The organism is Acinetobacter sp. ACIN00229 (assembly GCF_016106645.1).
Classification (GTDB): Bacteria; Pseudomonadota; Gammaproteobacteria; order Pseudomonadales; family Moraxellaceae; genus Acinetobacter; species Acinetobacter oleivorans.
The window spans coordinates 1-115,343 of record NZ_JADWOM010000009.1 but is presented as its reverse complement, the minus strand read 5'-3'; the positions used below and the strand labels follow the sequence as shown (position 1 = coordinate 115,343).

The following is a 115,343-nucleotide window of genomic DNA, read 5'->3' as shown; positions in this document are numbered from 1 at the left end:
GTTGATACAAGTTCAATTCTTGCTACCGCTAAAAACCGAGCAACCACTAGTCTTCAAAAGGTTTTTTGTACTTTAGTTGATACAGCTAATAAGACTTTTTGAATAAAGTTGTCGGTTCATTTCTAAATTAAATTTGAGAAATGAACTCTTCTGTCGTTTTTAACTTAGCAAAAGCATTACTTAAAATTTGGTTATGATGATCAATTGCTTGCTGAGCATTTAAAGTTACTGAATCAGTTGTTGTATGTGCATCTGAAATTAATATCAATTTATATCCATACTCAGCAGCAGCCCTAACAGTAGTATCAATGCAATACTCAGTTTTCATGCCAGTAATGATGATTTCATCAACACCAAGCTTCTCTAACACTTCTTTTAAAACAGTATTTTTAAAGCCACTCGGGTACATTTTTTCAATGACTATATCTTTATCTAGATTAAGAGCTAACTCTGCGATTAGTTGAGTGTTCGGGCCATTTGGATCTAATGGTGTGCCTTTCTCACCAACATGCCGAATAAAGATAATTGGTCTATCATTTAAACGGCAATATTCAATAAGTCTAAGAATATTTGAAAGTACGAGTTGAGCATTATGTGGCTTAGACTGGCCGTTAAATAGGCCATTTTGCATATCAATAACCAGTAAAGCCGATTTTGAATTGCTATTGAGTTTTTCCATCATTTCTCTCTGTAAAAACCAATAATGAACAGAGAAAAATTAACCCAGCCATTATTGGCTGGGTTTAGTTATCTTATTAAGACACTTTAATAAAAATCACACACAGCCTTCTTTAGAGGTCGTGGTGGTGGTAGTGATTTTATTCAATAAACAGTTCATTTTTTTTAACTGCCCAAAATTAAAGCTTAAATAACCATACCATAGCTTTTTCAATAAAAATAAAACTTTTTAACTTTTTAACTTTTTAACTTTTTATCGTATGAAATTTCTTTTAAGCGTACCTAGTTCTTAAAGAAATAATTCATCATAAAAACTAATTTATTTAACTGAGAGTAAGTATTCGTATGCTGTTTTTTCATTACTCTCTAATTTAATGACTGCATCAGTTTCATCATTCAAAGTAAGGTTAAATACCTTCTCACCGTCATAAGTAATTTGATGACCCATACGAAATTCTGAATCCTTTGATTCAAGAATAATAAAATTTCCTTCGATATTCGAAGCGATATAGTAAGTGTTGTTCCGATGAACATATCTAATTGTGTACATCAATATTTAAATTCCATCTAAAAAATTATGTTTTTTCTTAATTAATAAAAAAGGCTGCTTCCTCTTTTCACCCAAAAATAAGCCTAACTAAAAAGTTGCTTAAAACTAGAATTGGAAAGATACATACAGTCATTTTCCAATTTGATAACACCTAAACTCCATCAATATAGATCGAATTAAAAATAAAATAATTCAAATATTTAAAACCAAAAACATATAAATTTATGCTGGTTTGAAAAGATCCACCCCTTCTTTTGATTTCTAACACCAATCAGTCAGCGCTAACCTTATATACAGATATTACAGAAATACTTAATAATAAAAAACCCCGCCATTAGTCGATAGTTAGTCGGGTTTCTTGTACTGCTATATATCTAACAAAATTAACTCTCGAATGGAGTTCACTACTATTTTAATTAATCTTTACACTTAACTTTCAGAACGGCTGCTTTGGTATTCACTGGAATAAGCATTCCTGAATTATAAACAGTATGATGATTTACGATTTTGTTATTACTATCCAACTCATCAAAACCCTTATCTTTACATATTTCTTCTGCTTTACTGATTAACTTTGCCCTCAAGGCTTCTCTTGAACCAAATGCATTACTTTGAGCATGAAGTTGATAAACCCCAGGATTCACCTCAGCTACAGTAGGTGGAAACATTTGTAAACAACCCGACAAGGTACAAGCTATTACTGCTAAAACAGTTATTGATTTAATCTTTTTCATTTATTTGAACTTAAAATAAAATAACGTAGCAAAAATAAAGTCTAGATATGACATTTATATTTCAAGGTATAAAAAAAGCCTACTTTTTCAAGCAGGCCTTCCCCTTATGATTTTTTGCGCTGATCATTCAGGACTTTTGTTGTACTTAGCAACTCGCGGATATTACAGAAGTATTTAAGAATAAAAAAGCCCATTAGGAGAGATTATTTACTATTTGGTGAAACCATTTTTTCAGGTTTAACCACTTCATCAAATTGCTCTGCTGTAACTAAACCAAGCTCAACAGCAACCTGCTTCAAAGTTTTATTTTCCTTATAGGCAGTCTTGGCAACTTTTGCAGAATTTTCATAACCAATCACTGGGTTTAAAGCAGTGACTAACATAAGAGAGTTATGTAAGAAGTGATCAATTTTATCCTGATTAGGTTCAATTCCTACCGCACAGTGATCATTAAAACTATTACAAGCATCACCCAGCAATTGAATAGACTGCAATAAGTTATAAGCAATCACAGGCATAAATACGTTTAATTCAAAGTTACCTGAAGCACCAGCCACATTAATGGTCGTATCATTTCCAAGCACTTGCGCAACAACCATGGTCATTGCTTCACTTTGTGTTGGGTTTACTTTACCTGGCATAATGCTTGAGCCAGGTTCATTTTCTGGGATACGGATTTCACCGAAACCACAACGTGGACCACTGGCCAACCAACGAATATCATTCGCAATTTTATTTAAACTAACTGCAAGCGTTTTTAATGCACCAGAAGCAAAAACAGCAGCGTCACGCCCTGCAAGCGCTTCAAATTTGTTTGGAGCAGTCACAAATGGTAAACCTGTAAGCAAAGCAAGTTGAGCAGCTGCTTTCACTGCATAGTCAGGATGTGCATTTAACCCTGTACCTACCGCAGTACCACCCAATGGTAATTCATATAAACCTGTCAATGCCTGTTGCAAACGAACTAATCCATGCTCAAGCTGAGACACATAGCCACTAAATTCTTGACCTAGTGTTAATGGAGTTGCATCTTGTAAATGGGTACGACCAATTTTAACAATAGACTGAAACTCATCTGATTTTTTTTGCAAAGTCGCTTTAAGCTGTTCTACTGCAGGAATAAGCAATTCATTAATTTGCAAACTTGCTGCTACGTGAATAGCGGTTGGAAATGAATCGTTCGTTGATTGAGCACGGTTGACATGATCATTTGGATGTACAGGTTTTTGCGCACCCAACACTTGGCCTAATTTTTGGTTGGCAATATTGGCAATCACTTCATTGCAGTTCATGTTACTTTGCGTACCTGAACCCGTCTGCCAGACCACTAAAGGAAACTGTGAATCCCATTTACCATCAATGACTTCTTCAGCCGCAACCACAATATATTGGCTCAAATCTTGCGGTAACTGTTCAAGTTCAGCATTAGTTATTGCAGCAGCCTTTTTCACCAGCCCCATTGCTCGAATCATGGCACGGGGTAATCGTTCTTGCCCGATTTTAAAGTTCTGTAAGCTGCGTTGAGTCTGTGCCCCCCACAATGCTTCATTTGGAACTTCAATCTCACCCATAGTGTCATGTTCAATTCGTGTTTGCATAGAAACCTCAGTTGTCTGGTTAAAGAACTTACGGGCTGAAGCAATTATTTGCTCTGGCTAGTTAATTTTTAGTATCGTACTCAAGCATTCCATTATTGTAAATAAGAATCATTATCTTATCTTCCATTTAATGTATTTTGATAAAAACGCCATTCATCTTCAATCATTTGTTTTAACGGACGTTTAGGTGTCCAATTCAATAATGTTTTTGCTTTCGTTATGTCTGCCGCAACCTGACTTAATTCAACATGTTTGTAAATCGCAGGTTGAGTCGGAATTTCAGATTGAGTTACCTGTGAAATTTCATCTAGTAATTGACGCACAGAGTGAACTTGGTCATGGGCAATATTAAATGCTTCACAACAATGTGTTTGATCACGTAGCCAATGTAAGCTGGCAGTTACAGCTTCACACACATCTAAAACGTGTAGAAAACTGCGTTCAGTCGTATGATCTGATGTTTCAGCTTGATCTTGTAATTCAATCAAATCACGTTGCATTGCTGCAACTTGCATGGCAAGCGGTACAATATTTTTAGGGAGCTGAGCAACATACTCTCCGAGCACCCCATGTTCAAATGCACCTACGATATTAGATAAGCGCAAGATCGCAATTTTCCACTCATGATCAATTTTATAAGTATCACGGATAATTTCTTCAATCATCTGTTGAGACTTAATATAGGGATTAGGATAAGCATAATTGAATTCGTCTGTTTCGCTTAATTGCAGACCAGATTTTCCATATGCTGCAAGGCTAGACAAATGAATAAAGTGACGAACACCTGTGCGTTGCATGGCACGTAGTAAACTCATGATGCAACTTACATTATCATTATAATATTCAAGAGGTTTAAGATTAGATTCTTCAATTGATTTAAACCCAGCAGTGTGAATAACTGCATCAATTGAATATTGCTCGAAGACCTTATTCAATGCGGGTGTATTACGTACATCAAGTTTAACAAATGGAACGTACATGCCTGAAATAAACTCTAGGCGTTCCAGCGTTTGCAAGGTTGAATTAGCCAAATTATCGACAATTACCACTTCTTGCCCCTGAGCCATGAGACTCAACGCAATGTGTGAACCGATAAAGCCTAAACCACCTGTCACTAAAATCATTGTATACTTACCTTTCTCTTAATGCATCTACGCCCATTTAGACGTATGACCATAGTGAATTCTCAATGAGTACATTACTACTAATTACCTCTGCTCCTACTTCCATTCATGCTTGGCATGCTTTAGGACTTGCTCAGGCACTCAAAAGTAAAAATGAAGACTTTCGTGTATTCTTTTACCAAGATGGCGTGCAGGTTGCTAATGATTTTCAATGGGTTCCTGACGACCAGCGTAATTTAACGCATGAATGGCAAAAGCTTGCGATTCGACTTCCTGTATGTGTGAGTGCTGCCCTCGCTCGTGGTATTACCGATGCAGAAAATGCCAGTCGCCATCACCTTACTCATCACAACCTTGCCAAAGACTTTCAACTGGTCGGGTTAGGTGAACTTGCTGATGCGGTACAGTCAGCATCTCGTCTTATTCAATTTTAAGTTACTTTGTTTGCTTAGATTGTTGCTTTTAAAAGGTATATTGTGTGAAATCTGTACTCGTCATTTTAAGCCAAGCCAACTTAACCAGTCTGCAAATCAATGAAAGCCTTTCCGCTACTATGGTTTTAGCAACCTTTGGCTCACCAGTCAAAGTATTATTGAAAGATGCTGCGCTTAGCCTTTTACAAAATGACTTAGGCTTTAGCCAACTTCATCATGCTTTCAAAGTCGCATCAAATATGGTCGAAAGCTTTGAATTTTATGACTTAAGCCCAATTCTGATCGAAAGTAAAAATCAGCAAAATCCTTTTGTTCAGCAAACAGAACAAGAGCTCGAATTCATTCATTTAAATAATGAGTTCATTCAGTCTTTTGACCATGTCTTATATTGGTAGATGAAGGTGTAATTTTAATGAATCCATCAACACTTTATCTCGTGCAATCTACTTATCACAATACACCGAATGTTATTGATGAATTAGGGAACCTTTATCAGAAAGGGGACCAGATTATTTTTATGGGTGATTCTGTTGTACGACTTTCAGCTGAAATGATTCAACAGTTTGAAAGTGTTTCATGCTTAAGCATCGAAAAAGATTTAATCGATACGGATACTTTAACTCAGATAAATGTATTGGACTATGATCAATTTGCAGATCTTGTTTTAACATTTAATCGTTGTATTTCTTTTAAATAATATATTTAGGCTGGTTTCATGAATTTAGAATTAGACCAAGATGGTCATTTGGTTGATTATACAATCTGGAATCCTGAAGTTGCACAAGAGCTTGCCAAGTCACTTGATATTGAACTCACCGAGTGGCATTTCGAAGTTTTAACTGCTGTACGTCAATTTTATCAACAGTTTGGGCACTCTCCTGCAACTCGTCCTCTCATTAAGTTTTTAATGAAAACGGTAAGTCCAGAGATTAATAATGCTGTTTTACAGCAACAATTTAATACTGGTTTAGTTGCCCGCCATTTAAGCCGTTTGGCGGGTGTTCCTAAACCAGCAAATTGTTTATAAAGTTAAGTAAACTTTTTGGCAGCAGCGACACATAAAATAGTTGCTGCTGTGACCACTAACATTGACCAGCTCACATGTTCATGCAATAAAGCCGCTGCAATACCTAGCCCCATTAAAGGCTGTAAAAGTTGTAGTTGACTTATGGCAGCAATACCGCCTTGTGCAAGGCCTTTGTACCAAAAGAAAAAGCCTATTAACATACTAAACAAAGACACATAAATAAGACCGACTAGAGCTGATGTAGACACACTCTGAAATGAAGCTGGCATATAGAAAATAGTAAGCAACAACATAAAAGGTAAAGACAAAATCAGTGCCCAACAAATGACTTGCCACCCGCCTATTTTTCTTGAAAGTACACCGCCTTCTGCATAGCCAAAGCCACAAAAAATAATTGCCATCAACATATAAAAGTCCCCTATTCCAAGTGATGTATCACCAGAAAAGAAGAACATATAGGCAAAAACAACCGCACTCCCCAATACTGCAAATATCCAGAAAAAATGATTCGGCTTTTCTCCGCCTCTGAGTACAGCAAATATTGCTGTTGCAAGCGGCAAAAGACTAACAAAGACAATTGAATGCGCTGCATTCATGTATTGCAAAGCAAGTGCTGTAAACAACGGAAAACCAATCACCACTCCTAAAGCAACAATAGCAAGAGGCCACCAATCTTGTTTGGCTGGTTTCTTTTGTTTTAAAACCAATATAAGAATAAGCCCCAAAATACCTGCTATCGCAGCTCGTGCTGCGGTTAGAAAGCCCGGTTCAAACCCCATTACCGCTACACGTGTCGCTGGTAGTGACCCCGCAAAAATAGCCACGCCAATAAAACCATTCACCCAGCCATTCATAAACCTATTCATAATTTTCTCCGTCACTATACGAAGAATTTAAGCTGTGCTAGGGTGATTAAACCAGATACAAAGCAGTACAATTTAAAAGAACTGTTATGTATTAACAACCAATACAGTTGGGATTTTAAGCGCGTGAATCAGAGCAAAACAAAAATTGAAATTGTCATTTCAGAAATTGAGCAACAAATAAAAAATCGATCTTTATTGCCGGGAGCACGCTTGCCTTCTGTTCGTAAATTAGCAAATGATCTGGGATTTTCAGTATCCACTGTTGTAGAGGCGTATGAAAGATTAATTGCTTTAGGCAAAATCGAATCAAGAACTGGATCTGGTTTTTATATTGTTGGTCCGCTCGCACCTTTAGCTTTAAGTGAATTAGGCCCTAAATTAGATCGTTCAGTTGATCCATTATGGATTTCACGTCAATCTCTGGAAGCGAAAGCAGATGTTTTTAAGCCTGGTTGCGGTTGGCTACCCGATGACTGGATGCCATTAGACAGTATTCGTAAAGCTTTAAGGACCGCCGCGAAAAGCCCAGATGATTGTTTAATGGGTTATTCAACACCATTGGGATTACCAGCTTTACGTGACTTACTGGCAAGACGTGCTCAAGCAAAAGGTATAGAGGCGAATCTTAATCAGGTACTTTTAACTGATTCGGGAACTCAAGCGATTGATTTGGTTTGCCGATTTTTACTAAAGCCCGATGATGTCGTTTTGATTGATGATCCTTGTTATTTCAACTTTCATGCATTACTTAAAGTCCATCAAGTCAAAGTTATTGGTATTCCCTATACACCAACAGGCCCTGACTTAGAGGTATTTAAAGAAGCAATTGAGACTTACAATCCACGTCTTTATATCACCAACTCAGGAATTCACAATCCAACTGGTGCGACGCTGTCTCTTTCTACAGCACATCAATTATTAAAACTTATTGAACAATCCAATTTGATTGTCGTTGAAGATGATATTTTTTCAGATTTTGAATATAACGCTGCTCCTCGGCTTGCGGCTTTGGATAATCTGTCACGTGTAATTTTTATTGGAAGTTTTTCTAAAACGTTATCAGCATCTATTCGCTGTGGTTATATCATTGCAAAACCAGAATGGATTGATCAGCTCACTGACCTAAAAATTGCCACAAGCTTTTCTCACAATGGCGTGTCTGCTGAAGTTTTATTAAGTGCTTTAACAGATGGATCTTACCGTAAACATATAGAATTATTAAAAGTTCGTTTAGCAAAAGCGATGCACGATACCATTACCAAACTAGAACTTTTGGGCATAAAGCCATGGATTAAGCCTCAAGCGGGAATTTTTGTTTGGTGTCATTTGCCAGAGGGTGTTGAAGCTTCAAAAATTGCAAAATACTGTATTAACCATCAAGTTATTCTTGCACCAGGAAATGCGTTTAGCCAAGCTCCTAATGCTGGTCAATTCATACGTTTTAATGTAACACAGTCAAATCATGAACACATTTATAAGACTCTAGCTGATGCGATTCAACAAGAGTCTTCATAATTTATAGATAGGTAAATTAAGCTTGTTTCTGTTTTTGTTCTATATATGCAAAATAGCCTGGCCCAGCTGAAACTTGCACTTGTTTTGCATGTAAAGGTTCATGGCAGACTGAACACACCATAACTGGTTCGAACTTATGGCCACAAGTTTTATGACGATACTCTAAAGGTTTGCCTAAACCTTGATCCATCCATTTATCTGCCCAATTCGCCATCGATAAAATAATTGGATAAAGTTCAAAACCCTTATCAGTGAGTCGATATTCAAAGCGTTCTTGACGATCAAAATAAGGAGCTTTGGCTAAAATTTCATATTCAACCAAACGCTTTAAACGATCTGAAAGGACATGACGAGTTACACCTAATGATTTTTGAAAATCATCAAAACGGCGTATTCCCATAAAAGCATTACGTAATATTAGCATCGTCCATCGATCGCCAATCACTGATAGCATACGAGCAACCGAACAAGGTTGATCACCGATGTCATCCCATTTCATCTTTATGCGTTCCTCGATATTTCCTAGCCTAACGGCCTTATTGTTTATACCCTAAACTACTTACCACGAGTTATGCAAGATTCATTATAAAAATAACTTCTTATCAACTTTATAAAAGAATTTTTATTATAAAAAATAGAAAGCTATTATATAAATTCGCTTAACAAATATAACTCACCCAATTGTATAGTGAGTTATATCTATTATTACTCATCATTAATTTGAGATGAATACACCCTTCAAAATATGACCTGCTTCTAGTTTCACACTTGCTGGAATTCGCACCAGACAATTGGCCTGCATTAAATTACTGAGCATGTGTGATTGCTGTTTTGTCAGACTTTTAACTTTAAGTTGTCCATTGTCAAAATAAGCATGCATTCTTAGAAAACGTTCACGCGCATCTTCTTTTAAATCATGATCTAAAATTGCACTAAACCACTCCGGCCCTGCTTGATTTCCCTGCAAAGTGTCGAGCAATGCTTTACCATAAACTTGCATTGATACATAGACCGCAGCTGGATTACCCGGTAACCCCAGCAAATAACAATGGTGATCTTTTTCCGTGTGAGAATATTCAGCAAAAAAGAGTGGCTTACCCGGCTTTTGTTTTACTTTCCAAAAGATCTGTTCAAAGCCAGCCTCAAAAGCGCATGGGCGAACAAAGTCATAATCACCTACGGACACTCCGCCTGTGGTTATAATGACATCATGACTATTTTTTAACTGATTAAAGTAATGCGTGACTTGCACCGCTTCATCTGCCACATGAATGAGTTCAACCTCTAAGCCATAATCTTCAAACCAAGCTTTTAATAATGGACCATTTGCATCAAAGATTTTACCTTCTGCAAGATCTTCAGCTTTTTCGGCAACTTCATCACCCGTGACTAAAACAGCGACTTTCGGCGCACGGTAAACGTCAACCGTTTGTACACCCGCCATACTTAAGGCAGCCAAGCTTCCAATATTTAAGAACTGTCCTACTTGAGCAAGCAACTGCCCTTGCTGGATTTCTTCTCCAGTAAAACGGATATCGGCTTGAGGGCGAATATGTTCAGTTAACAAAATTTCTTGCGCTGGAACGACCTCTACTATTTCCTGTCTCGCAACATGCGTTGTGCCTTCAGGAATTTTGCCACCAGTAAATATACGAATTGCCTGTCCTTCACTCAGAATGTCATGACTTTCGCTTCCAGCACGAATCTCGCCAGTAACCTGAAACTTTTGAGTGTTTAAATCTTCTGCATGGCTACAAAGTGCGTAACCATCTACGGCACTTTGAGAGAAGCTTGGCAAATTAATTTCTGAATAAATTTCTTTAGCAAGATATCTACTTAGGCTATTTTGAAGAACTTGCTGGATTGAGTCTAATTTTTTAGGTCGGTTACTAATCAGCTCAATTGCTTCATCTACGCTAATCAACCCACGTTCTGTACCACAACCTGACATTATTCATAGCCTCCCGGATGTGGTAAATCACGGCAAACATCAAAAATATGGACTAAGGCAGGTAAAATAGCAGCCATTGATTCACTTGCTCCACCACGGCTTCCCGGTAAAGTCACCACTAAAGACCGATCAATAAAACCTGCTACTCCACGCGACATTGCAGCATATGGCGTGCGTTTTTGTCCAAATGAACGCGCAGCTTCCATTAAGCCATCTAGCTTACGCTCAAGAAGTGGCTCTAGCGTATCAACCGTAATGTCACGCTTACCAATTCCAGTACCGCCGACGGTCATAATGCAAGCATATGATTTGCTCAGCTCAAGCACTAAGTTTTTTAAAGTATCTGCCTCATCTGGCAAAATCTGGTAGTGAATCGGATCAAATCCTGCCTCGGTTAAAGTTTCAACCACAGATTTTCCGGCAGTATCGGGCTTTCTGCCCGCTGCGACGGTATCGGATAAGACAATAACAGCAGCCGAAACAGGCTGACGAAGAACGCGCTTAAAGTGTGATTTTCCACCTTTTTTCTTAAGCAATTTACATTGATCCATCCAGAGCTCTTCTGGTTCACAATGTGGCTTTAACATGTCGTAAATGGTTAACCCTGCAAGACTTGCAGCCGTTAAGGCTTCCATTTCTACGCCAGTCGGACCGATGGTTTCGACCACGGTAATAATCTTTACAAAATCATGTTCTAATTCATATTCAACATCTGCACGATAAATCGGCAGTGGATGGCACAAAGGAATCAGCTCATCAGTTCGTTTTGCTGCCAAAATTCCTGCAACACGTGCAGTTTTTAATGCATCCCCTTTTTCAGTATTTCCTTGTCTTAATAACTCAATACAGTGCGGTGGTGCATATAAAATGGCTTGTGCTTCGGCAACTCGATAACTTTCCGGCTTCATTCCTACATTTTTCATTATTTATCCTAGTCTTGCTTATTTCAGTGTGAGTGTTCATGGCCGGCATGATGGTGATGTTTGTGTTCGTGCGGCGCATCCTTACGAATACAGCAGCCTTCTACATAGTGACTTGTACCATCTGTAAAGAACTCTTCTTTAAACACAGGTACTTCATGCTTTACCCGTTCGACCGCTTCTTCGCATGCTTGAAAAGCTTCACGGCGATGGGCTGCATAAGCAATTGCAATGATTGCTGTTTCACCCACATCTAGATACCCGATCCGATGAACCACTCGCACATAAGATACCTGATACTTTTTCTCAATTTCCAGTTCAATTTCACGTATCATTTTTTCAGAAAGCGGTTTATACGAGGTATATTTCAGTGCTTTAACAGCTTTGCCTTGATGATGATTACGAACCGTACCCATAAAAATATCAATTCCACCGCATTCAGGAAATGATTCAATAGGATCAAAGGTATCTAGGCTTAAAGCCTGCTCTTGTATACGTGCAAAATCTCGCATGGCTCATCCTCCTGCAACTGGTGATAATAAAACCAAAGTACATGGCTGACTTAAGGCAGATTGCCTCGTTATGACATTATCGCCAATAGCGCATGCACATTTTTCCATGGCCTGTGTACATTCTGGATGCAACGAAACAATTTCATTTAAGACATCTTTAACTAAAATATCGGTGGGGAAAACTAACGAAAGATTTTGTGGAAGCAATTTTTCAATTGCACCAAATGATTCGATTTTAATTTGGATAGATTGCTGCATTTATCCCCCAAGCATATGCATACTGATTTTACGGGTTTGTTGATGTTGTAAGGCATGAAAGCCTTTGGCTTTATTCCAGATATACGGCATAACTTGATCTTTTAACTGCTGACTATGTAGCACATGATCAGTCGAGTTCTGTGCGCGTAATAGTGCTTGAAGCTGCGGCTTAATATTTAAACCCTGCTGAGCAAAAAGACAGTTATATAACTCACCTTGCGCCGTTAGTCGTATACGGTCACATTGGTGGCAAAATGAGTGAGTAATGGTGGAAATGATGCCTAGAGCGTAGTTATTGTTAAGCAGATATTGACGCGCTGGCTCATGTTGTTGCTCGATGACTTGTACCGAATAATGCGGTTGCAACGCCTGTAAAATTTCAGCTTCACTCACCACATCTTTATTTGACCAGAGTGCATCACCATCAAGCGGCATAAACTCAATAAAACGTAGCGGAATATGATTGGCGATTGACCACCTCACCATGGGTAAGATTTGATCGTCATTTTTGTCTTTCATTAACACGCAGTTTATTTTAAAAGGTAGTCCTGCATCTTTTGTAGCTTGAATACCTTCAAGAACTGGTTCTAATTTTTTCTTGGTGAGTTCTTTAAATTGAATTGAATCAAGACTATCTAAACTAATATTTAAATCATCTAAACCAGCATCTTTTAACTGCTTAGCGTATTTAGCAAGATAATGTCCATTGGTAGTCATTGAAATGCGTTTTAGACCTAATGCTTTTAAAGCTTGTAAATCACGAACGAAATGAACAATGCCTTGACGCATTAATGGTTCGCCGCCTGTAATACGGATGCTTTCAATGCCTTGTTGCACCATAAAACGACAAAACTGAAAGAGTGCCTCAAAACTAAGCAAGTCTTGTTTATTTAACCATTCAGGATGTTCAGGCATGCAATATACACACTTAAAATTACAGCGATCAGTTACCGAAATTCGTAACTTTCGCTTGATACGCCCATATTGGTCTTGCAAAAGCATTGGCGCAGTTTCAGAGTGATATTGTTTCATTATTTGCACTCATATCGAGAACAGTTCAAATATTGCAAGCACTCATTAAGAGCAATTAAACTTGTAAAATTGCGCCTTAGTAGTGCTTTGATTTTTATGCAAAATTTGTTCCAATTCTATTTATCATCCATAACTTCTTCGGTTTTTTGATAGACCTGTGGCTGCACCCCTTCACTGTAATTTTAAAACTGTATAAAGTTGGTGCAGCATTAATCTCTTATTTGCCTTACATTATTTCTAGCACTTTTCTAAGCGGATGGGTACATATTTATGGTACGGCGTTTTAGATAATGGATCACAATGTTCAGCGGAAATCAGTCGATTTAATTGTGGTCCAATGGGTTCACCACCTTGAAAACGCATGCCATAACCATGTGGAAGTGAAACTACACCTTTTCGCATTCCCTCATCAAAATCTACAGTAACCTGAATTTCTCCATGTTGTGAAATACAATTGAGTCGATCACCCACACCTACACTTAAAGCTTCGGCATCTTGAGGATGAATTCGTAAAGCCCCTTCAGCATCTACTTTTCGCCAAGCTGGATCACGGTAAATTTGATTGGCGTTATAGCTACGTCGCTCACCTGATAAAAGTATGAATGGAAACTCTTCAGCATTAACCTGATGATTTTTTAAATTTGCCAGCTCAGTTAACATCTCTGGAATAGCAAGTCGTATTTTCTTATCTTTATAGGCAACCAGTTTCCAGATTTCGTCATATTCATGTTGCGATAACACGACACCTGAACGTTGCTTTAAAATTTGTTCAAATAACCGAACGCCTAAGGTTAATGGATTACCTTTGTAACCTGCACGGCGTACCGCTTTGGTGTGTAAGACAGCATATTGAATCGATAGCGGCAATAAAAAAGCAACTGAACCAGCTGATTTTTCTAAGTGTTTACCTAAAGTGCGATAGAGAATTGAGGCTGCAAAAGGAAGGTATTTTTTATTTCGTGCAAAAGTAAGTCCCAATGCAGACAAGTACGGTAAATAGGCTGTTTTTTTCGAGTCGACTGAAGCTATTTTTTCTAAAATTGGAAAGCGTTTTGGAATCACCTGCATAGCTTCAAGTAATCGTGTATAAATTTCTGCCTCTGGCAAAGTATTCGCTTGAGCGGTCAATACAGGATGACGTAGGTGAAAACCATTTTTAGGAAACTCCAAATTAAAACCAGTAAATTCCCATTTTTCAAACTGGGTATGCGCTGGCAAAATATAGTCTGCAAGTCTTGCGGTTTCCGTCATAGCAACATCAACCACAACCAACAAATCTAATGCTTTAAATGCTTTTTCGTAGGCAGGTGTATCAGGATAAGTTAATAACGGGTTACAGCTATCCACAAAAACTGCGCGAATTCGCTTTTCCCCTGCGTTTAAGATTTCATCGGGTAAAATATTAGGTGGGAAGAACCCAGAAATCGGGAACATTTTATGATAAACACTCCGTCGATATTTCGGCTTTCTTTCATCTGTATCACTTAAGATTGGAATAAACATGGTATGTAAATTATTGGTACCCTGCTTTCCAAAGTTTCCAGTCACTAAGTACAGTAGTTTTTCTAAATATCCATTTAATGTCGTATTTAAAGTATGTTGAATACCTAAATCAATCCGCACACAGCCTCTTTTAGCTTTGGCAAAATCTCGAACCACTTGGTAAATCAAATCGACTGGAACATCAGCTTTAGCAATATAGTCTTCAATCGGCACACGACTAAATGCTGTTTTTACGTCTTCAAAACCTTGCGTGTGCTGCTCAATGAATACTGCATCATAAAGGTTTTCTTTAATAATGATTGCAATCATCGCCGACATTAAAAAAGCATCTGTTCCAGGTTTTAATTGCACATGAATATCTGCTTGTTTAGCTGTTTCGGTAACACGTGGGTCAAGCACCACCATAGTTCGGTTCGGATCTTTCTTAATATGTTTTAGCGTGTCTCGTGCGTTAGGAATGCCATGGGCCTGAAAAGGATTTGTTCCAATAAAAAGAACGTAATCGGCATATTCAACATCTTCTGTGGTATGGCATGCCTGACTACCGAACAAACGTCCATTGAGCCAAAAATCACCCGTTTTTTCTTGAGCAAGTGAGTTATAAGCATAATAACTTTTCATGGCCAGTAAGAGCTGTCGGCCATACGCTGCACCGAGATGATTGCCTTGCCCACCGCCCCCAACAGAAGCAAAAGCAGTCCCGCCAAAATTATCTCTAATGTGTACTAATCGATCAGCAATTTCCTGTATGGCAACATCCCAGCTCACTTCTTGAAATGAGCCATCTGGTTGGCGTTTTAAAGGTGCAGTCAAACGGTCTGCGTGTTGCTGATAGTGTTGTAATCTAGCAGCTTTTTGGCAAATGTAGCCTTGAGAAAATGGATGTTCGGGATCACCTTTAATTTTGAGAAACTGATTATCTTTGATTTCGACACTTAAACCGCAGTTTCTTGAACATAAAATACATGCGGTCACATCTGTTTTATTTTGCTGCACTACATCCATCATTTTCTGGCTCCGTTTATTTTTATACATCTGGCTAGAATAAAAACATCAAGTTCCAAAATAGAACTTAAACAATAAATAGTCAACCGCACAAAGATTAAAAATGTGGTTCACTCGACCAATGTAAATTTTAAACCGCTAATATCCGAAGTTAATTTGCTGTAAAAATTTCTTTAAATGCTTTGATTTGTTTGTATTGCTGAAGCTCATCCAATGAATTAATACTATGAAAAAAAAGGTTCTGTTTTTGAAATATAGCGACTTGAGCACGTAAAAGCTTAAAGCACTCTTTCAAACTTAATCGTTGCTTTTCAATTTGCTCTGTTATGGTGATGAGGCTTTCACGTTTTAATAAGCAAAATGGATATAAGGCATCTCCATTAATTGAAACATAGGCTGCCTGAGCCTGTTTATTTTTCCGAAGTGCGCCATGTAATTTGGCAACGACTTGCGTAGGTATATAGGTCACATCACAAGGAATAAACAAAACATAGTCTGCGCTTACATTTGACCATGCACTTTTCATTCCCATCAGTGGACCGAAGAAACCTGCTGCATCGTCTTGATAACATTGAATATCAGGCACAATACTTTGATAAATTGAATAATCACGATGACTATTCACCCAAATTTCAGATACGGATGATCTTAATTTCTGATGAATTTTAATGAGTTGAGTTTCACCATCAAATTGCTGTAACAACTTATTTAAACCATTCATACGGCGGGCTTGTCCGCCTGCCAGAATGACCAGATCAGTTACGGGATACCCCTTATTCACACTTCCACCTCCTGTTGGCAAGCTTTAATCAAGCCACGGATTTCAGGTAAACATGAACCACAGTTACCACCTGCTTTTAAACAAGCCGTCACTTGTTTTTCATGAGTAATATTTTGAGTTTTGATTGCTTCTATAATTTTGTTCTTACCTACTTTAAAACAACTACAGACTAAAGGTCCGTCATTATTTGTAGCAGACATTGGCATGCCAGCCAGTAATGCTTTTCGGTGTAACGCACTTAAACGCTCGCGTTTAAACAAACTTGCCACCCAATCACGATCTGGCAATAAATCTGGCGGTGCAATATACAGACTTGCAATTACGATGCCATCTTTCAAAACAACGCTATGACTTAATTGTGATGAAATATCTTCAATACTCAGCCATTCAAAAGTTTCATCTGCAAACGGCAAGAAGCTTTTTAAGTTCTTTTGAGTGTCATGAAAAGTTTGACGGTCCGCAAGTTCGTAACGGTTGGTTTTCAACATTTTGACCTTGCTCCACCATGCACAGTGATGTAGCGATTCTTGAATATACGAATCGTATCCTTCACGTACATAAAGCACTCCCTGCCAAGTGGTATAGAACGGTTGAATAGTGACAGGTGTATGTTTGAACTCAGGTTCACCTGAAATTGCATCAACTTCTGGATTAACAACTTTACCAATACGGGCATCGGATGCGACCTGTTCAGTCCAGTGAATTGGTGCAAAAATTTGCCCACGACGCACACCAGATGAAAATGTCACACGTAGTACACAACTGCCCCATTTCGAACGAACTTCTACCAAGCCTTGATCGCGTACACCAAACTTCAAAGCATCACTCGGATGAATCTCACAGAATGGTTCAGCACGATGACTGGTTAAATTTGGTGACAAACCAGTACGCGTCATGGTGTGCCATTGATCACGAATACGGCCTGTATTTAAAATGAGTGGATAGTCTTCTGAAACCGCATGAACTGGATCAATTGCAACGGTTGGAATCAGTTTTGCCTTGGCATTTTTATGGCTAAACTGTCCGTTGCCAAACAGTTGTTGAACGGCTTTAACGTCTTGGTTTTTATTCCACACTGGCCATTGCACTGGTTGTAGAGCATCGTACTCAGCATTACTTAGGTTCATTAACCCTTTCAGATTGAAATAACGGAAATTATTACTTTCTGCACGAGCATTTATGTCTGCATTGTCTTGTGCAGATAAAGCTGCATGCTCATTGAAAATATCAACAGCACTCGTAAAGTCAAAACCTTTAAAGCCTAATTTTTTCGCAACTTGGCTCACTGACCACCAATCTGCTTTTGCTTCACCCGGCGCAGGTAAGAATGCACGCTGGCGTGAAATACGACGTTCAGAGTTAGTAACTGTTCCATCTTTTTCACCCCAACCTAAAGCTGGAAGCAAAATATCGGCGTAAGCCGTAGTATCCGTATCTGCGCAGATATCTGACACGACAACTAACTCACATTTCTCTAATGCACGTTTTACCTGATCGGCATCTGGTAAACTCACGACTGGATTCGTTGCCATAATCCAGATCGCTTTAATTTTGCCAGCTTCAACAGCACGGAACAAATCAACTGCTTTTAAGCCAGCTTGAGTTGCAATAAATGGGCTGTCCCAAAAGGTTTGCACTACTTTTTGATGTAGTGGATTATCTAAGTCCATATGCGCTGCCAGCATATTGGCTAAGCCACCAACTTCTCGACCACCCATCGCATTTGGCTGACCTGTCATCGAAAATGGTGCTGCACCAAGCTTTCCAATTTTGCCGGTCAGTAAGTGGCAGTTAATAATACTGTTGGCTTTATTTACGCCCTGACTTGATTGATTCACCCCCATTGAAAATAGGGTGATTACTTTTTCAGTCTGTGCAAATTTTTCAAAAAACTGCTGTAATTTTTCAAGTGCAATTCCCGTACGCTTTGCTACATATTCCTCATCGGCTTCTGGCTGACTGCTTGCCAAAACCTCTTGCAAACCTTCGGTATAAGCCTCTACAAACGCCTGATCAGCATAACTATTTTGATATAAATATTGAAATAAGCCATTAAATAAAGCGACATCTTGGCCTGGTAATATCGGTAAATGTAAATCCGCTTGCTCACAAGTACTGGTAAAACGTGGGTCAATCACCACCACAAACATATCGGGATTTTGGCTTTTAGCCTGCATGATCCGTTGATAAAGCACAGGATGGCACCATGCAGTATTAGAACCAACCAATACCACCATGTCTGCATGTTCAAAATCTTCATAACTTGCAGGGACAATATCTTCACCGAAACTACGTTTATGGCCCGCAACCGCAGATGACATACAAAGTCGTGAATTGGTGTCGATATTTGCAGTACCCAAATAGCCTTTTACAAACTTATTCACCACATAATAGTCTTCAGTCAAAAGCTGACCTGAAACATAAAATGCAATGCTGTCACGACCATATTGATCGATACAAGATTGGAATTTATCAGCGATTTTATTGATTGCCGCATCCCATGTCGTTACCACCCGATCAGCTTTGCGCCCCATCATTGGTTGTAAAACACGTGTTTCTAACCCTAAAGTATCCGCAAGACGGCTACCTTTGATACATAAGCGTCCAAAGTTGGAAGGATGCTCAGCATCCCCCTCAACTTGCACCACAGGTCCTTGAGGTTTTTGCTGGACATTTACGCTAACACCGCAACCTACACCACAATATGGACATGTTGTTTTGATTGTTTTTGCAACATGGTCGGAGCTATCGATTTCAACGCTTGGAATACTGTTCATAACTGCTCCTTTCCCTATTTAGCCTGCATTTTTTAATGCAAAATCTCGACCAAATAGCAGCTTGTTTCTGAATGAAGAAACAGGTGTTTGATCTGCAATTAACTCTGCATACCACATACCATCTTCAGTATCACCGAACAGTACTGCACCGATTACCCGATCGCTTTGAATGATAATACGCTTATAAATCTGGCGTTTTTCATCGTTTAGGATAATGTCTTCATAGTCATCTTTCGGCTCAAAATTGCCCGCAGAGAACACATCGACACCGCTGACCTTTAACTGAGTCGGTACGGTCGGTGCTTTAAAAGTTAAGCTGCCGTGTTCAGCCAAATGGGTCGCGCAAATAAAAGCTTGCCCCCACAGTGGTTCAACCAAACCAAAAGTTTGACCACGGTGTTCGATACACTCACCCACGGCATAAATACTTGGATCAAATGTTTGCATGGTGTCATTCACCAATACACCACGGTTACAACGTAGACCAGCACTTTGGGCTAAAACAATATTCGGACGGATACCTACAGCAAATACCACAAGGTCAGCATCTAACACTGTGCCATCTTTCAAACGGATTTGTTTCACATGACCATTTTCATCACCAATTAACGCTTCGGTATTGGCTTCGGTAATAATGTTAATACCTTTTTGATCAATGCTATGACGAAGTAACTGACTTGCACGCCCATCAAGTTGACGCTCCATAATGCGGTCCATCAAATGCAAGACTGTGACATTCATACCGCGTTGTTTTAAACCGTAGGCTGCTTCTAAACCGAGTAAACCACCACCAATCACGACTGCATTAGTTTTTGAACCGCAGTACTCAATCATGGTGTTAACGTCATAAATATCACGGAAAGTTAAGACGCCTTTTAAGTTGACACCTTGAACTGGTGGAATAAACGGAGCCGAACCTGTCGCCAAGATTAAACGGTCATAATCAACGGTCTGGCTTTTTTCGGTGTAAACCACTTTACGAGGACGATCAATTTTTACGGCTTTATCGCCTGCAATAAATTTAATGCCTTTATCGTCATACCACTTTGGTGAATGCAACATAATATCTTCAATGGTTTTTTCACCCGATAAAACCGGAGACAGCATAATGCGGTTATAGTTACCCCAAGGTTCTTCACCAATCACCGTGACTTCATAACGGTCTGGGGCCATATCAAGTAAATCTTCTAGGCAACGCATTCCTGCTAAACCATTACCAATCAATACCAGTTTAAGTTTGTCTTGTGATACACCTGTATTGGTAATATAAGTTTTTTGCGGTATTGCATTAACCCAAACACGGCCATCAACAATTTTGCTCGGGTAAACCGCCAATTTTTGGTCTTTATCCTCTAAACAACGGCCCGTAGCCAGACTAAAATGTTGTTTATAGATTGGAGATGCAATGACACGCTCGCCTTGTAAATCTCCGATAATCCCACGGCTCATCACATTCGCTTGGCTAAACGGATCTTTATTGCTCAGCACGTAAACACGTTTTTCATGTCCTACACGGAAGATTGCTACCGTTTGTCCACCGACTAGCGCACCCGCGCCAGTATTTGGGGTTAAATCATCGAGTGCGCAAACGTCAATCCACTGATCATCAGGAAGCATATTTTTGTCTTGTACAATATTCATAGAAACTCTCCTTTATGCTTCAACCATTGGAATGCGGTCTTCAGAACGTTCAGCTTCAGTCAATGGGCGGATTTGACCACGTTCAGTTGTAAATTGAATGTGTGGATCGGCCTGTTCATTCGCTCCTGCGTTGATATACGTTTGGAAGCGCTTACGAACTTCAGGGTTCTCGACAGCTGTACGCCATTCGTCTTGATATGTACCAATAATGTGCTCCATACGACGTTCAAGCTCGGCAGCCAAACCAAGAGAATCATCAACAACTACAGATTTAAGGTAATCTAAGCCACCTTCCATGTTGTCGCGCCATACACTCGTACGTTGTAAACGATCTGCTGTTTGGATGTAGAACATATAGAAACGGTCGATGTAACGGATGAGCGTTGCTTTATCAAGGTCAGATGCAAGTAACTCTGCATGACGTGGTTTCATACCACCGTTACCACATACATAAAGGTTCCAACCTTTTTCGGTCGCGATAATACCAACGTCTTTACCTTGCGCTTCCGCACACTCACGAGTACAACCAGACACAGCCATTTTCAATTTATGTGGTGAACGCAAACCTTTGTAGCGGTTTTCCAGTTCAATCGCCAAACCAACTGAGTTGTCTACCCCGTAACGACACCAAGTACTACCTACACAAGATTTCACTGTACGTAACGACTTACCATAGGCATGACCAGACTCGAAACCAGCAGCATTTAACTCTTCCCAAATGAATGGAAGCTCGTGAACTTGGGCACCAAACATGTCAACGCGTTGACCGCCAGTAATTTTGGTGTACAGGTTATATTTCTTCGCGATTTGGCCAATGGCAATCAAACCATCTGGAGTCACTTCACCACCAGCCATACGTGGTACAACTGAGTAAGAACCATCTTTTTGGATATTCCCCAGGTAGTAGTCATTACTGTCTTGTAGGCCTGCATGACTTGGCTTAAGTACGAAATCATTCCAGCAAGATGCCAAAATATTTGCGGCAGCAGGTTTACAGATATCGCACCCTAAACCATGGCCATGTTGATGAATCAAATCATCGAATGTCTTAATTTCATTAACACGAACCAAGTGATACAACTCTTGACGCGAGTACGGGAAGTGTTCGCAAATGTGGTTATTTACAGTCACACCTTGACGTTGTAACTCTGACTTCAACACTTGCGTCACTAGTGGTGCACAACCACCACATGCGGTTGCTGCTTTGGTGCATTTCTTTAATGCACCTAAAGAGGTCGAACCATCACTAATCGCTTGGCAGATGTCCGCTTTTGATACGTTATTACACGAACAGATTGTTGCACTGTCAGGTAGTAAATCGACTCCGCTACCACCAGATTTTCCTGCCGACTGCTCAAAGCCTGGCATGATTAAACTTTCAGGCACTTCAGGCAAAGCCAGACCATTTAACATCATTTGTAAAAGGTCGTTGTACTCTTTTGCATCGCCCACCAAAACTGCGCCCAGCAATTTGGTTTTATCCGCATTTACAACAATCTTTTTATAAACCAGCGCATGCTCATCTGCATAGAAATAGCTTAATGCACCCGGAGTCATGGCATGTGCATCACCAACAGAGGCTACATCCACACCCATGAGTTTCAACTTGGTGCTCATGTCTGCGCCAGCAAAGCAGTTACATTCCTCATCGGAAATATGTTTTGCTGCAATACGTGCCATGTCATAGCCCGGTGCAACCAAGCCATAAATTTTATTTTGCCAAAGCGCACATTCACCAATGGCATAAATGTTTTGATCTGAAGTTTGGCAGTAATCATTAATCACAATACCGCCACGCTCACCAATCGCGAGTCCACTATTACGTGCAAGCTCATCACGTGGACGAATTCCCGCAGAGAATAAAATCACATCTGCTTCAAGCTCGCTACCATCTGCAAATTTCATTACATGAGTTGTGCTGTCACCGCATTCAATAGATTGCGTCGCTTTTTGTATATGAACTTTTACACCAAGATCTTCAATTTTACGGCGTAAAACTTTACCACCTAAATCATCAATTTGAACTGCCATTAAACGTGGTGCAAACTCAACAACATGTGTTTCTAAATCTAAATCACGTAAGGCTTTTGCAGCTTCAAGTCCAAGTAAACCACCACCAATCACTACGCCTGTTTTTGCATTAAGACTCGCAGCACGAATCGCGTCTAAGTCTTCAATCGTACGGTAAACAAAACAGTTTTCACGGTCATTACCCGGAATTGGTGGAACAAAGGCATAAGAACCTGTTGCCAACACTAATTTGTCATAGCTAATCACATCACCATGGTTGGTTGTGACTGTTTGCTCAGCTGTATCAATTGCAGTTGCTTTTGTATTAAGACGTAAGTCAATACCATGAGCATCGGCAAAGTCAAAACGTGCTAAAGATAAATCTTTTGCCGATTTCCCAGAGAAATATTCTGTCAAATGCACGCGGTCATAGGCGATACGAGGTTCTTCCGCGAGAATCGTGATTTCTAATTCATCATCTGCTTTTTCTAAAATGGCTTCGATGAATTTGTGGCCCACCATACCATGACCAATCATTACCAATTTCATAGTGCTTCTCCTCAAATCACGTTGCTTTTAAGCTGCGTTATTCCGTTCTCAAATAGACATTGTTCTTTTGCTTTGTGCTCTATCGAGAAACAAATCAAGCCCACAAGGCGTATAGCTGCTTGAAACCAATTTTTTCCACTCGTTGATGACACCCAATTCGCAGCAAAATCAAAAAAAGAAATAAAAAAAGCGAGCCCCCTCTTAGAGAAGGCTCGCATCGCTGGAACTGAAAATTTAAATAATTCAGATGTAACTTTTTTATGCAATAAAAATAAAGACATGACCTTCACTCCGACTGAACGTAACTTCTTTGTATGTGCGGTTGCACTCACAAACTCGATCAGAACGGACATCGTTGGCCGTCTTTAAAACTCATGGTCGTCTTCGACCTGTAATTAAGTAAGCACTTTACATGCCAATATTTTAAAAAATTTAATCCAATAATATTTTTATATTTAATTTCATATAGATAGAAATTTTCAAGAAGTAAATAAAGAATCAAACCTTATTTTGCTTGCTCTATCACTGCACACTCATATGGTTTAAACAAAAATAAGCTTTGCCACAAAATGAAACGTATTTTTGCACCAAGATCGAACACACCAACTCTTTGGCATCCAAAATTGCCACTAAATCCTAATTTTTGAGTAGTTTTGGATGGCACTAATCTTGCTTAAAACCCAATAACAAAAAACGCGTCGAATTGGCGCATTTTCTTAGCCTGATTTTCTGAACTTATGCCAAAACTCAAAATAGCCCTTATTGATGATGATCATGCGCGAGCGGACTATATAAAAAACAGTCTGCTTGAAAATGACTTTGAAGTGGTCGCTTGCCTTACTTTGGATCACTTGAATATCTTTCGTCTTGAAGATTTACAAGCCGATGTAATCTTGCTCGATATGGATCATCCTCACCGCGACATTATTGAAAGCTGTGTCAGTAGCTATGATCTACCGACTGTCCTGTTCACTAAAAATTCAGATAAAGACACCATCAAACAAGCCATCGATGCAGGAGTAACTGCTTATATCGTCGATGGCATAGACCCTGCCCGCTTACATACCATTTTAGAAATCTCGATCGAGCAATATAAAAAACATAAAAAGCTCGAAGGAGATTTAAAAGAAGCTCAAACCAAACTGGCTGACCGTAAGGATGTTGAAAAAGCTAAAGTTCTACTAATGCAATTGCATGGACTACCTGAAGAAACTGCATTTCAGCTTCTTAGAAAAAATGCGATGAGTCACCGGATTACGATTGGAGAAATGGCACGGCGTTTACTTGACGCTCAAAAATTACTTGGCAACCAACTAAAGGATGAATAAATGAGCACATTAGAAAAGACTCAATTACAACTCGGCTATATTCCTTTGCTTGATTGTCTTGCATTACTTTGGGCAAAACAAAGAGGTTTCTTTGAAGAAGTTGGTTTAGACGTCACTTTAGTTAAAGAAGCATCATGGGCAAGTCTTCGAGACCGTTTGGCTTTTGGGTTATTAGATGCAGCGCACTGCTTATCTGCAATGTTACCTGCGGCGGCTGTGGGCACAGATCAAATTGGCACGCCACTACAAACATCACTGGTTTTAAGTGAAAACCGTGCTTTCATTAGCTTAAGTCAAAAACTTACTCATCAACTTGCAATTAAAGAAAATGATACAGCTCAAATAACGGCACAGAAAGTAGCGAGCTATATTGAACAAGGTCACTCTATTTCGTTAGCGCATGTGTTTAAGCATTCTATTCACCATTATTGTTTAAGAGAATGGTTGGCTTTAGCAAATCCAAAAATCGCGCAGTCTATTCAGCTCAAAACATTACCGCCACCTTATATGGTCGAAGCACTCGATAAACATGTGATTGATGGTTTTTGTGTGGGTGAACCTTGGAATACCCAAGGCGAGCTTCTTGGTTTAAGTAAAATGATCTGCTCAAGCCAAAACATTATTCCGCCTGTGGCTGACAAGGTTTTAGCCGTAACACAGGAATGGGCAGAGCAACATCCAAAAACACTAGTCTCGCTCACCGCGGCAATTATGAAAGCCCAACAAGAATTGAGTGAGTTCCAAGACTTTGCTCCAATTTTAAAGTTATTGGTTGAGTTTGAAATTGTTCGTTTTCATTGCTCAGAAGAAGTGCATGTCGATAAATATTTTAAGATTCAGGAAATTGTTCGACATTTAGTAAAAGAAAGTGCGCTACCAAAAGTAGAAGACTTTTATTGGCTGCTCGAACAAATGCAAAAGTGGGATGAACTTCAAATTGGCCAAGCACAAATCACAAGCTTGGGTGCTCAATGCATTAATCTTGAGGCTTATGAACAAGCCAAACAGCGATATTCTTCATAAGTAATTTAAGAGTCAAATCAGCATAAAAAAAGCTGTCTTTTATAAAAAAGACAGCTTGAAAGACCCATAAGACAAAATGCGAAACACGCATTACTATATTTTCTAGGCTCAACTGATCCATTGAAAATATAGCGCTTATGGAAATGATCATATCTATCTAAACATATCATTTTCAGACATTTTCATATCAATAACTGCCACTCGATCAAAATCCCCTCTCTTAATCATTCTTACATTTCAAATTAATAGCCAACATGTGCCCCTCGTGCTGTTGACGTTGCTGTAAATTATTTGGCTTGTGAATCTTAGTAGTTGCTGAGGTTTGGGGAAACTAAAAAGCTGGTAATAAGTGAAATTTAAACACTCAGCACCAGCTTTTAGCTAAAATCAATTAATAATTAAAAGTATAACTTAAACCAAAGGTACACCCTTGTGCCCGCATACTAGACACAGGTGAAAAGGTAATTTCTGACTGCTGGCTATAAACCGTGTGATAGTCTTTATTCCACACGTTATAAATTCCAAAATCCACCCACCCTTTATAAGCTGGGAAATTCACTAGAGTGTCCATAATCGCATAACCCTTTATTTTTAGGGGAATTACTATGTTAAATAACCAATAAAGATTTTACATCTATAATAGTAATGACTACTATTTACATTCATAATGGTAATGACTACTATTTGCATTAATATTAATACTTACTGATTGGGAATAAAAATGCGCTTGTCACACTTCAGTCTTTGCTTACTTACAACAGCAATTTGTACCCATCTTTATGCCGATGATTCAATTAAAACAACTACTGAATCACAAAATGCTGAAGCTAAACTTCCGACAATTGTGATAACAGCGACACGTACACCCAAAAGCATTTCTGAAATTGCGGGAACAGTTCAAACCATTTCTGCTGATGAGATTGCGCAACAGGCTGGTCCAGGTCGTAAAGTTGCAGATGTTTTGGCACAACTAGTTCCATCTTTAGCACCAAGCAGTGGAACGAGTAGTAATTATGGTCAAACTATGCGTGGACGTAATGTACTAGTGATGATTGATGGCGTATCACAAACGGGTTCACGTGATGTAGCACGTCAGTTGAATAGTATTAGCCCAAATATGATTGATCATATTGAGGTAGTTTCAGGTGCGACCAGTATCTATGGTTCAGGTGCGACTGGCGGAATTATTAATATTATTACCAAACGTGCTGACAAGTCTAAGCCTATTAGCTTTCAAACAAAATTAGGTGTGACATCGGCCGATAATTTCCGCGGTGATAGTCTGGCTTATCAAGTTGGCCAAACGGCTTCATTTGCAAATGATAAAGTCGACGGTTTTCTTGGCATAGACTATACCAAGCGAGGCTCTCAATTTGATGGTAATGGGGATCGTATTTCATTAAGCCCTTGGCAGGGTAGCACTATGGATACCGACACCATTGATGTGAATGGCCGTGTTAACTTTAATTTAACAGATAATCAGACTCTTAGTTTTGGTGCTCAGTATTATAAAGATGAGCAAGATACAGAATATGGGCCTGATTATTCTTATTTACTCACAAAAACAGATCCATCTTACAAAGCTGTCAAAGGTTGGAGCTTAGATAATCAGCCGTTTACTGAACGTTATGCTTTTAATACACAGTACCAAAATCAGGATTTCTTAGGTCAAGTTCTGAATGTGGAAGCTTACTATCGAAAGGAGAAGTCACGCTTTGTACCATATGGTTATTCAGCTGACGGTGTTAGTGTAAAGCAAAGTCAATCAAATGTGGATTATGCAGGTATTCGTTCAACTTTACAGTCTGATCTTGTAGTCGCTGACCGTGATTTAAAACTAACTTATGGCTTAGACTATGACTGGGAAAAAGATCATCAGTGGGCTGACTACTACATGCCAAGCAATAATGGTTTAGTTTATACCCCAACTGGAGAAAAACAAGGTTCAGGACCAGATACTGAAATTCAGAATATTGCCACCTTTATACAAGGGGACTATGCAGTAACAGATCAGCTTAATATTCAAGCTGGAGTGCGTTACCAATATGTTCAAGCGGACACAGACAGCTATTTAACTGCACGTAAGCCATATACATTAATGGCTGCAGACTCTACAGATTCAGATAAATTCCTGTTTAACCTAGGTGCTGTCTATAAACTCAATGATGCTCAGCAAGTCTATGCTAACTTTTCACAAGGCTACAGTTATCCAGATGTGCAACGTGTATTACGTGATGTTGCAGCATATACCTTAACTACGTCTGGTATTGCTCCGATCACTGTGAATAGCTATGAAATAGGCTGGCGCTTGAACCAAGATAAAGGTTTAAATTTGGGCCTAACAGGTTTTTATAATACTTCTGATAAAGTCGTTCAATTTAACTCGGATCGCTCTGTAAATGTTGTTGATACCGACCAGCGAGTTTATGGGGCTGAAGCAACAGTAAGTTACCCATTCATGGAAAATTATAAGGTAGGTGGGACTTTAGGTTATACAAGAGGTCAGTACAAGGATGAGGCCAATAATTGGCATGAGTTAAATGCTTTTGCAGTTTCACCAATGAAAGGTACGTTGTTTGCTGAATGGAATAATACAGAAGGCTATGGTGTACGTGCTCAAATGCTTGCAATCAAAGGAACTGATAAAGCCTATAAAGACGATCTAGAGTTAAAATCAGCTGGACTGAGTGATAGTAATAGCGCAGCAGAGATTAAAGGTTATACAACCATGGATGTATTAGCACATTTTCCTATGGCGAAAGGTCGTGTGGACTTTGGTGTCTATAATCTATGGGGAAATCAATATAAAACTGTATTCGCTCAACAAGCAGCAGTAACCAATGCTAACTCATTGTTAGCAATCCCAGCTGAAGGTCGTACTTTTGTGCTAAGTTACACTATAGATTATTAAATTTAGGGCTGGGAGGGACTGTTCTAAATTTTCTAAAATCAACATAATACGCCTTATTATTTAATAAAAAGTCCAACCCTAGTGTCTGGGCTTTTTTAATGATTTGTCACGTTTAACGGTTGATTATCAATCAATCTTTCACAATTTCATGTAGCCTCTCTTACTCTATTAGAGAGAAATACAGATATTAAAATTCGACTTTTTTTAACAGTCTGATTTATCAAGATTAGTAAATTTTTGGCTTAGCTCTTCAAATAATATAAAATCTATTATTATTTTTATCAGGCGATCTTCGTATAATTAAAAGTGAATCATTTGGAATTTTTACTTTCACTTTGATAGAGATAATATTTCCATTTTGATCTTTAGCTTTAGATGTATATTGGATTAAAACATTTTCCCCTACACCTCTTAATAAAACCTCAGCACTCTTGATTTCAATTTACTTACCTTTCTTCTCTCAAATTTTGGCTTTAAGACTATTTCTATCATCTTCTCGTACAGAACCTAGTATATTCCTAATAAAAATATTCGTTCCTTTTCCTGCATAAAAAGATATACAGCACTAGGAACGATGAAAATATAAACCAGCATTACCAATAGCTTTTTTATTTTTTAGTACAGTTCTGTAGATCATGGTTTTTCCCAAAAAACTTGCCCCTCATTCTTTAATCGATCAAGAATTAAGATGGTATGTAAGAGCATATGATTATGAAAAATGATGCTGTATATCAAACTGGTCCTGCCTATTCGAAACAAAATATTTAAGTTATTGATTTATTATATTTTACTGCACTCTCATTTCTGATTCATTTAGCCCATTACGTTGCCGATAACTTCCACAGCGTAAGTAAAATTCATTTCGATAACAATGATATAGAACTGCTGTTTTTTCTAACATCTTTATTTTTTTCTGCGCTTGGTAAGCGATATCTTCTGCAATATAGGCATAAGATTTTACATTTTCATCCGGTTCCCCCACAATTTTACTGGCAGCTGTATTTTCAAAAATAAAATAACTCATCATGCGCATGACAGCTCTGAAATGCCCTTGCCCAAGCACATGTTTTTCACCGAGTAAAATATGCCAGCCCAGATCAGAGTCATCAGCATCATAATAAAGTGCCAGTCGATCGCGCTTGGCTTCATATATCTCAAGATAACCGACGTCTGTATGTTCAATCGTAATAATAAATAACCGCTGATGATCATCACAAATCATCTTTTCAAAATAAACTGCCAGTTCAAGCTCTGGTTTATTCAGTTGCCACTGAGGAATCACATGAGGTTCATGCATCCATTTATACAATAATGGAAAATCCTGTGGAAGTTGCACAGCTCTTAATCCATAAGCTATTCCTCTTTCCTCGTAATGGAACTCATCCAACAGCTGTGAAGATAATGTCATCATAAATATTTACTCAATTCAATTTCATGCAGATGCAGTAAAGTGGTAATAATCCTGTGCTGAATGTTCGCTAAAAAACTGGTCCCGTTTCTGCCGTTCTTGGATTTCCATTTGCTGAAACTGCTCAAGATGATGACGGGCAATATCTGGATTCAAAATAAATACACCATCGGCATCTCCAACCATTAAGTCACCAGAGGAAATAGAGGTATCTCCCATCTGTATTTGCTGGTCAAACTCCATCACACACTCTCCCTGCTGACGAGTAGTCAGACAACTTACCGATGAAGCAAAAACGGGGACCTTCATGTTTCTTAAAGCAGTTACATCCGTTACTGCACCCAATATGATTACAGCGGCAAGTTGATGATATATGGCAGCGCGATGTCGCTGTTCTCCCCAACAGGCACGATGTTCCAACTGACGTGCATCAATGACCAGTACATCACCCGGTTGGCTGTTCAGCAAAGCCTGACGCAGTGCCATACCATTGACTGAATGCAATGTCGCCGTACGCACTCGACCCACAACATGTCCAATTTGGTTAATCGCATGAATCTGTGGTAAATGCCCTTGGTCCAGTACATGACCAATAGTTGAGCTGGCAATACCTACATAGCTCTGGATTAAATTATTTAACTGGTCTTGCATGAGTATTGACCTCTATGTTCATCCTGTCTCAGTAATGGACAGCTTGCACAATATTCTTTTTGTGCTTCAGGTAACTGAAAATAAAAGCAGCATTTTTTACGTTGATAGGTCGTCGACGATTGCTGCCGACTCTGATCCAGTAAATAAAATGGGTTCTGTTTTAGGCCCAGATCAGCTGCAGGTAAATCTATCAAAAACTGCCGTTGAAACTGGATACGGCTGAGTAAAGCTTGGCTCCCACCTTTTCTGTTCATCATGTCGTAAAATTGTAGAATTCGTAACGCAGTATTTTCCCACAACAAAAATTTCTGTACTTTCCCTATACGGGCGAGGACATCAAATAACTTTTGCAAGTCATCTAGTATGAATCGCACATATCCTTCAAAAGATTGCTGTTTTCTACTGATTCCATGCTGTAATTGAGGCAGATTAATCAGATGCAGTGTTCTGTCCCAATACCAGTCAGGAGGCAATACTGTGGAAATACAAGATATTTCCCATGGCAAATCAATTTCCTCAGAAGTCACGGCATAAAAATATGGAAATAACAGAGGAACAGCCCAATATTTAATGAACATGGATGTAGCGCAGGTTAAACTCACTGCACCCACGCGGGAACCAAAATCATTTAATGCTGTCAGACATGCAGAGGGATTTAGCAGATCTGTAAAACTCAGTATCTGCTGTTCCTCTACAGGCAACACATCAAATTGAATATTCAAGCGTTCAGCCAGCAACTGTCTAAGTACTGGTATATCAGATTCTGTCATTTTAAAATCAGACTCAATATTCAATACTTCAATCTGTGACTGCACACCTGAGTTTTCTCTATTCATGAAATTAAACAACACTCCTGAATACATTCGGCACAGTTCCCATACTGCTTGGCATACTTCCCACCCGATTATCTTGCTCAAGTAGCGGACGGATTAGTTGCTTATATGGCCACAACTCACTATCAAACAGGATGTGCTTTAATTCAGCGCGGGCTGTATCCGTAAATGGCACATCATCCAGCGCTTGCTGTAACTGCTGAGCCAATACGCGCCATAAATCTGCCGAGTCGATCTGATAGAACTCTGCAACGGTTTCCAAGATACTGGCCAGATTGACCTGTATACCGAGTGTCTGCAGATAGAGAATCAAACTTTTCACGCTGTCGTGATACAGCGTAATACGAAAATCATGTGGACTCAGGTACTCAGGATCAGGCAGGCCCTGCTGCTGCATCCACGGCTGATAAATACGGACAGAATCATGGTCGCGGAGCATAAAACCAGCGAACTGCCCCTGTTCCAGTACAATACAAATATTTTGACCATGAATTTCGCCCATCAAACCAAGACGGAACAGGCGCAAATTTACCTCAAAGAAATCACGGCATAATGCAGCAAAAGTATTGCAGATATGCTGTGGTGTAACAGTTAAATTCTGCCATTTTAGAATCAAATCAAATACACATCCCTGCCCATCCATTAGTTGCCCTAAGCTAGCCATAGGAATAATCTGATAAGGTGCTTGTAACAACTCAGCAGGAATTCTTCGGCGCTGTGCAGAGAGATGCATCGGTCGTTCGTTGAACAGCATTATATTATCTGGTGTTAAATTGTCTTGTTGCTCTGGAAGATAAGCCCACCATTGATTTTCATCACATAACCATAAACGTCTTTTTAATACCTCATCTTTTTGCTTAGCAAGCTGCAACAGTTGCTGATTCTTTTGTCCATTGATCATTTTTACAATTGGTAAAAAACGCAATGAACCCAGTGACTTAACTGCAAGCGGTAATTTTAGGCTATCCTGTGGCTGTGTCGCTGAAAGTAGACTTCTTAATGACGAACTGGCGTACCAGCCACTAGACTGGAACGCTAAGGGGATAATATCCTTATGGCGCAACTCTTCAGAAAATTTGTCGGACAGCACATGCTTGAACTGCCACGCATGTAGGGGAATTGCCAAATAATTATCCCCCAGCGCTTTTTCATCGTACTCCTGTTTCAATATCAGGAATTGTTCCGCATTCAGAAAAATACGCGCAGGTTGCTGTCTGCTGATCTCAGTAACATCCTTCCCATAGACCAACTTTTCTTTATTTACTGCAACCCAGTGAACATTCATATCCTGAGCAAATTCAGGACTGAAATACTGATATTCATCGGGACTAAAACCGTCCTTTAATTTGGCCAGCGGATGATAGGGTCGATCCCGCAAAGCGGCATACTGCTCCAGCTGTATAAATAAGTCTGCGGGATGCTGCGTTAACCAATGTGAAGAGGATAGTTGATGTTGCTGAGACAATTCTGCATGCTGCATTGCCTGTTTTAAATCTGCACGAAAATCTGCCAGTTTTGTTTTATCAGCAGAGTTGAAGCAGTGTAATTGCTGCATGAAGTCAAATAACTGCAATGCATTTAGTTTCTGAACATGATAACCCTGTGCTTCGTCCAAGCTAAGCTTACAGATCGATGCTCCAACATACATCTGCCAAAGCTGTTTCAAACCCTGTTTCAGCGGTAGAATCAAACACTCAGTCTGTGCAGAATTAAATAAAACTGCAAAATGCTCCCCAACTGTATAACTGTCGAAAAGTATTTCAAAGCTATGCTGAAATCTTTGTTTGCATAGTCGTTGAGCCTGATCTTTTGTCAGGATTTCCGATTCTGAAATATATTGCTCAGCAAGTAGACTATTAACCAAATCCATCAATATCTCCTGCCCTGAAACGGCAGGTGAAAATACCATGGTATTCATTCGTTTATCCCCCTAAACAGGCTGACGAAAATGGAACAGAGGGTTATTGACATAACGCATCTGCACATCACCATCACCGAATAAGCGGCGGCGGGTTAGCGATTCAATACAATATTGCTCTGCAAAGACATCAAACACAGCATAGCGTGACTGGTGTTCGGGATATTGCTGCTGAAAATGATGAATAATATCTGCTGCTTTTTGCCAGAAGACCTGTTCACTAAAGCCAAGCTGCTGTTGTAGTGTTATCGCGATATCACTCAATGCAACAAAGAATAGACAAGCGCAACTAAAATCCCGCACCGCATTTAGGTCATCCGTGAGAATAAATGACATGCGATTAGCTTTCGCATGTTCCGCGGGTAATGCATGCAAGGCAGGAAAAGCTTCTGGATGAGTCAGATGATCAGGACTGAAGCGTACCCCATCATGAAAATCCTTTAAAATGATCCGGACTGGCCAGCCATTACGATGAACCAAAATAATATTCTGCCCATGCGATTCAGTTCCAATTCCTTCAGCAAAGAGTAAATATAGAATTGGTTGAATGACCACAGACAGCAATTGTCCAACCCATGCATCCACACCATACTGATCCAGCCAAGGTGCGATCAGTAGCTTCCCATCCTGCTGGACATGACCAATTCCATTCAGAGGAATAGCGTCTTCACCAGATTTTAGATACTGCTGAACACTTTCACGCCACAGACTAGCAATAGTTCCATACGCCTGTTTGGCATGTGATGCAGGCAGACGAGTGAAATCTACTGCTGAGGCATGTACTTCGCCAAGAATATCAAAATCCAATTTTTGGGCAATTTCACTGTTCTTTTTTAAACCCTGTAGCCAATCTGTAATTAATGGCCCATTCATTGCTGTATGTGTGGCCAATATCCGTGAGCTTGAGGTATTTGTCAGACTCATGGACATTTTGATATAAGGCTTTTCAGGATGTTGTAAATTGGTTAGTGTTCTCAGTGACTGCTGAGCAATATAGGCATATTCCCCTCGTCCCAGATAAACAATCTTCTGTTCAGCAATTTCCTTAAAGAACACATGCACAATAGTATTTTCCCATTGCCATGGATGAACAGGTAACCAAATATACTCATCTGCATTTTTTTGCTGCCCCAAAACCTTTGTAAACTCTTGCTGATCCTGTTCAGTCAACTGCTGCTGCAAGAAATCATCTGCATTTAAATGACTAGATGCGTTATGAGAAAATATGGACTGATGTACTGCAATCCACACCAAATGAATAGGTTGTGCATATTCCACCCCATATTTCAGATTATCCTGCAGATTAAAACCCACTCGGGATTTATAACAAGGATGATAGGGATGGCCATCCATCAGATAAGTTTCCAGCACATCATAACTATATTGTGCTGCTGGCAATGCATACTCATTCTGACAGTGCTGAGACTGCACATCATGAATAAAAGTTCGCTTCAACTCACTGATAAAACCATCAATCTGGGCTGCCTGTGGAATACTTCGGATGACCTCATCAATGACTAAATTTAATTGTGCAACCGTTTTCTTTCCCTGATGATCTTCGCGGATGACATCTGTTGCATTCATGCGCACTAGGCCAAAACTGAGATGTCGCTGTCCTGCAGCTATGTAACGTACTGATTGCCCTTGTGGATTGATCACATCTATATAAAAAACACCATCCTCAAACTGGGCTGGAATCACCTCTTCATAAATTAATGCCTGTAGTAATTGTTTGATCACACGCTGTTCAACTTTTTTCATTGTGGCTTGATCAGGCTGTTGCCAAGCCAAAGTGCTTGCATTCACAGAATGTGTAGTCGTGGAAAGTGCTGGATGTAAATTGCCCATTATTTTTACCTTTATTGATTTTGAACCAAAACATCCGCTTGCTTTTGTCTCGGAAACCTCCATGCAGCGGGTAACGCCAACAGCATCACTCCTGCACAGATCAAAAACAGTTCCCTTATTGCATGAATTTGAGCAATTGCAAGTTCTGGTGAATATGAAATATTGTGTGTACGAATTTGCAGATAGAGTGCAGCAATCACGACAGCAATTGCAGCGCAGATCCGGCGCAGTAAGTTATTAACAGCTGCTCCCTGAGTCACCAGTTCCTGATCTTCCAGACTATTTAACCCAGCTGTTGTCGCTGGCATATAGGACAAACCAAATCCCAGCCCATGCAAGATCATACAAAACATTAGGGATATAACATGTGTGCCAGGAATCAATGCCAGACCAGCAAATGCAGCAACAGTCAACAGAAGACCAAAACAGATTAATTGTCGTGCACCATGTTGATCGAGATATTTACCCGCCCATTGACTACATAGACTGGTGGTCAGTGCACTGCTCATCAGAATCAACCCTGTCCACACTGGACTGAGTTTTAAAGTATTCTGTAATAGTAGTGGGATCAGGAGTAAGGTAATGAACAGTCCGATGGTATGCACAACTGAAATAATCACACTGTAGTTAAAACCACTACTGGTAAACAGTTGCCAGTCAATTAAAGCATTGGGCTTATTACGACTAAACCAGAAAAAGCCAGAACATGCCGCAATGCCTATACTGAACAACAGAAGAAACTCAGGCGTTTGGATATCACTCAACTGCTGGATTCCGCTCAAGCTGAGTAGCAACGCTACAATACCCACAGCAAGCATTACAAAACCACCCCAGTCAAAACGAAGCAATTTCACCTTAGTCTGCTGTGAGGGCAACCACCGTAACCCCATCACTAATGCACAGATCGCCAAGGGAACATTCAATAAAAATAAGGTCTGCCAGTTCCACCACACCAAAACCAGTGCACCCAGCATGGGTCCACATGCCAAAGTCAGCATGATCATGGCACCCCATAATCCCGTAGCACTGCCCCGCTGCGCACGCGGAGTTACCATAAATATAATTCCCAGTGACAGAGGGATCATCAATCCACTTGAAAAGCCTTGTAAGGCACGAACCAGCAGTACAGTTTCAAAATGCCCTGCAAAAGCACCATATAGTGAGCTCAAACCAAAGACTGTCAGCGCAGTCAGATATACCTGACGTTTACCAAATCTCTGACTCAAATAACCTGTAAGCAATAGACTCAGGCTCATGCTCAGCAGAAAAATAACCATGACCCAGCTAACTGCTGTTTCATTAATCTGAAAATCATGCATCAACTGAGGAATAGCGGGGTTAAAACTACTGTTGTTTATACTGACGGTGCCAGTCCCCAACATCACACAGATCATCACCCAACGTTGTAACTCTGTAGATACAGGATTTTCTACTTGCAACAGTGATTGTGGCTGTTCAGCCATCTCCTGTCCCCTGTGTTATTTGCTCATGACTTTTAAATACTGATCATCGGTTTTCCCAGAGGGATGCGGCATGACTGTATTTGTTCGGGAATTATTTATCTGGAATTCAGTCGTCAGGGCCTGATTATCAAGCTGAAAATCCTGAAAGCCTTGTTTCCCGTCTACATCAAAATAGTTTTCTTTCAGAATCTGATTGGCAATCCGTGCGGAACGGAATGCACCCAATCCCAGATCTGGAGTACCAACGCCATGATGTTGGAGACTGGTATTTTGTACATAAATCTCACCATCCCCCTGATACTGCAGTTGATGATGCTCACTAATTTTCCAGCGTTGCTGGGTATCTAATACAATCCTGTCATTTAGCTTATTCAGAAATGTCTGTGCAGGATATTGATAACCCGTTGCTGCAATCACGGTACTTGCTCTGAGTTTCAACATCTGCTGTTGCTGAATCTGTAAAAACTCAAGTTGAATATTATTCGGACCAAGTAACTGTGCATTCTCCAATTGATAGTTGCCAGCAATAGTCACACACGTATCCGCTTGCCCAATACTACGGTGATAAAGGCGTTCATAGATTTCCTGAATAGTTCTACTACTGATTCCCTTGTACAAGTGGGCTTGTGCTGTTGGCAGAGTATCCTTGAGAGCTTCTGGTAAATGGTAGAAATAACGCATGTAATCTGGACTGAAACTTTCCAGACCCAATGGTGTATTTTCCATGGGTGAAAAACCTGCGGAGCGAGTCAACCAATATAAATGGAATCTGGGCTTGCCTGTTTCTGATGAAATCTGCTGATCAAATAAATCAATAAAAATTTCCGCCGCAGACTGACCAGAGCCAATCAGTACCACATTGCCAGAAAGATTATCAGCACACTGCTGTAGATAGCTGGAAGAGTGCAGACAAGATGCGGTTTGTTCTGAAATTGTTTGTAATGGTTTGGGTAATCGCGGCACCGTTCCCACCCCCAATACCAGTTTACGGGTCTGATGAATGGACAATCGTCCACACTGTTCAGCAATCACCTGAAAACCTCCAGAGATTGGAGCAACATCCACCACTCGCTGACCAAAATGTAGATCATGCAACTGTTGTACGACCCACTGGCAATAATGGTTATATTCTTTGCGTGGAATATACAGATTCTCACGGAAATAAAACTTATAGAGACGTTGCTGTGCTTTTAAATAGTTCAGAAAGCTATAAGGGCTTGTCGGTTCAACCAGACTGACCAAATCAGCCATAAAAGGGACCTGCAACATCGCACCGGGTAGTTGTAATCCTGCATGCCAATCAAAATTTTCTCGTTTTTCAAAGAAACAATACTTCAATGAGGCATGCTGATTCACCAACGCAGCAAGACTTAGATTAAAGGGCCCCAGACCAACACCGATAAAATCAAGCATAGTCGGCCTCCTCAATAACTTGTCTAACATAAAGTGGATTTTTTAAATCAACATAAATTGATTGCTGAGAAATATCAGCTTGTAACTCATCCAGTTCATACAGACGTGTCATCATATTACCCTTATAAGGGAAAGTTTCATGATGTAAAACAGTCTTTAATAAATTGCTTTCAGGATATTTCTGATAGGCCTGCAACAGGTAGGATTGCAGCATTTCAATTAATTGTTGCTCTTGAACAACGCCAGTCATACCTATGGCATTAATCAGACCAAATAAAGTATTACCAATAAAGTAATAACGGAAACGTTCATCCACGAGTGACAATGGGCACACTGCCTGACCATCTGTTGCCAATGTTGGATAATGTTTCAAAATTTCTGTGGCAAGCTCACGGATATAGTAAAATCCTTGATTATCCCTAAACCATACTGTTTTAGGCATACCCTGTTCCAGTTCAATCAAGGTATTCTGTTGATGTGCTTCAAAAGCCATTCCATATTCATGATACAACTCCATCAATGGCAGAATGGTCATTTCTAGGAAGCGATCAAACCATAGCAAGGCAACTTGTGACTGAGACTGACCTGTTTGTTTTGAAATATCTGCAAAAATTTCACTGAAACGATTTTTTGCCAATACAGGATGATCCTGACACAATGAAGCAATACAAGTCACATCATCACTGACCTTAAATGGATTTTCACGCAAAATACAGATAGTTTCATCTAGTACTTGACCATCAAATTTCAATGCAATCCAAGCAGGGTCACTCAAAGCTTGAAGGTTCGGATTGCGCTGCCTGAATTCACTTAGACAATCATCATGCCACAGCTGATAACTCAACAAACCACGATGGCATTCCTTATACAGATTGACCCGAACTGAATTAGTCACAGCCACAGTCATAGATGCCTTGAACATCCAAGGTGATTGCTCACTGTACAATGTACGTACTGAAGTTGTTGCCTTGACGTCCCAGCCTAATGCGCCAAAATCAATCAATTTCTCTTCATGTAAAAGCTGTTGATACCATTCCTTATCCTTTAGATAACGTGCCTGCCATGGATGTAAAGGCAACAAGGCATAATCAGGAAATTGGGCTATTTTTGCGCGGTGAAACGTATTGAAATATGGTTCTAAATCATGTTTGAACTGTGTGGGAATATCAATTTTATGTGCATTGTCCGAAACAATATGTTCTGGGTGCACATATAGAAATTGCATTTTGAAGGTATTTTGTGTTTCAGGTGAAAAAATCTTCCAGTCATCCTGTACAAAACCCTGACGACTTTTGGGTGAAGGATGCATGCTGTGACCAAGTACCAATGCCTGTTCACTCTGAATAAAATTTTGCTGTTTTGCTATAATCTGATCAAAATCTGGTTCACGATGACTGAGAAATTGCTGCAGTGCTCTGTGACTCTGAATCCAACATTCCAGCAATGAAGATGCATCAAGTTGCTGAGCTTTGGATTGTTCAATTAAATTTTCCAGTAGATTTGACGCAATATTTACGGGGCTAAGTGCTAGATATTGGCCTTCTCGCTCAACCCACGGCAAGTCAACAAAACGGTGTCGCCCCACCTGACTGAAATATTCAATCGGTGCATAAAGAAACCCATTAATTGCGTGTAAAGGGATACTCAGTAAAACTTTGCCCTTACCTCTTTCTGTTAAATGAGGGGATTGTTCTGTTAAAGAGAGAAAACGTCCATGACCTGTTTCTTGTAAATATGAGTTCACTAAATGCTGCAAGGCAATTTTATTTGTGATTGATCTCATCAGGATTACTCTGTGGAGGGATAAATACCAATGGAGAATATCCACATTTAATTGCAAATACAAATGATAATTATTATTATTTACATTCAATATTAGAAAATTACATTACCTTAACAACTCTTCATTTTTTTTACACAGTAAAATCAATTCAAATCACTCAAACTAAAAAATTCAACCTTGAATTTCCCAACATACTGATTAATATAAAATTGAATCAGATGAATTTATCTTAATTGAATGTGATATAAATCTCAGTTATTTTATGATTTTTAACAAAATAAACAGAAACTTAGCCTTCTCAATGCTTTCTTCTCGTTCCTGAATAACGCTAACCACCTAGTTTTACCTCTGCTCGATGCAGGTGTAACAGGCATTGTGTTTCCACGCATTGAAAATGCTCAACAAGCACAAGAAGCCGTGAAGTATTGTCACTATATGCCGCTTGGGCAAAGAGGATTGAATTCGACAAGGTTAAATCGATATGGCATTGACGATTTAGCTAGTTTTGTTCAACACGCAGTAAACAAAACGGTTGTCGTTGCTATGATTGAAAGCTTAGAAGGACTAGAACAACTTGATGAAATTTTAAAAGTCGAAGGCATCGATATTATTGAAGGTGTTGCTAACCTTTTCAGTCGATGGGAATGTCGTGGCAAAGCAGCCATTCAAAGGTCAAAGAGAAAGACACCTATTCCCTAATTCATTGAATAAATTTCAAATATATTATTTTTAAGCAATTAATAATATTGTTAATTACAATGATTCTTATTTATAATTCGCTCAATTTAAAATCACTCTCAGGGCGAGATAATGGGACATAAGATAAAAAGTAATAAACTTTTTACAAGAAAGTCTGAAGTTAAAAATATTATTCCACTTCTTTCACTTGGCGGAGCCATTTTCCTTTCAAACTCAGCATTTGCAGCTTCACCTGCTGAAACTACAGAAACAGAAAAGAAACCAGAAGCACTCCCTACAATTACAATTACTGCTTCACGTGCAGATGAACTCTCTACCTCTGCCAAACAAGTCACCAAGTTAGATGAAAAACAAATTGAACTTTTAAGAAATGGTTCATCTGGAAGTATTGCGACTGTTTTAGCGAAAGCCGTACCGGGCCTATCGGACTCAAGCCGAACTATTACCGATTATGGTCAAACCTTACGTGGTCGTAATGCCCTCATCTTGGTCGATGGCGTGCCAATGAACCTTACTCGCGATACATCACGCGGACTTTCAGCAATTGATCCTGAAAGTATTGCGAACATTGAAGTGATTCGCGGCAGTAACGCAATTTATGGCGGTGGTGCTGCGGGTGGAATTATTTCAATTACCACAAAAGCTGCGGGTGGTGAACCTACAGCAAAAACCGTTATTGGACTACAAACGCCTTTAACGAATTTCCGTTCTGATGCTTTAGGCGGAGATATTCACCAATATTTCACAGGCAGCTTTAACGCCTTTGATTATGCATTCGATTTTGGTTATCAACGTATTGGTAGCCCATACGATGCAAGTGGTGACCGTGTTGCACCTGAACCAAGTCAGGGCGACCTTTATGATTCCGATGGCTACAGCTTAGGCGGTAAGCTGGGTTACCATATTGATGACAATCAATATCTACAATTTGCTGCAAACTACTATAATGCCGAGCAAGACTCAGATTATGCATCTGACACAAGCGTTAAGAATACTCCTGCTGGAACTGTACCGGCAAAAGCAATTAAAGGCTTAAAGCTCAAAGACCAGACTAAAAACGAAAACCAGATATACAATTTAACTTATAACCATAAAGACCTTTTTGGTAATAAGATTGATGCTCAAATTTATTATCGCGACTTCTTTACTCGTTTTTCACCATTTGATGCACGTGTTGCCCCAGATAAAGTCAGTCCACGCGGTGGACAAGTAGATCAGGTCTATCAAGAAAATAACGTACTCGGTAGCCGCTTAACTGTGACCACACCACTTGAGTTTCTAGGTGACACCTCATTGGTTTGGGGTGGTGACTTCAGCCGTGAAAAAAGCGAAATGCCTTTAGATATTTTCGACCAAAAAATTTATGATCAATCTGGTGGTCTAGAATTTGTAAAAACTGGCAATCTCATTTATTTACCTGAACTCACCACGCAAAGTGTTGGTGGTTTTGTACAGTTAAAACATCGCTTTAATGACCAATGGTCAGCAGAAGCTGGTACACGCTATGAAGATAGCTATGCGCAAATTGATAGTTTTGTTCCATTATCACAATTAGGCAAGACTAACCCTTACACTGTTCCAGGCGGAAAAGTGAAAGCTGATGCATGGTTATACAATGCTAATGTGACCTTCTCTCCAAATGACCAAAACTCTATTTATGCATCGTTTAATCAAGGCTTTCAGTTACCTGATGTCGGTGTGATCATCCGAAATGCCGACACAGGATTTAACCTTGGGTCATCATTCTTAGAGCCTGTAAAAGTTGATAACTACGAACTTGGCTGGAAAGGAAACTTCAATAACTTTTCACCAAGCTTAGCTGTATTCCACTCTACTTCTGATCTTGGTGCTGTGCAGCCAGTGAGTAATAGTTTGGTTATGCTTAGAACTAAAGAGAAAATCACTGGTGTTGAGGCAACACTTGATTATCTTGATGATGCAAATGTTTGGGGAACTGGTGGTAGCGTTACTTGGATGAAAGGCCGTGAAAAACCTCAAAACGGTGCAGAACAGGACATGACAGGTTTCCGTATTCCACCATTAAAACTGACAGCTTACGTTTCTTATAGCCCAACTGAAACTTGGACGAACCGCCTACAAGCAACTTACTTCGGTTCAGAAGATTACCGTTTAAATGGTGTGAATAGTTTTGGCCGTTACGATGTAAAAACGTATACAACAGCAGATTTAATCAGTAGTTTTGCGCTTAACAAAAAAGACACTGTGACAATCGGTTTAGAAAATATGTTTAACCGCAAGTACTATCCTCTCTATAGTCAACTACTAAGATCTGGCAATAACACCAGCCATTTAGTTGCAAATGGTGCAACGCTTAAAGTGACTTATAGTCACAAGTGGTAATCAAAACTGACATAGAATGATTCACAAAAAAGGAGATCAGCGCGATCTCCTTTTTTTTACTAAAAAAATAAAGTTTTATCTTCTTTCCTTTATTAGCTAAATGCCGACTGTCGGAACTCCCCTAGCTTTCCACTAGAAATTTTGTTAACTTGATTTTGTTACATATTCAAAATTATGTAGTTTTACGAACATTTTTAATGGGGCAAGTCAGAATGGACATCTCACACCGCGAAATTTACGCGCTTGTAGACATTAATAACTGTTATGTCAGTTGTGAGCGACTATTTGACCCCAAACTTATTGGCGTGCCGGTTGTCGTGCTTTCTAATAATGATGGATGTGTTGTATCACGCAGTGAAGAAGCAAAAAACATGGGTATAAAGATGGCAATCCCATGGTACCAAATTGAAGAAGAAGCTCTCCAAGCAGGCGTACACGTCTATTCAAGTAACTACACTTTATATGCTGAGATGTCTCGTCGCTTTTTTTCGGTTTTAGGTGAATTCTTCTCACCCGATGATTTAGAAGCTTATTCTATTGATGAATGCTTTATCCGTTTAACCCCTTATCTTCAATCTCTAGATATCCATTCTCATTGTGCCAAAGCGGTAGAAACCCTAGAAAAATGGTTAAGCTTACCTTGCTGTATTGGCATCGGATATTCAAAAACTCAGGCCAAGTTAGCCAATCACTACGCTAAAAAAATTAAAAGCTTTAATAGAATTTGTAATTTCACTACCTTAGATCCCCTACTGCTTGAAGACCTCATGCAACAAACTTCCGTCAAAGAAGTGTGGGGAATTGGCTACCAATTGGTCAAACAATTACGAAGCTATGAAATTTATTCATGCCTAGACTTAACTTTTGCCAATGAACACCATCTAGCAAAAGCTTTCTCTGTGGTTATGGCACGTACTATTCGTGAGCTAAAAGGCCAATCCTGTATCCAACTTGATGATCCTGCCATCTTAACAAAACGAATTTTAGCATCACGAAGTTTCGCTCAAGCTTTATCCAGTATTGAGATTATTAAACAAGCGCTTATCTTTCATCTCAATCGTGCTCATCGGCGTTTAATGAAACAAGAACAGCTGTGTGCCTGTATTCAAGTCATGCTTTATGAAAAAACAGATAAACCACCTTATAAAAAAGCATCATCTCAAGCGATAGGTTTAACATATGCAACAGATGATCTATGCATATTAACTAAAGCAGCCATGCAACAAATTGATGTTTTATATAAAGAAAATAAAAAATATATTAAGATTGGAGTTTTATTTTGTGGTTTGCATGCCCGTCAACATCACATTGATGACTTATGGCAACCTGTTGAGTTAATTCAGCAAAGACAACAACTCATGAAAACTCTAAGTACAGTTCGTAATCGATTCGGCAGTCACTATCTACAAGTCGGTTATCATTCCCGTAGTCCAGCTTGGCATATGAAACAATGTCACCGTTCAAAAAACTATCTAACTCGATGGAATGAGCTACTTGTAATTGGAGAGAATTCTACAGCCGTTACACAAAATACATGAACTGTTTTTGTCAATTCAGTTTAAAATGAGATTCATTAAATTACTTGAAATTTTGTCATTTTTTAACATTGCTAAATCATCGCAAAATTTACAATATATAAGCCGAATTTGGTATACCCTTTCTGCTACAATTAAAACAAATTATAAAAAAATTGTAGAAACATATGCCATAATAAGCAAACTTTGCAGACATCTTGCAAAGAATATTTGCAACTTTAAAGCTGGAGCAATCTGAATGAGTTCGACCATTTTGGTGATTCATGGACCGAATTTGAATTTGCTGGGAAAACGCGAACCAGAAGTATATGGTCATCTTACCTTAGGTGATATTAACCAACAACTCGTTATCCAAGCTCAAAACGCATCAATTACATTAGATACTTTTCAAAGCAATTGGGAAGGTGCCATTGTTGACCGTATTCATCAGGCACAAACCGAAGGTGTAAAACTTATTATTATTAATCCTGCGGCCCTCACTCATACTTCCGTTGCTCTACGCGATGCCCTACTTGGCGTTGCCATTCCATTTATTGAAGTACATTTGTCGAATGTCCATGCAAGAGAAGCATTTAGACATCATTCATATTTATCCGATAAAGCAATTGGCGTGATCTGTGGTCTTGGTGCAAAAGGTTATAGTTTTGCACTCGATTACGCTATTGAAAAAATTCAACCATCTAACCCAAACTAGTTTAGGAATAGTCGCCCATGGATATCCGCAAAATTAAGAAACTCATCGATTTAATGATTGAGTCTGACTTGCAAGCGATTGAAGTTAAAGAAGGTGATCAATCAATCGCTTTAACTCGCCGTAGTCCAGTCGTTGCTGCGGCTGGTGTAGCACTTCCGGCAGCTCCTGTTGCAGCAGCACCAGTTGCAAAAACACCACGTGGAGCAGTTGAAACTTCTCCAATGGTTGGCGTGTTCTACGCTGCTCCAAGCCCAGGCGAAGCACCATTCGTTAAAGTAGGTCAAACTGTATCTGCTGGTGAAACTTTGGGTATTATTGAAGCAATGAAAATCATGAACCCAATTGAAGCAACTCAAAGTGGCGTGGTTGAAGAAATTTTAGTGAAAAATGGCGATGTAATCCAATTCGGTCAACCTTTATTCCGTTATCGCGCGTAATTACCTCGGGGACGTCTATGTTGCAAAAAGTTTTAATTGCAAACCGTGGTGAAATCGCTTTACGAATTACCCGGGCTTGCAAAACATTAGGAATCAAGACTGTTGGTATCTATTCAGATGCTGATAAAGATTTGATGCATTTACGTTTTGTTGATGAAGCAGTATGTATTGGTCCCGGTGCAAGTAGTGATAGCTATTTAAATATCCCGGCAATTATTACTGCTGCAGAAATTACCGGTGCCGATGCTATTCATCCCGGCTATGGTTTTCTTTCAGAAAATGCTGAATTTGCTGAAATTGTAGAAAGTTCAGGTTTTACTTTTATTGGTCCACGTCCAGAACACATTCGCCTTATGGGGAACAAAGTTTCTGCGATTGTTGCCATGAAAAAAGCTGGTGTACCTACTGTACCTGGTTGTGACCATGCTGTAACCATTCACAATGCCCTTGCAGAAGCTAAAGAAATCGGTTTCCCGCTTATTGTTAAAGCGGCATCTGGTGGCGGTGGACGCGGTATGCGTATTGTTGAACGTGTAGATACACTACTTGAATCAGTTCAAGCAGCTCAGCGCGATGCAGAAATGTGGTTTGGTGATGATACCGTTTACATGGAACGCTTCTTACAGAAACCTCGCCATGTTGAAGTGCAAGTTCTTGGTGATGGTAATGGCCATGCGATTCATTTATATGACCGCGACTGTTCATTACAACGTCGTCACCAAAAAGTGTTAGAAGAAGCACCCGCACCAAATCTACCAGAGCAAGCTCGAGCTGATATCTTAGAAGCGTGTGTTCATGCATGTCAGTTAATGCAATATCGTGGCGCTGGTACGTTTGAATTTCTATTTGAAGATGGTGAATTCTTCTTTATCGAAATGAACACTCGTGTTCAGGTAGAGCACCCTGTTACTGAAATGGTTACTGGTGTTGATATTATTGAACAACAGTTGCGTATTGCAGGCGGCCTAGGACTAGAGCTTCAACAAGAAGACATCAAAGTTAATGGTCATGCAATCGAATGTCGTATCAATGCTGAAGATCCAACAACTTTCTTACCTTCACCAGGTAAAATTGAAAGTTTCTATGCGCCAGGCGGTGCTGGTATTCGTTTAGATTCTCATATCTACCCAGAATATAGCATTCCACCTTACTATGACTCTATGATTGCTAAATTGATTTCTCATGGTAAAGACCGTGAAACATCACTTGCACGTATGCGTCAAGCGCTAGATGAAATGATCCTTACAGGAATTAAAACCAACATTCCTCTGCATAAAGATCTCATTTTGCAAGATAAGAGCTTCTGTTCTCAAGCAATGGACATCCATTACCTTGAAAAGCACTTGTTAAAGCAATTGGAAGAAAAGAAGAAAGCTGAAACTGCATAATAAAAAAAGCCTCTTATACGTAAGAGGCTTTTTTTATATCCATTACTTTATGGTAGGACTCTACGTAAAGTCGCAAAACACTGCTCACCCTTAGCGGTTGAACAGAAATTGATAGTATGGTCATTTTTCCACTGTACAAAATACTGAGAAACATCACCTGTTTGATCTTGTTTCTGACCTGAACAATCTACTTTATTATTATCAAATTTAATTTGCATCACTAAAGCAGCTAACTGCTCTTTAGGGTCATCAGATGGTTGATATTCATATAAACCGTATGACCATTCTTGGCCACTTTTTATCACTACATCATTACTACTACGGAAGTTATAATATTCCACACATTTCTTATTATTTGGAATTTCCATTCCCCATAATCCCATAATTTCAGGACGCGTAACAATACGTATAGCATTAGGATTACTTGCAGTCCGAACAGGTTGTTCGGCTGGCTGTTGAATAGCCGTTTCTGCCACAGCTAAACCAGAACAAGCCCACAATAATCCAATAATATAAATATTTTTCATAGATTTATTAATCATTAAACGCATGAAGTTAAGTTAGCATATTTTTTGACAAAAACACTGTTCCATAACCATATAAAAACAATATTTTTCAACTGTAACGTGCTACAACAAGTCATCAAACAATTTTATATTTACTTGCTTTTTTCAATATAAATTCTTTGTTTTATATTATCTAAAGCTTAGGCAGCTGAAGAATCGACTTGTTTCGGAAGCCACATTACAAAGCACAAACCTAACAGTACAACCACGCTGGCACACATAAAGATGAGTTCACCAGAAAGAATTTTCCAGAAATACCCAGCCAGAACACTACCAAAAGCGACACCCAGCCCCCACATGGTACTGTAAAGAGCTTGTCCACGCCCTTGCTGTCCAGCAGAGAAGTTTTGAAAAATAACTCTCATTGCAATTAAATGAAATAAACAAAAACTAAAAGCATGCAAACACTGTGCAAAAAGCTGCCCAACAAAGTAATGTGAAAATAGTGCAACTAGCATCCAACGTATGCTCGTCACTAGCAAACACACAACGACTAAACTACGCCACGAAAAACGTTGAAAAATCTTTGAGGCAATTGAAAACATAAAAATTTCAGCAAAAACCCCCATTGCCCATAAAAATCCAATTTCAGTTGTACTGAAATTCAAAGATTTCAGAAAGTTACTATAAAAACTATAAAAAGGTGCATGTGAAAAAAGCAAAATAAATTCAATTGTGAAAAATGCAGCTACTGTCGGGCGCTTTAGTACAGGAAGTAAAGGCTCTAACTTTTTCTGTGATGTAGGTGCACCATCCGGTTCTCGAATGGTAAAAGACCAAATAAATGCTAATGAAGCAATAATTAATAATAAAATTGGAAGCATCGAAATAGGTACTATTTCCAGAAGTGCACCAATAACAAAAACACCGACAATAAATCCAACAGATCCCCACTTACGAATTTTGCCATAAAGTTTAGCTTTTTGATCACCCAACCAAAATAAAGTAACCCCTTCAAATTGAGCTAAAATAGCATTTTGGAAGAAGCTAAAAATAAGCATGAGTAAAGCTATGGATTGAAACGTATTTGGCACTATAAAAATAGCCAACCATATACATGATTCCATCCAAGTTGCTAGCCGCACTAACAGCATTCGCTTACCAGATTTATCGGCAACCCATCCCCAGACTAAAGGCGCAAAAAAACGAGTTACAATCGCAATTGATGATAAGACACCTATTTCTTGATAATTAAACCCTTGATCTTGAAGATATAAATTCCAATAAGGCATGAACGTGCCAACAATGGAATAGTAGAAAAAGTAGAATCCGCCGAGTCTAGTTTGGATTGTAAGTGGTTGGAACAAGTTGTAAACCTTAGTAGTTTCAATAGGTTAAAATTCGAGATAATTGTATATTCAAAACATCCCAACCCTACAATTTTAACACTTTGTTTTCCAATACAAATAACTAAATTATTAATAACCAACTTCGCTTCTAAAAGCTTTTTTTATTGATAAGAAAGACTAAATGAATATAAGACAACTGTAATTTAATTTGTACAATCTGTTAACTTGTGTAAAAATACATTTAATATTCATAAGGTATTTATTCATCAGATGTTTTTTCTTATTTTTTTAATTTGTCTTTTTCTATTTTTACTTATTCTAAAACAACATTACCGTTGATCACCTTTTTACGTCTATCTTTTCTTTAAAAGCTTTTACAGCATCTTCAAATTAGAACAATTAAAAAATCAAATCTAAATCTCATGACTATTCGCATGAGCAACCAAATATAAAAAAACAGACTCAATATCAAATTCCAACAGATTATTAATAAGTTACTGTAACAACTATCGTATCTGAGTAATTACCAGGTGTCGTTGAAATAGCTGTACCCTGCGGAATTTTTCCATAGACATTTGTACTTTGGGCAGTGCCTGAGCCTGTTTTAGAAACACCTCCAGAACCTCCAACCGTGGCTACACCACCAGTAGTGTCCCATACCGTAGTATAAGTCGAGTTCTGATATAGCTGGTAAGGGATATATTGACTACTACCATTTGTCATACGTCTAAAGCCTCCAGCAATACGGTTAATTCCATCACCCAAGTAAATACTATATGAGGTTCCATTGTTACACGTCGTATTCACTGCACCTTGTGCCGTGTAATCACGACTCGTCGTACCAATATCATTGATATTGCCAAAATCTACATTTGATGTGGAGTCTAATTGGCACATACTCGGTACAACATAATTAGCAGTGATAGTGGTATTGCCTGAGTCCCATCCGCCTCCGCTATCACCTTCACAGACAGTACTAGAACTTGCTTGCATATCCCAAAAAAGTTGAACCGTACCCGTATATGTCCCTTTAGGATAGGCAATAAGAGACCCTGTGCGGGCTGGGACTTTTACATTTACCGAGTAACTAATAATATTATTTGAAGCGACCGTTCTCACTGGACCATACCAAACATTTGAGCTCTGGTTGGTGGTAGAAGATCCAGCGCCACCTACGGTTGCTATGACGGTGTAAGGTAATGAAACGCTGTTATTAGTATTTGTGGTTCCCGTAAATACGGTTTTCATGCACATATAACCTGAAATTTCAGGAGTAGTACGCCCTCCAAGACAGCTAATCGTGCCAGAGAAGTTGATGTTTGCGTCACTATTAATCGTAGCAGCCGTATAGGTATAAGTACTATTAGTTGTTCCCGTTACCGTACAAGCCGCATGTGCAGAGCTAAAAAATGCATATAATATAAAAAACAGAACAGGTGCTAAAATATACTTTATGGCCAATGAAAACTTTTCACTCTTCATCCAAAAACTATGACTCGCAGTAGTTAACGACATACATAAGGCCCCAATTTTTTAGCACTGTATTGCTTATTTTCATACGCAAAACTAACTTGGCATGAGCCATGATCCAGAAGATCGACTTCAAGCTTGTTTTGCTTTAATAGGTTTGGAATAAATACTTCACCGTCGTAGCCAACCACTCCATTTTGTTGTCCATTAATTCGAACCGTATAACCCGGTAGTAAAGGTGAATTATTCTGGTCAACAAGTTTCACTAATCCAGAAATGACCTGATGAGCACCGAAGTCAATCAAAGCTCCTTGGCGATAACCTACAAATGCTATTTGGTTAGTGGATTTAACATCCCACTCTAAAGGTAAATATGATGGATCTAGATAGATATGATGAAGCTGATAAGGTCTTAAATTTGCAATTAAGAATCGACCGGTTCCATCAGTTGCTCCTAAATTTACCCCGCCATTTAAAATTTGACTTTGTGGCCCAGCATTGGTCACAACTCCGTAACCATCTCCAATTTCATTGGCCGCAAAGACTCGCCCTGCTGCCGCAACCAATGATCCGGTCGCTGAAAGCGCAACTTGGTCGTTATCCCCAATTCGGTTGTATCGACCTGTCAGGTAAGCTGCACGAGCACGGTAAGAACCATAAATTGAAGCATTGTTTTGATTCGCATCTTGATCGCGCTCAACATAACCTCCCCATCCAAATGCACCGATTTGTGGATCACTAAATCCATTTATTTCTTGTCTATACGTTGTTTTACCACTTTCATTAGAAATACTTGTAATCGCATTGACTCGGCTAGACGGTGTGTAACGCAGCGCAAAGTAAATGCCATAGTCTTTTTGATTTTCATAATCTTTATACGCTGATGCATAAAAGCCCCAGTTTTTGTTCAGGCTTCCGCTTAAATTGGTAGATACTAATTTATTCGCATTGTCGCTATATTTGATCTGGTTATAGCCCAAATAAACGCCATAGCCTGCGTAAAAATTATAGTTAATTCCTGCTCTAAAAATCTCATCTGCCAGTGCACTGTAGCTTAAATAATTTTTGGGTTCATCATCGGATTGATTATCTTTTAAATATCGAATTTGAGACACGCGGGCAAGGTCAAAGTAATTATCAAATACCTTACGATAACTGGTATTAAACGAAATGTTCTTACTGATACGTCCTTCTAAACCGACTAGAGCAGAATAACCGTTTTCATCTTTATACTGACTCGCTGCGATGTCAGCATTAATCACCCCAAAGCCAAACAGGTTCTTGGCAAACCCCGCCCCGAGGTTCGATAAACCATCTGTTGAAGCCTCTGCACCACCACTTAAGGTCAGCGAGTTGCTGTAGCCATATCGAATCGCACCCGAAGCAAAAGTGGCATCATCATAATCGTTTGAAAACAGCCCATAGTTATAGCGTGGAACACCAACATCTACTGAGAATTCATTAATACCTTTTGCCAGAATTTTAGATGAAAAATAGTAAGCCTGTTTAGTAATGCTCTGCTGACCCGTTGCATCGGTAGTCACAAGCGTAACTTCATTGCCCGAAATAAACGGAAGTTGTTTAATATCAAATGGGCCTGATGGCACAAGCCCTGAATAAATCTTTTGCTGGTTAACATATAAATCTAGTGTTGAAGGAAGTGCTGCCGAACCCGAAAATTGTGGTAGTGCCGAGGTGACAATATCACCTCGTTGAGTATAAGCACTTGACCACTGGAAACCAGCCAGACGTACACTACTACCCCAGTCAGAACTATTGGAAATAAAATCCCCTAAGGTATATATCCTGACTTTTTCAGGGTCTACGTACTGCCATTTACTCTCTAAGCGCACCCATTTTTCATGGCTATAACTCGTTTTATTACTACCGTTGTATAAAACGCCCGAAGAAAAGTTACCGATTGCGCTGTTAAATATCCCTTCTGCCGAACCTGAGAAAACATTCTCGTCATTGGTTATAGTGTTATACAGACTGTAGTTCAGAATAGCCGCGGTTAAGGGCTTCATTTTCAGCAAATGAGGGCTGGTGACCTGCTGGCCATTTAAGTCAACTGAATAATCCGTCAACATGTTCGAGGGAACTTGTAAATTTAGAGCCTGTTCATTCTCTAGATATTTAAAACGGATTCCTTTTAATTCATCAATACACACCCATTGGTTATCAGGAGTCTGCTCATCCATTTTCACCCTTAAAACCTTCAAGTCACGAGAACGGATATACAGCTTTCTATCTTGATCTTGGCGCACCGAGATCAAATCTGTTGAAATACTCGAATTAATAGAAATCTTTAAGAAAAGCTGTGTGTACGCCTTATCAGAGATGAATACCTGATGAGAAGAGTTTGTAACTTCCGGAATACTTGGTAAAGCAGCATTGGTGCTATCTTGCAATGATTCAGCAAAAGCATGAATCGGCAAGTACATAACACATAAGGCACTTACGAGATATTTCATGTGTGCCTCTTTAAAGAGATGTTTGCTTACCGTTAATATTCAATGAAATATTATATTTATGATCCGCTTGAAATTTAAAATCAGGGCTAATATTAAAATTTCTTGCTTTACCAGCAAGAATATAACCATTCACCGTATTTACTTTAATGGCATAGCTTTTATTCGCTGTTGTATCAACAAGCGTTAAATTGCTTAAAAGCGCATGTCGATTTCCAACATTATTAATTATAAGAGAGGAATTATTTTGCTCTTGTTGTATTGACCAAGTAAGTTTAGTAATTGCATCTTTATTGACTACAAATAAAGGCAATGACGAACGTAGTAGTACATTAACTCCCTGATCCACTTTACGGTTATCAATCGGTTTTGGTAGTTCATCAATAATTATACGATAGGTTTTTTCACCAGAAATAGGTACTGGATTAATTCTAACTACGCGTAGGTTATAAGAATCATTAGGTTGTAATTTTAAAAATGGTGGACTAACCGCGATCTCATCTGTAGGTATTAATTGATCTTGCCCAGCATTTTGGCGCCATTCAAATACACGTACCTGCAAATCACTACTTTCATTTGACTGGTTATACAAACTAATTGAAGAAGCCGATTGATCATTTAATATTTCAACGCTTACAGGCGAAAGACGAATTGATGCAGCATTCAGCATACTAGGCAAAAATAACAATAAACTTGTAGTAACAAAGATATTTTTTCTCATGATTTGCCCAGAACGACTTTTCTCAAATTAGGCTAGCTCTCTAAATCAAGAGCTAGCAATGACACAATAAAACTTATTAAAAATTAGTAAGTCACTGTTACTGTTACTGTGTCAACATAGCTACCAGCACTTGGTAAAGTTGAGCCAGCTGGAATACGACCATAGACGTTAACTGTTTGTGGCGCACCAGTACCAGTACCGCTATAAGCAGAGGTTGCAATACCAATTGCTGTTGCACGGTTAGTGTCAGAGAAAAGGTTGTAAGGAATAAATTCGTTGCTGGTTGCACCACCGATCATACGACGTTGAGTCGTTTGAGCATTTTTGCCGGCATCGAAAGCCAAAGTCCATGGCACGGTGTTGTTACATAAAACTTTAATTGCAGTACCACCTGTCGTTGTGGTGTCTGCGTCTACATTGCTTGCAAGAGAACTTAAAGTACCAAAATCTAAAACTGCATTAGCTGTTGTACCTGTAGCTGAAGTATTCAATACACAGCTATTTGTAATTGTTGCTTTAACAGTCAAAGTACCTGTTGCAGTTGCAGCATTTGCCGCATTGATAGACATTAAACCCAAAGTAATTACTGATAAAATGAGAGACTTTTTCATGGTTAAAAACCTTTTTACATTACGCCAATAAAATTAATAGATGTAAAAACTAGCCTTCCCCATCACAATCACTAGCTTTTCTGATTGTTTTTTCAAAGCGTTATTTTTTTACTCTACTTACGGCGCATAATACAAAAAAACAACAAAAACACTAACATAACTTTCATTCTAAATATCAATTAATAATTCAACTTCTGATGAATTTCTCAATTATAAAAATTTTTATGGTTTATCATGCTTTTTATATCGATTTTCGATACTTCTATCTAGGTTTTGTTAGTTTTACTAAAAAAATTATATATTTTCATTAGGTAAACAGTACCATCACTTTTAGTATTTTATAATTTTTTAATTTTTGGTAAAAAAAAATGAACAAAAAGTAAGCTACTGATTGTTCTATATATTTTAAATGAATAAGAAAAGAATATTTTATGAATAAGAAATCTAAGTAACTTATCGATACTTCTAAGATTTTTTAAGAATTTTCAGCACTTACACAATTTCCCTTTAAAAGAAGAAAGTCCTGCTATCTTAACTATTTCTAAAAATTAAATGAAAAATCAAGCCAATAAAACCACCTCCCATAGCAAAACCCAATTGTATATAGGCTTTACCATACCAAGCTAACTCTCTGAATTGATAATCTGCACTTTGCGATCCCATTACTAAAATATTTTTAATGTCCCAGCTATGGAATCCTTTAGGTCTTTCTGCAAAAAAATCTAGAATAGGTGTCAACCCAAAAACAAATAAAATACCGAGTAAGGGATAAACGATAGATCCAGGAAATATAGGATTATTCTTTCTTTCCATAGAGTCAAATATTAAAGTTGCAGCGACTAATATACTTTGTACTAGAGCGACTTTTTTGAAAGTATCTAGATCAAAACCTAGATAGAACATTAAGGTTAAGAAAAAAACCTCAGTGAGAAAAACAGAGCAGATTAATAGTTTCCAATTCATTTCAGTCCTTAAATGATTTTTTAGAATCTTATATAGTTGTAGTAATTTCTATTAAAAAAGATTTTAATTTATTTATATTAGCAAAAAACAATTAAATAGCACAACATTAATTAAATCAAAAAACATACAAATAAAAAAGTTATTATTAATTAAATCTAAAGTTAAATCTAATTAATCCACATCCCTTTTAATGAAAATACTTAATAGAAATATTCTTTATTACAGCTAAAATTTATAAAATATATCAATTTAATAATTAAGCATTTGATAATTTATTTAATCTCCTAAACCTCCAAATTAGATATTAATAATCGCTTAAATACTTTCTTTAAAAATCTATTTCTAAATTGAGTGAGCCACAGCTGTACTGTTTATTTTCTATTGAAACTAACAATTCCACACTTGTAGTTTCACTTGCTTCTTGGCAAGGTATGTACCAGTAAAACATTAGGAATTTGTTCCAATATGGCGAGTCCAGCACAAATCATTCGACATAAATTTCTCAATACATTCTTTTCGCGCCATTCTCTCTGGTTCTTATGTATTTTTACTGCACTGAGCATTACATGGTTTCGAACCGTATACACCCCTCATAGCATCTATTATTTTATTTCTGATACTCTCCTTAACGGGTTATGGGTGCTTACAGGTGCACTAAGTTTATTAGGCCTTTATGATGTTTTGCAGAATAAACATTCAATTCTAAGAAACTACCCAATTATGGGGCATTTCCGTTTTTTGTTTGAAGATATACGCCCAGAAATTCGCCAATACTTTATTGAAGCGGATCAAGATGCTCTACCTTTTTCTCGTATGCAAAGAAGTCTAGTTTATCAGCGTGCTAAAAATGAAAATGCAGATAAACCATTTGGTTCAATCATTGACGTTTATCAAGAAAATTATCGATTCATTGTCCATTCAATAAGCCCTTGCCCACCAGCAGATCCAAAGAGCTTTCGTATTCAGGTGGGTAATGCACAATGCCTTCAACCGTATAGTGCATCAATTATGAACATCTCTGCCATGAGCTTTGGTAGTTTAAGTGCCAACGCGATTCGTGCTTTAAATAAAGGTGCGCAGTTAGGCGGTTTCTATCATGATACTGGCGAAGGTAGTTTAAGCCCTTATCATCTGGAAAATGGCGGTGATATTGTTTGGCAAATTGCCAGCGGTTATTTTGGCTGCCGTACTTTGGATGGGAAATTTGACGAACAAAAGTTTGCCAAGCAATCTCAATTGCCACAGATCAAGATGATTGAGCTAAAGCTTTCCCAAGGTGCAAAACCAGGTCATGGTGGTATTTTACCTAAACATAAAATTACCGCAGAAATTGCACAAATCCGTGGGGTTTCTCGCGATCATGACTGTATTTCTCCAGCAAAGCATTCTAGTTTTTCTACTCCTATTGAAATGATGCATTTCTTACAGAAATTGCGCACATTATCTGGAGGTAAACCAGTTGGTTTTAAACTTTGTATTGGTCAGCCTTGGCAATTCATGAGTATTGTTAAAGCAATGCTAGAAACAAAAATTGTTCCTGACTTTATAGTCGTTGATGGATCTGAAGGTGGTACAGGCGCAGCGCCAATTGAGTTTAGCGACAATATTGGTACTCCATTACGTGAAGGCTTACGTTTTGTTCATAACACCCTTGTGGGTGCAGGACTAAGAGATCAAGTTAAGATTGGTGCGAGTGGTAAAATCATTAGTGCCTTCGATATTGCCAGTACTTTTGCTCTAGGTGCAGATTGGGTTAATTCAGCACGTGGTTTCATGTTTGCTGTTGGATGTATTCAGGCACAAAGCTGTCACACCAACCAGTGTCCTGTAGGTGTTGCAACCCAAGATAAAGACCGTCAAAAAGCAATTGATATACCCACTAAATCAGAACGAGTATTTAATTTTCATAAAAATACATTGCATGCATTATCCGAAATGATTGCTGCGGCTGGTTTACGTCACCCTTCTGATATTAAAGCTCATCATTTGGCTCAGCGAGTAAACGACCGTGAAATTAAGAACTATGCTCAATTGCATTTTTTCTTAAAAGAAGGCGAACTTTTACAGTCTGAACTTAATAATGACGATGATAATTTTTATTATCGGATGTGGAATATGGCGGATGCCAATCACTTTTAATTTATATTAACTTGATATGTTGAGCATTACACTTATAGTGTGATGCTCTTCCACATTTAAAACAAATATGTGATTTTCTTAAATTTCATCCCCCTTTTAATTTGTATTTAATAGATTTTTCACCTAATATAAAAGTATAAATAACGTACACAATTTAATTTTATTTAATAAAAATTTTTTAATGCTTATAACAAGAAGGTATCTCATCATGTTGAAAAAAACATTCATCTCTTCTTTTGTCGCACTAGCAGTAGGTTTAAGTAGCTATGCTGTTGCTTGTACACGTGCCGTATATTTAGGCAATAACCAACATATTATTACTGCTCGCTCAATGGACTGGAAAGTTGATACGGGTACAAATTTGTGGATTATGCCAAGCGGGGTTAGTCGTGACGGTAGTGCAGGCTCCAATTCAATAAAATGGACTTCTAAATATGGAAGTGTAATTGCCACAGGCTATGAAGTTTCCACAACAGATGGAATGAATGAAGCTGGCTTGGTTGCTAATATTTTATGGTTAGTGGAGTCTCAATATCCAGATGTGAAAAAAACAGATAAGCCTTTACTCAGTATTGCGGCATGGGCTCAATATGTACTCGATAATTTCGCAACTGTCGATGAAGCCGTTAAAGCATTAGAAAAAGAACCTTACACGATTGTGACCGATAATGTCCCAGGCGAAACACGCCTCACTACCCTACATTTATCTATTTCTGACAAAACAGGTGATAGCGCAATTATTGAATATATTGGTGGAAAACAAGTGATTCACCATAGCCGCAGCTATCAAGTCATGACTAACTCACCTACTTTCGATAAACAACTTGCACTTGCCGAATATTGGAAACAAATTGGTGGAACGATCATGCTCCCCGGTACAAATCGAGCATCCGATCGCTTTGCACGAGCATCTTTTTACATTAATGCAATTCCTAAAAATGATGATAGTAAACAGGCTCAAGCCTCTGTATTTAGTGTCATTCGAAATGCCTCTGTTCCCTATGGACTAAATACTCAAGAAGAACCGAATATCTCTTCAACTCGCTGGCGAACTGTAGCCGATCATAAACAGATGCTCTACTTTTTCGAGTCAGCACTATCACCAAATGTATTTTGGGTTGATTTGAAAAAGATTAATTTTAAAGATGGTAAAACTCGTAGACTAGATTTAGGCCCCGATCAAAGCCATATATATGCAGGTGATGCCACGTCTTCTTTTAAAATTGCAAAACCATTTGTATTTTTAAGCCCATCTATGCGTTAATTTATGTCAAAATTTACTACACTTAACATAAATAATATTAAGCATACTCTCTTGGAATTTATATGATGAAGAAATCTCTACTCTTATTGGGTTCATGTCTACTTACAGCGGCTTGTAGCACCACACAGGTTAGTACAACAGCTCCTAAAGAGGTAAAGACAGCGGGTCAGCTAAACTGCTCACCAACTGAACTATGCCCAAGCTTACTCGTGAAATGGAACGAAAATCAAAAAGATCAGCTTCGTGTAGATGTTCATTTAAGTAGTAGTTATAACTTTTATGATATTAACGAGTTAACATTTGATATTGATGGGAAACGATTTAACTATCAACCCGCTCAATCGACTGAAAAAACCAATGTAAGTCGATTAGTTCCTAAACATTCTACAACTTTCTTTGTTATTCCAAGTAAATTCTTGCAAGAGTTTAAAAGTGCTCAAAATGTTAATGTTTTGATAAAAACGGATAAGGGAACAATCGAACGCAATATGTATAATCCACAAAAGCAGTCTTCGGTTTATAAAAACTTTATGCAGCTTTATCAAAATTCAAAATAAAGTACAAAGATTAAGTCATGCATCTATCCAATTTTTTTGGATAGATGCATTATTTTTTAATAATAAAAATGTTTTGGCTTCGCATGTAAAAATGCTGGAATCAATCCTGTTAAAGCTGCACGTATATCGGCACGCTCATTAATTAATTGATGAGACCCTTCTTCTAGCATTAATAACGTTTGTAGTCTAAATTTGCGACGAATAAATTCAATGTTGTAACGCCAATCAACGGTCTGATCGAGAGCACCTTGTGCAAGCCAGACAGGAATACGACAAGCAGGCCGCTCTTCCATTTCTTGCATCCATTTAGACATTGCCAAAATCCAGTCCATGCCCATCATTCGAGGTTGCAAAGGATCTTTTAAACGAATGAAACGTAAAAATTCAGGATTATGATTATTACGTCTAAAGTGTCTTGGTACTTGGCGCTTAATACGGCGAATAATGCCCAATCCAACTGGGTTATGCCACCATGCTGTTTTTGCAGGACGAATCAAAGGAGAAAGTAGCAAAACTCTATCTACAATCGGATCTTGGCGTTTTTCAGCATATTCCAATAAGTGATGCATCCAGATTGCGCCACCCGTACTTTGTCCAATTCCTACCCAAGGTTTTGGTAACTGATCTGCATGTTTTACATATTGATAAACAGCCATCAGAACTTGTTGATAGTGATCAAAATTTTGAATACTTGCTGGTGAGCCATTGCTTAAACCATGCCCTGGTAAGTCATAGGTAATGACACTAAAGCCTTGTTCAAGAATTTCACGAATAATGGGCTGATAAATACCACTATGCTCAAGATAACCATGTAATAAGCAGACAGTACCTTGTATTTTTTCTACTTTAGGCTTAAAAACTTGCACATGTAATCGAAACAAAGGCATTTGAACATAGCCCTGCCAATGATCACATTCAAGTAAATGCAAACCATACAACTTACGGTAAGCTAGTAAATCTCGTGATGGTTCTTCTAATGTATTTAGATTAAGTGGACTTAAAACCTGTGGCGTAAGATCACGGTTAGGAACCGGCAAATCTAATTGTTTTAATACGGCAGGATTGAGAAATGGGATATCTGACATTAAGGTACCTCTCGACAATCACTTGAGCCAAACAACATGTCGCGAATTGTCGCAAGTAATTCATAATTTGCACGACGGCTATGATCGTAATTTTGCACACTTGGTTGCCAGCGTGTCAGTGGTGTTGGCATTGGAGCCACAACAGGAATGGTTTCTATACCATTTAAAGCAAATAGTCGGCGAGTACGCGGCATGTGGTATTCATCTGTAACCAACATGACCGTCGGTGCTCCACCCTTTTTCTGAAGTAATAGAGAACTAAATCTTGTATTCTCACAAGTATTCATACTACGTTTTTCTAGTAACTTTGCATCAACGCCGCGCTCTTTTAACCAAGCTTGCATATAAGGCGCTTCAACACCGCTCAGTACAATAGGAAGCTGATTTTGTTTTTCAACTTCTAAGGTTTTTTCTAGTCTCAAGCGTGTATAGCCATTAACTACAATATCTTTTCCATTTTTATCAAGCGTCAAACCACCACCTAAAACAACAATTGCATAAGGTTGTGATAACTTTTTAGATGGAGCTGGTAAAGGGTTTTTACGAACATACTCGATTTTCTGTTCAGGTTCGCTAACAGCTTTTTGATGTTCTGGCACTACAGGTTTTCGTGCTAAAAACTCGGTATATTGCTCTGTAAGGGCCTTATTTTCTGAACTATTAATAAAGAGTGCTTCATCAATTGGGCTACTTGCTTCATCAGCAGCATCAATTTCTGAGTTTTTCACGACTAAAGGAACCGTTACAGAAGCGGCTGCCTCTGAATCTTGTTCCTTTTCTTCTAAAAGAATAATTTGTTGCAAAGCCTTATAGTTTTCTTGAAGATAGGTCAGATCTGTTGTCTTTTTTTCACGTAAAGCTTTTTCAGTCAGCTTTAAATACGCTTGACGAGCAATCCATAGATTTGAACCTGGCTCTAAATTATCATGTTCACTTAATGCAGCTTGTCTCTGACTTTCAGCGGCGACTTGATTCACATCAACCGGTACAAAATAATTAAGTCCAGCTACAATTAATTTTGAATAAAACGGCGAATATAAAAAAACCACGAAACAGCCTAATAGTACAAATAGCACGGTGACTACTTGTACTAAACGTACCATTAAGTGTACTTTTGGCATAAAACTATTCCGTATGATTTTCAATTAAACCTAAACTGTTATAAAGCACAGGCTCTGGTTCTAACATAATATGGAAACGCTGTTCAACATCATGTTGTACAGCCTGATAAGTTTTCTTTACATCAGTAAGAGATGCATTGGCATAATTCACCAAAACTAATGCCTGTTTATGAAACATCCCCACCATATCGAGTTGCTTCCCTTTCCAACCCGCCTGATCAATTAACCATCCTGCTGCAATTTTAACGTTTCCACTGGCTTGAGGATAATGTGGAATTGTTGAGAATTGTGTGATTAGACGTTCAAATTCTTGAGAATTAACAATCGGATTTTTAAAGAAACTACCTACATTTGGATACTCTTTTGGATCAGGGAGTTTACTTTGGCGAATATGGATCACTTGATTTTGTAAGTTCTCAGCAGTCTGATTGTCTCCCACTGCTTGCTTCAAATCACCATAGTTAAGTTTTAAATGTGGCTGTTTAAGTAATTTAAAAGTGACATGCGTGATGATGTAACGATTCGGATCATCTTTAAAAATACTATGACGGTAAGCGAAATGGCATTCGGCTGCTAAAATTGTCTGAGTTTCTTTCAATTTACGGTCATACACTTGTACCGACTCAATAAACTCACCAACCTCAACACCATAAGCACCAATGTTTTGTACAGGTGACGCACCTACTAAGCCTGGAATAAGCGCTAGATTCTGCAAACCAAACCAATTTTGCTGAGTGCTATATAAAACAAAATCGTGCCAGACTTGACCTGCACCTACTTTAACCCGAACGAAATCATGATCTTCAGATAATACTTCAATTCCTTGAATATCAAGATGAATCACTAAAGCATTGATCTGCTGCGGCAACAACATGTTACTACCGCCCGATAACACAAGTACATTTAAATGATGCTGCTTAGCAAAATCCAAAGCTTCTTCAATATCCTGAATATTACCGACTTTTGTGTAATGTGAAGCTGTTGCATCTAAACTTAATGTATTGAATGGCTTAAGCTGTACCTGATTTTGAATTTGCATTGTGTTGAAAAACCTATTCTTAAACATTCAATTGTTTTTTTAAAATATTAACCCACGCCAAACTACTAGACTTGCATTGGTCAAGTACGCGCTCGAAGCCATCAGCACCACCATAATAAGGATCAGGTAAAGCTTGTTGTAGATATTGAGGATCATGCTCACTCATTAAAGCTACTTTTGCACGAATTTGATGAGTACCAAACTGAGAAACCGCACTTTGTAGCATGTCATGAATATCATCAAAGTTTTGGTGATCCATTGCCAAAATCAAATCAAACTCTAAAAAGTCTTGTGTTGAAAGCTGCCTTGCACGTAAAGACGACAAGTCATAACCTCTTTTTTTAGCGTGCAACTGACTACGCTGATCAGGTGCTTTATTTGGATGATAATTACTCGTTCCAGCTGAATCGACAATGACATTAAGTTGATGTGCATCACAATAATGTCTGAAAACCACTTCAGCCGTGGGAGAACGGCAAATGTTTCCTAAACAGACGCATAACACCTTATATTGTGTTTCCATTAGAAACTACTTCCAAGCATTTGAATTAAATAGAAATTAATATGGAGCATGTAAAACCCTGACAGAACTATAAATTATTGTCAGAATCAAATTGACCATTGTGACGTGTTGCATTTTGTCAAAACTCACATGGCTTGAAAAGGAAAATAATGTTTATCAATAGATTAAAAGTTGATAAATCAGTCGACAAAGTAGCTGACCTTCTAATTTTGAATAAAATAATAAAGCCCTCCGAAGAGAGCTTTTACAGCAAAGCAGACACTTACATTATTAATAATTATATGAGCTTTAAATCCTAAAACAGGATAGCAACTACTTAATGTATAACTTATGATTTACTAATACAGCTTTAGTAAAAGGTCCAAAACAATCATTTGACGTTGCTAATCAACTCAATCATTTCCTTCGTTGGCCTTAAGCTACCTAATTGCCACTGTTCAGGTGGATATTCATCTATTCGTATCCACACATGCTCTTGAAAAGCTGGATTTCCCTTTCCTTCTATCTCTACAAATAAATCTGTTATTCGTTTGAAAAGTTCAGCTTTACTATCTTTATCTAGTAAACCCTCTATAGTTTGTATATTTATAAATGGCATAATGCTACCTGAATTAAGTCTAGGTCTAAATTATAGACTCATGTTAATTGGAGCTTCCTAGAATGTCAAATATTATTCCAGATCATAGATTTTCAGTAGATGTGTGTGGAATTTTCAAAATTGCTGAGATATTGAACGATAGTTGGACGATCCTATTGTTGAGAGAAGCTTTTTACGGCGTAACGAAATTCAATGATTTTCTAGAAAATACAGGTATATCGAAGCAAATTTTATCTAATCGTCTAAAACACCTCATCCAATTAGAAATATTTGAACTATCAATTTATAAAGAAGTGGGTGTACGAGAGCGCAAAGAATACTTACTCACCCAAAAAGGTAAAAGCTTAAATATTGTTTTGCTTGCCATGCTTGAATCTGGTAGTAATTTTATTGAAGCAGATAAAGATGTTGTGAAAGTTTTTAAGAAGAATTCAGATGATCAACTCAAATTAAAGCTTGTTGATTCATCTAATCAAGTCATAGATCTTAATAATCTGGAACTGAAACTCATTCCTCGCAGAAATAAGGAATAATTTGTTCTGTTCATCTCACTTTCGTTTAACTGTAAAAAAGCCACTCGAAAGTGGCTAGTGAAAGTTTTTTAAATTTAACAGACTTTTTACAAAGCTACTCCACAAACATCTTTGGTACCAGTCGGATAAGTTTGTGTAATTTTTGATTGATCAAGTAGAAACTCAATCGAAACATCTTTATTCACATCAGTTGCTGCTAAATCATAAAAATTAGAAGTTAATGAAAAATACAAGTTATCTAGTTTGGATGGGAAAGTAGCAAAATATCCTTTGTTAACTCCATTAAAAACTAAACCAACTTGATTAGAGTTCTGATTAATATAGATACCAATTTTTTGGTAGCCATCGGAAGTACTTTCCGGAGCTAAGTTAAAAAGATCAGAAACTACCGCGCTATCATTTGAAGTCGTTTGAATATAAAAGTTATTAACCGTAGGCCCATGTTGGTACGCAACTATAAAATTCACAGCTTTACCATTCTGCATAATACCTGCTGCTAGAGCTGGGAAAATATTTACATACCCTGTATTACCTAACGTAGGAACTTTAATTTTATATTCAAACGCTACAATTCCAGAAGTTGGTATTACTTTATCCCCTCTGGTGTATAACATAGCAGATGAATCATTTGCTGCTAGAAATCGTGAAAGGTAATCTTGACTGTAAGCCGAATAAATGGGACTTTGCTGAGATGTCTTATAAGAAAACTTATTGCCTGTAATATTTGGAAACTTCTGAATAGAAGTATTACCTAAAGATTGCAATTGAGTTAGTGTCGCATCAAAGTTATAAGTACATTCTGCAAAAGTACTCCCTACTCCACCAAAGCTCATTATTGTCGCTAGTATTATCTTTTTCACATCATTATCCCGTTTTTATTTTGAAAACTTAGTATAAACAAGTAGGTAAATATTTTTATAAAATCCGATAAGTGACAAACATAAGCGTAGTTAACTATTTTGAATAACATCTCTGATTTTCTAATTAATTCATTAATTATTTTACCTTACTATTCATCCATGATAATTAAGGATTTAATGTGTTAAGAGTCCGCATTAATTAAAACAAATGCTACCGCAATCATAATTGCAAGCCCATAATTTTTTTAAATGCCAGTAATACAACTTATCAAACTAGTTTTTATTGATATATTCAGCAAACCTAAATAAAAAACTGATTTTTCAGAGCTTATATAGTTTTTAGTTAGTAATCTATTTTATCTTATATTTTCTAGAGAAAAGCCCAAATATTATGGGCTTTTAAGCAGCATGAAGACAAAAATCATTTATTTTTAAAAAGTTTATCAGTCATAGTTCTATCAATCTTGCTACGGTGCCCATTCTCAAAATATCGATCGACATGGCATAGTTTCGTTTTGGTATCACAGAACACACCATTTGAGAGTGTAAATGCTGATGTATCAAAATCGCCTTGAGAGAATGCTCTGTTGGCTTTGTGAGTTCCTAAGTATTTGGCTGTAAGTTTTTTAGATACACCCTTCTTGTCAGCACAAATATATTTGTCACAAATTACACCCTTTTTTGGTGAATAGACGCTAGAGCTAGTTTTAGCCATTACTGCGGAGCTCAGCATGAAGCAAGTACATCCAATAACACTAAGTAAAGTTTTAGAAATTTTCACTTTTTGAACCGAATAAAATTATAAATTGTTAAGACATTATATGAGTTAGCAGCCTTCAGGAAAATCTACTGAACAGTATAAATAACAAAAAGCCCACCTTTGGATGATCTTTTAAATTAATTGCATGATCTCCTTCTATCGTCTGACTCTGACCGCATGAAAGTAGTGACTATCTCATATAACACTCAACATAATCGCCTCAGAACTACTTTATTTTAAGGTGTCTTATGCTAAGTTATTTGAAGATTGAATCTTATAGAACCGTTCAACAATAATTTTCAAAAATAAGGAAATAATGTATATGAGCCATTTTCAATTTCAAACCGTCCCAAATATCATCTCTGGCTTAGGCTCTATACAAGAATTACAGAATGTTTTGTCTTCAAAAGCTTACCGTAAGTTATTACTAGTCACTGATTCTGGCATGGTTAAAAATCAATTACACCAGCCCATTCTTCAAATTTTAGATACGCTCAATATTGAATATGTTATTTATGCAGATGTTCAGGCTGACCCACCAGAACAAGTCGTTTTAGATGCAGCCAATTATGCAAAACAGCAAAATGTAGATGCCATTATTGGTTTTGGTGGTGGCAGTTCTTTAGATGTTGCAAAAGTAATTGCTTTACTCGCCCACCCCAACCAAACCCAAAGTTTGCAAGAGATGTACGGCGTAAACCAAGTAACAACAGCTCGCCTACCACTTATTTTGATTCCAACGACGGCGGGTACAGGTTCTGAAGTAACGCCTATCTCAATTGTGACTACTGGCGAGACAACAAAAATGGGAATTGTTTCTCCGGTACTATATGCCGATACAGCAATTCTTGATGCTACTTTTACTCAAAATCTTCAAGCACATATTACTGCTGCAACAGGTATTGATGCGATGGTACATGCTATTGAGGCATATACTTCTAAACACAAGAAGAATATATACACCGATATTTTAGCTAAGAATGCTTTGAAGCTACTAAACCATAACTTACCTAAAGTTCTTAAAGATGGTAATGATTTAGAAGCACGTCAAAACATGCTGTTCGGTTCAATGCTCGCAGGTCAAGCATTTGCAAACTCACCTGTTGCCGCTGTACATGCTTTAGCTTACCCATTGGGCGGTCATTTTCATTTATCGCATGGGCATACCAATGCCTTAGTGTTGGTTGAAGTATTAAAATTTAATGCGCCCAATGCAAAAAAATACTATGCAGAGCTTATGCAATGGCTCGATCCATACAGCAATGGCAGCACTGATGGCTTGTGTGATCTATTTATTGACCACATGCAGAACCACTTAGACCGTAGTGGCTTGACCTTAAAACTTAGAGATTTAGGTATTAATGAGTCGAGCTTACCTCGGCTTGCACAAGATGCCATGTTACAAACTCGCTTGCTACAAAATAATCCACGAGACATGACAGAAGCAGCTGCTTTGGCAATTTATCAGGCGATTCATTAATGACTAAACCAGTTTTAAAAACCCGTGATCAATTTAAGTTCTTTTTAGACATTCAAACACGTTGGGCAGATAACGACATCTATGGTCATGTGAATAATGTGACTTACTATAGCTACTTCGATACAGCAGCCAATGCATTGCTCATTCAGAAAACAGGTTTTGATATTCATGAAGCAAAGTCAATTGGGTTAGTGGTCGATTCAGCTTGTAGTTTTCTTCAGGAATTGTCATTTCCAGAAATTATTCAGGTAGGTGTGGCGATTGGTAAAATCGGTATGACTTCACTACGTTATGAATTGGCGATCTTTAAACAAGGTCAAGATCAAGCCTCAGCTCAAGGACATTTTGTGCATGTGTTTGTTGATCGCGAAACGCGTAAGACTGTGCCCATTTCTGAGTCAGTTCGTGAAGCTTTAAAAAGTTATTTATTATAAAAAATGGGGCAAAAAGAAAATGATCTGTTCTTTTTGCCCACCTAAATTTACATCATTGCGGGATCACTAAAAGAGTCTTCACCCGTTTCAACTCGGCCCGCAAAACGTCGGTAATAGTACGGATCACTCTGACTCATGATTTCAAAATCATACCAATGTCCCACGTCAGCCAAAGCCCAATGTTGCTTAACAACCTGTCCCGCTTTTACGGTAAGTTGTAAAGGCGTATCTTGTCGATATGCACAAGGTTTTACCGTCAATATTGCATCCTTGGTACCATCATTCATGAGTTCAACATAAACATCGCCATTGGCAATGTCATAGCACACTCGAATTTCGGGTTTAACACCACTATCAACCATACGTTGAGTATCGCCTTTAAAGTGACGATGATAGCCACTTGGACCAAGTACCCATAGGTCATAACGACCTAGGTTATCTTTTACAGCATCCCATTCGTCATCTAGAGTTTTATTCGGCTCGACAATATAACGCTTTGGAATACGGTCTAGGTTAAGTTTGTCATAGACATGGAAAACCGCTGTTTGCTGACCTGTATTAGAGAAAATCAATTGTACCTTACCATCAGCTTTACAGCGCGCGCTGGTGTGCAGTTCGTAAGGTAGCGCACGCGATAGACGTATACCACTTTGCTGAATCGGTAACTTCGTATCCGTTGGTACAGGAACAGCTGGCAAAGCTTCTTGATTTTCTCTTAATGCATCTGCCTGCACACGTGTTTGTTTACCACTCAGCTGCGGTAAAGCATCTGCATTTGGTGTTTTAAAGTTAAATGCGCTGGTCAAATCACCACACACTGCACGGCGGTACGCACTGATATTCGGCTCTTTTACACCAAAACGTTTTTCTAAGAACATGAGCACAGAGGTATGGTCAAACACTTGCGAGTTCACCCAGCCACCACGACTCCATGGGGAAATCACATATAACGGAACACGAGGACCCGGACCATAAACTCGTCCATCAGGTGTAGGCTGAGAATGGCTTCCTTCAGGCGCAGCATGATCAAAATATTCATCCTGCATATCGGCACTGCTTAATGTCGATTTGCCAGCATACTGACCATTTGCAAGTCGTGATGGCGCAGATGGTGACGGTACGTGGTCAAAGTAACCATCATTTTCATCGAAATTGATAATGAGTGCTGTTTTACTCCAAACCTCTGGCACAGCAGTTAATGCATCAATAATTTCTTGAATAAACCAAGCCCCTTGAACTGGGCTTGAAGGATCCGGATGTTCACAATAAATTGATGGAGCATTAATCCAAGACACTTGAGGTAATTTACCTTCCCGAATGTCGCGTTTAAAAGCGTCGAGATATTCTTCTGGTTTATTGCCCGGCAACGTATTTGCAATACCTTTATAAAGTGGATTTTTGGCATTATCAGTAGCCGCATCATAGGCTTTATAGGGTAGCTTTTGCCCTGTATCGGCATATGGTTTATTTGGTTCACCACCACTTGCAACAGGATAGCCAGATGCAATGTTTGCCTTTCTAAATGAACGAAATGCCCCGAGCATGTTATCGCCCCATTCATCCGGCATATTTTGATAACAAATCCAGCTTACCCCTGCTTCTTCTAATCTTTCGGCATAGGTTTTCCACGTATAACCACGATCTGCCGTAGCGGGATTACCATCAATCCAGTCCCATTCATTGTTTACAAATGAACGCTTGGTCGGTGTCGCCCCATTTGTACCAGTCAAATGAAAAGAACGGTTTGCATCTGTTCCAGTGTGCATAGAGCAATGGTAGGCATCACAAATCGTAAAGGCGTTCGCAAGTGCAAACTGATATGGAATTTCTTTTTCTTTAAAATAACCCATGGATATATCAGTTTTATGGGCTGGCCAATTTGCCATACGCCCATTATCCCAAGCCAACTGACTATCATTCCACGTATGCGGTGTACCATCTGCACGCTGCGCATTATTGGCTGTACCATCTAAGTGAAAAGGCGTTAAAACTTGCCCATTACTCCTAAGCTGCTCCCAAACACGGCGGCCACTTGGTAGAGGAATTGTAAAACGGTCAGCAAAACCTCGAACACCTTTTAACGTTCCAAAGTAATGATCAAAAGATCGGTTTTCCTGCATTAAAATAATAACGTGTTCGACATCCTGAATGGTGCCAGTTTTATTGTTTGCAGGAATTGCTAAAGCTTTTTGAATACTAGATGGGAAAGCTGCCAATGCCGCAGCACCAAAACCCATATTTAAAGAATAATTTAAAAATTTACGACGTGTAATCATGATCAGGTTCTTTTTATTATTTAAGTTTATGGAGCACAGCGCATTACAGGCTTTTTACCTGTTTCTGGTGTATTTGAATTATCATTTGCTGAGTCGTTACAACCACTCAGCAGAATCGCGCCGATTAATAAAAAATATGAATATTTGAAACAATTTATTCCAGTGCATTGCCTTTTCATTGCTATGTTCAATCCATTTAAAATCTAAAATGGCTAACATAGAAAAGTACAATGACAGTGACATGACCCAAATATTTCAATCCAGTGAAAAATATGAAAATTCTATTATTTTCATATTCTGCACCAGATCAAAACTCAGTTAAATTTAAGGCTTTAATTGAATATTTTGTAGTTCGCCATCAAAAGTTTCTATCAAACTCTTAATGACTGGCTGTTGCTGTAATAGCTCAGCGGCTCTGTGAAAGGCTTTTTCTTTACGCGCACTTTGAATGGTATATGGTGTAGATGTATTCAAAGCACCATATTCAACTGTAAATTGAGTATTCGGCCATTGCTCATTTAATGCATCAATAAGGCCTTGCTGCAATTGGGTCAGCATATTTTCATATTCTTGAGGAATATGGAAAATAGTATTGCCGCCAATTTCACCGGTCATTACACCATGTTGCGCAAGTTCTTGGACGGCTGGTGAAAGCTGGCTGTTTCTAAACCAGTATTCCCATTTTTCAAGTGTCCACTCACCTTCTAAAGCTTGAGGAGCCAGCTTCAAGATATCTTGAGGCATCAACTGACCGTTATCAGTTGCACTAGGCTCTTTTACAACGGCAACTGTTTCTGTTTGAATCATTACTTCGGCTTGTACAAATGACTGTTGTTCAATAACAGGTTCAGAAGACAAATCAGGAGTTATAGGCGCATCTTGATCAAGGGAAAATTCAGGGCTAGATGTCTCAAACAAACCTTGAGGCTCAGCAGAAAAAGCTGGTTCTGGTTCAATTTGTTTTGCTTGGGTTTCTGCCTGAACTTGTACTAACTTTTGTTCTGGTACCGGAATGAAATCTTCTTCCAGAACACTAACAGTCTCTTGAACAACTGCTGACTCAAGCCCAATCAGCTCATGATGATTTGGGTCAAATACCATTAAATCCTGATTAGACTGAGGTTCAGGTTCAGGTTCAGGTTCAGGTTCAACCATAGCGGGTTGACTAATAACTTCAACAGGCTGAATAGCACTTACAGGAGCAATATCTTGAACTTGTTGCTGTACTTGGTGATTCACCACTGCTTGTCCATTTTGTTGAACAGGCTCTGCTACTAAAATTTCATTTGGCGCTAAAGGACGGAATGCCAATAAGCGTAAAACGCACATTTCAAAACCTTGCTCTTGCGTCACGGCAAGTTGCAAGTCTGAACGACCTTTACATGCGATTTGGTAATAAAGCTGCAAATCTTGAGCAGAAATCAGCTTAGACAACTGCATGATTTTGCGATTGATTTCATCGCTATATTTCAAACTCAAATCAGGTAGATATTGCAAAATTGCCAATTCATGCAATGTCGAAATCAACTGATCAAGCACAAGTGAAACATCTAAAGCTTGATGTCTAAATTGCAATAAAAGCTGGCTTACTTTCTCACGTTGGTTCTGATGAATCGCTAAAATCAAATCATAAATAATCGTACGGTCAATCAAGCCAAGCATTTCTTTAACATCTTGATGATGTACAGAACCTTGACCATAAGCAATGGCTTGGTCAGTTAAAGATAATGCATCACGTAATGAACCTTGAGCAGATTCAGCAATTTGCCAAATTGCATCCTGATCGGCATTAATTTGCTCTTTTTCAAGAATAGCGCCAAGGTGCTTGGTAATTTCATCGACAGCTAAAGGTCGTAGAGTAAATTGCAAACAACGTGAAATGACCGTAATTGGTAACTTTTGTGGGTCAGTCGTAGCAAACAGAAACTTAACGTGTTCTGGTGGTTCTTCTAGTGTTTTTAATAACGCATTAAAAGAATGCGTAGAAAGCATATGCACTTCGTCAATCAGGTAAACTTTAAAACGACCTTGCGTTGGCGCATAAGGAACGTTGTCTAAAAGTTCACGTGTATCTTCTACTTTTGTTCTTGAAGCAGCATCGATTTCGATCAGGTCAATGAAACGGCCTTCATTTACCGCTTTACACGTTGCACAGACTTCACACGGCGTTGAAGTCACACCTGTTTCGCAGTTCAAACACTTGGCTAAAATACGTGCAATTGTAGTTTTACCTACACCACGCGTTCCTGTAAATAAATAAGCATGGTGCAGACGACCGCGTTCCAATGCACTACTTAATGCACGAGAAACATGGTTTTGCCCCACTAACTCATTGAAATTACGTGGACGGTATTTTCTAGCAAGTACTTGATACATGTATGCTCCTTTTTACAGGCATAAGCATACTTTGTTTTTAAAAGAGTGTGAACGCATAAAGCTCATATCCGTACAGATAAACTGCGAACTGACTTCTTTTCTCTACCAGAACCATTTATTTGTCTAAGGATGATCATGATGTAGCTCTTGATCAGTTACACCTTCATCCATGGTTTGGACCAGCCCTACACCATCCTTAATTTCAGCCGAATAATTTCCTTTCTCGGTAAAAATCTGCATGATCGTATAGTGATCTTTTTGACTTTGAGTAATAGTAAAGAAATTCTGATTTGGATCGCCCTGATCAAATTTTCCAGTCCACCGAACAATATCCTGGTCAACAGGTTCGATCTCTACAATTTTACCCGTGCGATTAATGCCATATTCCAACATTTGGAACTTAACAGTGTCGCCCACTTTTTTAAGTTCAATCACATTTGGATCATATTTAATGATCATACCTTTAGCATTTTTAAGCAGCAGAAAATTAACATTAGAAGGAAGCTGATCTTTTTCTATTTCATTAAAAACAATTTGTTGCCTAGACAACTTTTCCTTTTCTGATGAACTCAAATTCAGCATATTTTGACGAGAAAATTCACTCTGACTATCTGCCACTTTTGTCCCAGACTCTTGCTGACTTTCTAAAGACGACGTTAAAACAGAAGAGCTTTGCTGTGAAAAAGCAAACCAGATTAAAACTGCTAACGCCACACAAGCGATAGCAGTTCCTATTAACAATTTATTTTTCTTCATTATTTACAGCTAAAATAGAGATTAGTTATATAGAGAAATTTTCTGTGCGTTCAAGTTAATGACACTGACAGCATCAATTTTTCCTTCTTCACCTAAACGTACACCATATTTAGGGTTGTATAGGTACGGGCTAGAGTAAAAATTAATATTATTACCGCCCATTGCTGTACTCCCCAAAGGATGAGCAAAGCCTGAACCAATATTGGTTGAACCATTATGGTACAGGCCAAGATTATGCCCGACTTCATGGCGCATGGCCGCGAAAGAACAACCTGCAATATCATTTGCGCCAATCATGTTATATGCAGAAGCATTGATCCAAGCCCAACCACAGCCACCGTCACCAGGTTCATTACCTTGATAATAAACACCGTCTGCCAATACACGTTTACGCTCATTTTGTACCGTCGTGTCATCTCGTCCAGTCGAGATTGCTTCTTTTAAAGTGGTAGCAGGGATTTTATAAGTTATATAACCCACATCTCTTAAGTAAAAACGTGCATTCGAATTTTCAGCGGTTAAATTTGTTAGATTTACACCTTCAATCATTCTAAGTTTTGCAGCGCTCTCACCTAAAATTGAGTTTACTTCTGGACTAGAAACTAACAACATATCAATTGTATAACTGTCTACTGTCCAGCCTTGAGCGGTGTAAATAAAACGGCGATTTTCACCATTTTTAATTGCAGTCGACAAACCATTAGCAGCATTAATATAGGTGTCTGCCGATGCATTCGACACAATAACCACCTTATCCCCGACTTGAGCTTGAGCTGGTAGCTGCAAAGTCGGCTGCCAATTTGATGTAGAAAGTTTTACCTTTAAAGTGGGCTGAGTCATATTCGGTAAAGTTGCAGGGATTGTTGCCGTTGAATCAATTACCTTTGTTGGTGAAGAGATCAGCTGCCAATATCCTTTGTCGCTTACATACATAAACTCATATTGATCGCCTGTTTTAAGTGTTAAGGTCGCTTGGCTATTAATATTGGTATTATTAATTTTTGCAGACCAAGTCGCTGTAGACTTGATAATAATTCTATCCCGATCACTTGCAGTGGTAGGCAAAGTGAAATTGGAAACCCAATTTCCATCTCCAAATGAAACTTCCGTTAGCGGGCTACTTACCGCGGCTAAAGATGTTCCGATTTGCTGAACATTTAGCTTCTGAGGTTTTATATATTCTGGAACCCATTTTCCTAAAGCAGAATAATATTTAAACCAATATTCAGATCCATTTTTTAATGTAAAACTGCTTGGAAATAGTAAATTTGTTTTATCAATCTCTGAGCTTACACTTGCTGTAGAAACAACTTGTACGGTTGTTCCGTCACGTACATCACTCGGTAATGCAATGGTTTGTGCCCATTTGTCATTTTGAATAAGTACTTTTTGCATTGATGCAGTTGTTAATGGAACGACTTCATAAGTCGCACCATTGGTAGGACTCACTGTTGCTAACTGAGCGATCCATTTATTTTGACTGCTATTAAAGATAAATTGATAAACATCTCCACTATTTATTTTTAAAACCTCTAACGGAATATTGGTATTAGAAGTATCTAAATAACTACTATAGGCGGCACTAGAACGAACTGTAATCTTGTCCGAATTATTAGCGCTTGCCGGTAAAGAGAGATTCTTGACCCAATTCCCATTTGCTAAAGAAAATTCTAAATCTGAATAACCAGATGGAATTGATCCACTATTATTATTCTGATTTGGTGAAAGTACAGTTGCGGCATATACAAGTGAAGACGCAACAATTGCTCCAATAATGAGTGATGTTTTTAATTTAAAATTCACAGCAGCCTCTTTTATTTGTTTTTAGATTTTCGAATAGCAGGTTAACAAACCATTTTTTTACAGTCAATTTTCGATCAATGCATTTTTCATTAAATTTCAATTACATGAATATTGAATCATTTTGAAATAAAAACATGAAACCTATTAAAGAATAGTTTGTTTATGAGAATTAAATAACTAAATTTATTATAAAGAAAATATTAAAAAAGATATTTAAGGATAAAAAGAAAGATCATCTCTCTTTTTATCCTCTATTTTGAGTTTCTTAATTTACTTTCTTTGGAAAGCTAAACCAGACAAATACAGTTAAAAGGAAGAAACAAATGGCGGAGATTGTAAGCACCCAACTATGCGCATAGCTAAAAGCTTGCTGAGCAACTGCAATCAATTGCCCTCCCAAAGGGCTTTCAAGGTTAGAAGCTAATTGCATGGTTTCACCAATCGAGATACTCGCTTTTTCAATTAAGTTCGACGGAAGCTCTGCTGGTAAAATAATTGAGCGGCTATAAAACCAAGATAACATTAACCCGAAAATAGCGACGCCTAAACCAGCTCCAAGCTCATAGGCCATACCTTCAATCGCACCTGCTGCACTTGCCTTTTGAGGTGGAACGGATGACATAATGGCGGCAGTTGAAGCCAGTAAGGCAATCTCAATGCTAAAGCCTAAAAAGACCATACACGTCCACGCTAAAAAGTGATCGGTCGAAAAGTTAAGCTGGGCAAGCCCCCATAGACTAAATCCACTTATTAAAATACCAACAGTAGAAACAAGTCTAAGTCCCCACTTATTCAAGCAAATACCAGCTAATGGACCACCTAAACTAATCGCGATCATGAATGGAATAATAAACATGGCTGCCTGTAATGGTGAAAACCCATGTACAAACTGCAACTCTTGAGACAAGAGTAATTCAAACCCAACCAAAGCAATCATGGAAACCACAGCCATGACAATGCTGGTAGAAATCACTGGATGTTTAAATAACTCCAGATCAATCATTGGCGTGGTCGTTCTTTTTTGGCTTCGAATGAAGTGAATTAAAGTACTTATACCCACTACAAACATCACGACTGTGAGTACTGAGAAGTTGTACATCGCCGATTTGATTGAATAGATCAGGCTTAAAATGGCTACAACCAAAATTAAAGCTTGCCCTAAGTTAATTGGCTGATCAGTTTTCTCTTGTTGTTTTGGAATGATCATCGCGATCATGACCAGAACGACTAAAATAATCGGGATATTGATAAGGAATACTGCTCCCCAATGGAAGTGTTCTAGTACAAAACCACCAACCAATGGACCAAAAGCTGCTCCACCACCACCCACTGTAGACCAAAGACCAAGTGCAAAATTTCTCTGCTTCTCTTCGGTAAAAGCATTACGAATGCCTGATAAAGTGGCAGGAATAAGCATCGCTGCCCCTAGACCTAAAACAGCACGGGAAGCAATTAGCGCGTAAGCTGTTGGAGAAAAAGCCGCAGCTAAGGAACTGACTCCAAAAATTGCAGTTCCAATAAATAATAATTTTTTAAAGCCAATACGATCACCAAGTGCACCCATCGGCAAAATCAAACCCGCCATAATCAGTGAATAAATATCAATGACCCATAAAAGCTGATTGGCAGTTAAATTCAATGCTGCACTTAAAGATGGTGTTGCAACATGCATCACCGTTGCATCAATAGTAACTGGTAAATATATAAGGACGATAATTGTCAGGATTAACCATTTTTTTTGCATAACGCTCTTCAATATCCAAAACTTGGACATGTGTTCAAATCATGGTTATTATATACACAATTGGACACTTGTCCAACTTTTAGTTTTAATGTAATTTGTGTCGAATTCAGTCAGGTGAAAGAAACATGGCCTATCTTAATCGCGATCAACGCAGAGAAATGATTCTGCAAGCAGCCATGCAAGTTGCTTTGGCTGAAGGTTTTACAGCCATGACGGTACGCCGAATCGCAACAGAAGCACAAACATCAACCGGACAAGTTCACCACCACTTTTCTTCGGCCTCTCATTTAAAAGCTGAAGCTTTTTTAAAGCTCATGGAACAGCTTGACGAAATTGAACAAACCCTAAAAACGACTAGCCAATTTCAAAGGCTATTCATCTTATTAGGCGCAGAAAATATTGATAGACTTCAGCCCTACTTACGCTTATGGAATGAAGCTGAACTCTTGATTGAACAAGATGTTGAAATACGAAAGGCTTATAACCTTGCCATGCAGAATTGGCATCAAACAATTGTGCAGGCCATTGAATCTGGTAAAAAAGAAGGTGAATTTAAAAATATATCTAATTCAACAGACATAGCTTGGCGACTCATTGCCTTTGTATGCGGATTAGAAGGTATTTATCAACTTGGTTTACAAGGTTTAGCTGAAGAAGACTTCAAGCGTCATACCGAAGCAATTATTCGCCTAGAATTATTATAAATATAGAAGCTGGCATTCATTAGAATACCAGCCTTACAACACTAAAATTAGAACCAACCTTTACGGCCTTTTAAAATTTGGTCAGTGCAACGTAAGGCTTCTTGAGTAAGCCCCCACAAACGGTAATCACCCGTGATTGAACCAATTTGAAAGTTATGAGTATAGGCAAAACTCAGGTCGCGCTCAGGGTCGCACCACGCCCCTGAACCATTGTAACCAATATGCCCAAAGCCATTTTTAGCGCGTTTACCCATGGTAATAATGCGGTGATATCCTAAACGCCAATTCATCGGAATTGGCATGACACGATCACGTGCATAACTTTGAATGGCTCTGAGTTCTTTAAATACTTCTGGGCGAATAAGTTGCTGTCCATCCCACTCACCGTGATTTGCCAGCATGGCATAAATTTTAGCAAGACTATTTGCAGTAAACGTACCGTTCGCCGCCGGAATGACTGCTTGCAATCCCTCATCACTAAAGAAACTAAAATGCTTCATTCCTTTTGGAATCATGGCATCCTGAAAATCTTGTGGGTCTTGTCCAGTCCATGTAATCATTTTTTCAGAGAGTGAACTCTTGCGTGCTTGAGGCTTTTTAGGTTTTGCAACTTGGGGAGCCGCTGGTTTTTCAGGTTTGGGTTGAATAATTAAACGTGCTACACGGTCTAGCTCACTTGCAGGCGTACCAAAATAAGCGCCGTCTAACTGCAAAGGCTCAACGAGATATTTTTGCATGAGCTGATCTAAAGATTGACCAGTTGCTTTTTCAAGTACTCCACCGACAAGCCAGCCAAATGTTAAAGCTTGATACGCATTGCCTTCTCCGGCAAGGAATCTAGGCTTAGTCGCTGCAATTACATTTAACATATGAGACCAGTCGAGCATTTCCCTCGCACTTTCGATGATATTCCGAATATCAAACATACCGCTTTGATGACTTAGCACATGACGTAAAGTCATTTGCTCTTTACCATTTTGAGCAAACTCAGGCCAATAAGTCGCAATCGGTTTGTTGTATTCTAAAAAACCTTCACTTACTAAAATATGCGCTAAAGTTGCGAGTACGCCTTTACCTGTAGAGTAGCAAACTGCCAAAGTTTCAGGTTGCCAAGCTTCATTTTGTGATTTAAGACCGGTGTAGATATCTACAACTTTCTGGCCTCTAAAATAAACTGCTAATGCAGCTCCACCTTGTCCTGTTCTAGCATCTTGAAGACGGCTAAATTGGTGAGCTAAATCAATAAAACGTTCATCTAAAATACCGTGATAGTTATGGGTATCGGCCAGTAAAATTTCTTTAATCACATGAAGTTCCTTGCATTTTTTGTTATTTTGCTCAAAAGCAGCCCAAACATCTGTTCAGGCTGCTGATATTTTTATAATGCTTTTACAGTTCCTGCAACATGCGGTTTTTGCGATTTCGCATTACGAATCAAGAAATCAGTTTTTTTATCTGCATTGGCCGTTAAAAACTCAACTTTTGATGGCAAGAACATTGGCAGCTTAAACCACACATCTGCTTCATAAGCATTTGGTAATTCGAGGTTTGCTAGTGCTTTAGCTTTGCTCCACATACCATGCGCAATGGCCTGTTTAAAGCCAAATGCTTTTGCTGTAATAGCATGAATATGAATTAAGTTAAAATCACCAGACACTTTCGCATAACGGCGGCCTGTGTTTTCTAAAATATCCCACTCTGCTTTTGGAACATAAGCTGGAGCTTGTTCTTCTTTGGCTTTCTCACCCACTCTTTTCTCGACTTTTTGACGAGATAAATAAGTCGTTAAGCCTTCCATCACCACTTCATTGCCAACTTTTGCCGTGGTAATAAAGTCAAACTGAACACCTTTATCATGCGGTTTTAGTTCCCCAAATTTGCATGACAAGGTTAGTTTTTCAGTTACCCCAATTGGTCTGGTTTGTTTAATCTGATTACGAATATGAACCAAACCTAAAATTGGAAATGGAAATGCTTCTGCCGTCATCATGTGCATTTGCAAACTTTGAGAAAGAACAGCCAAATAAATTGCCGGTACAAAGCCATTATTTTGAAAGCCACATACTTCGTTATAAGCTTTAAGATGACTCTGATCAATTTCTAGAGTATCTACTACATATTCAACTTGCGGTAAGATTTTTGGACCTTTCGGCTTTTTAAAAATTAAACCTTGTACCACTTTTGGGTAAGCTAATGCCGCTTTTGGTAGCTGGCTAAAATGACGAGTATTCATACCTAACCTTTTATAATTTATAGATTCTTGAATAAAAAAGGGATGCACAAGCACCCCTTTTTAGCTAAAAGTGCTTAAGCGCCCAACAAGCTTTGACCACATACACGTACAACGTTGCCGTTTACACCAGTAGATGCAGTTGATGCAAACCATGCAATCGTTTCTGCTACATCAACAGGTAAACCACCTTGTTGCATTGAGTTCATACGGCGACCAGCTTCACGAATTGCAAATGGAATTGCCGCAGTCATTTGAGTCTCGATAAAGCCAGGTGCTACTGCGTTAATGGTAATACCATTTTTTAAGATAGGCGCAGTAAATTTCACTAGACCAATCACACCAGCTTTTGACGCAGCATAGTTTGTTTGACCAAGATTACCAGCAATACCACTAATTGATGATACACAAACAATGCGGCCGTTTGCATTTAGACCATCGTTTTCTAACAAGTAGTCATTTACACGTTCAGCAGCAGACAAGTTAATGTTAATTACTAAGTCCCAAAGCTCTGGCTTCATGTTTGCCAAAGTTTTGTCACGAGTAATACCTGCGTTATGAACGATAATATCTAAACCGCCTTGTTTTGCCGCAGCAGTTTTAATTTTTTCGCCCGCATCAGCAGCAGTAATGTCAATTGCCAATGTAGAACCACCAATGTCAGCAGCTACACGGTCAAGGTCAGCTTGTTGTTGTGGTACGTCTAAACAAATAACATGAGCGCCATCACGTGCAAGCACATGTGCAATTGCCTCACCAATACCACGGCTCGCACCAGTTACTAATGCAGTTTTACCAGCAAGCGGTTTCGCCCAGTCAACATCAACTACATCTGCTTTAGAAATACGAACAACTTGACCAGACACATAAGCTGAACGTGGAGAAAGCAAGAAACGTAAAGTTGATTCAAGGTTTGCAGCAGCACCTTCATCAACATAGACCACTTGCGCAGTAATACCCTTTTTAAATTCTTTACCTACAGATTTGATAAAGCCTTCAAGTGCACGCTGAGCAATCGCTTGTTTTACAGTTTTTGCAGTTTCAGGAGTTGTACCAATCACAATCACTCGACCAGAAGTCGCAACTTGACGTGCAATCGGGTTAAAGAATTTATAAAGTTCGTTTAACTGTTCTGAGTTTTGAATACCAGAAGCATCAAATACAACTGCTTTGAATTTTGATTCTTTGTCGCCTGCATTGAATGGGCGTAAATTTAAACCAACTTTTGCAGCTTCTTGTTGTAATGCAACATTATTGCCTACATAGCTGTCAGCATGAATATTGCTAAGTACTTGTGCAATCGCACCAGACAATACACTTGACGGCGCTGCGCCAACCAATACTGCACCATTCACTACTGGCTGAGCACTTTCAAAACGCTCTAATGCAACTGGTGATGGTAAACCCAGATTTTTAACAACGAATTTACCAATAGGAGATTGTGTAAATGCTTGGTATTGATCAGTCATGATTATTATCTCTCAAAGAAATGAATTTTCTACGACAGGCTTCATTATGTTATGAGATGAATAGCAACAATATGAAATCAGTCGTTCATTAGAGTTACTCCAAATCATACTTGAGTTCATCTTTGGATGTCTTGACCTGAATGCTATCTACAATGTCATTCTAGTCAATACAGGTCTATTTGAATTGTGTTAATGTAGCTTATAAGAATATCGTTAATATGCTTGGAAAAGCCTTATGAGCAAGACAACTCAAGAAAATCCAGCAGTCGAGAATTCTGCTGAGGAAAAAGTGTCAAATACATCAAAGCCGGCTTCTAACACGGCTAAGCGTAACAGCACAACTCCTAAAGCAGCAACTAATACTCCAAAAACGACACGTACTCGTTCAACGACTGCACCTGCACGTAGCCCTCGTAATAAGAGCGCTGCTACAGCAACCCCATCTACATCTTCAAATGTAGCTGCAGCACCAAAAGCAACAAAAACCAAAACTTCTGTTCAACAGGATAAAACCATGAGCCAAAACACTGTTCGCCGCGTTGCAATTATTGGTGGCAACCGTATTCCATTTGCACGTTCAAATACTGCTTATTTTAAAGCGTCTAATTCTGACATGCTGACAGCAGCATTGAATGGTTTGGTTGAGCGCTTTAACTTACAAGGTAAGCGTATTGGTGAAGTCGTTGCGGGTGCTGTTTTAAAACATAGCCGTGACTTCAACATGACTCGTGAAGTTGTATTGAGCACAGATCTTGCTCCTGAAACTCCTGCTTATGACATTCAAATTGCTTGTGGTACAGGTTTACAAGCAGCTTTTGTTGTTGCAAACAAAATTGCACTTGGTCAAATCGATGTAGGTATTGCAGGTGGTGTAGACACAACTTCTGACGCACCGATTGCTGTAGGTGATGGTTTACGTAAAGTTTTACTTGAGCTCAATGTTGCTAAGACTGGTAAAGACCGTCTCAAAGCATTAACAAAAATTGATTTTAAAAAGCTTCTTGATGCACCAAGCAACGGTGAACCACGTACTGGCCTTTCAATGGGTGAGCACCAAGCAATTACTGCTTTAGAATGGGGTATCACTCGCGAAGCGCAAGACGAGTTAGCTGCAAGCAGCCATCAAAAGCTTGCTGCTGCTTATGAACGTGGTTTCTTTGACGACTTAATCACTCCATTCTTAGGTCTTAACCGTGACAACAACTTACGTGCAGACAGCACAGTTGAAAAACTTGCTAAATTGAAGCCAGTTTTCGGTAAAGGCGAAACTGCAACAATGACAGCAGGTAACTCAACTCCGTTAACTGACGGTGCTTCTGTTGTATTGCTTGCATCTGAAGAATGGGCAAAAGAAAACGGTCATGAAGTTTTAGCTTATCTTTCTTTCTCTGAAACAGCAGCTGTGGACTTCATTGGTAAAAACGGCCCTAAAGAAGGCTTATTAATGGCTCCTGCTTATGCAGTACCTCGTATGCTTAAGCGTGCAAACCTTAAACTTCAAGATTTCGATTTCTACGAAATCCATGAAGCATTTGCATCTCAAGTGTTGTCTACGTTGAAAGCTTGGGAAGATGAAAAATTCTGTAAAGAACGTCTTGGTTTAGATGCACCTTTAGGTTCAATTGATCGTTCTAAACTGAACGTAAATGGTTCATCTCTAGGTGCAGGCCATCCATTTGCTGCAACTGGTGGTCGTATCTTGGCAACTGCTGCTAAATTGATTAATCAAAAAGGTTCAGGCCGTGCATTAATCTCGATCTGTACAGCAGGTGGTGAAGGCGTTGTAGCAATCGTAGAGAAATAATTTTACGATTCACCTTTAAAAAAAAAGCACCCTGATGGGTGCTTTTTTAGTTTAATAACTTAATTTTTAATGAAGTGATGCAGCTTTAGCATCAGGGAAAAATTTGTCTTCGATATGGTCATAACACCACTGGAAAATAAAGGTATAAACCAAAATACATAAGGTTAAACCAATATCTAAAATAAGTGCATCAATCACACTCATCTGAAGCATATATGCAATCATCGGTACGGTTGCAATTAACAAGCCACCTTCAAAGCCAATCGCATGTAAAATCCGCACAGGGATTGTTCTTTCCCAATTATATTTATGCTCTACTTTTTCGAAATAATGGTTAAAAATCATATTCCAGAAAACTGAAACAACTGCCATAAACACACCGAGTGTTCCGGTTACGTCCATCGGCATATCAAAAATAAAACTTAATGCAATCGCAATGATGACCAATAAAATTCCTTCATAACTGATTGCATGAATGAGTCTTCTCTTGGAAATCAACATTTTTAAATACTCAATAATAACTTGGATAATGTGCATTTTATTTTTATAATATTGATTAATCCAATCAGGTTCTTTCAGTTTTTTTGACAGATGAATATTAATCAAGAACAACTACTCATGTTTCAGGCCGTGATTGAAACCGGCTCTTTTTCAGCAGCAGCACGTAAACTTGGAAAAGTTCCTTCGGCTGTAAGCATGTCTATTGCCAACTTAGAAATTGATCTGAACTTGACTTTATTTGACCGTAAAGGCCGTGAACCCGTCCCTACTGACGAAGCACGGGTGTTATACGAAAAGACATCTCAGCTTTTAATTGAGATGAATCAATGGAAACAGCATGCTCACGCGTTAAGTACAGGGTTAGAAGCCAATTTAACTCTTGTGATTGTCTCTGAACTTTTACACACCAATTGGACCGACTATATTTGTCTTTTAGAAAGTCGTTTTCCAGACTTACAAATTAATATTGTGTCTGCCCCTCAAGAAGATGCACTTCAAATGTTATTAGATGGGTCTGCCCAACTTGCATTGATGTTTGAACGCGAACACCTAGATAACAGAGAACAATTTGTAGAACTTAAACGTGAGGCTCTAATTCCGGTTATTTCAAATAGCCATCCCCTTGCAAGTCAAAATCAGGTTTCTTATGAACAAATCCTTACTACACGACAAATTGTAGTTGCAAGCCGAGATGAAACTTTAAAACCTGAATTGCTATTTTCGAAACATTACTGGCGTACAGACAACCACCACTCTGCTTGTTTAATGATTTTACGCAATCTAGGTTGGGGTGTTCTTCCTCAAGAAATGTTTAAAGAAAACCCTGAATTAAAAAATAAGCTTAAAGTATTGGATTTATTAGATTTCACCCCAAGATTTGAATATTACGTCGACTTAGTGTGGAGCCGTGAAAGTGAACTCGGTGCGGCTGCCAGATTTCTAATTGAATATATCCGTAAGCAACGAATACAACAGACACCTTAAAATTATTTCAATTGAGATGCAGAACCTAAACGTTTTTCTTTGAAATATAACAATTGATATATCGACAGCATGAATAGACTTTGTGCTATAAAAGAAAACATAAGATTTATTACTGAAGATGTTGAATATCAATGACTCATACAGCACTTGACCAATTAAAAACATTAACGACCGTTGTTGCCGATAGTAGTGACCTTGATGCAATTCGTAAATTTCGTCCATTAGACGCGACGACAAACCCTTCATTAATTACGGCAGCAGCAGAACAACCTGAAAGTAAAGAGCTGATTGAAGATGCTTATTATCAAGCCAAAGAAGAAGGCTATAGCAACGATGAGTTAATCGAAAGAACCATTGATATTTTGACTGTAAAATTTGGCGTAGAAATTTTAAAACTCATTGAAGGCCGTGTTTCTACAGAAGTTGATGCTGCCCTTTCATATGACACTGAAGCAACCATTCAAAAAGCACATGAATTATGTGAACTTTACAAAGGTTATGGTATTGATCAGTCACGCATTCTGATTAAAATCGCGTCAACTTGGGAAGGTATTCAAGCTGCTAAAGTACTTGAAGCTGAAGGGATCGCTTGTAACCTCACTCTCCTTTTCGGTTTGCATCAAGCTCAAGCTTGTGCAGATGCTAAAATAACTTTAATTTCACCATTTGTAGGCCGTATTTTAGACTGGTACAAAAAGGCTGAAGGCGTAGATGCTTACCCAATCGAAAAAGACCCGGGTGTGGTTTCAGTTAAGAAAATCTACACTTACTACAAACAGCAAAATATTCCAACTCAAGTGATGGGTGCGAGCTTCCGTAGCATTGATCAAGTGCTTGGACTTGCAGGATGTGATTTGCTAACGATCTCTCCTGGTCTACTTACCCAGCTTGAGCAAGATACGCGTACAGTTGATGCGGCTCTTGATGCGACTAAATCAAAGCAAGCAGAGGCTATTGTTAGACCAGCTCAAAATGAACAAAGTTTTAAAGATGAACTTAATCATGACTTAATGGCATTCCAACTTTTACAAGGTGGTGTTGATGGCTTTATTAAAGCCCGTGACCAATTAAGTTTTTTATTACGTCAATCTTTCGGAATTGATGCGGAAATTAAACCTTAAAAAACTGCACTTTTCATACAAAATCACCGATTTTTGTTATCATGGCAAAAATCGGTTTTTTATTGGGTTTCTCGTGTTCGGCATAACAGATATAACAACATATATTATTGGTACATTCCTAATTGTGTTATTGCCAGGACCCAACTCTCTATATGTGATGTCAATTGCTTCACGTTACGGCATTAAAACTGGATATATGGGCGCATTAGGTATTTTTACTGGCGATCTCATTTTAATGCTGTGTACCGTACTAGGGGCTGCGTCTCTACTTAAAGCATTTCCATGGGTATTTGTTATTCTTAAATTAACAGGTGCACTTTACCTATCTTATTTAGGTTTTAAACTCTTACAAGGCAGTATTCAACGCTGGAAACAACGTAATCAACCACAACCAGAAATGGCTGATTTACCCGCTTTAGATAAAGTTCATCCTTATAAAACAGCACTCAGTATTAGTTTACTCAACCCTAAAGCGATTTTATTTTTCCTATCTTTCTTTGTTCAATTTGTTGAACCTGACTACGCCTACCCCGCTTTAAGCTTTTTAATTCTAGCGGTTATTTTACAGGTGATTAGTTTTAGCTATTTAACTGCATTAATCTTCTCTGGAATTAAACTTTCAGCATTTTTTAAACAAAACCATAAAATTGCAGCGAGTAGTATTTTTTTAGTCGGAATTTTATTCTTCGGATTCGGTCTAAAACTAGCAACCTCAACAATCTAATCATCTTTACCTATCCATTTTTGCACTATAAAGTTAAAACATGATGAGCTGTTAAAATGCCAGCATGCCATCTGTTTTAACTTCATTGAGCACAAAAAATGTTCTGACTTGTCTTACTCCAGGTAAGGCAATAATCTTTTCACTATGGAATCGGTTAAACGCAGCTAAATCTTTAACACGAATTTTTAGAAAATAATCGACTTCTCCCGCTACCAGATAACACTCTAAAACATTTTCCAAATCACCTGATGCTTGTTCAAATGCCTGAAAGCTGTCTGGGGTTGAGCGGTCTAAAACCACACCAACGAGTACCACCGTATCACGCTGCACCATGCTTGGATTGATCCTAGCGCGTACATCTAAAATTGCCCCAATCTTAAAAAGACGCTGAGTATGATTCCAACAAGATGACGTACTTATGCCTACGAGCTTAGCCAATTCGGCATTACTTAAGCGTCCATTTTCTTGTAATGCACGCATAATTTTCAATTCGAGTGGTGATAAATTTTCAGCTTGCTCTTCCATAAAACGATATCCCAAATTTAGTGTTATTTATGGAAGGAATAATATCATTATTCAATATTTTAAAAATATTATTTCCATTTTATATTAAAAATAGAAAGCACCTTCTTTAAAAAAATTGTTAGATTTAGCGAGCTGAAAACAAAGGCAGAAACATATTAATTTTTCAGGGATTTAGAACATTTAGCTATGCAAAAGATTCTTCAAGATTTTTCTATTCCAGCCGTATTCGCGGGTTTCATTACCTTTCTTATTGGTATTAGTGTTTCGGCTATTTTAGTGATTCAGGCTGCCCAAGCTTTAGGTGCTTCACCTGAACAAATCACCTCATGGTTTTGGGCTTTAGGTTTGGGTCTTGGTTTATCAGGCCTTATTCTTTCGTGGAAATTTAAATACCCTGTAGCAACTGCATGGTCAACCGCTGGTCTCGCTTTAATTATTGCAACTGGTGGTGGATATAGCATAAATGAAGCAATTGGTGCTTTTTTAGTGGTTGGTGTACTGACAGCGATTTTAGGTTTTTCTGGAATTTTTCAAAAAGCGCTTTCCTATATTCCGCAAAGCTTGACCAGTGCCATGCTTGCAGGCGTTTTACTTAAATTTGGTATTTCACTTTTCGCAAGTTTGCAAAATGATTGGGTATTCGTTTTATCTTTACTCGTCATTTATATCATTACAAAAAGATTATGGCCGCGTTATAGCATCGTGTTCACAGCACTTGCTGGTGTTGTGCTCTGCCCTATGTTTTTAGACTTTCATATGCCTACACTGCACTGGTCTTTGGCTAAACCTGTTTGGATTAGTCCTGTCTTTAGCTGGTCAGCTCTTTTGGGCTTAGCCTTACCTCTTTTTGTGATTAGTATGGCTTCGCAATATTTACCCGGCATTGCCATGATTAAAAGTTATGGCTACAAACCACATGTTAACCAACTGATTGGCTGGACAGGTTTAACCCAAGTTTTGCTTGCACCTTTTGGTTGCTATAGCGTTAATATTGCTGCGATTAGTGCAGCTGTATGCCTTGACGATCAAGTTCATCCTGACCCAAGTAAACGCTATATTGCTGGCATAAGCTCTGGTTTTTTCTATGCATTGATGGGACTATTTGCAGCAACACTGACAAGCTTGCTCATGTCTTTTCCCCATATCTTTATTGTAGCTTTAGCTGGCATCGCATTACTTGGTACCATTAGCCATAACATTGCGCTTGCCTTTGGCCCTGTTGAAGACCGTGAAGCTGCATTATTTACCTTCTTATGCAGTGCTTCGGGCATTCAATTTTTTGGTATTGGCTCAGCCTTTTGGGGACTTATTGTCGGTCTTATTGTGTTTTTAGTACTTAAATTTAAGGTCAAAAAAAGTTAATAAAAAAACGTTCATAGCTCCTTTTTCAATGCTATGAACGCTTTTCAATCTTATTTTTATAACTCTCTTACTACCACTGATTTTGCCATTTTGTCATGCCAACCTTGTTTTTTAGCATCAAATGCGACCCAAAAAAGACCAATACCAAATACTAAAATTGACGGAATATAGCCAACATATCGAATGATACTCTGCGTGACTGTTAACTTATTACCTGTTTTTTCATCTAAAACTTTTAATCGCATCAATCGTTTACCCGGCGTTCCTGCAAAATACAGCCAACATAAAACCGAATACAATAAAGGAAATGCATAGTTCACAATCAAATCGAACCAATAATTTTGTGGCTTAGTACTTAAACCTGTGGCAAAGACTAAGTCGTAATCCCCTTGATAAAAAATCCATGCTGCAGGAATAACAGCCAAAAAAAGAATAAGAGTATCAATGATCATTGCACCAAATCTTAACCAGAACCCTGCATACTCATACTTATAAGTCATGCTCACCTCGCTTTGTTATTGTTTAATAGCTAAAAACGCTTTTACAATTTTACTTTAATCCTAAATGAAACTTTTTTATTTTTAAATACTTAAATAAAATTAAAATATTCTACTTTTATATTTTATTGTAATAATTCCGATCAAAAAAAACGTTATTGCATAAATACTCATCAAAAAAACTCATATTTTTAGAACTGAATTTTTTCATTTCAGTTCTATTGGACAATTTTACAGGAAATTAAAATACAAACTCATATTATATTTATTTCCAAAATAAAATATCTAATTTAAACTCTTTCTTTAATAATAATGCTGCAAATAATAGAGCTAATCCAATAATAATCAAAAAAACACTTAAACTGATTACTCCATAAACAATAGCTACACTGCCTAATATAGCTAAAACATAAAATATAATTACACTGAATGTCGGCATTTCAATTTATCCCACTACTTAAAATAAAAGCAATTTATTCTATCGAGTTTATAAACGATTGCTGTTTTCAAATGTTGGCTACACCATTAATTTGTATCATCATACAATAATCATGTTATTAAACATATTTAGTGTTACTTTGCTTTAATAACAAGTGATGTAGTTCACATAATTTTTATTTAATTTCAAAATAATGTTTTTCAGTGACGAGCTTAATTTTTAGATTTTTATATAAGCGTTCTTTTGAGTCTTCAAGTGAAGGGACAACTTTTTCTGCAAATTTATCTTCGGTCATCAGTCTGGCATAAGTTTTATAGCCAATAACTAACTTTTCGGGTTCTTTACCTGTTTGACGGAACTCTTCAATAAGTTTATTAACTTTCTTTGCTGTTAAATCAGCCATCTTCCTCACTCTCCCCTTAATTCATTATTTTGTTATACGTTTTCTATATGACAGAAATATGAACAGTAATTTTTTGTAATTTTCATGTAAATATTATCAATTATTTAGCAATACCACCTAAACGCCATCTCAACCAATAGAAAAATAAACACAAGCCAATGATTTAAAATAAATTTATTTAATTTTCCCTTCCTGTGACTGAATAGATGTTTACCGTGAATGAAATATGTTAATCTTTAATTAATAAATGCTTCATACATATAACAACTGTAAATAAGAGGAATAACATTATGAATTACCAACATATTATTGTACCAGTCGATGGTTCGGAAATTTCGTTAGCAGCAGCAAGACAAGCAGCTCATATTGCAAAAGCTTTTGGGAGCAAATTGACCGCGATTAGCTTAGTTGCGGTAGATCCTTTTAGCGGTGTAGATTTTTATTACATCTCACCTGTTGTAAAAGATTATTTTGTTGAAGCACGAGCAAATGCAGAAAAAACACTCGCTAAAGTAAAAGCTTTATGTGCTGAAGAAGGTATTGATGCCGAAACTCAAATCATCCAAGGTGAAATCTCTTCAGACGGTATTTTGAAAGCTGTAGAAGACTTAGGTTCTGATTTGATTGTGATTGGCTCTCATGGTCGTAAAGGCTTCCAAAAACTTATTCTGGGTAGTTTTGCTCAAGATGTTTTAAACAGTACCAAAATTCAGGTATTGGTTGTAAAAGAATAAACTTTTTAGATGCAAAAAAACCCAATCCAACGATTGGGTTTTTTAATAAAATAGATTGCATAAATTTTACACTAATCAAAAACCCAGCTAGAATAGTTTCTTATTCTTCCAATTTCGTGAGTCACGCCAATGAAGTAAGTCTTTTTTCTCATCAATTTTTCTTTTTTTTGATGTGCAAAATAGACTATTTTTTTGTGATTTAACGTCTCTGCTTAAAACTACTTTTCCTATTTTGTACATCCTGTATTTATGAGGTTTTTTTATGACTCAGCAGGCATGTGTAATATCACAACTCTCTTTAGAATTTCCATCTAAGGACATGTTTCAACAACTAAATTTTAGCCTTGAATCGCATCAAGTATCTGCTTTAATTGGCCGTAATGGTCAAGGTAAATCTTTGCTTATGCAAATGTTAAATCAGACGCTTAAATCAGATTCAATTTTGACGTCTGGGCAAATATCTTGGCATGTAAAGCATGCATATTTAGCTCAGTTGCATCGTTTATCAGCCCAGACCATTGCCGAAGCATTAGATATATTAGATGTTTATCACGCGTTTAAAAGAGTTGAACAAGGTGTCGCCAACTTTGATGATTATGATTTGTTAGAAGGTAAATGGGACCTCCCTGCCTTATGGAATAATTTATTGGAATCTGCGGGTTTACCAACAGATTTAGACTTTCCAGTGAAAAACCTAAGCGAAGGTCAAAAAACTAAATTGGCATTAAGCTGTTTATTTCTAAAATCAGATCATTACTTGCTACTTGATGAACCTAGTAATCATCTAGATCAGGAATCTAGAAAATGGTTAATTGATCATTTGAGGAAACACCCAGCAGGTGCTCTTATCATTAGTCATGATCGTAGTTTACTGAATGAAGTAGATCATATTTATCACTTGAATGAACATGGTTTACATCACACAACGGGAAACTATGAAAAGTTTTATGACCAATATCAAACTCATGTTGCAGCTTTGGAGCAATCTGTTCAGCAAGGCCAACGCGACGTTAAAAACATGAGGCAAAAGCAGCATGAAGTATTAATGAAAGCTCAAAAACGTGAACGTGCTGGAAATAAATTACGCGAATCAAATTCTCAAGCCAAAATTTTGCTCGATTTTAAGAAAGAACAAGCAGGCCAAAGTATTGCTGCCATACAGTCTCAGCACCAACGACAAATTTCGAACAGTCAAAATGATTTAATAGACAAAAAAATGCGTCTTGAAACCGTCAAGCCACAACAGTTTGTCTTCCCTACTTTTCACAAGAAATCTGGAGAAATTCTTCGCATTAAAAAGCTTAAACTGAAATACGGAACGCAAAAACCCATAGATTTAGCGGTACAGGCAGCCGAAAAAATTCACGTAACCGGTCAAAATGGTATTGGTAAATCGACACTACTTAAAGCAATTCATGCTCAAAACAAACAGCCATGTGACAGCATTCATCTATTTGTAAAATGCTTTTATCTGGACCAAAACTTTAGCTTTCTATGTGATGAAATGACGGTGATTGAAAATCTAAGCCACATGAATAGTGAGCTTTCAGAACTAGAATGGCGAAATCTATTAGGTCAACTTCGAATTCGAGGTGATAAAGGTACACAACTTTTATCTCAGCTCAGTGGTGGTGAAAAACTCAAAGTAGCCTTATTAGCGCTTAGCCAAATACATCCTACCCCTGAACTCTTGTTATTAGATGAACCAGAAAATCATTTAGATATTGAATCTAGAGAACTATTAGCTACCGCTATTCAAAGCTATGAAGGCGCTGTATTGCTCATTTCACATGATCAAACTTTTGTTGAAAGTTGTGCTATTCATGAGTCTTTTTCTTTAGCCGATTAATCTTTATTGATATCTTTTTCAAATTTACTAGTTCTCTTTTGAGAGCTAGTAAATTCTAGCAACCATTATTTTTTTACTTTATTTAATATTTCAATATCTAAACTATATTTCACAGTTTTATTTTTACGAGCACTATTTCGCATTTGATAAATCTGAACAATATAATCACCATCGACTGGTAAAGTAAGTTCTCCTTTAGATCCCACAGTTGAACCAATTAATAATGCCTTATCCTTACCTGGCTTTTTACCTGGGGCAAAAATATTAACATAGGCTAAATTACCAAGACTATTAATATTGAATTTTAATATTTGTTCATTCTTTGCATAAACCCTGTACCTTACATCATTATAGCCCTGAAATTTTCCAGTTAATGTGGTATATGTTGAACCTTGTAAAAAATTAACTTTTTGCTCAATATTTTTAGCTAAAACAGTGAAGGATGTAGTTGAAATCAGTGTAGATAATAATAAAGTTTTAATGATTTTTTTCAATTTTTAATCCTCAAAATATTTTAAATTATTATATTAAAAATAATTTTTATAAAATTTTACTTTATGTATGATTTTGATGAGTAGTAGTTGTTTTTTATAACCAATAACAAATAAAGTATCTTAGAAATCTAAATTACAGTTTTACTTATTTAAAAAATTAAAGCGTATGATTGGTCAATAAATAAGGAAGAATTTTAATGAATATTATGATTCGTGATGAGCGAAATGAGGATGTTGAAGCAATAGAAGAACTAACGAAAGCAGCTTTTGAAAATGCTGAGCACACCAGTCATACAGAACATTTTATTGTGAATAGTTTAAGAAACCACGGACAATTGACCATCTCTCTAGTCGCGATTGAAGATGGTTCTGTTATTGGGCATGTTGCTATTTCTCCAGTTCAAATGAGTTCAGGGGAAATGGGTTGGTATGGTTTAGGCCCTATTTCTGTTCATCCAAATAAACAGGGGCTTGGTATTGGCTCGCTTCTGATGAATAAATCACTAGATAAATTAAAAAAGTTAGGCGCAGAAGGATGTGTTTTACTGGGCGATCCCAACTATTACAGCAGATTTGGTTTTAAAGCATATCCTGAGCTAATTTTGCCCGATGTGCTAAGTGAATATTTCCAAGCCTTAAGTTTTTCAGGCAATATTCCTAAAGGAAACGTACACTATCATGAAGCATTTAATGCAACACAATAATAAAAAATAACGTCGTTAAAAAGAGAACTCCTATTTGCAGGAGTTCTCTTTTTAATGTTTTCGATATATCTAAGCAGTATTAACCTAAATTTTCAGATTTTATTTAACTTTTTCAATCTTAAAAACTTCAATATCAGTTGGCTTAACTCTATGTGTATCCACCTCTCCCACAACACGTACTTTATCTCCAGCTTTTAGTTGTAGAGGCTTCCATAAGTCATCATCTATATCAATTACAATTGACCCAGTTGCATCTTTAAACTCAAAATGATCACCAGCAATATGCTTTACAATAGTGCCTGTTAACGTAACACCAGACTCATCAGCCAAGGTTTTTGCTTTAGACACCGTGACTACATTTTTTGTCGCTTCTTTTAATAAGGCAGCATCTGGTTTAGCCAATACCGCATTACTCCCCAATAAAGCCAACCCAGTGAGTATTGCTAAGAATATTTTTTTCATTACGATGACCTACTTTTAATGTTCTTAGTTATATAAACAAATTATTTTAAAGTTATAGATTTAGCTTTTGTGGCTTTTTGTATCTTATAAGAGAGTTTCTTTAATCATGTCATGTAAAAACACCAAATAATTTGCGGCAAAAATTTAAGAAAATTCCATAGGGTCTTCCAGAAACGCTAACAATTATAAGAATAGAACTGACAGCCGTAACTACCTGCACTAAAGTTGCTCCATTAAAAGCAAGTATTAAAATATATAGTGGTATTTGGAACGTTAAATTAGCGAGTGTATCTAGCAAAAAGCTTTGTACAGCTGTTTTATGTTTTCCCCATATTTTTTTAAAAATCCAATCGCGATAAAACCCATATGGTCGACCAATCACTAGAGAAATAGGTATTGCGGTAGCACGTATTTTAAATGTTTGTTCAAGTGTAAGACCCGTAATTACAAGCTCAACAAAAGTACCTATGGCTAGCGAAAATAGAACCATCGCAAATGTATCTGCAAAGAATTTCTTTAAGTTTTCTCTTCCAACAAGCATTTTCTAGCCTATAGCTTTATCGTTAATTTACTTAAGAAAGCGTTTTTCTTAAGTAAATTAAACTGAGCACTAAAAATATCAATTAATTGTTAAACAACAAGTTGCCCTAAATCCAATAAAACATTCATGGCTTCTGTCTCGTCTGTTGTTTGCATCACAATCATTCGGTCATATGAAATTCCACCAATTTCAATATAAATTTTCGGATGTGGAAGCTGAGGAATATAGACTTTTAGGGGTTGATAAAGAGCAAGAAGATAACCAAATGAATCATAAGGATAATGATCATTTTTTAGTGTCTTCTTTACCACAACATAAGTATTCAATATGTCTAGAATAAAACCATATTCATTTTCAGAATGAAATTTAGCGTCCATACCCACCTCCTTGATTAATTAATATTTTTATAATCAAATTTAAAGGTTAAATTTCTGATCTGATGGCATTTGAACCAATTTACTTTAAATATAGAGTTATATTTAAAATGATTCGTGTTGAATTTAAATATATTTAAAACCTAGCATATTAGTCAACATATTTTGAACAGCAACATTAAAAATAAATATTGTGAGTTACAAATCACACTTTAGGGTAAAAATACAAAGATATAAAAAAGCCCATCTTACGATGGGCTTGAGAATTTATAGATTATGAATCTTTGTCCATTGAATGAGGGGTTGTGGTTTTATCTTGCTGTTTTGTATCGTTTTCACCTTGGCAAGCGCTCACACTTAAAGAAATAATCGCAGCTAAACCTAAGGTAGCCATAATTTTTGTCATACTTCGCCTCATGAATTGTTCAGATAGTGAGTTAATAAATACTTTTTATTAGTTTTACGATCAGCATACGTTTCTAAGCTTTTTTGTAGATTTAGCGCAAAAATGTAAAGCTCTTTAGTTTTACATTTAAATATCAACTTAAGATTTGGCCATTAAACGTTAACTGAGTGTCTGAGCGTTTTAATGAGTAATTCATATAAGTGATCTACAGCCTTCGACTCTAACGATGACCTACTCCGATAAACCGCAGCCTCCATCGGCTCTAAAGGTCCGAGGCCATGATCTGCACCTAATATGGTTAAATGCTCAGGTGCGCTACATTGCGTAAACACGGCTATTGCTAAACCGCTTTCAACTGCTGCAATTTGGCCCGCTAAACTTGAACTGTTGTATACCACTCGATAACGGCGCCCTTGTAATGCTAAAGAATGAATAGCACTCTTTTTGGCTTGGCTGGTACTTTCATAAACTGCAATTGGAAGCGGATCTTCTCGCCAGAGTTCAAATTGTGGAGAGCCAACCCATACCATTGGTTCATGAAATAACAATGTTCCTTGACGAGTGTTATCTCTCGAAATTAATGCCAAGTCTATATCACCACTTTCTACCCGCGGAATTAAAGAAGTCGACTGTTCACAAATTAATTCAATTTCAACCCCTCCGTAACGGGGTGCAAAACGTTTGAGTACTGGTGTTAAATATTTAGCGGCATAGTCATCAGGTACTCCAAGGCGTATACGGCCCTTTAATTCATCTCCATGAAATGCCATTTGAGCTTCTGCATGTAAGTCGAGAATTCGGCGCGCATAACCTAAAAGTAGCTGTCCTTGCGACGTTAATTCAATTTGTCGATGTGTTCGTATTAAAAGTTGGCAATGTAGCGCTTCTTCTAGTTTTTTCAGTTGCATGCTAACCGCAGACTGTGAGCGATATAACTCAGGTGCTGCATTCGACAATGAGCCTGTATCTACGACTATGACAAAACACTTTAACCAATCAATCTGTAAGTTTTTTATATTCATTACGATTTATCTATTCGATTTTCAAATAGTATATAAAAGAATTATGCGCTTTTCTTTATCTATTCTCTCTCCCATACTGAAATTAGAAGAAGTTAAAACAATTCATTTTTCTAAAAGAAGCTATCCGTGAATTGATTAATGTCTGAATAACACGTTAATAGCGACGCTGACTAACAATTTCATCACTTCGTATTTCTTAGATATTACGCACTAGGAGGAGGTTTTATGCGCCTAAATAAACAGATGCTTGCATCACAAAGTGCGACATCTATTTTCGTTTTACTTTGGGGAAGTGCCGCAATTTTTACTCGATGGGGACTCGATAATGCCTCACCCATTGCCTTACTAATTTTACGGTTTTCTACTGCTTTAATTGCTCTGTCACTACTGGCTATTTTTAGAAAACGACTCTTACCCAAGCATGGAACACGAAAGCAAGTTTTACTAACGGGCCTACTCATGATCGCAGGCTATTCAATCTGCTATTTTAAAGCTATGGCTCATGGGGTCACGCCTGGTTTGATGGCCACAATCATGGGAATACAACCCATTTTAACGCTTTGCCTTCTAGAAAAGAATTTACAAAAAGAAAGGCTTTTCGGTTTACTCATTGCTTTAGCTGGACTCATTCTTTTAGTCTGGAAAAGCCTAACAATGTCGTTTATTGCGCCAATCGGCATATTCTTTGCCTTGGCTGCCCTGATCTGTATAACCTTTGGGGCCATTATGCAAAAGAACATTCAACAGTCTCCGACAGATGTCTTACCGCTACAATATGTAGTTAGCCTTGTAGTTTGCTTATTTATAGTTCCCTTTGAACATTTTGAAATAACGTGGAATTCACAACTGATTATTTCTGTCTTATTTCTAGGAATTTTAATTTCTGTAGTTGCGCAGCTTTTACTTTACCGACTTTTAAGTCAGGGCAATATTGTCAACGTGACAAGCCTGTTCTATTTGGTTCCCATTGTTACTGCACTCTTAGATTTTCTAATTTTAAAAAATACATTACCTCTGGCAGGTTTAATTGGAATGATTGCAATTTTACTAGGCTTATTGATTGTCTTTAAAAAGAACTAACTCATAGAAATAATATAGAACCCTCAACTGAGGGTTTTATTTTGAATAAAAATTTAATCTAAATTTTTCCAGTCTGTACCAATTTGAGCTAATGCTGGAAGCTCATCACTATTAAAAACATTAGAATTACGGTCAATAGCAAATCGATAGATAGGCATAGAATCAGCTTCAGTTTTCTTAAAGAAACTGAAGTTTTCATTAAGATGATAATTACCCCCTTCTGTAGATTTTGCTGCTGTTCCTGAGGGTATATGAGTATAACTTTCACATTCTACTTCAACATTATTTCCGGCAAGATCTTGGTAGGAAAATTTCATGTTTTAATCCTTTCTAAATTTTTATGATTGAGAAAAACTTAACATGCTATCGGGCTAGATTACTGAAACTTTTTTAACTAATTGTTTAAGTGTGTATATTTGGTTAAAACTAGATTTTTTGTAAAACAGATGCTCATCCTTGTAATGCATTTTTTATAAACGTACCTTAAACCTCATCTAAATAGGATCTTTCCTGCTGAGTAAAACAGCATTACTGGGAATACTTTTAAGTATTTTCTTTTGTTGTCTCAGCCATTCTTTATAAAATTTTTGATCAGATTGTTCCGAAAAGTTATCTCTAGGCTTGTTATAGGAAGCATCACGCATATTTTCAGATCGTACACACGGCCAATTGTTTAAGTGGGGTGTCAAAACAGCATTACTGACTAATGAAAGCTCTTCTAATCTAATCAAATTCATCTCTACTTCCTTACTTCCCTCTAGCGTCCTCACTCTTCAATTAATTCATACAAAGCTTTATTTTGAATAATCTATAGACGGCTATTGTTTATTCCCTAAACCGATCCAATTAGGGCTACACACAAATAACATGCCTTTAAAAATGCAAAGTGCAAATTTTGTGTATTGATTTATCAAACATGTAAGTTGCTATAGGAATGAATAAATTGTGTTTAAATAGAGTGATGAAGATATTTAGAATGTTTTCTTCTTTGTTGCTTCAATTTCAGATATACTAAACTTAGTATGAGATGAGCCTTATATAGTTCATTGCTAGATCAATGAACGACTAAGCCCTTCGCTTTCGAGCAAGGGCTTTTTTAATGCCTAAAATTTGAGAAAACTTATACTTATATGAACTGTCTGGTCGGCCATTGGTTTGCCTTTATAGATCAGGTCTGTTAGATTGGTCTTGTTCATCAACTCCTATTGTCGATGAATACTGAAGCCTGATTCGTAGCATCAGGCTTTTTTAATGCCTAAAATTTGTATAAATAATCCTGTCCAAATGATGGGCATGTGATCTCGGTACGATCCGAAACAACGTAAATCAAACTATAAAATAAACCAGCCTTATCTTACTTTTAGCCAAGTGCCTACTTCTTTTAGCACATCAACTAAACCGTTTAATTTCTTGCCATCTTCGGTTAGTGAGTATTCAACCTTAACAGGAACTTCCGCAAAAACTTCTCTGTTAATAAACCCTTCTTCTTCAAGAAAACGCAATTCTAAAGTTAGCATTCTTTGTGAAATATTAGGTATTGCACGTCTGAGTTCATTAAAGCGCATAGGTCTTTCGATGAGAAATGAAATAATTAACATTCTCCAGCGGCCACCCAATACTGTCATTGCCTCTTCTACAGAACAGCCAGAAATATTATCTTTCATTGTTTAATTAGGTATAAAAAATATACCTATATAACAAAATAGTGCCTAATTTACAATCTATACCTAGTGGTAAATAATAGCTTTTTATCACCAAAAGACTGGCCTATATTATGGAATATAAAGAAGTTGCTAAAAAAACGATTAATCATTTGTACTCAGCACATGCATCTATCCGCACCTCAGGCATCGACCCTCAAATCATTGCTTTAGCTGAGTTGTATGTGTCCCAAATCAACGGCTGTGCTTACTGCTGCGCTTTTCATGCTCAGGAATTAAGAGATATGGGAGTAAGCCAAGAAGTGATTGATAAAATTCCGGGCTATAAACATTCGAATGCCTTTTCAAAGAAGCAGCACCTTGCTCTTGAACTTGCGGAGGCAGTCACTTTTCTATCTGACAAAATTGAAACTATAAAAGCTCATTTAGCTGAATATTTTAGTGAAAGAGAGATTGTAGAGTTAACGACCAGCATTTCGCTCATGGGGGCTTTAAACCGGCTTAGAATCACTTTAGGTGATAAAAGTTAATCTATTTTCTTCCTAACATGAAAAAGCCCTAATTATTTGGGGCTTTTAATGAATTTTTGACAAAGTTTAATAAAAATTGAAAGCACTATTTTGGCGATAAAAATAATTTCTTTTCGATTGCTCGGCGATTCACTAGCCCCTGCAACCGCTTACCACCAGCATTGACCCAGACATCAAACTGGTTTCCAGCCTCTTTATAATCACCTAAATTTAAATTTTTGAGTAAGGTCGAATTTTTAAAAGCCCCAACTCCAATGTTATAAGCTAAAGAGACTAATGCATCGAATTGATTCTGTTTTAAAGGCACTTTTACAACACTATTTACTGCGCGCTCAAATATCTTTAAATCATGCTGCATATAAGCTTTAGCCTGTTCAAGTGTGCATCGGTCTCCTTCACTTACACGCTGGCCATTAGGATATCGCGTCGTGCCATATCCAATAGTCCATACCCCAGTACCATCGTCATAAGCACTAAGTTTTAATCCTTCAAAATTACAAATTAGGTTTACACCTTCTAAACTAAGAGACATCTCATCAACAGCGACACCTATCAATTCATCACCATAATCAGTTGCTGTAGCAATCTGATCCACTGCTGCATCTTGCTGAGGCTTAGCAGTAAAAAATTTGCGGAGATAATCCAATATTTTTTGCATTTAATGCCCTGTTATTTACTTTTTCTCTGTAACCCAAAGCGTAATATACCCTTGAACTACAGGCTGTCCATCCGCTCTATAAGCATTAACTTTTACTTGCATATCTCCTACTTTCCACTCGTCATCAATAGTTGCTACTAACTTAATATCAGAATCGCCCTTAGCTACATAATTTACGCTCATACCTTTAGGTAACCATCTTAAATGTTGAGGTACTGATGCTTCAGCTAATACACCCATGACAAATTCCAGCCCATTACATATGGCAATAACGTGTACAGTCCCGATATGATTTTCGATTGATTTATTTTTTTTGATTGAGGCTTCGCACAGGTTCAAATCTAATTTTTGAATCATTGGATTTACACTCTGAAAATATGGAGCAACTCGGCTAACAACTTTTGATAATAGTGTTAATCCGCCTGGTACATTTTTCAAAGTCTTAAACGCGAGCAGAACATCATTAACCGGTGGAACAGCTTTATTTTTGATTTTGTTGGTAAATGTAGAAATATAATTACTCATAGTTTTACTTCAATTCGAGAATTAATCATTCAATAAATATATATGTACCCACTTCTACACTCATTGCTTAGTTCTCAATTTTTTGAGTCATTAATGATAATGATTAAATAACCTCGAACCTATCATACTGCTTAGATAGAAAGTCTAAAATATTAAAAATGCCCAATATTGAATTGGGCTTTAAATTATTCTTCAATTTCGATGGGATCGCCATCTTCAGGGCGAATGTGACGCTCACCATCATCCGCCGGATCTACACTCGAGCCATCTTTGGTAATGCTGTTATACAACTCATCCTCTTTTTTATCATCGATAAATTCTTCATCGGCAAAATCGAGAGGCTCTTCATCATCGTCAAAATTTAAGGGTTTTTCTTCATCTATCATGAGATTCATCCTCTACTTAACTTGTGTCACTCCATGCTTAAATAATTAACGGCTACATTCAACACCAAACCATCATCATTTGTGTAACTGACATTTTCGGATACGTTTTAGTTTTTGTTATTTTCAAGATGGTTCAAAATACTACTAATTTTTAAAAGTAAGTAACCAAACAGTAGCCCATTAAATATAATGAAAAGACCGAATGTAACCATTTCTTTAGACCAGACTTGAATAATGTCTAAATTATCGTTTCTTGTTTCAACTTGCCCATATGACAAAATAAAGGCTATTCCCAAAACAATTCCAAATAAAATTACGCCCCACGCGACAACTATGGTTACCTTGCTTTCACTATGGAGTTTGTTTGCTTGACTCATACTTTTTCTTGTTACATTTTAGGGCTCATATCATTTTTTTATATTAATTTAATGCCTATTTAAAGTTTTGTTTATGTTATGTTTTGATAGCAATGTAACTAATTTTTATATTTTGTTTACCTCTCCATCAACTGTCTTATTTTCAATTTAAAATGATATGTTGTTTTTACTTTTTTCAATGAAATCTATATACCCATTAAACTAACCATCTGCTGTTTTATAAGATAAGAGAGTAAATTTATTAAATTAACAGTTTTAAATTTACTCCCCATGCTGAAGAATTTACTTATTTAGCCTGAAATTTCATATTGAATTTTCTTGCTTGCTTTCTTACTTCAGGATTTGAAGGCAAAGCAAATGGGCTTGCACGCCAGATCGCCTTTTCAATACTTGTTTTAAATTTTTGTTCTTCTTTATCTAAAAAGATGATTTGCTCAATTTCTCCACTGTCAGTTAAAAACACTTTAACACTTGCACTCATACCAGCTGAAGACGCTGGAATATCCCATATTTTATAAATTTTCTTTTGATATTGCTTTTTATATTTTTCAGCTTCTGAAGTAATTTTATTATCGGTCACTTGAACAGGAGCAACCTGTTTGTGGCCAGTCGCACACCCAACTAATAAAAATAAAGAAGCAATAATAGTGAAGTTTTTCATTTAAAATACCTTTTTTCAATAATTAAAATTTAACAGTTTAAGTTTTAAAAAACTACCCGAAGGCGGTATTAATCACTGATTATCCCTAGTCAGCAAAGGTAGTCGGCCATCCTGATCTACCTTTGTTTAAATTAATGTTTTATTTTTCTTTAAAAAGGGACTTCGTAACGAAAATTCATATTTGAATTTTCCGGCACATTATAGACATCTTGATCAGTAAAAATTCCGTGTTCAGGTGTTTTAAAACTATTAAATGCCTTATTAACTGGAACAGTTGGAGCGTTATTTAAATAGTTTTCTTGAGAATTATATGGAGATGAAGCACAGCCAATCAGCCCAAAACCCAATAAAGATATAAGTAGAAATGTCTTCATAAATTTTGACTACCGTTATAAAAACCACACAACTTAACAAATTGAATAGCTATTGTCACACCGCAACTATTTAGTAATACTTAATAATAAACCAATAAGACCCGCATTAATAAAATAAGTAACTCTATTTAAATCATATAAAAACCCATACATCTGGACCATATAACTTTTAAAAACTGGATGTATTAGATAAAGCCTACCACTCTTAATCTATCCTCGATTTATCACGAATGATTTATTAATTAACGCTTAGATTTTGAGGACTAACATGCGCCTACATTTTATTGTTCATGAAGATTTTGAAGCACCCGGTGCATATGAAATATGGGCTCAAAATAATGACTTCAAAACTACATATTCAAGAGTATATTTAAATGAAGCTTTGCCATCTTCTGCTGAAGATATAGATTTCCTTATTGTGATGGGTGGTCCACAAGATCCAGATACGACACTAGAGATGTGCCCTCACTTTAATTCATTAGCTGAACAATCAATCATTAGAAAAGCCATTGAAGCAAATAAAGTAGTTATTGGGGTATGTTTAGGATCGCAATTGATAGGTCAAGCTTTAGGGGCCAAATTTGAGCATAGCCCTGAAAGAGAAATTGGCAAATTTCCAATTATGCTTACAGAATATGGCATAACAAACTCTAAGTTTTCACACTTAGGAAAAATGACCGAAGTTGGGCATTGGCATAATGATATGCCGGGTTTAACTCCCAACGCAAAAATCATTGCTTTTAGCGCAGGTTGTCCAAGACAAATTATTCAATATTCAAAATTAGTGTATGGATTGCAATGTCATATGGAATTAACTACAGAAGTTGTTGAATTGCTGATTCAACATTCAGAAGCCGAGTTAAATCAGGCTCAACATTATAAATTCGTGAATAGTCGTGAAGAATTACGAAATCACGATTACCAAGAGATGAATCAAAACCTCTTTATTTTTCTGGATAAACTGAAAGAAGAATACTCAAAACAACATTAAAAAAATGAGTGTAAAAAGCCTTCTCAACTTGGCTTTTACACTCGCCTATACATCTTATTATTTACTAGATGATCAAATCCATTCAAAATTTAATCTCCAAAAAATCAACTTTAATGTTACAATACAGTGATTTACTCAATTTCAATTGGACTTCAAAAGAAATGAATAGATTGTTATTAATTTTTTTATCTTTAAATATTAGTCTTTTTTCTCCCGTAGCTTTTTCTGAAACAAACACATTTCAAATGAAACAAGAATATAACCCTCCTAACTTTAATCAGCATAAGAGCATGCTTGCAGTAAACGCAAATTCTCAAGAACATAAATTTAATGGGCACCCAAAAGAGTTTTCTAATTCTGGCACTAATCATCAAAATGTAGATTTTTTTGAAATTGCAAAACAATATCAAGAAAAGGAAACTAAGCCATCTTACTCTACTGAAGAAACAGTCAATATGAGTGATCATGAGCGTAGTCTTTACTACATTAGAAATCATGATAATGTTGGCATTCAAAGAGAATTTAATGGTCAGCAGTTTAAATCGCTAAAACAACAGCGCGATAAAGGCGTGATTTCAAATGATGTATATAAAGAAAAGGTCTACAAAATCTTAAGCCAACCTTCTATTAGATAAGTTAGAAGCCCTCACTTGAGGGCTTTTTAATAAAATGATTAGATACAAGCGATGTTTAGTTTTTCTAAAAAAATTAAATAACATTTATAAAATTTTGTTACTTTTTCGCTATAATGATTATAATTATCGTTTAGGATTTCGATACATCAACATGGACCGCTCAACCCGTCGTTCACTCCCAAATTTTAAGTTCAAAGTTTCTACGCTGAGCTATGCAATCGGACTAGCTTGTTGTTATTTAGCACTTCCTGCACATGCCGAAGATACAACGGCCAGTGCATTACCGACCATCACCATTAAGGCACAAGGTAACTGGTTAGAAGAAGCAAATGCTGAAACTGTTCACAAACATGCTGGCGCTCGAACTATTATTGACCGTAAGCGTTTAGATGAAACAGCGGCAACCTCAATTCGAGAAGCTCTAAAACAAGTTCCCGGAGTTCAGGCGCAAGACAGTAGTGGAACGGGTGGTAGTGATGTGTCTCTCAATATTGGGGTTCGTGGTTTAGCATCTCGCCTATCACCTCGCTCAACTGTTCTTGTTGATGGTGTTCCGCTTTCATTTGCACCTTATGGCCAGCCACAATTATCTTTAGCACCTGTTTCAATTGGTAATATTGAATCAGTCGATGTAGTACGTGGTGCAGGATCTGTCCGTTTTGGGCCTCAAAACGTAGGCGGAATTATTAACTTTGCGACCCGATCAATTCCTCAAGATTTTAGTGGAACTGTTAGCCTAACTTCAGAATATGCATCTGGTACTGACCAAGTAAAGTTCAGCCCTAATCTATTTGTAGGGGGGACTTTAGACAATGGATTAGGCCTTGCTCTCTTGTATTCAGGGACTAAAGGAAATAATTATCGAGAAGCAAATAACAAGATTGATATCGATGATGTAATGTTAAAGTCTGCTTATCAATTTAATGATAAAGACTCGGTTGCTTTAAATCTGCACCATTATGAAGGTCGAGGCGAAATGCCAGAGGGTTTAACTCAAGCCCAATACGCAGAAAATCCTTATCAATCTTCTGGTGAAAAAAACTATTTTGCAGGTCGACGTACTGATGTCTCTTTACGTTATAACCATAAAGATGAAAAAAATAACTTCGAAGTTCTGAGCTATTATATTGATTCTTTCCGCACAAGTAATCTTGAGACCGTGTTGGCGAGTGGTGACAAGCGCCTCGACTCTGCTCCACGTGATTATAAAGTCTATGCAATTGAACCGCGTTACTCTCGTATTTATCAACTAGGTAATACTCAAAATGAAGTAACAGTAGGCTATCGCTACTTAAAAGAAGAAAGTTCTGAGTTTGCTGGACGTACTGCATCTTATGCAGCAGATTCATCAGCCCCAGATTTTGCTCCACGTAGCAGTAGCGAAGGTGGTACAAAAGCGCATGCGGTATATATCGACAACCGTATGGAATTGGGCCGTTGGACCATCACACCAGGCGTTCGATTCGAATCAATTGAAACCTATAATAACTTCACAGGTTATAACAAAGGACAACCTAATACTGTTTATCCAAAAATTGATTCAGACGAATTTTTGCCAAGTTTATCTGTGATGTACTCGGCAAATGAAAATTGGAATATATTTGCAAACGCTGGTGTATCTTTCGGTCCACAGCAATACAGCCAATTAGCACGTCTTGAAGGAACAACCGCAACGGCTACAACTGAAGGCTTACATCCTGAAAAATCGAATAACTATGAAATCGGAACCAAATATCTAGGCAATGGTTTAAATGCTGAATTTACAGTGTTCTATCTAGACTTTGATAAAGAGCTTTCTCTAGTACGTGATGCTGGTAATAACGGGATCTGGACAGACTTAGGGGCAACCAGCCATAAAGGTGTCGAAACGGGTATTAGCTATGATTTCGGTCAATTATCCGATGCACTGGAAGGCTTAAAAGTATATGGCAACTATACTTTCACCAAAGCAGTCGCTGAAGCAGGTCAATTCAAAGATAAAGACCTACCGTTTTACTCACGTCATGTCGGTAATGTTGGGTTAGGTTATACAGTAGATAAATGGTCTTTAAATGCTGACATGTTTGCACAATCTAAGCAGCATTCACCAGATCTTCCTGATAGTAATGTCTATCAAACAGAAGAAACTGCTGATGGTAAATATGGAGATATTCCAGGTTATACCACTTTTGCGCTACGTACCTCTTATGACTTAAGTTCACAAGTTAAAGGTTTAAAAATCGCTGGCGGAATCAAAAACGTCTTTGATAAGCAGTATTTTACGCGCTCAACAGACTCTACTGGCGGTAAATATGTAGGATTGCCACGTACTTTCTATCTACAAACCTCTTTTGACTTTTAAAGCCTAATTAAATTAAATAAAAAGCCCTCTTCGGAGGGCTTTTTATTTAAGCGTTAAAGTCTTCGCCAATTTAAGTAAGCATCGACATAAAATATTCTAATAACTTATCTCTTTCATCGTTCTTATTCGCACTTAAAAGTTGAACCATTGCCCCATCAATCACAAATAAAAACATGTAGGCGTCTTCAAGTGTAGCGGTAACTTTTACGGTTAAAATCAGCTTATAAATTTCTTTAATAAGCCAATTTCGATAGTCACTAACGACCTTATAGGCGGCGGGATAAAGCTTTTCAATTTCAAAAATGGCTTTAAACTGTAAATGGTAAAACCCTTCTAAGTCAGCATGTAAAAAGAAAATTTTCTTTAATTTATCGAAAACCATAAGTTCACGGTACGAATGGATAATGGAAAACACCTCATCTTTTAACGCATCTTTTTGAAAAGTCAGACACATCTCAATAAGTTTTTCTTTAGATGAAAAGCAGTTATAAAAAGTGGCTTTAGGAATTTTGGCATCGCTAACAATTCGGTCTACACCGACATTATTAAAGCCATATTGATTAAATAAATTTCTTGCCACATGCAGCACTCGCAGTGCTTTAAATGATGCTTCTAAAGTTGGCATAGACATACCGTTTAAAATAATTTTTTGTTGTATATAAATGAGATAAAAATGCCGTCACTCTTAAATTGAGTGCTAAAAACAGGCACATCAAGGCAGCACAAATCCTGCCTTACATATCTCAGGCTTTATTGTTGATATGATTTTTTAGTCGTAATGATCTAAAGGTTAAAACCTATAGTCGATTAAACCATTTTAAATGCTGTTTAAATGGAATGAATAAAGAGACTTTGGCAGAGGCCAATAAAGAAGAAATAGTACGCATATGTGAACTCCTAGATGAAATAGAAGTTCTGCCAAATCACTGCTAAATGATTATGGTGGCAGAACGAAGAAGGGTTAGCAGACCAGTCATCTAGGAACCGGCACGCCCGAAGGCGTCCCTCCTCCGTCCTACCGCTACGAAGGGAGACGAACGAGTTCGACACCAAAAAATTACTTTTTTGATGTCCTAGATGAAAACGGTCTGCTAAAACCGACTGGCAATGTGGCCAGCAGGCAAAGGATAATCGGAGAGATTTTGGGTGTCAATGTGATATTGAGTAGAAAATGGTTAAATAATTATTGTTTTTCATTCTCTTAACTTAATTTTATTTAATGTCATACATAAAGCTTTTTTATCAGCCTCTTTAAGTTGAGGGTGCTGTACAGACCACATATAGCCACAGCTATGATGTGCTTTGTTATTATTTTTCTTGAGTTCATAGGCAATATTTTTTAAAAGCTCAGTATTTAGCGTACTAATTTGTAAACGTACTTCGGCTAAATCTTGCGGTTTCCAATTGGTTTCTGGACTCGACAACCAGTCTGCGCGATATCGGTACTGAATTGCCTTCGCAACATTCATTTGAGTCACAATAAATGGCTTAACTGTTTCACTATTTAGGCCAAAAGAATCAGCTTCAGAAAGTGATTGATCAAGAACTTTCTTCTCTTGAGTTAAATCTTCAATCGGTAAATGCTGTTCTGCTTTATAACCCGCGACATCTTTCATATAAGATAAACGCTCGTTAATTAAACGAGCAGTTTGATCATATTGATATGCTTGCGCTAATGAAGAAACACACATGAAAGCTGTCAACGTACAAACCACTTTAACAGCTGGCTGAGCACTCTTAATTTTTGTCATGTAAATACCTATCGAAATTATTGTTCTGTCGTCATTCCAGATCAGTACTGTATTTTAACAACATGCGAAAGTAAAATTTCAAGATAGGCTAAGTTCTTGGCTCCATGCCGAATTAGGCTGCTGATAGATGTGTTGGCACACTTGCTTAATAGATGAAATAAAGTGTTGGTCCTGCCCATCCCATTTTTCGACCATGCAATAGCTAATATGAATGCCTTTAGGATGAAACTCTCTTGCTAATGACTGCGCTAAAGCACGAATACCTGCAAACATGCTTTGGCTTAACACATCGTAATGGGTCGAGTTGTTAAATGGTGCGCCAAGAAAAATAAGAGTGCCCCGCTGCTGCTTTAACATCGGCTTAATCACAGCTTGCGCTACACTTACTGCACTTAAACCTGTGGTCTGCCAATTGTGCTCAATCTCTTCTAAAGATAAAGCCTCAATATTTGGCGAAGATGAAAAATTCGGCTGAAACACACAGAGTTCAATTGTATGTCTTTGAGTGGAAATATAACGCACCAAGCTTTTTAAATGATCTGCATTTACTAAGTTCAAATGAACTGCTGTCACGCCATCGTTGATGGAGTGAACTTGGATTTTTTGCACAGCTGAATCATGGACAACTTGATAAATATGTAATGGAAATTGTGCATTTTTATCTAGAATTACAAAATCATGCTCGATTAGGTGTAAATCATGACCAGCAACGACAACACAACCCTGCTTTTTTTGAAATCTCTGACATATTTTTTTTAGCATTTTAGTCTCTCTCAAAATTTTTCTTGGTAAGGACGTAAATCGAGTTCATGTGTCCAAAGCTTCGGCGTTTGTTGATAAAGCATCCAATAGTTTTCTGCAATTGCATCAATATTGAGGCCACCCGTGCCACGTGTCAGACGGGCTAATCGCCCCAGACCAAATAGTGCTTTATTTACTCTATCGCCATCGACCATTCCATCAATAATTACATGAGCAATATGTATGCCTTGTGATTTATAAATTTGAGCTAGATTGAGTGCATAAGCCCGCAAAGCAGATTTACCCATGGTAAAAGCTGCGAAAAAAGGTTTCCCGCGTAAAGAAGCGCTCGCACCTGTAAAAATAAGCGTACCTTGGTTTTGATCTTTAAAGATTTTTAGACAACTTTGAGAAACTAAATAAGCCGACAAAAAAGTGGATTGCCACATTTGCGTAAAAAACGACAGCGGACTTCGTAAAAAGATTGAGGGAATATTTCCCCCCACATTATGAATGACAGCAGTAATGCGCTCATTTTGACTGGTGATTGTGTCAAATAAAGCTTGTACTTGTTTTATATCTTCTGCATCCAAACGGAACGCTACAGCGTCCCCACCTTTCGAATGAATTTCGGTAGCCACTGCTTCAATTTTCTGGAAAGTGCGCCCAGCAACATAAACTTTTAAACCTTCTTTTGCAAAACGATGGCAGACGGCTGCGCCAATACCTTGTGATGCCCCAACGCCAATAACAACTGCACAATCTAATTTTTTATCTGGTGTTGCTAATGTCATGGTCATTTCACCCTGTTTGTTTTTTATACCATAAAGCAATAAACGGACGATCCAAAATTTCTTTACCAAATTTTTTGCTTGTGCGAACCACTTCACCAAGTTGAGCGACTACAGCAATGTCGGCAATTGTTTGAGAGTCTCCAACTAGCCATTCACTTTGCGATAGAACTTGTTCGATACGGTCGAGGTGTCTTCTAAACTCTTCTTCAACATTTTCAGCTTTCATTCGGCCTAGACCTTGAAAGAAAAGCTGTGTTTTTAACTCGGCTAAAATAAATCCTTTTACCATTGGTCTTTCATACACTGGGCGGCCAATACTGCTAATGCGAATTGCTTCTTCTAGCGCATCTGGGTCATTTACGCGTAAATAGACTTCATAAAAATAGAGAGCTTCATCTGCCCAGTCTTCCCACAGCTCTGCAAGTGCCTTTTGATTTGGATCTTCTGGATAAAGCCGTGGTGTATCTGGGTAAGTTTCTTCTAGGTAGCGAGCAATTCTGGTACTGTCTTGTATTCGCTGTCCATTATGGTCAATTACAGGTACTTTACCCACTTTACTGAGCAAAGGGACCTTAGCTCCCAGAATGCCGTTATAGTTAACTGTTTCAAATGAGATTCCTTTAAATTTCAAAATTCTTGAAACTTTCTGACAAAATGGGGAAATTTCCCATTGATGCAAAATAATATCCGACATTTATTCACCTTTATTTTAATTGCTTGTTTTGCTCACTAGTTCTTTTTTAGAACTAATCAATAAATATACAGAATGTATTTTTAAGTCAAACTGTTTTTGATGACGAATAAGTTTTAAAAAGCTAAAATTAATTGATTTATATCGTTTTATGCTTAGCCATTTTTACTGAATGTAATTCCAATTACGCGGAACCATGCGACTAACATAGAACCACGTATATTTGATAAATTAATAAGTCACTGTAACAACAACACTATCAGAATAGTTTCCTGGTGTACTTGCAATGGAAGTACCTTGTGGAATTTTTCCATAGACAGGTGTACTTTGAGCGCTACCTGTTCCCGTACCAGACACTCCACCGGCTCCCCCAACATTGGTTACGCCACCTGTGGCATCCCACACCGTGCTATAGCTAGAATCTTTATATAACTGATAGGGAATATATTCATTATTACCATTGGACATACGCCTAAATCCGCCAGGAATACGGTTATTGCCATCGCCTAAATAAATGCTATATGGCGTTCCATAATTACAAGTCGAATTTACAGCTCCTTGCGCTGTGTAATCCCGCTTAGTCGTACTAATATCATTAATATTGCTGAAATCTACAGTTGAGGTTGAGTTTAATTGGCACATACTTGGTACCACAAAGTTTGCTGTTAGTAATGTATCCCCTGAATCCCAGCCACCAAGTAAATCACCGCAAGATAAACCCAAAAGATCCATATCCCAATACAACCGAACCGAAGCCGTATATGTTCCTTTAGGATATGCAATAAGAGACCCCGTTCGAGCTGGTACTTTCACACTTACCGAGTAACTCACAATATTATTTGATGCGACTGTTGCGACTGGACCATACCACACATTGGAGGTTTGGTTGGTGGTAGAAGACCCAGCTCCACCTACAGTTGCAGTGACTGTATATGGTAAAGTCACACTATTATTCGCAGTGGTTGCTCCTGTAAATACGGTTTTCATACACATGAAATTAGAAATCTGGGGAAGTCCTAAATTCGTGCAAGTAATTGTGCCTGAAAGGTTTACAGTTGCATCACTATTAATATTTGCTGCCGTGTAGGTAAAAGTACTATTAGTAGTTCCGCTTACCGTACAAGCCGCATGTGCTGGACTAAAAAAAGCATAAACGAGATAAAATAAGCAAATGCCTATAAGGTATTTTAAAGACAATGAAAATTTCTTATAGCTCTCTATTTGAGCCTTATCCATAATATTTAATGACATACATAAGGTCCCAATTTTTTAGTTGAGTACTGATTACTGTTATATGTGAAGTCAACTTGGCATGAGCCATGATCCAGAAGATCGACTTCAAGCTTGTTTTGTTTTAATAAGTTTTGAATAAATACTTCACCATCATAGCCAACTACACCATCTTGCTGACCATTAATGCGAACCGTATAACCCGGTAATAAAGGTGAATTATTCTGGTCAACAAGTTTCACTAATCCAGAAATGACCTGATGAGCACCAAAGTCAATAAGACCACCTTGGCGATAACCTACAACTGTTTTCTGATCTGTAGACTTCACGCTCCAATTCAAAGGCAGATATGATGGATCTAAATAAATATGGTTTTCCTTGTATGGCATTAGACTAGGAATCAAAAATCTTCCAGAATTATCGGTTACGCCTAAATTTACCCCGCCATTTATAATCTGACTTTGCGGCCCAGCATTGGTTACAACTGCGTAGCCATCACCAATTTCATTGGCTGCAAAGACCCGTCCTGCTGCTGCAACCAATGATCCTGTCGCTGAAAGTGCAACTTGGTCGTTATCTCCAATTCGATTGTATCGACCTGTCAGGTAAGCCGCACGAGCACGGTAAGAGCCATAGATCGATGCATTGTTTTGATTCGCATCTTGATCATGTTCAACATAAACTCCCCATCCAAATGAACCGATTTGTGGTTCTGATAAGCCGAATATTTCTTGACGGTAACTCAGCCTGCCAGCATCATTAGATACACTTGTAATCGCATTCACTCGGGTAGATGGTGTATAGCGCAGCGCAAAGTAAATGCCATAATCTTTTTGATTTTCATAATCTTTATACGCTGAGGCATAAAAGCCCCAATTATTGTTCAAAGTTCCGCTTAAATTGGCAGATACTAATTTATTCGCGTTATCGATATATTTGATCTGGTTATAACCCAGATAGGCGCTATACCCTTCGTAAAAGTTATAGCTCATTCCTGCCCTAAAAATCTCATCTGCCAACGCACTGTAGCTCAGGTAGTTCTGCGGCTCAGAAGTCATCTGGTTATCTTTTAAATATCGAACTTGAGACACACGGGCAAGGTCAAAGTAATTATCAAACACTTTGCGGTAACTGGTATTAAACGAAATATTCTTACTAATGCGTCCTTCTAATCCAAGCAAAGCAGAATAACCGTTTTCATCTTTATACTGACTCGCTGCAATATCAGCATTAATCACTCCAAAACCAAACAGGTTCTTGGCAAAACCCGTGCCTAGATTTGACAAACCGTCTGTTGAAGCCTCTGCGCCACCACTTAAGGTCAGCGAGTTGCTGTAACCGTATCGAATCGCACCCGAAGCAAAAGTGGCATCATCATAATCGTTTGAATATAGTCCATAGTTATAGCGTGGAACCCCGACATCTACTGAAAATTCATTAATGCCTTTTGCCAGAATTTTGGATGAAAAATAGTAAGCCTGTTTGGTAATGCTCTGCTGACCCGTTGCATCGGTAGTTACAAGAGTCACTTCATTGCCTGAAATAAACGGGAGCTGCTTAATATCAAATGGACCTGATGGCACAAGCCCTGAATAAATCTTTTGCTGGTTAACATATAAATCTAAAGTAGAAGGAAGTGCTGCCGAGCCTGAAAATTGTGGTAGTGCCGAGGTAACGATATCACCTCGTTGAGTATAAGCACTTGACCACTGGAAACCGGCCAAACGTACACTGCTACCCCAGTCAGAACTATTGGAAATAAAATCTCCTAAGGTATATATCCTGACTTTTTCGGGGTCTACATATTGCCATTTACTCTCTAAGCGCACCCATTTTTCATGGCTATAACTCGTTTCATTACTACCGTTGTATAAAACGCCTGAAGAAAAGTTACCAATTGCGCTGTTAAAGATCCCTTCTGCCGAACCTGAGAAAACATTCTCGTCATTGGTTATAGTGTTATACAGGCTGTAGTTCAGAATAGCCGCATTTAAGGGCTTCATTTTCAGCAAATGAGGACTGGTGACCTTCTGGCCGCTTAAATCAACTGAGTAACCAGTTAACATGCTCGACGGAACTTGTAAATTTAGAGCCTGTTCATTCTCTAAATATTTAAACTTGATTCCTTTTAGTTCATCAATACACACCCATTGGCTATCAGGAATCTGCTCATCTATTTTTAGTCTTAAAGTTTTTAACACACCTGAGCGGATAAATAGCTTTCCATCCTTAGATTGCTTCGCAGCAACTAAGTCTTCAGAGGCATTAGAATTAATAGAAACATTTAAAAATAATTTAATGAAATTAGCATCTTGATCCTGCTCATTCGTCTCTAATTGTGTATATTTATTATTGCTACCAACAGATTTAGGAACACTGGGAACCGCAGTATTCGTATAATCTTGTAACTGTTCGGCAAAAGAATACGCAGGAAAATACGTAACACATAAGACACCTATAATGTATTTCATATAAGCCTCTTAAAGTGTGGTTTTCTTACCATTAACTGTTAGAGATACGCTGTATTTATGATTTGGTTGGTAGGTAAAGTTACTAATCGAGTAACTTTTCGACTTCTCCGCAAGGATATAACCATTCACAGTATTTACTTTAATGGGATAACTTTTATTCGCAGTTGTATCAACAAGCGTTAGACTATTTAACAGCGCATGTCGGTTACCTATATTGCTAATATTTAAAGAAGGTGTGTTCTGATTAACATCAATTTTCCAACTAAGTTTAGTGATCGCATCTTTATTGACTACAAATACGGGTAATGATGAGCGAAGTAATACATTTACGCCTTGAGCAGCTTTACGGCTATCAATTGGTTTTGGTAGCTCATCAATAATAATACGATAGGTTTTTTCACCAGAAACAGGTGCTGGATTAATTCTGACTACACGTAAGTTATAAGAATCATTGGGTTGTAGTTTTAAAAATGGTGGACTAATGGCAATCTCATCTGTAGGTGTTAACTGATCTTGTCCATTTTTTTGAGTCCATTCAAATACGCGAATCTGCAAATCAGTACTTTCATTTGACTGGTTATATAAACTAATTGAAGCAGCATTTTGATTACTTAATATTTCTACATTCACAGGCGAAAGACGGATTGTAGCGGCGTTAATAGTGCTAGATAAAGATAAGAATAATCCCGTAATAATAAAAATATTTTTTTTCATAATTTGCTCAAATATAACTTTTTTAATGTATTAGCCCTTTTAAAAGGGCTAATGTATTTTTAATTTATACAAATTAATAAGTTACCGTTACAGTTACACTATCAACATAGCTACCAGCACTTGGTAAAGTTGTGCCGGCAGGAATACGGCCATAAACATTCACTGTTTGAACATTACCAGTTGCAGTTCCACTATAGGCAGTCGTTGCAATACCGATTGCTGTGGCACGTCCTGTGTCAGAGAAAAGGTTGTAAGGGATATATTCGTTGCTAGTTGCACCACCAATCATGCGACGTTGAGTTGATAAAACATTCTGACCACCATCAAATGACAAAGTCCATGGCACAGTATTATTACAAAGAACTTTAATTGAGGTACCACCTGTTGTTGTGGTATCTGCATCGACATTGCTAGTAAGTGAACTTAGTGTACCAAAGTCTAAAACTGCATTTGTTGTCGTTCCGGTTGCAGAAGTATTTAAGACACAACTATTCGTTACGGTTGCCTTAACAGTTAATGTACCTGTTGCTGTAGCTGCATTTGCTGCATTGAGGGAAAATACCCCTACAGCAATGAGTGATAAATGAAAAAAAGTCTTTTTCATAGTTAAAACCTTTTAAATGAAATTGTTAAAAGTAATAGATATAAAAAATTTGCCACTTATTCTTACAATCATTTCTATTTAAGGGCTCCTTATAAAGCTTATTTTTTTATCCTATTTTAAATATAATACACAAAAACAATTAAAATGCATGTTCACGTTATTATTTTTATTTCCAATCTATA

Annotated in this window: 110 protein-coding genes and 4 pseudogenes; 34 read left to right on the top strand and 80 right to left on the bottom strand. The window is 37.8% G+C overall.

The genetic code is table 11. From position 1 onward, the window contains the following. Window positions 1–127 precede the first annotated feature (127 nt). The 5 genes from I7H67_RS10290 to galE form a co-directional block, all read right to left on the bottom strand. Window positions 128–679 carry a cysteine hydrolase family protein gene (locus tag I7H67_RS10290; RefSeq protein ID WP_198307809.1) on the bottom strand — a complete coding sequence of 184 codons (552 nt, stop codon included), beginning with the start codon at window positions 677–679 and terminating at the stop codon, window positions 128–130. A gap of 318 nt (window positions 680–997) precedes the next feature. Continuing rightward, window positions 998–1,228 (bottom strand): hypothetical protein, encoded by a 231-nt coding sequence (locus I7H67_RS10285; protein ID WP_198307779.1) that lies wholly within the window; start codon window positions 1,226–1,228, stop codon window positions 998–1,000. Between the two features lie 416 nt (window positions 1,229–1,644). Further along, the gene (locus I7H67_RS10280) at window positions 1,645–1,962 is read right to left on the bottom strand and encodes a hypothetical protein (protein WP_151989174.1); all 318 of its coding nucleotides are present in this window, start codon (window positions 1,960–1,962) and stop codon (window positions 1,645–1,647) included. A gap of 203 nt (window positions 1,963–2,165) precedes the next feature. Beyond that, complete coding sequence (fumC, locus tag I7H67_RS10275; RefSeq protein ID WP_013197478.1) at window positions 2,166–3,560, bottom strand: class II fumarate hydratase; 1,395 nt, start codon at window positions 3,558–3,560, stop codon at window positions 2,166–2,168. Between the two features lie 116 nt (window positions 3,561–3,676). Further along, on the bottom strand, window positions 3,677–4,684 hold the full coding sequence (gene galE, locus I7H67_RS10270) for a UDP-glucose 4-epimerase GalE (protein WP_151821505.1): 1,008 nt from the start codon (window positions 4,682–4,684) through the stop codon (window positions 3,677–3,679). Between the two features lie 65 nt (window positions 4,685–4,749). On the opposite strand from galE, the gene tusD reads away from it, so the two are divergent. The 4 genes from tusD to I7H67_RS10250 are packed head-to-tail and all read left to right on the top strand — an operon-like array spanning window position 4,750 to window position 6,145. Further along, on the top strand, window positions 4,750–5,118 hold the full coding sequence (gene tusD / locus I7H67_RS10265; RefSeq protein WP_004791822.1) for a sulfurtransferase complex subunit TusD: 369 nt from the start codon (window positions 4,750–4,752) through the stop codon (window positions 5,116–5,118). Window positions 5,119–5,162: 44 nt separating this feature from the next. Further along, on the top strand, window positions 5,163–5,513 hold the full coding sequence (locus tag I7H67_RS10260) for a hypothetical protein (RefSeq protein ID WP_192453986.1): 351 nt from the start codon (window positions 5,163–5,165) through the stop codon (window positions 5,511–5,513). A gap of 17 nt (window positions 5,514–5,530) precedes the next feature. After that, a complete protein-coding gene (locus tag I7H67_RS10255) occupies window positions 5,531–5,815 on the top strand; it encodes a DsrH/TusB family sulfur metabolism protein (protein WP_198307778.1) in 285 nt (94 codons plus the stop codon). A gap of 18 nt (window positions 5,816–5,833) precedes the next feature. Next, window positions 5,834–6,145 (top strand): TusE/DsrC/DsvC family sulfur relay protein, encoded by a 312-nt coding sequence (locus I7H67_RS10250; protein WP_009390289.1) that lies wholly within the window; start codon window positions 5,834–5,836, stop codon window positions 6,143–6,145. 2 nt (window positions 6,146–6,147) lie between these two features. Here the strand turns inward: I7H67_RS10250 and I7H67_RS10245 are convergent, their stop codons facing one another. Beyond that, on the bottom strand, window positions 6,148–7,011 hold the full coding sequence (locus I7H67_RS10245; protein ID WP_198307777.1) for a DMT family transporter: 864 nt from the start codon (window positions 7,009–7,011) through the stop codon (window positions 6,148–6,150). Window positions 7,012–7,134: 123 nt separating this feature from the next. Between I7H67_RS10245 and I7H67_RS10240 the strand changes: the two genes are divergently transcribed. Further along, complete coding sequence (locus tag I7H67_RS10240) at window positions 7,135–8,526, top strand: PLP-dependent aminotransferase family protein (protein WP_198307776.1); 1,392 nt, start codon at window positions 7,135–7,137, stop codon at window positions 8,524–8,526. Window positions 8,527–8,542: 16 nt separating this feature from the next. Here I7H67_RS10240 and I7H67_RS10235 read toward each other — a convergent pair whose 3' ends face one another. The 12 genes from I7H67_RS10235 to I7H67_RS10180 form a co-directional block, all read right to left on the bottom strand. Then, complete coding sequence (locus tag I7H67_RS10235; RefSeq protein WP_004791810.1) at window positions 8,543–9,025, bottom strand: winged helix-turn-helix transcriptional regulator; 483 nt, start codon at window positions 9,023–9,025, stop codon at window positions 8,543–8,545. Between the two features lie 216 nt (window positions 9,026–9,241). Beyond that, entirely contained in the window at window positions 9,242–10,477 is a 1,236-nt protein-coding gene (locus I7H67_RS10230; RefSeq protein ID WP_198307775.1) for a molybdopterin molybdotransferase MoeA, read from the bottom strand. After that, window positions 10,477–11,400 carry a bifunctional molybdenum cofactor biosynthesis protein MoaC/MoaB gene (moaCB, locus tag I7H67_RS10225; RefSeq protein WP_000799986.1) on the bottom strand — a complete coding sequence of 308 codons (924 nt, stop codon included), beginning with the start codon at window positions 11,398–11,400 and terminating at the stop codon, window positions 10,477–10,479. Before moaCB ends, I7H67_RS10230 begins: the two co-directional genes overlap by 1 nt. Before the next feature lie 23 nt (window positions 11,401–11,423). After that, window positions 11,424–11,909, bottom strand: coding sequence for a molybdenum cofactor biosynthesis protein MoaE (locus I7H67_RS10220; protein ID WP_198307774.1), 486 nt, complete (start codon window positions 11,907–11,909; stop codon window positions 11,424–11,426). 3 nt (window positions 11,910–11,912) lie between these two features. Beyond that, a complete protein-coding gene (locus I7H67_RS10215; protein ID WP_017480948.1) occupies window positions 11,913–12,167 on the bottom strand; it encodes a MoaD/ThiS family protein in 255 nt (84 codons plus the stop codon). Then, a complete protein-coding gene (moaA, locus tag I7H67_RS10210) occupies window positions 12,168–13,208 on the bottom strand; it encodes a GTP 3',8-cyclase MoaA (protein ID WP_151767424.1) in 1,041 nt (346 codons plus the stop codon). Between the two features lie 228 nt (window positions 13,209–13,436). Beyond that, a complete protein-coding gene (locus I7H67_RS10205) occupies window positions 13,437–15,710 on the bottom strand; it encodes a molybdopterin-dependent oxidoreductase (RefSeq protein ID WP_198307773.1) in 2,274 nt (757 codons plus the stop codon). A 148-nt stretch (window positions 15,711–15,858) separates the two neighbouring features. Then, window positions 15,859–16,488, bottom strand: a complete 630-nt coding sequence (locus I7H67_RS10200) for a molybdenum cofactor guanylyltransferase (protein WP_198307772.1) — start codon at window positions 16,486–16,488, stop codon at window positions 15,859–15,861. Beyond that, window positions 16,485–19,265: a nitrate reductase gene (locus I7H67_RS10195; RefSeq protein ID WP_198307771.1), complete on the bottom strand. Its 2,781-nt coding sequence runs from the start codon at window positions 19,263–19,265 to the stop codon at window positions 16,485–16,487. The genes I7H67_RS10200 and I7H67_RS10195 overlap by 4 nt, the downstream gene beginning before the upstream one ends. Before the next feature lie 18 nt (window positions 19,266–19,283). Next, a complete protein-coding gene (nirD, locus tag I7H67_RS10190; protein WP_198307770.1) occupies window positions 19,284–20,906 on the bottom strand; it encodes a nitrite reductase small subunit NirD in 1,623 nt (540 codons plus the stop codon). Window positions 20,907–20,918: 12 nt separating this feature from the next. Next, a complete protein-coding gene (gene nirB / locus I7H67_RS10185; RefSeq protein ID WP_198307769.1) occupies window positions 20,919–23,465 on the bottom strand; it encodes a nitrite reductase large subunit NirB in 2,547 nt (848 codons plus the stop codon). Between the two features lie 11 nt (window positions 23,466–23,476). Continuing rightward, window positions 23,477–23,818 (bottom strand): hypothetical protein, encoded by a 342-nt coding sequence (locus I7H67_RS10180; protein WP_198307768.1) that lies wholly within the window; start codon window positions 23,816–23,818, stop codon window positions 23,477–23,479. A gap of 384 nt (window positions 23,819–24,202) precedes the next feature. Between I7H67_RS10180 and I7H67_RS10175 the strand changes: the two genes are divergently transcribed. Both I7H67_RS10175 and I7H67_RS10170 read left to right on the top strand, forming a co-directional pair. Further along, entirely contained in the window at window positions 24,203–24,793 is a 591-nt protein-coding gene (locus tag I7H67_RS10175; RefSeq protein ID WP_005306352.1) for an ANTAR domain-containing response regulator, read from the top strand. Continuing rightward, complete coding sequence (locus I7H67_RS10170) at window positions 24,794–25,816, top strand: ABC transporter substrate-binding protein (RefSeq protein ID WP_198307767.1); 1,023 nt, start codon at window positions 24,794–24,796, stop codon at window positions 25,814–25,816. A 25-nt stretch (window positions 25,817–25,841) separates the two neighbouring features. Here the strand turns inward: I7H67_RS10170 and I7H67_RS10165 are convergent. After that, a pseudogene (locus I7H67_RS10165) lies at window positions 25,842–25,937 on the bottom strand (hypothetical protein); the annotation flags it as partial. Window positions 25,938–26,207: 270 nt separating this feature from the next. Further along, window positions 26,208–26,408: pseudogene (locus I7H67_RS10160) on the bottom strand (hypothetical protein); the annotation flags it as partial. Window positions 26,409–26,537: 129 nt separating this feature from the next. Between I7H67_RS10160 and I7H67_RS10155 the strand changes: the two are divergent. After that, window positions 26,538–28,727: a TonB-dependent receptor gene (locus I7H67_RS10155; protein WP_198307766.1), complete on the top strand. Its 2,190-nt coding sequence runs from the start codon at window positions 26,538–26,540 to the stop codon at window positions 28,725–28,727. 787 nt (window positions 28,728–29,514) lie between these two features. Here the strand turns inward: I7H67_RS10155 and I7H67_RS10150 are convergent. Genes I7H67_RS10150 through I7H67_RS10115 form a run of 8 tightly spaced genes read right to left on the bottom strand, consistent with a single transcriptional unit; the run spans window position 29,515 to window position 40,044 of the window. Then, a complete protein-coding gene (locus I7H67_RS10150) occupies window positions 29,515–30,138 on the bottom strand; it encodes a GNAT family N-acetyltransferase (protein WP_198307765.1) in 624 nt (207 codons plus the stop codon). Window positions 30,139–30,159: 21 nt separating this feature from the next. Beyond that, window positions 30,160–30,786: an RraA family protein gene (locus I7H67_RS10145; RefSeq protein ID WP_198307764.1), complete on the bottom strand. Its 627-nt coding sequence runs from the start codon at window positions 30,784–30,786 to the stop codon at window positions 30,160–30,162. Further along, window positions 30,771–31,649, bottom strand: a complete 879-nt coding sequence (locus I7H67_RS10140) for a (2Fe-2S)-binding protein (protein WP_151821522.1) — start codon at window positions 31,647–31,649, stop codon at window positions 30,771–30,773. The genes I7H67_RS10145 and I7H67_RS10140 overlap by 16 nt, the downstream gene beginning before the upstream one ends. Next, a complete protein-coding gene (locus I7H67_RS10135; protein ID WP_198307763.1) occupies window positions 31,627–33,537 on the bottom strand; it encodes an IucA/IucC family protein in 1,911 nt (636 codons plus the stop codon). The genes I7H67_RS10140 and I7H67_RS10135 overlap by 23 nt, the downstream gene beginning before the upstream one ends. A 12-nt stretch (window positions 33,538–33,549) precedes the next feature. Then, window positions 33,550–35,385: an IucA/IucC family protein gene (locus I7H67_RS10130; protein ID WP_198307762.1), complete on the bottom strand. Its 1,836-nt coding sequence runs from the start codon at window positions 35,383–35,385 to the stop codon at window positions 33,550–33,552. An 11-nt stretch (window positions 35,386–35,396) separates the two neighbouring features. Further along, entirely contained in the window at window positions 35,397–36,848 is a 1,452-nt protein-coding gene (locus I7H67_RS10125; RefSeq protein ID WP_198307761.1) for an MFS transporter, read from the bottom strand. Between the two features lie 15 nt (window positions 36,849–36,863). After that, window positions 36,864–38,261 carry a lysine N(6)-hydroxylase/L-ornithine N(5)-oxygenase family protein gene (locus tag I7H67_RS10120; RefSeq protein ID WP_151821525.1) on the bottom strand — a complete coding sequence of 466 codons (1,398 nt, stop codon included), beginning with the start codon at window positions 38,259–38,261 and terminating at the stop codon, window positions 36,864–36,866. Further along, window positions 38,254–40,044 carry an IucA/IucC family protein gene (locus I7H67_RS10115; RefSeq protein WP_198307760.1) on the bottom strand — a complete coding sequence of 597 codons (1,791 nt, stop codon included), beginning with the start codon at window positions 40,042–40,044 and terminating at the stop codon, window positions 38,254–38,256. Before I7H67_RS10115 ends, I7H67_RS10120 begins: the two co-directional genes overlap by 8 nt. Window positions 40,045–40,368: 324 nt before the next feature. Between I7H67_RS10115 and I7H67_RS10110 the strand changes: the two are divergent. The 6 genes and pseudogenes from I7H67_RS10110 to accC form a co-directional block, all read left to right on the top strand. Continuing rightward, window positions 40,369–40,727: pseudogene (locus I7H67_RS10110) on the top strand (aldolase/citrate lyase family protein); the annotation flags it as partial. Window positions 40,728–40,854: 127 nt separating this feature from the next. Continuing rightward, window positions 40,855–43,104 carry a TonB-dependent receptor gene (locus I7H67_RS10105; RefSeq protein WP_198307759.1) on the top strand — a complete coding sequence of 750 codons (2,250 nt, stop codon included), beginning with the start codon at window positions 40,855–40,857 and terminating at the stop codon, window positions 43,102–43,104. Between the two features lie 212 nt (window positions 43,105–43,316). Further along, window positions 43,317–44,642 carry a Y-family DNA polymerase gene (locus I7H67_RS10100; RefSeq protein WP_198307758.1) on the top strand — a complete coding sequence of 442 codons (1,326 nt, stop codon included), beginning with the start codon at window positions 43,317–43,319 and terminating at the stop codon, window positions 44,640–44,642. A 235-nt stretch (window positions 44,643–44,877) separates the two neighbouring features. Continuing rightward, window positions 44,878–45,333, top strand: coding sequence for a type II 3-dehydroquinate dehydratase (aroQ, locus tag I7H67_RS10095; RefSeq protein ID WP_004791768.1), 456 nt, complete (start codon window positions 44,878–44,880; stop codon window positions 45,331–45,333). A gap of 17 nt (window positions 45,334–45,350) precedes the next feature. Then, the gene (locus I7H67_RS10090; RefSeq protein ID WP_004791766.1) at window positions 45,351–45,770 is read left to right on the top strand and encodes an acetyl-CoA carboxylase biotin carboxyl carrier protein; all 420 of its coding nucleotides are present in this window, start codon (window positions 45,351–45,353) and stop codon (window positions 45,768–45,770) included. A gap of 17 nt (window positions 45,771–45,787) precedes the next feature. Continuing rightward, window positions 45,788–47,158, top strand: coding sequence for an acetyl-CoA carboxylase biotin carboxylase subunit (accC, locus tag I7H67_RS10085; protein ID WP_004791764.1), 1,371 nt, complete (start codon window positions 45,788–45,790; stop codon window positions 47,156–47,158). Window positions 47,159–47,205: 47 nt separating this feature from the next. On the opposite strand, the gene I7H67_RS10080 is transcribed toward accC, so the two are convergent. The 7 genes from I7H67_RS10080 to I7H67_RS10050 all read right to left on the bottom strand — a co-directional run bounded on the left by I7H67_RS10080 (window position 47,206) and on the right by I7H67_RS10050 (window position 55,249). Next, entirely contained in the window at window positions 47,206–47,709 is a 504-nt protein-coding gene (locus I7H67_RS10080) for a hypothetical protein (RefSeq protein WP_198307757.1), read from the bottom strand. A 155-nt stretch (window positions 47,710–47,864) separates the two neighbouring features. Next, window positions 47,865–49,031, bottom strand: a complete 1,167-nt coding sequence (locus I7H67_RS10075; protein ID WP_198307756.1) for an MFS transporter — start codon at window positions 49,029–49,031, stop codon at window positions 47,865–47,867. Window positions 49,032–49,499: 468 nt separating this feature from the next. Further along, window positions 49,500–50,528, bottom strand: a complete 1,029-nt coding sequence (locus tag I7H67_RS10070; protein ID WP_198307755.1) for a spore coat U domain-containing protein — start codon at window positions 50,526–50,528, stop codon at window positions 49,500–49,502. Further along, window positions 50,519–52,927: a fimbria/pilus outer membrane usher protein gene (locus tag I7H67_RS10065; protein WP_227602564.1), complete on the bottom strand. Its 2,409-nt coding sequence runs from the start codon at window positions 52,925–52,927 to the stop codon at window positions 50,519–50,521. The genes I7H67_RS10070 and I7H67_RS10065 overlap by 10 nt, the downstream gene beginning before the upstream one ends. Before the next feature lie 40 nt (window positions 52,928–52,967). Further along, on the bottom strand, window positions 52,968–53,675 hold the full coding sequence (locus I7H67_RS10060) for a molecular chaperone (RefSeq protein WP_198307753.1): 708 nt from the start codon (window positions 53,673–53,675) through the stop codon (window positions 52,968–52,970). A gap of 83 nt (window positions 53,676–53,758) precedes the next feature. Beyond that, complete coding sequence (locus tag I7H67_RS10055; RefSeq protein ID WP_192835187.1) at window positions 53,759–54,286, bottom strand: spore coat U domain-containing protein; 528 nt, start codon at window positions 54,284–54,286, stop codon at window positions 53,759–53,761. Between the two features lie 531 nt (window positions 54,287–54,817). Continuing rightward, window positions 54,818–55,249: a hypothetical protein gene (locus I7H67_RS10050; RefSeq protein WP_198307752.1), complete on the bottom strand. Its 432-nt coding sequence runs from the start codon at window positions 55,247–55,249 to the stop codon at window positions 54,818–54,820. 465 nt (window positions 55,250–55,714) lie between these two features. On the opposite strand from I7H67_RS10050, the gene I7H67_RS10045 reads away from it, so the two are divergent. The 3 genes from I7H67_RS10045 (at window position 55,715) to I7H67_RS10035 (ending at window position 59,209) form a co-directional block, all read left to right on the top strand. Continuing rightward, window positions 55,715–57,388 carry an FMN-binding glutamate synthase family protein gene (locus I7H67_RS10045; RefSeq protein ID WP_198307751.1) on the top strand — a complete coding sequence of 558 codons (1,674 nt, stop codon included), beginning with the start codon at window positions 55,715–55,717 and terminating at the stop codon, window positions 57,386–57,388. Between the two features lie 208 nt (window positions 57,389–57,596). Then, window positions 57,597–58,652 (top strand): linear amide C-N hydrolase, encoded by a 1,056-nt coding sequence (locus I7H67_RS10040; protein ID WP_013197447.1) that lies wholly within the window; start codon window positions 57,597–57,599, stop codon window positions 58,650–58,652. A gap of 62 nt (window positions 58,653–58,714) precedes the next feature. Beyond that, the gene (locus I7H67_RS10035; protein WP_198307750.1) at window positions 58,715–59,209 is read left to right on the top strand and encodes a hypothetical protein; all 495 of its coding nucleotides are present in this window, start codon (window positions 58,715–58,717) and stop codon (window positions 59,207–59,209) included. Between the two features lie 56 nt (window positions 59,210–59,265). Here I7H67_RS10035 and I7H67_RS10030 read toward each other — a convergent pair whose 3' ends face one another. The 5 genes from I7H67_RS10030 to I7H67_RS10010 form a co-directional block, all read right to left on the bottom strand. Beyond that, window positions 59,266–60,294 carry an alpha/beta hydrolase gene (locus I7H67_RS10030; protein WP_004791742.1) on the bottom strand — a complete coding sequence of 343 codons (1,029 nt, stop codon included), beginning with the start codon at window positions 60,292–60,294 and terminating at the stop codon, window positions 59,266–59,268. After that, entirely contained in the window at window positions 60,294–61,415 is a 1,122-nt protein-coding gene (locus I7H67_RS10025) for a YdcF family protein (RefSeq protein ID WP_107880867.1), read from the bottom strand. The genes I7H67_RS10030 and I7H67_RS10025 overlap by 1 nt, the downstream gene beginning before the upstream one ends. A 4-nt stretch (window positions 61,416–61,419) precedes the next feature. Beyond that, window positions 61,420–62,454, bottom strand: coding sequence for a UDP-N-acetylmuramate dehydrogenase (gene murB, locus I7H67_RS10020; protein ID WP_151822617.1), 1,035 nt, complete (start codon window positions 62,452–62,454; stop codon window positions 61,420–61,422). Window positions 62,455–62,473: 19 nt separating this feature from the next. Continuing rightward, window positions 62,474–62,977: a low molecular weight protein-tyrosine-phosphatase gene (locus I7H67_RS10015; RefSeq protein ID WP_198307749.1), complete on the bottom strand. Its 504-nt coding sequence runs from the start codon at window positions 62,975–62,977 to the stop codon at window positions 62,474–62,476. Between the two features lie 370 nt (window positions 62,978–63,347). Then, window positions 63,348–63,575: a tautomerase family protein gene (locus I7H67_RS10010; RefSeq protein ID WP_004791732.1), complete on the bottom strand. Its 228-nt coding sequence runs from the start codon at window positions 63,573–63,575 to the stop codon at window positions 63,348–63,350. A gap of 62 nt (window positions 63,576–63,637) precedes the next feature. Between I7H67_RS10010 and I7H67_RS10005 the strand changes: the two genes are divergently transcribed. Continuing rightward, a complete protein-coding gene (locus I7H67_RS10005; protein WP_198307748.1) occupies window positions 63,638–64,108 on the top strand; it encodes a winged helix-turn-helix transcriptional regulator in 471 nt (156 codons plus the stop codon). Window positions 64,109–64,194: 86 nt separating this feature from the next. Here the strand turns inward: I7H67_RS10005 and I7H67_RS10000 are convergent, their stop codons facing one another. Both I7H67_RS10000 and I7H67_RS09995 read right to left on the bottom strand, forming a co-directional pair. Then, entirely contained in the window at window positions 64,195–64,968 is a 774-nt protein-coding gene (locus I7H67_RS10000; protein WP_198307747.1) for a DUF4882 family protein, read from the bottom strand. Between the two features lie 421 nt (window positions 64,969–65,389). Beyond that, a complete protein-coding gene (locus tag I7H67_RS09995; protein WP_151989200.1) occupies window positions 65,390–65,701 on the bottom strand; it encodes a YcgJ family protein in 312 nt (103 codons plus the stop codon). Window positions 65,702–66,050: 349 nt separating this feature from the next. Here I7H67_RS09995 and I7H67_RS09990 point away from each other — a divergent pair, with 349 nt between their 5' ends. Continuing rightward, window positions 66,051–67,208 (top strand): iron-containing alcohol dehydrogenase, encoded by a 1,158-nt coding sequence (locus I7H67_RS09990; RefSeq protein ID WP_198307746.1) that lies wholly within the window; start codon window positions 66,051–66,053, stop codon window positions 67,206–67,208. Further along, a complete protein-coding gene (locus I7H67_RS09985; protein WP_198307745.1) occupies window positions 67,208–67,642 on the top strand; it encodes an acyl-CoA thioesterase in 435 nt (144 codons plus the stop codon). The genes I7H67_RS09990 and I7H67_RS09985 overlap by 1 nt, the downstream gene beginning before the upstream one ends. Window positions 67,643–67,689: 47 nt before the next feature. On the opposite strand, the gene I7H67_RS09980 is transcribed toward I7H67_RS09985, so the two are convergent. The 5 genes from I7H67_RS09980 to amvA form a co-directional block, all read right to left on the bottom strand. After that, window positions 67,690–69,918 (bottom strand): phosphocholine-specific phospholipase C, encoded by a 2,229-nt coding sequence (locus tag I7H67_RS09980; protein ID WP_198307744.1) that lies wholly within the window; start codon window positions 69,916–69,918, stop codon window positions 67,690–67,692. A gap of 324 nt (window positions 69,919–70,242) precedes the next feature. Further along, entirely contained in the window at window positions 70,243–72,294 is a 2,052-nt protein-coding gene (locus tag I7H67_RS09975; RefSeq protein WP_198307743.1) for a DNA polymerase III subunit gamma/tau, read from the bottom strand. A gap of 123 nt (window positions 72,295–72,417) precedes the next feature. Beyond that, window positions 72,418–73,050 carry a metalloprotease secretion chaperone CpaB gene (gene cpaB, locus I7H67_RS09970; RefSeq protein WP_198307742.1) on the bottom strand — a complete coding sequence of 211 codons (633 nt, stop codon included), beginning with the start codon at window positions 73,048–73,050 and terminating at the stop codon, window positions 72,418–72,420. A gap of 21 nt (window positions 73,051–73,071) precedes the next feature. Continuing rightward, window positions 73,072–74,853, bottom strand: coding sequence for a metalloendopeptidase CpaA (gene cpaA / locus I7H67_RS09965; protein ID WP_198307741.1), 1,782 nt, complete (start codon window positions 74,851–74,853; stop codon window positions 73,072–73,074). A gap of 265 nt (window positions 74,854–75,118) precedes the next feature. Next, window positions 75,119–76,597, bottom strand: coding sequence for a multidrug efflux MFS transporter AmvA (gene amvA, locus I7H67_RS09960; RefSeq protein ID WP_198307740.1), 1,479 nt, complete (start codon window positions 76,595–76,597; stop codon window positions 75,119–75,121). Between the two features lie 125 nt (window positions 76,598–76,722). Here amvA and I7H67_RS09955 point away from each other — a divergent pair, with 125 nt between their 5' ends. Beyond that, complete coding sequence (locus I7H67_RS09955; protein WP_005306446.1) at window positions 76,723–77,301, top strand: TetR family transcriptional regulator; 579 nt, start codon at window positions 76,723–76,725, stop codon at window positions 77,299–77,301. A gap of 47 nt (window positions 77,302–77,348) precedes the next feature. On the opposite strand, the gene I7H67_RS09950 is transcribed toward I7H67_RS09955, so the two are convergent. The 3 genes from I7H67_RS09950 to I7H67_RS09940 form a co-directional block, all read right to left on the bottom strand. Next, a complete protein-coding gene (locus I7H67_RS09950; RefSeq protein ID WP_198307739.1) occupies window positions 77,349–78,608 on the bottom strand; it encodes a serine hydrolase domain-containing protein in 1,260 nt (419 codons plus the stop codon). Window positions 78,609–78,679: 71 nt separating this feature from the next. Further along, window positions 78,680–79,534, bottom strand: a complete 855-nt coding sequence (locus tag I7H67_RS09945) for a MaoC family dehydratase (RefSeq protein ID WP_005306450.1) — start codon at window positions 79,532–79,534, stop codon at window positions 78,680–78,682. 74 nt (window positions 79,535–79,608) lie between these two features. After that, window positions 79,609–81,000 carry a 3-oxoacyl-ACP reductase gene (locus tag I7H67_RS09940; RefSeq protein ID WP_013197428.1) on the bottom strand — a complete coding sequence of 464 codons (1,392 nt, stop codon included), beginning with the start codon at window positions 80,998–81,000 and terminating at the stop codon, window positions 79,609–79,611. 235 nt (window positions 81,001–81,235) lie between these two features. On the opposite strand from I7H67_RS09940, the gene I7H67_RS09935 reads away from it, so the two are divergent. Further along, window positions 81,236–82,804: an acetyl-CoA C-acetyltransferase gene (locus I7H67_RS09935; protein ID WP_198307738.1), complete on the top strand. Its 1,569-nt coding sequence runs from the start codon at window positions 81,236–81,238 to the stop codon at window positions 82,802–82,804. Between the two features lie 66 nt (window positions 82,805–82,870). On the opposite strand, the gene aceI is transcribed toward I7H67_RS09935, so the two are convergent. Continuing rightward, complete coding sequence (gene aceI, locus I7H67_RS09930; RefSeq protein WP_005073799.1) at window positions 82,871–83,305, bottom strand: chlorhexidine efflux PACE transporter AceI; 435 nt, start codon at window positions 83,303–83,305, stop codon at window positions 82,871–82,873. A 90-nt stretch (window positions 83,306–83,395) separates the two neighbouring features. Here aceI and I7H67_RS09925 point away from each other — a divergent pair, with 90 nt between their 5' ends. The 3 genes from I7H67_RS09925 (at window position 83,396) to leuE (ending at window position 86,134) form a co-directional block, all read left to right on the top strand. Continuing rightward, entirely contained in the window at window positions 83,396–84,289 is an 894-nt protein-coding gene (locus tag I7H67_RS09925; protein WP_192836944.1) for a LysR family transcriptional regulator, read from the top strand. Between the two features lie 131 nt (window positions 84,290–84,420). Then, window positions 84,421–85,410, top strand: a complete 990-nt coding sequence (gene tal / locus I7H67_RS09920; protein WP_192836945.1) for a transaldolase — start codon at window positions 84,421–84,423, stop codon at window positions 85,408–85,410. 73 nt (window positions 85,411–85,483) lie between these two features. After that, window positions 85,484–86,134, top strand: coding sequence for a leucine efflux protein LeuE (leuE, locus tag I7H67_RS09915; RefSeq protein WP_151768352.1), 651 nt, complete (start codon window positions 85,484–85,486; stop codon window positions 86,132–86,134). 51 nt (window positions 86,135–86,185) lie between these two features. Here leuE and I7H67_RS09910 read toward each other — a convergent pair whose 3' ends face one another. Next, window positions 86,186–86,659 carry an Lrp/AsnC family transcriptional regulator gene (locus I7H67_RS09910; RefSeq protein WP_004791690.1) on the bottom strand — a complete coding sequence of 158 codons (474 nt, stop codon included), beginning with the start codon at window positions 86,657–86,659 and terminating at the stop codon, window positions 86,186–86,188. A gap of 186 nt (window positions 86,660–86,845) precedes the next feature. Between I7H67_RS09910 and I7H67_RS09905 the strand changes: the two genes are divergently transcribed. Next, window positions 86,846–88,021, top strand: coding sequence for a benzoate/H(+) symporter BenE family transporter (locus tag I7H67_RS09905; protein WP_198307737.1), 1,176 nt, complete (start codon window positions 86,846–86,848; stop codon window positions 88,019–88,021). Between the two features lie 56 nt (window positions 88,022–88,077). Here I7H67_RS09905 and I7H67_RS09900 read toward each other — a convergent pair whose 3' ends face one another. From I7H67_RS09900 to I7H67_RS09890, 3 genes are all read right to left on the bottom strand, one after another. Beyond that, window positions 88,078–88,521, bottom strand: coding sequence for an RDD family protein (locus I7H67_RS09900; RefSeq protein WP_005306468.1), 444 nt, complete (start codon window positions 88,519–88,521; stop codon window positions 88,078–88,080). Window positions 88,522–88,783: 262 nt separating this feature from the next. Beyond that, the gene (locus I7H67_RS09895) at window positions 88,784–88,957 is read right to left on the bottom strand and encodes a hypothetical protein (RefSeq protein ID WP_151828452.1); all 174 of its coding nucleotides are present in this window, start codon (window positions 88,955–88,957) and stop codon (window positions 88,784–88,786) included. Between the two features lie 175 nt (window positions 88,958–89,132). Beyond that, window positions 89,133–89,360 (bottom strand): hypothetical protein, encoded by a 228-nt coding sequence (locus tag I7H67_RS09890; RefSeq protein WP_004791683.1) that lies wholly within the window; start codon window positions 89,358–89,360, stop codon window positions 89,133–89,135. Between the two features lie 290 nt (window positions 89,361–89,650). Between I7H67_RS09890 and I7H67_RS09885 the strand changes: the two genes are divergently transcribed. Together I7H67_RS09885 and I7H67_RS09880 are read left to right on the top strand one after the other, a co-directional pair. Then, window positions 89,651–90,094, top strand: coding sequence for a universal stress protein (locus tag I7H67_RS09885; protein ID WP_002115225.1), 444 nt, complete (start codon window positions 89,651–89,653; stop codon window positions 90,092–90,094). Between the two features lie 262 nt (window positions 90,095–90,356). Beyond that, window positions 90,357–91,943 (top strand): ATP-binding cassette domain-containing protein, encoded by a 1,587-nt coding sequence (locus I7H67_RS09880; protein WP_198307736.1) that lies wholly within the window; start codon window positions 90,357–90,359, stop codon window positions 91,941–91,943. A 65-nt stretch (window positions 91,944–92,008) separates the two neighbouring features. Here I7H67_RS09880 and I7H67_RS09875 read toward each other — a convergent pair whose 3' ends face one another. Next, window positions 92,009–92,437 carry a DNA breaking-rejoining protein gene (locus I7H67_RS09875; RefSeq protein ID WP_198307735.1) on the bottom strand — a complete coding sequence of 143 codons (429 nt, stop codon included), beginning with the start codon at window positions 92,435–92,437 and terminating at the stop codon, window positions 92,009–92,011. 33 nt (window positions 92,438–92,470) lie between these two features. Continuing rightward, a pseudogene (locus I7H67_RS19680) lies at window positions 92,471–92,557 on the bottom strand (hypothetical protein); the annotation flags it as partial. Between the two features lie 77 nt (window positions 92,558–92,634). Here I7H67_RS19680 and I7H67_RS09870 point away from each other — a divergent pair. Then, entirely contained in the window at window positions 92,635–93,141 is a 507-nt protein-coding gene (locus I7H67_RS09870; protein ID WP_198307734.1) for a GNAT family N-acetyltransferase, read from the top strand. Between the two features lie 99 nt (window positions 93,142–93,240). On the opposite strand, the gene I7H67_RS09865 is transcribed toward I7H67_RS09870, so the two are convergent. The 5 genes from I7H67_RS09865 to I7H67_RS09845 all read right to left on the bottom strand — a co-directional run bounded on the left by I7H67_RS09865 (window position 93,241) and on the right by I7H67_RS09845 (window position 95,946). Next, complete coding sequence (locus tag I7H67_RS09865) at window positions 93,241–93,603, bottom strand: NirD/YgiW/YdeI family stress tolerance protein (RefSeq protein WP_198307733.1); 363 nt, start codon at window positions 93,601–93,603, stop codon at window positions 93,241–93,243. Between the two features lie 109 nt (window positions 93,604–93,712). Beyond that, a complete protein-coding gene (gene alaE, locus I7H67_RS09860) occupies window positions 93,713–94,144 on the bottom strand; it encodes an L-alanine exporter AlaE (protein ID WP_198307732.1) in 432 nt (143 codons plus the stop codon). Between the two features lie 89 nt (window positions 94,145–94,233). Next, the gene (locus I7H67_RS09855) at window positions 94,234–94,521 is read right to left on the bottom strand and encodes a hypothetical protein (RefSeq protein WP_005039828.1); all 288 of its coding nucleotides are present in this window, start codon (window positions 94,519–94,521) and stop codon (window positions 94,234–94,236) included. Between the two features lie 271 nt (window positions 94,522–94,792). Beyond that, complete coding sequence (locus tag I7H67_RS09850) at window positions 94,793–94,924, bottom strand: hypothetical protein (RefSeq protein ID WP_004643213.1); 132 nt, start codon at window positions 94,922–94,924, stop codon at window positions 94,793–94,795. A 152-nt stretch (window positions 94,925–95,076) separates the two neighbouring features. Next, a complete protein-coding gene (locus I7H67_RS09845; protein ID WP_198307731.1) occupies window positions 95,077–95,946 on the bottom strand; it encodes a LysR family transcriptional regulator in 870 nt (289 codons plus the stop codon). A gap of 225 nt (window positions 95,947–96,171) precedes the next feature. Here I7H67_RS09845 and I7H67_RS09840 point away from each other — a divergent pair, with 225 nt between their 5' ends. Then, window positions 96,172–97,026 carry a DMT family transporter gene (locus I7H67_RS09840; RefSeq protein ID WP_198307730.1) on the top strand — a complete coding sequence of 285 codons (855 nt, stop codon included), beginning with the start codon at window positions 96,172–96,174 and terminating at the stop codon, window positions 97,024–97,026. Between the two features lie 53 nt (window positions 97,027–97,079). Here I7H67_RS09840 and I7H67_RS09835 read toward each other — a convergent pair whose 3' ends face one another. The 3 genes from I7H67_RS09835 to I7H67_RS09825 form a co-directional block, all read right to left on the bottom strand. Next, window positions 97,080–97,343, bottom strand: coding sequence for a hypothetical protein (locus tag I7H67_RS09835; protein ID WP_192835162.1), 264 nt, complete (start codon window positions 97,341–97,343; stop codon window positions 97,080–97,082). 177 nt (window positions 97,344–97,520) lie between these two features. After that, entirely contained in the window at window positions 97,521–97,763 is a 243-nt protein-coding gene (locus I7H67_RS09830; protein WP_198307729.1) for a hypothetical protein, read from the bottom strand. Between the two features lie 612 nt (window positions 97,764–98,375). Continuing rightward, window positions 98,376–98,690, bottom strand: coding sequence for a winged helix-turn-helix transcriptional regulator (locus I7H67_RS09825; protein ID WP_004791654.1), 315 nt, complete (start codon window positions 98,688–98,690; stop codon window positions 98,376–98,378). Between the two features lie 110 nt (window positions 98,691–98,800). On the opposite strand from I7H67_RS09825, the gene I7H67_RS09820 reads away from it, so the two are divergent. Then, on the top strand, window positions 98,801–99,217 hold the full coding sequence (locus I7H67_RS09820) for a carboxymuconolactone decarboxylase family protein (RefSeq protein WP_151988590.1): 417 nt from the start codon (window positions 98,801–98,803) through the stop codon (window positions 99,215–99,217). A gap of 85 nt (window positions 99,218–99,302) precedes the next feature. Here I7H67_RS09820 and I7H67_RS09815 read toward each other — a convergent pair whose 3' ends face one another. From I7H67_RS09815 to I7H67_RS09790, 6 genes are all read right to left on the bottom strand, one after another. Further along, window positions 99,303–99,875 (bottom strand): lysozyme, encoded by a 573-nt coding sequence (locus I7H67_RS09815; protein WP_005306499.1) that lies wholly within the window; start codon window positions 99,873–99,875, stop codon window positions 99,303–99,305. Window positions 99,876–99,890: 15 nt separating this feature from the next. Further along, on the bottom strand, window positions 99,891–100,400 hold the full coding sequence (locus I7H67_RS09810; protein ID WP_151988588.1) for a hotdog fold domain-containing protein: 510 nt from the start codon (window positions 100,398–100,400) through the stop codon (window positions 99,891–99,893). Between the two features lie 185 nt (window positions 100,401–100,585). Continuing rightward, window positions 100,586–100,786 (bottom strand): hypothetical protein, encoded by a 201-nt coding sequence (locus tag I7H67_RS09805; RefSeq protein WP_004791647.1) that lies wholly within the window; start codon window positions 100,784–100,786, stop codon window positions 100,586–100,588. A gap of 107 nt (window positions 100,787–100,893) precedes the next feature. Next, window positions 100,894–101,163 (bottom strand): hypothetical protein, encoded by a 270-nt coding sequence (locus I7H67_RS09800; RefSeq protein ID WP_198307728.1) that lies wholly within the window; start codon window positions 101,161–101,163, stop codon window positions 100,894–100,896. Between the two features lie 286 nt (window positions 101,164–101,449). Beyond that, complete coding sequence (locus I7H67_RS09795) at window positions 101,450–101,824, bottom strand: TonB C-terminal domain-containing protein (protein WP_198307727.1); 375 nt, start codon at window positions 101,822–101,824, stop codon at window positions 101,450–101,452. A 149-nt stretch (window positions 101,825–101,973) separates the two neighbouring features. Next, entirely contained in the window at window positions 101,974–102,198 is a 225-nt protein-coding gene (locus I7H67_RS09790) for a hypothetical protein (RefSeq protein ID WP_004791641.1), read from the bottom strand. Between the two features lie 268 nt (window positions 102,199–102,466). Between I7H67_RS09790 and I7H67_RS09785 the strand changes: the two genes are divergently transcribed. The 3 genes from I7H67_RS09785 (at window position 102,467) to I7H67_RS09775 (ending at window position 106,165) form a co-directional block, all read left to right on the top strand. Then, window positions 102,467–103,189 (top strand): type 1 glutamine amidotransferase, encoded by a 723-nt coding sequence (locus I7H67_RS09785; protein ID WP_151768697.1) that lies wholly within the window; start codon window positions 102,467–102,469, stop codon window positions 103,187–103,189. A gap of 113 nt (window positions 103,190–103,302) precedes the next feature. Next, window positions 103,303–103,824 (top strand): hypothetical protein, encoded by a 522-nt coding sequence (locus I7H67_RS09780; protein WP_198307808.1) that lies wholly within the window; start codon window positions 103,303–103,305, stop codon window positions 103,822–103,824. A 151-nt stretch (window positions 103,825–103,975) separates the two neighbouring features. Continuing rightward, a complete protein-coding gene (locus tag I7H67_RS09775; RefSeq protein ID WP_198307726.1) occupies window positions 103,976–106,165 on the top strand; it encodes a TonB-dependent receptor family protein in 2,190 nt (729 codons plus the stop codon). A gap of 70 nt (window positions 106,166–106,235) precedes the next feature. On the opposite strand, the gene I7H67_RS09770 is transcribed toward I7H67_RS09775, so the two are convergent. The 9 genes from I7H67_RS09770 to I7H67_RS09730 form a co-directional block, all read right to left on the bottom strand. Next, the gene (locus I7H67_RS09770) at window positions 106,236–106,790 is read right to left on the bottom strand and encodes a TetR/AcrR family transcriptional regulator (protein WP_198307725.1); all 555 of its coding nucleotides are present in this window, start codon (window positions 106,788–106,790) and stop codon (window positions 106,236–106,238) included. A 568-nt stretch (window positions 106,791–107,358) separates the two neighbouring features. After that, window positions 107,359–107,916 (bottom strand): chorismate mutase, encoded by a 558-nt coding sequence (locus I7H67_RS09765; RefSeq protein WP_198307724.1) that lies wholly within the window; start codon window positions 107,914–107,916, stop codon window positions 107,359–107,361. Window positions 107,917–107,994: 78 nt separating this feature from the next. After that, entirely contained in the window at window positions 107,995–108,678 is a 684-nt protein-coding gene (locus I7H67_RS09760; protein ID WP_198307723.1) for an SDR family NAD(P)-dependent oxidoreductase, read from the bottom strand. Window positions 108,679–108,689: 11 nt separating this feature from the next. Then, a complete protein-coding gene (locus I7H67_RS09755) occupies window positions 108,690–109,451 on the bottom strand; it encodes an SDR family NAD(P)-dependent oxidoreductase (protein WP_198307722.1) in 762 nt (253 codons plus the stop codon). Window positions 109,452–109,458: 7 nt separating this feature from the next. Beyond that, window positions 109,459–110,145, bottom strand: a complete 687-nt coding sequence (locus I7H67_RS09750; RefSeq protein WP_198307721.1) for a glutathione S-transferase family protein — start codon at window positions 110,143–110,145, stop codon at window positions 109,459–109,461. A 228-nt stretch (window positions 110,146–110,373) separates the two neighbouring features. Further along, on the bottom strand, window positions 110,374–111,393 hold the full coding sequence (locus tag I7H67_RS09745; RefSeq protein ID WP_198307720.1) for a spore coat U domain-containing protein: 1,020 nt from the start codon (window positions 111,391–111,393) through the stop codon (window positions 110,374–110,376). Further along, window positions 111,384–113,843 (bottom strand): fimbria/pilus outer membrane usher protein, encoded by a 2,460-nt coding sequence (locus I7H67_RS09740; protein WP_198307719.1) that lies wholly within the window; start codon window positions 113,841–113,843, stop codon window positions 111,384–111,386. The genes I7H67_RS09745 and I7H67_RS09740 overlap by 10 nt, the downstream gene beginning before the upstream one ends. Before the next feature lie 9 nt (window positions 113,844–113,852). Then, window positions 113,853–114,557: a molecular chaperone gene (locus I7H67_RS09735; RefSeq protein ID WP_198307718.1), complete on the bottom strand. Its 705-nt coding sequence runs from the start codon at window positions 114,555–114,557 to the stop codon at window positions 113,853–113,855. Between the two features lie 73 nt (window positions 114,558–114,630). After that, the gene (locus I7H67_RS09730; protein WP_192454053.1) at window positions 114,631–115,161 is read right to left on the bottom strand and encodes a spore coat U domain-containing protein; all 531 of its coding nucleotides are present in this window, start codon (window positions 115,159–115,161) and stop codon (window positions 114,631–114,633) included. Window positions 115,162–115,343 lie beyond the last annotated feature (182 nt).

Bases quoted from the DNA above. Each gene is read 5' to 3' on its own strand.
- I7H67_RS10025 (WP_107880867.1), bottom strand. From the start codon at position 61,415: ATGCCAAAAGTACACTTAATGGTACGTTTAGTACAAGTAGTCACCGTG.
- I7H67_RS09755 (WP_198307722.1), bottom strand. From the start codon at position 109,451: ATGACATTAGCAACACCAGATAAAAAATTAGATTGTGCAGTTGTTATT.
- tal (WP_192836945.1), top strand. From the start codon at position 84,421: ATGACTCATACAGCACTTGACCAATTAAAAACATTAACGACCGTTGTT.
- I7H67_RS09910 (WP_004791690.1), bottom strand. From the start codon at position 86,659: ATGGAAGAGCAAGCTGAAAATTTATCACCACTCGAATTGAAAATTATG.
- I7H67_RS10105 (WP_198307759.1), top strand. From the start codon at position 40,855: ATGGGACATAAGATAAAAAGTAATAAACTTTTTACAAGAAAGTCTGAA.
- I7H67_RS10035 (WP_198307750.1), top strand. From the start codon at position 58,715: ATGATGAAGAAATCTCTACTCTTATTGGGTTCATGTCTACTTACAGCG.
- I7H67_RS09975 (WP_198307743.1), bottom strand. From the start codon at position 72,294: ATGTATCAAGTACTTGCTAGAAAATACCGTCCACGTAATTTCAATGAG.
- alaE (WP_198307732.1), bottom strand. From the start codon at position 94,144: ATGCTTGTTGGAAGAGAAAACTTAAAGAAATTCTTTGCAGATACATTT.
- I7H67_RS09980 (WP_198307744.1), bottom strand. From the start codon at position 69,918: ATGATTACACGTCGTAAATTTTTAAATTATTCTTTAAATATGGGTTTT.
- I7H67_RS09925 (WP_192836944.1), top strand. From the start codon at position 83,396: ATGAATATTAATCAAGAACAACTACTCATGTTTCAGGCCGTGATTGAA.
- I7H67_RS09810 (WP_151988588.1), bottom strand. From the start codon at position 100,400: ATGAGTAATTATATTTCTACATTTACCAACAAAATCAAAAATAAAGCT.
- aceI (WP_005073799.1), bottom strand. From the start codon at position 83,305: ATGTTGATTTCCAAGAGAAGACTCATTCATGCAATCAGTTATGAAGGA.
- galE (WP_151821505.1), bottom strand. From the start codon at position 4,684: ATGATTTTAGTGACAGGTGGTTTAGGCTTTATCGGTTCACACATTGCG.
- I7H67_RS09885 (WP_002115225.1), top strand. From the start codon at position 89,651: ATGAATTACCAACATATTATTGTACCAGTCGATGGTTCGGAAATTTCG.
- I7H67_RS10010 (WP_004791732.1), bottom strand. From the start codon at position 63,575: ATGCCATTTATAAATATACAAACTATAGAGGGTTTACTAGATAAAGAT.
- I7H67_RS10050 (WP_198307752.1), bottom strand. From the start codon at position 55,249: ATGAATTGGAAACTATTAATCTGCTCTGTTTTTCTCACTGAGGTTTTT.
- I7H67_RS09775 (WP_198307726.1), top strand. From the start codon at position 103,976: ATGGACCGCTCAACCCGTCGTTCACTCCCAAATTTTAAGTTCAAAGTT.
- I7H67_RS09905 (WP_198307737.1), top strand. From the start codon at position 86,846: ATGCAAAAGATTCTTCAAGATTTTTCTATTCCAGCCGTATTCGCGGGT.
- I7H67_RS09880 (WP_198307736.1), top strand. From the start codon at position 90,357: ATGACTCAGCAGGCATGTGTAATATCACAACTCTCTTTAGAATTTCCA.
- I7H67_RS09985 (WP_198307745.1), top strand. From the start codon at position 67,208: ATGACTAAACCAGTTTTAAAAACCCGTGATCAATTTAAGTTCTTTTTA.
- amvA (WP_198307740.1), bottom strand. From the start codon at position 76,597: ATGCAAAAAAAATGGTTAATCCTGACAATTATCGTCCTTATATATTTA.
- I7H67_RS09990 (WP_198307746.1), top strand. From the start codon at position 66,051: ATGAGCCATTTTCAATTTCAAACCGTCCCAAATATCATCTCTGGCTTA.
- I7H67_RS10015 (WP_198307749.1), bottom strand. From the start codon at position 62,977: ATGGAAACACAATATAAGGTGTTATGCGTCTGTTTAGGAAACATTTGC.
- I7H67_RS09740 (WP_198307719.1), bottom strand. From the start codon at position 113,843: ATGAAATACATTATAGGTGTCTTATGTGTTACGTATTTTCCTGCGTAT.
- I7H67_RS09730 (WP_192454053.1), bottom strand. From the start codon at position 115,161: ATGAAAAAGACTTTTTTTCATTTATCACTCATTGCTGTAGGGGTATTT.
- I7H67_RS09845 (WP_198307731.1), bottom strand. From the start codon at position 95,946: ATGAATATAAAAAACTTACAGATTGATTGGTTAAAGTGTTTTGTCATA.
- tusD (WP_004791822.1), top strand. From the start codon at position 4,750: ATGAGTACATTACTACTAATTACCTCTGCTCCTACTTCCATTCATGCT.
- I7H67_RS10285 (WP_198307779.1), bottom strand. From the start codon at position 1,228: ATGTACACAATTAGATATGTTCATCGGAACAACACTTACTATATCGCT.
- I7H67_RS09840 (WP_198307730.1), top strand. From the start codon at position 96,172: ATGCGCCTAAATAAACAGATGCTTGCATCACAAAGTGCGACATCTATT.
- I7H67_RS10215 (WP_017480948.1), bottom strand. From the start codon at position 12,167: ATGCAGCAATCTATCCAAATTAAAATCGAATCATTTGGTGCAATTGAA.
- I7H67_RS09865 (WP_198307733.1), bottom strand. From the start codon at position 93,603: ATGAAAAAAATATTCTTAGCAATACTCACTGGGTTGGCTTTATTGGGG.
- I7H67_RS09825 (WP_004791654.1), bottom strand. From the start codon at position 98,690: ATGAAAGATAATATTTCTGGCTGTTCTGTAGAAGAGGCAATGACAGTA.
- I7H67_RS10145 (WP_198307764.1), bottom strand. From the start codon at position 30,786: ATGCAAGACCAGTTAAATAATTTAATCCAGAGCTATGTAGGTATTGCC.
- I7H67_RS10040 (WP_013197447.1), top strand. From the start codon at position 57,597: ATGTTGAAAAAAACATTCATCTCTTCTTTTGTCGCACTAGCAGTAGGT.
- I7H67_RS10230 (WP_198307775.1), bottom strand. From the start codon at position 10,477: ATGTCAGGTTGTGGTACAGAACGTGGGTTGATTAGCGTAGATGAAGCA.
- I7H67_RS10250 (WP_009390289.1), top strand. From the start codon at position 5,834: ATGAATTTAGAATTAGACCAAGATGGTCATTTGGTTGATTATACAATC.
- I7H67_RS09850 (WP_004643213.1), bottom strand. From the start codon at position 94,924: ATGACAAAAATTATGGCTACCTTAGGTTTAGCTGCGATTATTTCTTTA.
- I7H67_RS09835 (WP_192835162.1), bottom strand. From the start codon at position 97,343: ATGAAATTTTCCTACCAAGATCTTGCCGGAAATAATGTTGAAGTAGAA.
- I7H67_RS09765 (WP_198307724.1), bottom strand. From the start codon at position 107,916: ATGACAAAAATTAAGAGTGCTCAGCCAGCTGTTAAAGTGGTTTGTACG.
- I7H67_RS10205 (WP_198307773.1), bottom strand. From the start codon at position 15,710: ATGATGGATGTAGTGCAGCAAAATAAAACAGATGTGACCGCATGTATT.
- I7H67_RS10070 (WP_198307755.1), bottom strand. From the start codon at position 50,528: ATGTCGTTAACTACTGCGAGTCATAGTTTTTGGATGAAGAGTGAAAAG.
- I7H67_RS10175 (WP_005306352.1), top strand. From the start codon at position 24,203: ATGCCAAAACTCAAAATAGCCCTTATTGATGATGATCATGCGCGAGCG.
- I7H67_RS10005 (WP_198307748.1), top strand. From the start codon at position 63,638: ATGTCAAATATTATTCCAGATCATAGATTTTCAGTAGATGTGTGTGGA.
- I7H67_RS10245 (WP_198307777.1), bottom strand. From the start codon at position 7,011: ATGAATAGGTTTATGAATGGCTGGGTGAATGGTTTTATTGGCGTGGCT.
- I7H67_RS09750 (WP_198307721.1), bottom strand. From the start codon at position 110,145: ATGTCGGATATTATTTTGCATCAATGGGAAATTTCCCCATTTTGTCAG.
- I7H67_RS10195 (WP_198307771.1), bottom strand. From the start codon at position 19,265: ATGAACAGTATTCCAAGCGTTGAAATCGATAGCTCCGACCATGTTGCA.
- I7H67_RS10125 (WP_198307761.1), bottom strand. From the start codon at position 36,848: ATGGCTGAACAGCCACAATCACTGTTGCAAGTAGAAAATCCTGTATCT.
- I7H67_RS09945 (WP_005306450.1), bottom strand. From the start codon at position 79,534: ATGAATACTCGTCATTTTAGCCAGCTACCAAAAGCGGCATTAGCTTAC.
- I7H67_RS09870 (WP_198307734.1), top strand. From the start codon at position 92,635: ATGAATATTATGATTCGTGATGAGCGAAATGAGGATGTTGAAGCAATA.
- I7H67_RS10100 (WP_198307758.1), top strand. From the start codon at position 43,317: ATGGACATCTCACACCGCGAAATTTACGCGCTTGTAGACATTAATAAC.
- I7H67_RS09735 (WP_198307718.1), bottom strand. From the start codon at position 114,557: ATGAAAAAAAATATTTTTATTATTACGGGATTATTCTTATCTTTATCT.
- accC (WP_004791764.1), top strand. From the start codon at position 45,788: ATGTTGCAAAAAGTTTTAATTGCAAACCGTGGTGAAATCGCTTTACGA.
- I7H67_RS10170 (WP_198307767.1), top strand. From the start codon at position 24,794: ATGAGCACATTAGAAAAGACTCAATTACAACTCGGCTATATTCCTTTG.
- I7H67_RS10080 (WP_198307757.1), bottom strand. From the start codon at position 47,709: ATGCGTTTAATGATTAATAAATCTATGAAAAATATTTATATTATTGGA.
- murB (WP_151822617.1), bottom strand. From the start codon at position 62,454: ATGCAAATTCAAAATCAGGTACAGCTTAAGCCATTCAATACATTAAGT.
- nirD (WP_198307770.1), bottom strand. From the start codon at position 20,906: ATGAATATTGTACAAGACAAAAATATGCTTCCTGATGATCAGTGGATT.
- I7H67_RS09830 (WP_198307729.1), bottom strand. From the start codon at position 97,763: ATGAATTTGATTAGATTAGAAGAGCTTTCATTAGTCAGTAATGCTGTT.
- cpaB (WP_198307742.1), bottom strand. From the start codon at position 73,050: ATGAAGAAAAATAAATTGTTAATAGGAACTGCTATCGCTTGTGTGGCG.
- I7H67_RS09820 (WP_151988590.1), top strand. From the start codon at position 98,801: ATGGAATATAAAGAAGTTGCTAAAAAAACGATTAATCATTTGTACTCA.
- I7H67_RS10130 (WP_198307762.1), bottom strand. From the start codon at position 35,385: ATGGGCAATTTACATCCAGCACTTTCCACGACTACACATTCTGTGAAT.
- I7H67_RS10090 (WP_004791766.1), top strand. From the start codon at position 45,351: ATGGATATCCGCAAAATTAAGAAACTCATCGATTTAATGATTGAGTCT.
- I7H67_RS10180 (WP_198307768.1), bottom strand. From the start codon at position 23,818: ATGTCCGTTCTGATCGAGTTTGTGAGTGCAACCGCACATACAAAGAAG.
- I7H67_RS09855 (WP_005039828.1), bottom strand. From the start codon at position 94,521: ATGGACGCTAAATTTCATTCTGAAAATGAATATGGTTTTATTCTAGAC.
- I7H67_RS10140 (WP_151821522.1), bottom strand. From the start codon at position 31,649: ATGTATTCAGGAGTGTTGTTTAATTTCATGAATAGAGAAAACTCAGGT.
- I7H67_RS10290 (WP_198307809.1), bottom strand. From the start codon at position 679: ATGGAAAAACTCAATAGCAATTCAAAATCGGCTTTACTGGTTATTGAT.
- I7H67_RS10045 (WP_198307751.1), top strand. From the start codon at position 55,715: ATGGCGAGTCCAGCACAAATCATTCGACATAAATTTCTCAATACATTC.
- I7H67_RS10060 (WP_198307753.1), bottom strand. From the start codon at position 53,675: ATGAGAAAAAATATCTTTGTTACTACAAGTTTATTGTTATTTTTGCCT.
- I7H67_RS09770 (WP_198307725.1), bottom strand. From the start codon at position 106,790: ATGCCAACTTTAGAAGCATCATTTAAAGCACTGCGAGTGCTGCATGTG.
- I7H67_RS10220 (WP_198307774.1), bottom strand. From the start codon at position 11,909: ATGCGAGATTTTGCACGTATACAAGAGCAGGCTTTAAGCCTAGATACC.
- I7H67_RS09790 (WP_004791641.1), bottom strand. From the start codon at position 102,198: ATGAAGACATTTCTACTTATATCTTTATTGGGTTTTGGGCTGATTGGC.
- I7H67_RS10155 (WP_198307766.1), top strand. From the start codon at position 26,538: ATGCGCTTGTCACACTTCAGTCTTTGCTTACTTACAACAGCAATTTGT.
- I7H67_RS09955 (WP_005306446.1), top strand. From the start codon at position 76,723: ATGGCCTATCTTAATCGCGATCAACGCAGAGAAATGATTCTGCAAGCA.
- I7H67_RS10055 (WP_192835187.1), bottom strand. From the start codon at position 54,286: ATGAAAAAGTCTCTCATTTTATCAGTAATTACTTTGGGTTTAATGTCT.
- aroQ (WP_004791768.1), top strand. From the start codon at position 44,878: ATGAGTTCGACCATTTTGGTGATTCATGGACCGAATTTGAATTTGCTG.
- I7H67_RS09805 (WP_004791647.1), bottom strand. From the start codon at position 100,786: ATGATAGATGAAGAAAAACCCTTAAATTTTGACGATGATGAAGAGCCT.
- fumC (WP_013197478.1), bottom strand. From the start codon at position 3,560: ATGCAAACACGAATTGAACATGACACTATGGGTGAGATTGAAGTTCCA.
- I7H67_RS10280 (WP_151989174.1), bottom strand. From the start codon at position 1,962: ATGAAAAAGATTAAATCAATAACTGTTTTAGCAGTAATAGCTTGTACC.
- I7H67_RS09815 (WP_005306499.1), bottom strand. From the start codon at position 99,875: ATGCAAAAAATATTGGATTATCTCCGCAAATTTTTTACTGCTAAGCCT.
- I7H67_RS09995 (WP_151989200.1), bottom strand. From the start codon at position 65,701: ATGCTGAGCTCCGCAGTAATGGCTAAAACTAGCTCTAGCGTCTATTCA.
- moaCB (WP_000799986.1), bottom strand. From the start codon at position 11,400: ATGAAAAATGTAGGAATGAAGCCGGAAAGTTATCGAGTTGCCGAAGCA.
- I7H67_RS10135 (WP_198307763.1), bottom strand. From the start codon at position 33,537: ATGAATACCATGGTATTTTCACCTGCCGTTTCAGGGCAGGAGATATTG.
- I7H67_RS09895 (WP_151828452.1), bottom strand. From the start codon at position 88,957: ATGCCGACATTCAGTGTAATTATATTTTATGTTTTAGCTATATTAGGC.
- I7H67_RS09795 (WP_198307727.1), bottom strand. From the start codon at position 101,824: ATGAAAAACTTCACTATTATTGCTTCTTTATTTTTATTAGTTGGGTGT.
- I7H67_RS09890 (WP_004791683.1), bottom strand. From the start codon at position 89,360: ATGGCTGATTTAACAGCAAAGAAAGTTAATAAACTTATTGAAGAGTTC.
- I7H67_RS10255 (WP_198307778.1), top strand. From the start codon at position 5,531: ATGAATCCATCAACACTTTATCTCGTGCAATCTACTTATCACAATACA.
- I7H67_RS10150 (WP_198307765.1), bottom strand. From the start codon at position 30,138: ATGATGACATTATCTTCACAGCTGTTGGATGAGTTCCATTACGAGGAA.
- I7H67_RS09785 (WP_151768697.1), top strand. From the start codon at position 102,467: ATGCGCCTACATTTTATTGTTCATGAAGATTTTGAAGCACCCGGTGCA.
- I7H67_RS10065 (WP_227602564.1), bottom strand. From the start codon at position 52,927: ATGTACTTGCCGATTCATGCTTTTGCTGAATCATTGCAAGATAGCACC.
- nirB (WP_198307769.1), bottom strand. From the start codon at position 23,465: ATGAAATTGGTAATGATTGGTCATGGTATGGTGGGCCACAAATTCATC.
- I7H67_RS10235 (WP_004791810.1), bottom strand. From the start codon at position 9,025: ATGAAATGGGATGACATCGGTGATCAACCTTGTTCGGTTGCTCGTATG.
- I7H67_RS09935 (WP_198307738.1), top strand. From the start codon at position 81,236: ATGAGCAAGACAACTCAAGAAAATCCAGCAGTCGAGAATTCTGCTGAG.
- I7H67_RS09940 (WP_013197428.1), bottom strand. From the start codon at position 81,000: ATGACTGATCAATACCAAGCATTTACACAATCTCCTATTGGTAAATTC.
- I7H67_RS10115 (WP_198307760.1), bottom strand. From the start codon at position 40,044: ATGAGATCAATCACAAATAAAATTGCCTTGCAGCATTTAGTGAACTCA.
- I7H67_RS09745 (WP_198307720.1), bottom strand. From the start codon at position 111,393: ATGTCATTAAATATTATGGATAAGGCTCAAATAGAGAGCTATAAGAAA.
- I7H67_RS10030 (WP_004791742.1), bottom strand. From the start codon at position 60,294: ATGTCAGATATCCCATTTCTCAATCCTGCCGTATTAAAACAATTAGAT.
- I7H67_RS10120 (WP_151821525.1), bottom strand. From the start codon at position 38,261: ATGCTTGATTTTATCGGTGTTGGTCTGGGGCCCTTTAATCTAAGTCTT.
- I7H67_RS09800 (WP_198307728.1), bottom strand. From the start codon at position 101,163: ATGAGTCAAGCAAACAAACTCCATAGTGAAAGCAAGGTAACCATAGTT.
- I7H67_RS09900 (WP_005306468.1), bottom strand. From the start codon at position 88,521: ATGACTTATAAGTATGAGTATGCAGGGTTCTGGTTAAGATTTGGTGCA.
- I7H67_RS09760 (WP_198307723.1), bottom strand. From the start codon at position 108,678: ATGCTAAAAAAAATATGTCAGAGATTTCAAAAAAAGCAGGGTTGTGTT.
- I7H67_RS09780 (WP_198307808.1), top strand. From the start codon at position 103,303: ATGTTACAATACAGTGATTTACTCAATTTCAATTGGACTTCAAAAGAA.